The organism is Desulfurobacterium pacificum (genome assembly GCF_900182835.1).
In the GTDB taxonomy this organism is placed as follows: domain Bacteria; phylum Aquificota; class Aquificia; order Desulfurobacteriales; family Desulfurobacteriaceae; genus Desulfurobacterium_B; species Desulfurobacterium_B pacificum.
The window spans coordinates 171,533-286,875 of the sequence record NZ_FXUB01000001.1; the positions used below are offsets into that span (position 1 = coordinate 171,533).

110 protein-coding genes (2 of these 110 running past the window's edge) are annotated in these 115,343 nt (G+C 39.6%); 50 read left to right on the forward strand and 60 right to left on the reverse strand.

Annotated elements, in window-relative coordinates:
- The 7 genes in view from QOL23_RS00820 to QOL23_RS00850 are tightly spaced (at most 11 nt apart) and all read left to right on the forward strand, a layout consistent with a single transcriptional unit that may run on beyond the window.
- A protein-coding gene (locus QOL23_RS00820; protein ID WP_283399679.1) for a zinc metalloprotease HtpX crosses the window boundary here: on the forward strand, positions 1-817 show its 3' portion. The gene continues 92 nt to the left of window position 1, outside the view; only the last 817 of its 909 coding nucleotides appear in the window; its start codon lies beyond the left edge, outside the window; the stop codon is at positions 815-817.
- 4 nt (positions 818-821) lie between these two features.
- Positions 822-2,150, forward strand: a complete 1,329-nt coding sequence (locus QOL23_RS00825; RefSeq protein ID WP_283399680.1) for a chloride channel protein — start codon at positions 822-824, stop codon at positions 2,148-2,150.
- Complete coding sequence (coaBC, locus tag QOL23_RS00830; RefSeq protein ID WP_283399681.1) at positions 2,128-3,303, forward strand: bifunctional phosphopantothenoylcysteine decarboxylase/phosphopantothenate--cysteine ligase CoaBC; 1,176 nt, start codon at positions 2,128-2,130, stop codon at positions 3,301-3,303. The genes QOL23_RS00825 and coaBC overlap by 23 nt, the downstream gene beginning before the upstream one ends.
- Positions 3,304-3,314: 11 nt before the next feature.
- The gene (gene ftsY, locus QOL23_RS00835; RefSeq protein ID WP_283399682.1) at positions 3,315-4,742 is read left to right on the forward strand and encodes a signal recognition particle-docking protein FtsY; all 1,428 of its coding nucleotides are present in this window, start codon (positions 3,315-3,317) and stop codon (positions 4,740-4,742) included.
- Positions 4,739-6,133 (forward strand): tRNA uridine-5-carboxymethylaminomethyl(34) synthesis GTPase MnmE, encoded by a 1,395-nt coding sequence (mnmE, locus tag QOL23_RS00840; RefSeq protein ID WP_283399683.1) that lies wholly within the window; start codon positions 4,739-4,741, stop codon positions 6,131-6,133. The genes ftsY and mnmE overlap by 4 nt, the downstream gene beginning before the upstream one ends.
- 4 nt (positions 6,134-6,137) lie before the next feature.
- A complete protein-coding gene (locus QOL23_RS00845) occupies positions 6,138-7,064 on the forward strand; it encodes a M23 family metallopeptidase (RefSeq protein WP_283399684.1) in 927 nt (308 codons plus the stop codon).
- Positions 7,045-7,407, forward strand: a complete 363-nt coding sequence (locus QOL23_RS00850; RefSeq protein WP_283399685.1) for a bactofilin family protein — start codon at positions 7,045-7,047, stop codon at positions 7,405-7,407. The genes QOL23_RS00845 and QOL23_RS00850 overlap by 20 nt, the downstream gene beginning before the upstream one ends.
- Here QOL23_RS00850 and QOL23_RS00855 read toward each other — a convergent pair.
- The 6 genes from QOL23_RS00855 to QOL23_RS00880 are packed head-to-tail and all read right to left on the reverse strand — an operon-like array spanning position 7,350 to position 11,949.
- Positions 7,350-8,153, reverse strand: a complete 804-nt coding sequence (locus QOL23_RS00855; protein ID WP_283399686.1) for a 6-carboxyhexanoate--CoA ligase — start codon at positions 8,151-8,153, stop codon at positions 7,350-7,352. The genes QOL23_RS00850 and QOL23_RS00855 overlap by 58 nt on opposite strands.
- Entirely contained in the window at positions 8,150-9,223 is a 1,074-nt protein-coding gene (locus QOL23_RS00860; protein ID WP_283399687.1) for a mechanosensitive ion channel family protein, read from the reverse strand. The genes QOL23_RS00855 and QOL23_RS00860 overlap by 4 nt, the downstream gene beginning before the upstream one ends.
- A gap of 7 nt (positions 9,224-9,230) precedes the next feature.
- Positions 9,231-9,683 (reverse strand): D-aminoacyl-tRNA deacylase, encoded by a 453-nt coding sequence (dtd, locus tag QOL23_RS00865; protein WP_283399688.1) that lies wholly within the window; start codon positions 9,681-9,683, stop codon positions 9,231-9,233.
- Between the two features lie 3 nt (positions 9,684-9,686).
- Positions 9,687-10,295, reverse strand: coding sequence for a MarC family protein (locus QOL23_RS00870; protein WP_283399689.1), 609 nt, complete (start codon positions 10,293-10,295; stop codon positions 9,687-9,689).
- Entirely contained in the window at positions 10,283-11,155 is an 873-nt protein-coding gene (locus QOL23_RS00875; RefSeq protein ID WP_283399690.1) for a UbiA-like polyprenyltransferase, read from the reverse strand. The genes QOL23_RS00870 and QOL23_RS00875 overlap by 13 nt, the downstream gene beginning before the upstream one ends.
- Before the next feature lie 2 nt (positions 11,156-11,157).
- Positions 11,158-11,949 carry an HAD-IIA family hydrolase gene (locus QOL23_RS00880; RefSeq protein WP_283399691.1) on the reverse strand — a complete coding sequence of 264 codons (792 nt, stop codon included), beginning with the start codon at positions 11,947-11,949 and terminating at the stop codon, positions 11,158-11,160.
- A gap of 59 nt (positions 11,950-12,008) precedes the next feature.
- Here QOL23_RS00880 and QOL23_RS00885 point away from each other — a divergent pair, with 59 nt between their 5' ends.
- From QOL23_RS00885 to trpD, 3 genes are read left to right on the forward strand one after another with little or no spacing between them, the layout of a single operon-like run.
- On the forward strand, positions 12,009-12,692 hold the full coding sequence (locus QOL23_RS00885; RefSeq protein ID WP_283399692.1) for an endonuclease III domain-containing protein: 684 nt from the start codon (positions 12,009-12,011) through the stop codon (positions 12,690-12,692).
- Entirely contained in the window at positions 12,631-13,095 is a 465-nt protein-coding gene (locus QOL23_RS00890) for a GIY-YIG nuclease family protein (RefSeq protein ID WP_283399693.1), read from the forward strand. The genes QOL23_RS00885 and QOL23_RS00890 overlap by 62 nt, the downstream gene beginning before the upstream one ends.
- Positions 13,073-14,104 (forward strand): anthranilate phosphoribosyltransferase, encoded by a 1,032-nt coding sequence (trpD, locus tag QOL23_RS00895; RefSeq protein ID WP_283399694.1) that lies wholly within the window; start codon positions 13,073-13,075, stop codon positions 14,102-14,104. The genes QOL23_RS00890 and trpD overlap by 23 nt, the downstream gene beginning before the upstream one ends.
- Here trpD and QOL23_RS00900 read toward each other — a convergent pair.
- The 16 genes from QOL23_RS00900 to ribH all read right to left on the reverse strand — a co-directional run bounded on the left by QOL23_RS00900 (position 14,101) and on the right by ribH (position 27,322).
- Entirely contained in the window at positions 14,101-14,784 is a 684-nt protein-coding gene (locus QOL23_RS00900) for a tetratricopeptide repeat protein (protein WP_283399695.1), read from the reverse strand. The two genes, trpD and QOL23_RS00900, sit on opposite strands and share 4 nt — an antisense overlap.
- A complete protein-coding gene (locus QOL23_RS00905) occupies positions 14,735-15,625 on the reverse strand; it encodes a hypothetical protein (RefSeq protein ID WP_283399696.1) in 891 nt (296 codons plus the stop codon). The genes QOL23_RS00900 and QOL23_RS00905 overlap by 50 nt, the downstream gene beginning before the upstream one ends.
- On the reverse strand, positions 15,606-17,696 hold the full coding sequence (locus QOL23_RS00910; protein WP_283399697.1) for an urea transporter: 2,091 nt from the start codon (positions 17,694-17,696) through the stop codon (positions 15,606-15,608). The genes QOL23_RS00905 and QOL23_RS00910 overlap by 20 nt, the downstream gene beginning before the upstream one ends.
- Positions 17,693-19,042, reverse strand: a complete 1,350-nt coding sequence (locus tag QOL23_RS00915) for an alanine racemase (RefSeq protein ID WP_283399698.1) — start codon at positions 19,040-19,042, stop codon at positions 17,693-17,695. The genes QOL23_RS00910 and QOL23_RS00915 overlap by 4 nt, the downstream gene beginning before the upstream one ends.
- 15 nt (positions 19,043-19,057) lie before the next feature.
- The gene (locus tag QOL23_RS00920; RefSeq protein ID WP_283399699.1) at positions 19,058-19,180 is read right to left on the reverse strand and encodes a hypothetical protein; all 123 of its coding nucleotides are present in this window, start codon (positions 19,178-19,180) and stop codon (positions 19,058-19,060) included.
- Positions 19,181-19,182: 2 nt separating this feature from the next.
- Positions 19,183-19,314 carry a hypothetical protein gene (locus tag QOL23_RS00925; RefSeq protein ID WP_283399700.1) on the reverse strand — a complete coding sequence of 44 codons (132 nt, stop codon included), beginning with the start codon at positions 19,312-19,314 and terminating at the stop codon, positions 19,183-19,185.
- 1 nt (position 19,315) lies between these two features.
- Positions 19,316-20,344 (reverse strand): ATP-grasp domain-containing protein, encoded by a 1,029-nt coding sequence (locus QOL23_RS00930; RefSeq protein ID WP_283399701.1) that lies wholly within the window; start codon positions 20,342-20,344, stop codon positions 19,316-19,318.
- Complete coding sequence (locus QOL23_RS00935) at positions 20,337-20,588, reverse strand: HPr-rel-A system PqqD family peptide chaperone (RefSeq protein WP_283399702.1); 252 nt, start codon at positions 20,586-20,588, stop codon at positions 20,337-20,339. Before QOL23_RS00935 ends, QOL23_RS00930 begins: the two co-directional genes overlap by 8 nt.
- A complete protein-coding gene (locus QOL23_RS00940) occupies positions 20,585-21,394 on the reverse strand; it encodes a DUF4405 domain-containing protein (RefSeq protein WP_283399703.1) in 810 nt (269 codons plus the stop codon). The genes QOL23_RS00935 and QOL23_RS00940 overlap by 4 nt, the downstream gene beginning before the upstream one ends.
- A gap of 42 nt (positions 21,395-21,436) precedes the next feature.
- Positions 21,437-21,739: a hypothetical protein gene (locus QOL23_RS00945; protein WP_283399704.1), complete on the reverse strand. Its 303-nt coding sequence runs from the start codon at positions 21,737-21,739 to the stop codon at positions 21,437-21,439.
- A gap of 44 nt (positions 21,740-21,783) precedes the next feature.
- Positions 21,784-23,100, reverse strand: a complete 1,317-nt coding sequence (locus QOL23_RS00950; protein ID WP_283399705.1) for a DUF2202 domain-containing protein — start codon at positions 23,098-23,100, stop codon at positions 21,784-21,786.
- Positions 23,101-23,243: 143 nt separating this feature from the next.
- A complete protein-coding gene (locus QOL23_RS00955; RefSeq protein WP_283399706.1) occupies positions 23,244-24,356 on the reverse strand; it encodes a sensor histidine kinase in 1,113 nt (370 codons plus the stop codon).
- Positions 24,353-25,651 (reverse strand): sigma-54-dependent transcriptional regulator, encoded by a 1,299-nt coding sequence (locus QOL23_RS00960; RefSeq protein WP_283399707.1) that lies wholly within the window; start codon positions 25,649-25,651, stop codon positions 24,353-24,355. The genes QOL23_RS00955 and QOL23_RS00960 overlap by 4 nt, the downstream gene beginning before the upstream one ends.
- On the reverse strand, positions 25,652-26,449 hold the full coding sequence (locus QOL23_RS00965) for an LpxI family protein (RefSeq protein WP_283399708.1): 798 nt from the start codon (positions 26,447-26,449) through the stop codon (positions 25,652-25,654). It lies immediately after the preceding gene.
- Positions 26,442-26,861 carry a transcription antitermination factor NusB gene (gene nusB, locus QOL23_RS00970; protein WP_283399709.1) on the reverse strand — a complete coding sequence of 140 codons (420 nt, stop codon included), beginning with the start codon at positions 26,859-26,861 and terminating at the stop codon, positions 26,442-26,444. Before nusB ends, QOL23_RS00965 begins: the two co-directional genes overlap by 8 nt.
- Entirely contained in the window at positions 26,858-27,322 is a 465-nt protein-coding gene (gene ribH / locus QOL23_RS00975) for a 6,7-dimethyl-8-ribityllumazine synthase (protein WP_283399710.1), read from the reverse strand. Before ribH ends, nusB begins: the two co-directional genes overlap by 4 nt.
- A 133-nt stretch (positions 27,323-27,455) precedes the next feature.
- Here ribH and gyrB point away from each other — a divergent pair, with 133 nt between their 5' ends.
- The 7 genes from gyrB to purU are packed head-to-tail and all read left to right on the forward strand — an operon-like array spanning position 27,456 to position 35,694.
- The gene (gene gyrB / locus QOL23_RS00980) at positions 27,456-29,861 is read left to right on the forward strand and encodes a DNA topoisomerase (ATP-hydrolyzing) subunit B (protein WP_283399711.1); all 2,406 of its coding nucleotides are present in this window, start codon (positions 27,456-27,458) and stop codon (positions 29,859-29,861) included.
- Entirely contained in the window at positions 29,854-30,273 is a 420-nt protein-coding gene (locus QOL23_RS00985; RefSeq protein WP_283399712.1) for a gamma-glutamylcyclotransferase family protein, read from the forward strand. The genes gyrB and QOL23_RS00985 overlap by 8 nt, the downstream gene beginning before the upstream one ends.
- 9 nt (positions 30,274-30,282) lie before the next feature.
- Positions 30,283-30,696, forward strand: coding sequence for a secondary thiamine-phosphate synthase enzyme YjbQ (locus QOL23_RS00990; protein ID WP_283399713.1), 414 nt, complete (start codon positions 30,283-30,285; stop codon positions 30,694-30,696).
- Position 30,697: 1 nt separating this feature from the next.
- Positions 30,698-31,642 carry a ferrochelatase gene (gene hemH / locus QOL23_RS00995; RefSeq protein ID WP_283399714.1) on the forward strand — a complete coding sequence of 315 codons (945 nt, stop codon included), beginning with the start codon at positions 30,698-30,700 and terminating at the stop codon, positions 31,640-31,642.
- Entirely contained in the window at positions 31,639-33,015 is a 1,377-nt protein-coding gene (gene hemG, locus QOL23_RS01000) for a protoporphyrinogen oxidase (RefSeq protein ID WP_283399715.1), read from the forward strand. The genes hemH and hemG overlap by 4 nt, the downstream gene beginning before the upstream one ends.
- 1 nt (position 33,016) lies before the next feature.
- The gene (gene glmS / locus QOL23_RS01005) at positions 33,017-34,840 is read left to right on the forward strand and encodes a glutamine--fructose-6-phosphate transaminase (isomerizing) (RefSeq protein WP_283399716.1); all 1,824 of its coding nucleotides are present in this window, start codon (positions 33,017-33,019) and stop codon (positions 34,838-34,840) included.
- 2 nt (positions 34,841-34,842) lie between these two features.
- On the forward strand, positions 34,843-35,694 hold the full coding sequence (purU, locus tag QOL23_RS01010; protein WP_283399717.1) for a formyltetrahydrofolate deformylase: 852 nt from the start codon (positions 34,843-34,845) through the stop codon (positions 35,692-35,694).
- On the opposite strand, the gene secG is transcribed toward purU, so the two are convergent.
- From secG to QOL23_RS01030, 4 genes are read right to left on the reverse strand one after another with little or no spacing between them, the layout of a single operon-like run.
- Positions 35,695-35,997 (reverse strand): preprotein translocase subunit SecG, encoded by a 303-nt coding sequence (gene secG / locus QOL23_RS01015; RefSeq protein WP_283399718.1) that lies wholly within the window; start codon positions 35,995-35,997, stop codon positions 35,695-35,697. It lies immediately after the preceding gene.
- Entirely contained in the window at positions 35,997-36,749 is a 753-nt protein-coding gene (gene tpiA / locus QOL23_RS01020) for a triose-phosphate isomerase (protein WP_283399719.1), read from the reverse strand. The genes secG and tpiA overlap by 1 nt, the downstream gene beginning before the upstream one ends.
- Positions 36,750-36,763: 14 nt before the next feature.
- Entirely contained in the window at positions 36,764-37,999 is a 1,236-nt protein-coding gene (clpX, locus tag QOL23_RS01025) for an ATP-dependent Clp protease ATP-binding subunit ClpX (protein WP_283399720.1), read from the reverse strand.
- A 49-nt stretch (positions 38,000-38,048) separates the two neighbouring features.
- Complete coding sequence (locus QOL23_RS01030; RefSeq protein ID WP_283399721.1) at positions 38,049-39,743, reverse strand: HD-GYP domain-containing protein; 1,695 nt, start codon at positions 39,741-39,743, stop codon at positions 38,049-38,051.
- 93 nt (positions 39,744-39,836) lie between these two features.
- Between QOL23_RS01030 and QOL23_RS01035 the strand changes: the two genes are divergently transcribed.
- Both QOL23_RS01035 and QOL23_RS01040 read left to right on the forward strand, forming a co-directional pair.
- The gene (locus QOL23_RS01035) at positions 39,837-40,466 is read left to right on the forward strand and encodes a phosphoribosylanthranilate isomerase (RefSeq protein WP_283399722.1); all 630 of its coding nucleotides are present in this window, start codon (positions 39,837-39,839) and stop codon (positions 40,464-40,466) included.
- A 61-nt stretch (positions 40,467-40,527) separates the two neighbouring features.
- Complete coding sequence (locus QOL23_RS01040; protein ID WP_283399723.1) at positions 40,528-41,025, forward strand: ferritin-like domain-containing protein; 498 nt, start codon at positions 40,528-40,530, stop codon at positions 41,023-41,025.
- Positions 41,026-41,044: 19 nt separating this feature from the next.
- On the opposite strand, the gene rfaD is transcribed toward QOL23_RS01040, so the two are convergent.
- The 12 genes from rfaD to ccsA all read right to left on the reverse strand — a co-directional run bounded on the left by rfaD (position 41,045) and on the right by ccsA (position 53,242).
- Positions 41,045-41,986 (reverse strand): ADP-glyceromanno-heptose 6-epimerase, encoded by a 942-nt coding sequence (gene rfaD, locus QOL23_RS01045; protein WP_283399724.1) that lies wholly within the window; start codon positions 41,984-41,986, stop codon positions 41,045-41,047.
- Positions 41,983-42,300 (reverse strand): hypothetical protein, encoded by a 318-nt coding sequence (locus QOL23_RS01050; protein WP_283399725.1) that lies wholly within the window; start codon positions 42,298-42,300, stop codon positions 41,983-41,985. The genes rfaD and QOL23_RS01050 overlap by 4 nt, the downstream gene beginning before the upstream one ends.
- Positions 42,301-42,309: 9 nt before the next feature.
- Entirely contained in the window at positions 42,310-43,314 is a 1,005-nt protein-coding gene (locus QOL23_RS01055) for a 3-dehydroquinate synthase II (protein ID WP_283399726.1), read from the reverse strand.
- A 9-nt stretch (positions 43,315-43,323) separates the two neighbouring features.
- Positions 43,324-44,010, reverse strand: coding sequence for a YggS family pyridoxal phosphate-dependent enzyme (locus tag QOL23_RS01060; protein WP_283399727.1), 687 nt, complete (start codon positions 44,008-44,010; stop codon positions 43,324-43,326).
- Positions 44,000-45,106 (reverse strand): hypothetical protein, encoded by a 1,107-nt coding sequence (locus QOL23_RS01065; RefSeq protein WP_283399728.1) that lies wholly within the window; start codon positions 45,104-45,106, stop codon positions 44,000-44,002. Before QOL23_RS01065 ends, QOL23_RS01060 begins: the two co-directional genes overlap by 11 nt.
- Complete coding sequence (locus QOL23_RS01070) at positions 45,103-45,510, reverse strand: PaaI family thioesterase (protein ID WP_283399729.1); 408 nt, start codon at positions 45,508-45,510, stop codon at positions 45,103-45,105. Before QOL23_RS01070 ends, QOL23_RS01065 begins: the two co-directional genes overlap by 4 nt.
- 10 nt (positions 45,511-45,520) lie before the next feature.
- Positions 45,521-47,311: an aspartate--tRNA ligase gene (aspS, locus tag QOL23_RS01075; RefSeq protein WP_283399730.1), complete on the reverse strand. Its 1,791-nt coding sequence runs from the start codon at positions 47,309-47,311 to the stop codon at positions 45,521-45,523.
- Positions 47,312-47,337: 26 nt separating this feature from the next.
- On the reverse strand, positions 47,338-48,657 hold the full coding sequence (gene purB / locus QOL23_RS01080) for an adenylosuccinate lyase (RefSeq protein ID WP_283399731.1): 1,320 nt from the start codon (positions 48,655-48,657) through the stop codon (positions 47,338-47,340).
- A 43-nt stretch (positions 48,658-48,700) separates the two neighbouring features.
- Positions 48,701-49,669: an Hsp33 family molecular chaperone HslO gene (hslO, locus tag QOL23_RS01085; protein WP_283399732.1), complete on the reverse strand. Its 969-nt coding sequence runs from the start codon at positions 49,667-49,669 to the stop codon at positions 48,701-48,703.
- A gap of 16 nt (positions 49,670-49,685) precedes the next feature.
- Positions 49,686-51,857, reverse strand: coding sequence for an NAD-dependent DNA ligase LigA (gene ligA / locus QOL23_RS01090; RefSeq protein WP_283399733.1), 2,172 nt, complete (start codon positions 51,855-51,857; stop codon positions 49,686-49,688).
- A 79-nt stretch (positions 51,858-51,936) separates the two neighbouring features.
- The gene (locus tag QOL23_RS01095; protein WP_283399734.1) at positions 51,937-52,563 is read right to left on the reverse strand and encodes a hypothetical protein; all 627 of its coding nucleotides are present in this window, start codon (positions 52,561-52,563) and stop codon (positions 51,937-51,939) included.
- On the reverse strand, positions 52,553-53,242 hold the full coding sequence (gene ccsA, locus QOL23_RS01100) for a cytochrome c biogenesis protein CcsA (RefSeq protein ID WP_283399735.1): 690 nt from the start codon (positions 53,240-53,242) through the stop codon (positions 52,553-52,555). Before ccsA ends, QOL23_RS01095 begins: the two co-directional genes overlap by 11 nt.
- 79 nt (positions 53,243-53,321) lie before the next feature.
- On the opposite strand from ccsA, the gene moaCB reads away from it, so the two are divergent.
- From moaCB to QOL23_RS01115, 3 genes are read left to right on the forward strand one after another with little or no spacing between them, the layout of a single operon-like run.
- Positions 53,322-54,233 carry a bifunctional molybdenum cofactor biosynthesis protein MoaC/MoaB gene (moaCB, locus tag QOL23_RS01105; RefSeq protein WP_283399736.1) on the forward strand — a complete coding sequence of 304 codons (912 nt, stop codon included), beginning with the start codon at positions 53,322-53,324 and terminating at the stop codon, positions 54,231-54,233.
- Positions 54,233-54,808 (forward strand): molybdenum cofactor guanylyltransferase, encoded by a 576-nt coding sequence (gene mobA, locus QOL23_RS01110; RefSeq protein WP_283400232.1) that lies wholly within the window; start codon positions 54,233-54,235, stop codon positions 54,806-54,808. Before moaCB ends, mobA begins: the two co-directional genes overlap by 1 nt.
- Positions 54,789-55,145: a molybdenum cofactor biosynthesis protein MoaE gene (locus QOL23_RS01115; protein WP_283399737.1), complete on the forward strand. Its 357-nt coding sequence runs from the start codon at positions 54,789-54,791 to the stop codon at positions 55,143-55,145. The genes mobA and QOL23_RS01115 overlap by 20 nt, the downstream gene beginning before the upstream one ends.
- A gap of 16 nt (positions 55,146-55,161) precedes the next feature.
- On the opposite strand, the gene QOL23_RS01120 is transcribed toward QOL23_RS01115, so the two are convergent.
- Positions 55,162-55,707: a Uma2 family endonuclease gene (locus tag QOL23_RS01120; protein ID WP_283399738.1), complete on the reverse strand. Its 546-nt coding sequence runs from the start codon at positions 55,705-55,707 to the stop codon at positions 55,162-55,164.
- Positions 55,708-55,771: 64 nt separating this feature from the next.
- On the reverse strand, positions 55,772-56,542 hold the full coding sequence (locus tag QOL23_RS01125; protein ID WP_283399739.1) for a pyrroline-5-carboxylate reductase family protein: 771 nt from the start codon (positions 56,540-56,542) through the stop codon (positions 55,772-55,774).
- A 92-nt stretch (positions 56,543-56,634) separates the two neighbouring features.
- On the opposite strand from QOL23_RS01125, the gene QOL23_RS01130 reads away from it, so the two are divergent.
- The 11 genes from QOL23_RS01130 to truB are packed head-to-tail and all read left to right on the forward strand — an operon-like array spanning position 56,635 to position 70,188.
- Positions 56,635-59,277, forward strand: a complete 2,643-nt coding sequence (locus QOL23_RS01130) for a CBS domain-containing protein (RefSeq protein ID WP_283399740.1) — start codon at positions 56,635-56,637, stop codon at positions 59,275-59,277.
- Positions 59,255-60,085, forward strand: a complete 831-nt coding sequence (locus QOL23_RS01135; protein ID WP_283399741.1) for a PDZ domain-containing protein — start codon at positions 59,255-59,257, stop codon at positions 60,083-60,085. The genes QOL23_RS01130 and QOL23_RS01135 overlap by 23 nt, the downstream gene beginning before the upstream one ends.
- A 9-nt stretch (positions 60,086-60,094) precedes the next feature.
- A complete protein-coding gene (gene gspD, locus QOL23_RS01140; protein ID WP_283399742.1) occupies positions 60,095-61,984 on the forward strand; it encodes a type II secretion system secretin GspD in 1,890 nt (629 codons plus the stop codon).
- Entirely contained in the window at positions 61,974-63,572 is a 1,599-nt protein-coding gene (gspE, locus tag QOL23_RS01145) for a type II secretion system ATPase GspE (RefSeq protein WP_283399743.1), read from the forward strand. The genes gspD and gspE overlap by 11 nt, the downstream gene beginning before the upstream one ends.
- On the forward strand, positions 63,573-64,790 hold the full coding sequence (locus QOL23_RS01150; RefSeq protein WP_283399744.1) for a type II secretion system F family protein: 1,218 nt from the start codon (positions 63,573-63,575) through the stop codon (positions 64,788-64,790).
- Entirely contained in the window at positions 64,787-65,836 is a 1,050-nt protein-coding gene (pilM, locus tag QOL23_RS01155) for a type IV pilus assembly protein PilM (protein ID WP_283399745.1), read from the forward strand. The genes QOL23_RS01150 and pilM overlap by 4 nt, the downstream gene beginning before the upstream one ends.
- Entirely contained in the window at positions 65,823-66,374 is a 552-nt protein-coding gene (locus tag QOL23_RS01160) for a PilN domain-containing protein (protein WP_283399746.1), read from the forward strand. Before pilM ends, QOL23_RS01160 begins: the two co-directional genes overlap by 14 nt.
- Positions 66,374-66,973: a type 4a pilus biogenesis protein PilO gene (pilO, locus tag QOL23_RS01165; RefSeq protein WP_283399747.1), complete on the forward strand. Its 600-nt coding sequence runs from the start codon at positions 66,374-66,376 to the stop codon at positions 66,971-66,973. Before QOL23_RS01160 ends, pilO begins: the two co-directional genes overlap by 1 nt.
- A 3-nt stretch (positions 66,974-66,976) precedes the next feature.
- Positions 66,977-67,414: a hypothetical protein gene (locus tag QOL23_RS01170; RefSeq protein WP_283399748.1), complete on the forward strand. Its 438-nt coding sequence runs from the start codon at positions 66,977-66,979 to the stop codon at positions 67,412-67,414.
- A 4-nt stretch (positions 67,415-67,418) separates the two neighbouring features.
- Positions 67,419-69,338: a type IV pilus secretin PilQ gene (gene pilQ, locus QOL23_RS01175; protein ID WP_283399749.1), complete on the forward strand. Its 1,920-nt coding sequence runs from the start codon at positions 67,419-67,421 to the stop codon at positions 69,336-69,338.
- A 7-nt stretch (positions 69,339-69,345) separates the two neighbouring features.
- Positions 69,346-70,188: a tRNA pseudouridine(55) synthase TruB gene (gene truB / locus QOL23_RS01180; protein ID WP_425604253.1), complete on the forward strand. Its 843-nt coding sequence runs from the start codon at positions 69,346-69,348 to the stop codon at positions 70,186-70,188.
- Here the strand turns inward: truB and rgy are convergent.
- The 9 genes from rgy to QOL23_RS01225 are packed head-to-tail and all read right to left on the reverse strand — an operon-like array spanning position 70,178 to position 82,027.
- Positions 70,178-73,735: a reverse gyrase gene (rgy, locus tag QOL23_RS01185; RefSeq protein WP_283399751.1), complete on the reverse strand. Its 3,558-nt coding sequence runs from the start codon at positions 73,733-73,735 to the stop codon at positions 70,178-70,180. The two genes, truB and rgy, sit on opposite strands and share 11 nt — an antisense overlap.
- Positions 73,736-73,741: 6 nt before the next feature.
- The gene (locus tag QOL23_RS01190) at positions 73,742-74,191 is read right to left on the reverse strand and encodes a HepT-like ribonuclease domain-containing protein (protein ID WP_283399752.1); all 450 of its coding nucleotides are present in this window, start codon (positions 74,189-74,191) and stop codon (positions 73,742-73,744) included.
- Positions 74,181-74,498: a nucleotidyltransferase family protein gene (locus QOL23_RS01195; protein ID WP_283399753.1), complete on the reverse strand. Its 318-nt coding sequence runs from the start codon at positions 74,496-74,498 to the stop codon at positions 74,181-74,183. The genes QOL23_RS01190 and QOL23_RS01195 overlap by 11 nt, the downstream gene beginning before the upstream one ends.
- 30 nt (positions 74,499-74,528) lie before the next feature.
- Positions 74,529-76,181: an ATP-binding cassette domain-containing protein gene (locus tag QOL23_RS01200; RefSeq protein ID WP_283399754.1), complete on the reverse strand. Its 1,653-nt coding sequence runs from the start codon at positions 76,179-76,181 to the stop codon at positions 74,529-74,531.
- A gap of 5 nt (positions 76,182-76,186) precedes the next feature.
- Complete coding sequence (locus QOL23_RS01205; protein ID WP_283399755.1) at positions 76,187-77,353, reverse strand: HlyD family secretion protein; 1,167 nt, start codon at positions 77,351-77,353, stop codon at positions 76,187-76,189.
- Positions 77,350-78,636, reverse strand: a complete 1,287-nt coding sequence (locus QOL23_RS01210) for a TolC family protein (RefSeq protein WP_283399756.1) — start codon at positions 78,634-78,636, stop codon at positions 77,350-77,352. The genes QOL23_RS01205 and QOL23_RS01210 overlap by 4 nt, the downstream gene beginning before the upstream one ends.
- Positions 78,593-80,143 carry a DHA2 family efflux MFS transporter permease subunit gene (locus QOL23_RS01215; RefSeq protein WP_283399757.1) on the reverse strand — a complete coding sequence of 517 codons (1,551 nt, stop codon included), beginning with the start codon at positions 80,141-80,143 and terminating at the stop codon, positions 78,593-78,595. The genes QOL23_RS01210 and QOL23_RS01215 overlap by 44 nt, the downstream gene beginning before the upstream one ends.
- 1 nt (position 80,144) lies before the next feature.
- Positions 80,145-81,413, reverse strand: coding sequence for an HlyD family secretion protein (locus QOL23_RS01220; protein WP_283399758.1), 1,269 nt, complete (start codon positions 81,411-81,413; stop codon positions 80,145-80,147).
- A 47-nt stretch (positions 81,414-81,460) separates the two neighbouring features.
- The gene (locus QOL23_RS01225) at positions 81,461-82,027 is read right to left on the reverse strand and encodes a TetR/AcrR family transcriptional regulator (RefSeq protein ID WP_283399759.1); all 567 of its coding nucleotides are present in this window, start codon (positions 82,025-82,027) and stop codon (positions 81,461-81,463) included.
- Positions 82,028-82,138: 111 nt separating this feature from the next.
- Between QOL23_RS01225 and moaA the strand changes: the two genes are divergently transcribed.
- From moaA to QOL23_RS01275, 10 genes are all read left to right on the forward strand, one after another.
- Positions 82,139-83,107, forward strand: a complete 969-nt coding sequence (moaA, locus tag QOL23_RS01230; RefSeq protein WP_283399760.1) for a GTP 3',8-cyclase MoaA — start codon at positions 82,139-82,141, stop codon at positions 83,105-83,107.
- Positions 83,108-83,368: a hypothetical protein gene (locus tag QOL23_RS01235; RefSeq protein ID WP_283399761.1), complete on the forward strand. Its 261-nt coding sequence runs from the start codon at positions 83,108-83,110 to the stop codon at positions 83,366-83,368. It abuts the gene before it with no gap.
- The gene (locus QOL23_RS01240) at positions 83,365-83,664 is read left to right on the forward strand and encodes a YtxH domain-containing protein (protein ID WP_283399762.1); all 300 of its coding nucleotides are present in this window, start codon (positions 83,365-83,367) and stop codon (positions 83,662-83,664) included. The genes QOL23_RS01235 and QOL23_RS01240 overlap by 4 nt, the downstream gene beginning before the upstream one ends.
- A gap of 8 nt (positions 83,665-83,672) precedes the next feature.
- The gene (locus tag QOL23_RS01245) at positions 83,673-85,094 is read left to right on the forward strand and encodes a UDP-N-acetylmuramoyl-L-alanyl-D-glutamate--2,6-diaminopimelate ligase (protein ID WP_283399763.1); all 1,422 of its coding nucleotides are present in this window, start codon (positions 83,673-83,675) and stop codon (positions 85,092-85,094) included.
- Complete coding sequence (locus tag QOL23_RS01250) at positions 85,081-86,397, forward strand: UDP-N-acetylmuramoyl-tripeptide--D-alanyl-D-alanine ligase (protein WP_283399764.1); 1,317 nt, start codon at positions 85,081-85,083, stop codon at positions 86,395-86,397. The genes QOL23_RS01245 and QOL23_RS01250 overlap by 14 nt, the downstream gene beginning before the upstream one ends.
- Positions 86,394-87,269, forward strand: a complete 876-nt coding sequence (locus QOL23_RS01255; protein ID WP_283399765.1) for a D-alanine--D-alanine ligase family protein — start codon at positions 86,394-86,396, stop codon at positions 87,267-87,269. The genes QOL23_RS01250 and QOL23_RS01255 overlap by 4 nt, the downstream gene beginning before the upstream one ends.
- Positions 87,266-88,006: a cell division protein FtsQ/DivIB gene (locus QOL23_RS01260; RefSeq protein ID WP_283399766.1), complete on the forward strand. Its 741-nt coding sequence runs from the start codon at positions 87,266-87,268 to the stop codon at positions 88,004-88,006. Before QOL23_RS01255 ends, QOL23_RS01260 begins: the two co-directional genes overlap by 4 nt.
- Entirely contained in the window at positions 87,985-89,226 is a 1,242-nt protein-coding gene (gene ftsA, locus QOL23_RS01265) for a cell division protein FtsA (protein WP_283399767.1), read from the forward strand. Before QOL23_RS01260 ends, ftsA begins: the two co-directional genes overlap by 22 nt.
- 9 nt (positions 89,227-89,235) lie before the next feature.
- Entirely contained in the window at positions 89,236-90,342 is a 1,107-nt protein-coding gene (ftsZ, locus tag QOL23_RS01270; protein WP_283399768.1) for a cell division protein FtsZ, read from the forward strand.
- 152 nt (positions 90,343-90,494) lie between these two features.
- Positions 90,495-91,991, forward strand: a complete 1,497-nt coding sequence (locus tag QOL23_RS01275) for a radical SAM protein (RefSeq protein WP_283400233.1) — start codon at positions 90,495-90,497, stop codon at positions 91,989-91,991.
- Here QOL23_RS01275 and glmM read toward each other — a convergent pair.
- From glmM to QOL23_RS01315, 8 genes are all read right to left on the reverse strand, one after another.
- The gene (gene glmM / locus QOL23_RS01280) at positions 91,988-93,331 is read right to left on the reverse strand and encodes a phosphoglucosamine mutase (RefSeq protein ID WP_283399769.1); all 1,344 of its coding nucleotides are present in this window, start codon (positions 93,329-93,331) and stop codon (positions 91,988-91,990) included. The two genes, QOL23_RS01275 and glmM, sit on opposite strands and share 4 nt — an antisense overlap.
- A 12-nt stretch (positions 93,332-93,343) precedes the next feature.
- The gene (locus QOL23_RS01285; RefSeq protein ID WP_283399770.1) at positions 93,344-93,976 is read right to left on the reverse strand and encodes a YbbR-like domain-containing protein; all 633 of its coding nucleotides are present in this window, start codon (positions 93,974-93,976) and stop codon (positions 93,344-93,346) included.
- Positions 93,960-94,778, reverse strand: a complete 819-nt coding sequence (gene cdaA, locus QOL23_RS01290) for a diadenylate cyclase CdaA (RefSeq protein ID WP_283399771.1) — start codon at positions 94,776-94,778, stop codon at positions 93,960-93,962. The genes QOL23_RS01285 and cdaA overlap by 17 nt, the downstream gene beginning before the upstream one ends.
- Positions 94,769-95,974, reverse strand: a complete 1,206-nt coding sequence (gene folP, locus QOL23_RS01295) for a dihydropteroate synthase (protein WP_283399772.1) — start codon at positions 95,972-95,974, stop codon at positions 94,769-94,771. Before folP ends, cdaA begins: the two co-directional genes overlap by 10 nt.
- 126 nt (positions 95,975-96,100) lie before the next feature.
- Positions 96,101-97,951: a citrate/2-methylcitrate synthase gene (locus tag QOL23_RS01300; RefSeq protein WP_283399773.1), complete on the reverse strand. Its 1,851-nt coding sequence runs from the start codon at positions 97,949-97,951 to the stop codon at positions 96,101-96,103.
- A gap of 16 nt (positions 97,952-97,967) precedes the next feature.
- Positions 97,968-99,269, reverse strand: coding sequence for an ATP citrate lyase citrate-binding domain-containing protein (locus QOL23_RS01305; RefSeq protein ID WP_283399774.1), 1,302 nt, complete (start codon positions 99,267-99,269; stop codon positions 97,968-97,970).
- Between the two features lie 82 nt (positions 99,270-99,351).
- Positions 99,352-101,559 (reverse strand): NADP-dependent isocitrate dehydrogenase, encoded by a 2,208-nt coding sequence (locus QOL23_RS01310; RefSeq protein WP_283399775.1) that lies wholly within the window; start codon positions 101,557-101,559, stop codon positions 99,352-99,354.
- 55 nt (positions 101,560-101,614) lie between these two features.
- Positions 101,615-103,573, reverse strand: coding sequence for an aconitate hydratase (locus QOL23_RS01315; protein WP_283399776.1), 1,959 nt, complete (start codon positions 103,571-103,573; stop codon positions 101,615-101,617).
- A 124-nt stretch (positions 103,574-103,697) separates the two neighbouring features.
- Between QOL23_RS01315 and QOL23_RS01320 the strand changes: the two genes are divergently transcribed.
- Entirely contained in the window at positions 103,698-104,855 is a 1,158-nt protein-coding gene (locus QOL23_RS01320; protein ID WP_283399777.1) for an RtcB family protein, read from the forward strand.
- A 22-nt stretch (positions 104,856-104,877) separates the two neighbouring features.
- On the opposite strand, the gene QOL23_RS01325 is transcribed toward QOL23_RS01320, so the two are convergent.
- Genes QOL23_RS01325 through QOL23_RS01335 form a run of 3 tightly spaced genes read right to left on the reverse strand, consistent with a single transcriptional unit; the run spans position 104,878 to position 106,914 of the window.
- Entirely contained in the window at positions 104,878-105,213 is a 336-nt protein-coding gene (locus QOL23_RS01325) for a class II SORL domain-containing protein (protein WP_283399778.1), read from the reverse strand.
- A 22-nt stretch (positions 105,214-105,235) separates the two neighbouring features.
- Positions 105,236-106,177, reverse strand: a complete 942-nt coding sequence (locus tag QOL23_RS01330) for a SufB/SufD family protein (protein WP_283399779.1) — start codon at positions 106,175-106,177, stop codon at positions 105,236-105,238.
- Complete coding sequence (locus QOL23_RS01335) at positions 106,177-106,914, reverse strand: ATP-binding cassette domain-containing protein (RefSeq protein ID WP_283399780.1); 738 nt, start codon at positions 106,912-106,914, stop codon at positions 106,177-106,179. The genes QOL23_RS01330 and QOL23_RS01335 overlap by 1 nt, the downstream gene beginning before the upstream one ends.
- A gap of 138 nt (positions 106,915-107,052) precedes the next feature.
- On the opposite strand from QOL23_RS01335, the gene QOL23_RS01340 reads away from it, so the two are divergent.
- From QOL23_RS01340 to csm3, 6 genes are all read left to right on the forward strand, one after another.
- Complete coding sequence (locus QOL23_RS01340; RefSeq protein WP_283399781.1) at positions 107,053-108,459, forward strand: NAD-binding protein; 1,407 nt, start codon at positions 107,053-107,055, stop codon at positions 108,457-108,459.
- Positions 108,459-109,628 carry a cation:proton antiporter gene (locus QOL23_RS01345; RefSeq protein ID WP_283399782.1) on the forward strand — a complete coding sequence of 390 codons (1,170 nt, stop codon included), beginning with the start codon at positions 108,459-108,461 and terminating at the stop codon, positions 109,626-109,628. Before QOL23_RS01340 ends, QOL23_RS01345 begins: the two co-directional genes overlap by 1 nt.
- The gene (locus QOL23_RS01350) at positions 109,609-111,291 is read left to right on the forward strand and encodes a radical SAM protein (protein ID WP_283399783.1); all 1,683 of its coding nucleotides are present in this window, start codon (positions 109,609-109,611) and stop codon (positions 111,289-111,291) included. Before QOL23_RS01345 ends, QOL23_RS01350 begins: the two co-directional genes overlap by 20 nt.
- An 840-nt stretch (positions 111,292-112,131) precedes the next feature.
- Positions 112,132-114,810, forward strand: a complete 2,679-nt coding sequence (cas10, locus tag QOL23_RS01355; protein WP_283399784.1) for a type III-A CRISPR-associated protein Cas10/Csm1 — start codon at positions 112,132-112,134, stop codon at positions 114,808-114,810.
- Positions 114,782-115,243, forward strand: a complete 462-nt coding sequence (gene csm2 / locus QOL23_RS01360; protein WP_283399785.1) for a type III-A CRISPR-associated protein Csm2 — start codon at positions 114,782-114,784, stop codon at positions 115,241-115,243. Before cas10 ends, csm2 begins: the two co-directional genes overlap by 29 nt.
- A gap of 21 nt (positions 115,244-115,264) precedes the next feature.
- Positions 115,265-115,343, forward strand: partial view of a type III-A CRISPR-associated RAMP protein Csm3 gene (gene csm3, locus QOL23_RS01365; protein ID WP_283399786.1) — the 5' end (the start) only. The gene runs 674 nt beyond the window's last position; only the first 79 of its 753 coding nucleotides appear in the window; the start codon lies at positions 115,265-115,267; the stop codon falls past the right edge of the window.

The following is a 115,343-nucleotide window of genomic DNA, read 5'->3' on the forward strand; positions in this document are numbered from 1 at the left end:
TATGGTAATTGCCCTATTTATGGCTGCCATAATGAACTTCGGAAGCTGGTACTTTTCCGACAAAATCGTTCTTTCTATGTACGGAGTTAAACTCCTTTCAGAAGAGGAAGCACCGTTATTGCATTCAATTGTAGAAAAATTAGCAAAGAACGCCGGCATTCCTAAACCAAAGGTAGGAATAGCACCAATGAACGTTCCCAACGCTTTTGCAACAGGTAGAAATCCAGAACACGGAGTAGTAGTTGTAACTCCAACTATTGTAGAACTGTTAGACGAAGACGAACTTGAAGGAGTTTTAGCACACGAAATTGCTCACATTAAGAATAGAGACACCCTAATTCAAGCTGTAGCAGCAACAATAGCCGGTGCGATAACCACTCTTGCAAACATGGCACAGTGGTTTTTCCTGTTCGGCGGTGCAAGAGATGAAGAAGATAACGGCGGATGGGCAGAAGTGATTGGAATAATTCTTATGGTCATTTTAGCGCCAATAGCAGCAGCTTTAATACAAATGGCTATTTCAAGAGCAAGAGAGTATAAAGCTGATGAAACGGGAGGAATTATCTCCGGAAAGCCAGAAGCTTTAGCGAGCGCCCTTAAAAAACTTGAAGAATATGCCCATAGAATACCGCCAGAAATAGCAAAACAGGAAGTAAATCCAGCTACAAGCCACCTGTTTATAGTTAACCCACTAAAAGGTGATGCAATCGCTGCTTTATTCTCTACTCACCCACCAACAGAAGATAGAATTAGAAGACTTTTAGAGCTTGCTAAAAAACTCTTTGGTAAAATCAGGGAAACCCTATGGAGATGGTAAAAGTTTGAGGGAAAAGGGCAAGCTGTTTTGGGAATACGTTAAAGGATGTGCGATAACAAATCTTATTCATAGATTTGACCTATCAACAATTTCCACCTTCTTCGGAAGGTGGATTCCTTTTGCATTTGCAGTAGGTATTGTTACAGGCAGTATAGCTTCTTTTATGGATGTAGTAATTTTAAAGCTTAACTCTATTCTAGTTCAAAACGTTCCTCTGCTACTTCTTTACCCTTTATTAGTCTCTATCATAGTAGGTTACGCCTTAAAAGTTGACCCAGTAATAGGCGGGCCGGGAATCGGTTACGCAATAATCCACTTAAAAACCAGATACTACGTTCCTGTAAAAACCGTTCTTTTAAAGCTTTTGACGGCAACTTTGGTTCTATCGGGAGGATTTATAGCTGGAAGAGAAGGTCCTTCGTTTTTTATTGGCGTTGCTTTGGGTGAATGGTTCGGGCGTTCCTACGGTTTAGGGAAAAAGTATAAGTCGCTTTTAGGATTGATAGGCGGTGGAGCTTTTACAGGAGCATTACTTAAAGCACCTTTAGGAAGTGCCATATTTGCCATGGAATTAGAAGAAATGTACAATTTTGATTATAGACCTTTCGTTCCTATGATTATCGCTTCAATAGTAAGTTATCTAACTTTTTCATTTTTTAGAGGTGAAAGTGCTTTTATTCATTTAACAAAAAGCCCTGAATGGACTCTCAATACCATCCCTTACATCGTTGTTATGGGACTTCTAATCAGCTTAATTATTTACGTTTATACATTCCTATTTCATACTGCTACCTGCTCATCAAAGTTTTTTGACCACAAAATCCGCCCCCTCATCGGCACCTCTTTGGCTCTTCCCCTATTGGCACTACTTTTTCTCGTTACAAAAGATACCGATTTCCTATCAGCTCCTGCTCACATGGGAATCGTTTCAAAGTTAGCGCAAGTTCCGTTAGGCGTCGGGACGGATATCTTTATAGTTATCTGCGTTCTGCTGGTAACAAGTTTAACGCTGTCTTTCGGCATTCCAGGTGGTTTGGTTCTGCCGAACCTTTTAATCGGCGCAGCAGTTGGCAACATGTTTGGTCACATGTTTCCAGACCAGATAGTCACATTTACGCTTGCAGGGATGGGAGCAGCTTTAGCGGCAGGTGCTAAAACGCCGTTAGCAGCGATAGTCATGATAACCGAAATGACCCACGCAGACGTTGTAATTCCGATGACAGCAGCTATAATCACGAGCTACACTACAAGTTTTGGTTTCAGCCTCTACTTAGGACAAGAAATGAAACTTAAACCGATGACGGGAAAAGATGGAAGAAGTGATAAAAAATAAAAAAATCCTTTTAGCAGTTACAGGAAGCATTGCTGCCTATAAGTCTGTTGAAATACTCCGCCTGCTTCAAAAGAAAGGTGCAGAAGTTAGAGTTGCGATGACGCCGTCGGCTGCAAAGTTCGTTGCCCCACTGACTTTTGAAGCGCTCACAGGATACCCCGTCTTTTTAGAAAACGTTCCGGAAAGGGAATGCGAAATAAGGCACACAACGCTTTCTGCATGGGCAGACCTTCTTTTAATAGCACCTGCAACGGCAAACACGATAGCAAAAATAGCCTGCGGTATTGCAGACACTTCCGTCACAGAGTTAGCTCTGTGCTGCCAGAAGGGAATTATCTGCCCGGCAATGAACGTAAGGATGTTTGAAAACCCCGTTACTCAGGAAAACCTAAAAAAACTTAAAAGTTTAGACTGGGATATTGTTGAACCAAAAAGCGGTTACCTGGCGTGCAGAGAAGAAGGCAAAGGCAGGCTTGCCGACGTTGAAGACATAGTTGACGCAGTCAGCTACTATTTTATGCCCAAAACTTTAAAAGGTAAAAAGGTAGTAGTAACGGCAGGCGCAACAAGGGAATACATTGACCCGGTTCGCTTTATTTCAAACCCTTCTAGCGGAAAAATGGGATTTGCTTTAGCAAAAGCATCCAAAGGCTTTGGTGCGGACGTCGTGTTAATAACTGGAAAAACGCACCTGAAAACCCCATACGGCGTTAAAAGGATAGACGTTGAAACCGTTGAAGAGATGCACAACGCCGTAATGAAAGAGGTAAAAGACGCCGATATTTACATATCTTCTGCCGCAATTGGAGATTTTAAACCGGCACGCCGCAGCACTGAAAAGATAAAGAAAACCAAAGACAGGCTGACGCTTGAACTGGTAAGAACGCAGGATATCTTAAAAGCCGTAGGTGAAAGTAAAAGAGAAGGTCAGTTAGTTATCGGGTTTGCGGCGGAAACGGAAAACGAGATAAAAAACGCTAAAGAAAAGATGAAAAGGAAAAACTTAGACGGAATAGTGGTAAACAACGTGAAGAAAGGTATTTTCGGCTCTGACGAGACGGAAGTTACCTTTTTATTTAAAGGGAAAGAAAAGAAGATTTCCGGTTCAAAAGAGAAAGTTGCACTTGAAATCATTAAAGAAATTGCAGGTTAAGGAGTAGGAGAATGTTTGGATTTTTCAAAAAGAAACCCTCTTTAAAAGAAGAACTGTCAAAAAATCCCCACCAACCCCACAAGTGGATAAAATTAGCCGAAGAAAGCGAAAAAGAAGCCCCGCAGGCTTTAATAAACGCTCTTCTTTACAGCAACGGCGAACTAATAGACACGGTAGCGAAAAAGATTAAAAACTTAGCTCTTTTCAGAAAAGTTGAACCGCTCATACCAGAAGTAGAAAAATCTTTAGGAAAAGACTACGCATCGTTCCTTCAAGGCTTAGTAGAAGAATACAAAAGAAACTACCAGAAGGCGAGGAACCTTTACGACGTTGCCAGAAACAGTCAGAACAAAACGTTATCATTCCTTTCAAACTACTACATCGCGATGCTCTACCTCAAAGAAGGTCTTTTAGACCTTGCCTACAAAACGATTAAAGAGATTGAAGCAGAAGCGCCGGAAACTTACAAGTTAGAACTCAGCGTCAAGAAAAGGGAATTGGAAGAACAGTTAGGCATAAGCGGCTCAAAAATTCTAAAGTCCTTTAAAGAAGGATTAAAGAAAACGCGAGACGCTTTAGGCTTATCAGACTTTGCAGGCAGACAGGTTGATGAAAGCCTTTTTGAAGAGTTAGAAGAAAGGCTCATTCTTGCAGACGTCGGCGTTTCAACAACGCTGAAGCTGATTGAAGAGTTAAGAAAAGAAGCGAAAAAGAAAAAGATTAAAACTTCTGACGAACTACTTGAAATAATGAAAGAAAAGCTCAAAGCTATCCTCAAAAACTGCAAGGGAGAGCTGAACTTAACTGAAAAACCTTCAGTAATTTTAGTTTTAGGCGTTAACGGCGTTGGAAAAACAACGACAATTGGGAAGTTGGCAAAACAGCTAAAAGACAGCGGGCTTTCCGTCGTTTTAGCGGCAGCGGATACATTTAGAGCAGCGGCGATAGAACAGCTTGAAGTGTGGGCTGAAAGGGCAGGAGCAAGAATAGTAAAGGGACAGGAAGGAACCGACCCGGCAGCAGTAGTATTTGACGCAATTCAGAGTATAAAAGCAAAGGGAGAAGACGTTTTAATAGTTGACACGGCTGGAAGGCTTCACAACAAGCAGAACCTTATGAAAGAGATACACAAGATAAAGAAAGTAATTGCGAGAGAGTTCCCCGGACAGCCTGCAGAAATACTTTTAGTTCTTGACGCAAACACGGGACAGAACGCCATATCTCAGGCGAAAACCTTTAAAGAGATAACAGACGTTACAGGCATAGCTCTTACCAAGTTAGACGGAACTGCAAAGGGTGGAATAGTAATCGCCATCTGCAACGAACTGAAAATCCCGATAAAGTTTGTGGGAATAGGCGAAAAGATTGAAGACCTCAGAAAGTTTGACCCGAACGAGTTCGTTGAAAGCCTTTTTGAAATGGGAGAAGGCGAAGAATGAAAGACTACCTGTGCGAGGATACGATAGCGGCGATAAGCACGCCGATAGGCAAAGGAGCGATAGGAATAGTCAGAATTTCGGGCAGAAAGGCTTTAGAGATATTAAAGGAAATTTACAGGACGAAGTCAGGGAAAAAGAAGGAAGAGTTTGAAGACAGAAAGATGACCTACGGCGTTGTCGTTGACGATAAAGGAAAAGAAATAGACGAAGTTTTAGCCGTTTACATGAAAGCGCCGAAAACCTTTACCGGCGAAGATGTGGTGGAAATTCACAGCCACGGCGGAACGGTAGTTGTAAGGAAAATCCTGCGGGAAGTTTTAAAACGAGGGGCAAGGCTTGCCGAGCCTGGTGAATTCACGATGAGGGCGTTCGTTCACGGCAGAATTGACCTGCTTCAGGCAGAAGCTATAAACGACTTGATAAATGCAACGAACGAAATGTCTGCGCAGGTAGCAGTAAATCAGCTTGAGGGAAAGCTATCTCAAAAGATAAAGAAAATAAGAGATAAACTTCTTGAACTGAAGGCGTTTGTTGAGGTGGGGGTGGATTTTCCCGAAGAAGAAGTTGAAATAATGGAATCAGCACAGGTTAAAGAAAAGTTAAACGAAATAAAAAGGCAGATTGAAAACCTGCTTAAAAGCTACAAAGATGGAAAAATCTTAAAAGAAGGCATAAAAGTCGCAATAGTCGGCAGACCAAACGTTGGAAAATCCTCCCTCCTCAACGCCATCCTCAACGAAGAAAGAGCAATCGTCACAGAAATCCCGGGAACAACAAGAGACGTAATAGAAGAATCGGTCACATTCCACGGACTTCCTTTAAGACTCATAGACACAGCAGGCATCAGAGAAGCAGAAGATGTAGTAGAGAAAATCGGCATAGAGAGAAGTCTAAAAAGCATAGAAAACGCAGACGTCGTCCTGTTCGTAATAGACGGCTCTCAAGAGTTAACAGAAGAAGACAGAAAGTTAGTAGAAAAACTGAAAAATAGAGGCAACGTGATAGTAGTAATAAACAAAAAAGATGCAGGGCTTAAAGTAAGTTGCAAAGACGTAAAAGACTTCAAGGCTTGCGTAGAGATAAGTGCAAAAACAGGCGAAGGTCTTGAAAAGTTAGCAGAAACGATAGGCAGAATCGTAATGTTTGAACCTGAAAGAGAAATCGGCAGCGATGAAGCGGTAATCAGCAACGAAAGGCAGAAGCAACTTTTAGAAAAAGCTCTTGAATCTGTAAACAAAGTCCTCAATACTCTTGAAGGCGGATACGAGTCACCGGAATTCCTGTCAATAGACATAGATGAAGCACTAAAATACTTGGGTGAGCTAATTGGAGAGGTGACAACCGAAGACATGCTTGATATAATCTTTTCCAGATTTTGCATAGGGAAATAACCCGATGGACGAAAAAAACGACAGATACCAGATAATCGTAATAGAAGACGAGCTGGCAAACAAAGTCCGCAGGTTTTCCGTTTCCAAAAAGCTCCTCCTTTTCACCTTCTTCGGCGGTTTACTCTTTACTATTCTCATTACTGCTTATGCAATAATTACTACTATCCGCTCTCAAAACTTTTATCTTCAGGCAACAACGCAGATAGAAAGCCTTAGAACAGAACTTCAATCGGTCAAACAGAAGAACGAACAGCTATCGGTAGAAGTAGCAAAACTAAAAAAGGAAAAACAGCAAACAGTTAAAGAGTTAGCTAAAAGGGTAGAAATAATAGATGAGCTTATGAGAAAAATCGGTATAAATCCAAAGCCAAAAGGCGGCGAAGGTGGTATTTCTATTTCCGTTGAAGATTTGATAAAAAACCCCGACCAGGTTGACCTTTCAGACCTGATTCCCAGCATAGACTACATGATTAAAAACCTAAAAACAACGCCTTTAGGATTCCCTGCGCCGGGTAAAATAACTTCTGGCTTTGGTTTAAGGATAAACCCCATAACGAAAAGACCGGAATTTCACTTAGGGCTTGATATCGCAAATATCTGGGGAACGCCGGTAAGAGCTCCGGCAGATGGAACAGTAATAAAAGCAGGCTGGTGCGGACTTTTAGGAAACTGTATTGAAATAAAACACAACAAAGATATAAAAACCTACTACGGGCATCTCTCAAAAATCTTAGTTAGAAAGGGCGAGAAAGTAAAAAGAGGGGAAATCATAGGTCTTATGGGAAATTCCGGCAGAAGCACAGGTCCCCATCTGCACTACAGCGTAATCTTTGATAGAAAATTCGTAAACCCTGACAGATTCGTCTTTCTGGAGGTAAACACAAATGCTAAGAAAAAAGGAAGAGGGGAAAATGGATACCGCAGAAATTAAAAGCATTTTAGCAGAAGGATTAAAGATTGACGGAAACATCACAGCCGAAGGAAAGATAAGAATTGACGGAGTTGTAAACGGAAACGTCAAAGGACACTTCATCATAGTAGGTCAAACCTCAAAAATAACCGGAGATGTAGAAGCAGAAAAATTAGTAATAATGGGAGAAGTAAACGGAAACGTTAAAGGGACTTCTGTAGAAATTAAATCAAGCGCAAAAATTAAAGGCGACTTAACGGTTAAAGAGATATCTGTTGAACCTGGCGCCAGCATAGAAGGAAAGGTTCAAACAGGAGACTTTTTAAAAACGGAACAAACCTCGTTAACGGAAACGACAGAGTAACCTGAGAACTTTACAGCAATAACCGGCGTTTCTTTCAGATAGGCTATTAATTTTCCAACGTTACAGCCTTTTTTTACGAAAATTGCTCTTCCACCTTTCAAATGTCCTTTTGGTTTAACGTTAAAAAGTCTAAAGTAACCCACACCCTTAACGGAAAAGTAACCGGTAGTGTAGTCAGGGTCGTCAGAAATACAGAGCTCTGCCAGAACATCTGGATAAGAAAGTATCTTTGAGGTAAGAGTTAAAGCCTCTTTCAAGTTTTCGGTATACTTTTCTCCGGCAGCTTTTTTTAGTTGTCGCTGAGCTTCAAGCGATATATCAAGGCACGTAGCCCTTACTCCTTTAAATTTATCAGGTTCAAGGCGATTTCCGTCAGGAACGCTAACAATCATCGCTCCTCTCATAACGCTTCCATCAGGAGCAGCACCCTCTAACAAAGTATCGTAAGCGTCTAAAACTACTTCTTCAGTTAAGCCTGCACACTTTGAAATCTTCAAAAGAAGACTGCGAACATCGTAACTACCTGAAACTTCAAAAACCGGTAGCAGAGAAATTTCTTTTATAGGCTCCCCAATCAACTCAATCTTAACGTTTACAAAGTCAGGCTTTCCTCTGGAATGATTGAAAGCTCTATCTATCAGTTGAACAACAGCTTCTTTTATATCCTGCTCTCTTACAATTCTTTCAGCGCCGGAAATGTGGCTATCTTCTTTAGAAGCCCTCATCTTAACGTTGTAGAAACTCATCTTTCCACTTTAACTTTCACAGCGTTTCTGAACCAAACGTCGTTCTGAGGGAAAGGTATCTCTACGCCGTTTTCCCTGAAGAGCTCTAATATCCTTTCATGAAGTTTTGACTTAATACCGTAGGCGATATCTTTTTTCTCTACGTAGTAGATAAGTTTAAAAATCAAAGCGCTATCGCCGAAATTTGTAAAGAAAACAGAAGGGGCAGGATTGTTAAGAATACCTTCCATTTCGGAAGCTGCCTTCAGCAGTAACTCTCTGACTTTCTTAACGTCACTATCGTAAGCAACACCTATTTCAACAAAGTCTTTAACTCGCGGGTCAGGGTAAAGAGCATTCTCTATTATTCCTTCAGTGAGCTTTGAATTTGGAACGGTAATAAGGTTATTACCGGTTATGGTTAGAATTCTCGTTGTTCTTAAACCTATGTCGTAAACGTAACCTTCAACGTCAATGTCCTTTATATAAACCCTGTCCCCTATCCTGAACTGCCTGTCTGTAACTAAAAGAACGCCTGAAATGAAGTTGCTTATCGTATCCTTAGCGGCAAGACCAACGGCTAAAGAGCCAACACCTAAAGAGGTAACAAGGGAGGTAACGTTAAAACCCAACCTATCCAAAACGGCGATGGAAGCAATTACGAATACGAAAATTTTGGTCAGCTTTGAAATCATTGAGTAGTAAGTATCTATAAGAGGCGATTCTGAAGGAGAAACCTTCCTTTTAACGCCTTCAGAGAACTTTTCAAGAACGATATCAAGAACTTTGGCTATAACGAAAGACAGAATTGCCACGTAGAGAATGAAGAAGATGTTATTAACTATAACGAGCGCCTTTTTAGGAATAGGCAATTGAATTACCGCAAGGTTGAAAAAGAGCAGAGCAAAGAAGTAAGAAAGCCAGACGGAAAGCCTTATAAAAAGTTTTTCCTGCCTGGTTAACTTTTCATCGCGGAGGAAAAATTTAAGAAGTAGCTTGGTTATAAATCTTTTCGCCCAGAGAGACAGGAAAGAAAGCACTAAAAACAAAGCTGCAAGAAAATACTCAACTTTTATCCAGGCTGCATCCATTTCTTCCTCACTTTAAAAAGTCTTTACTGGAAAGAACAAAGGTTACAGGACCATCGTTTATTATGTGAACCTTCATATCTGCACCAAAAATCCCCTTCCCCACCTTCACTCCAAACTCCTCACACTTTTTCACGAACTCTTCAAACATCTTTTCCGCCTTCTCCGGATTTTCGGAAGACTGAAAACTCGGACGTCTCCCTTTACGACAATCGGCAGCCAACGTAAAGTTTGGAACAACTAAAAGTTCTCCATCTATGTCCTTAAGAGAGAGATTCATCTTTCCTTCTGCATCCTCAAAAATCCTCAGGTTCACCACCTTATCAGCCATTTTGTCAAGGTAGGAAGGTATATCCCCCTTCTCAAAACCAACTAAAAGAACGATGCCTCTACCTATTTCGGCAACGGTTTCCCCACCAACCACAACCTTACCGGACAAAACTCTCTGAAGGACTACTTTCATTTTTTACCCCTGCAACCACAAGTGTTTTACGCCATCAACTATAAACTGCGAACCTAAAGCCCCGACAAAAAGACCAAATATCCTGACAGTTACGTTTACGCCTGTAGTTCCCATCTTTTTAGCAAGGTGAACAGAATTTCTAATTATAAAGTAAATCACGCCGGTGGAGATAAGTATGGCAAGAAAGAGAAGTAAAAAACTGTAAAAGTGGGCAGCTTCTTCCTTAAAGATTAAAATCGTTGTAAAAGCACCGGGACCAAAAAGAACAGGAATACCTATGGGGATGATAGAGATATCCTCTTTCTCGGTTGCAGCTTTGCTTTCCTCCTCTGTATGCTTTGCCTTCGGCGCTCTCGCCTGAATCATCTGAAAAGCCATCTGCAGAAGAAGCAGTCCGCCGAAAATCTTTATGCTATACAGGTTAATACCTAAAAGCCTTAAAAGACCGTCACCTATAAGAAGCGTTACCATAGCTGCAATGAAAACGGTAAGAGAGCTTTTAAACGCAACAGCTTTTACCTCTTTAGCGTCAACAAGCCCGGCAACCAAAATAGCTGCAAATATCGGGTCTGTAATGACCAGTATAGAAACTAAATACTTTAAAAACTCCATAGTTTTCGCCCTATAAAGTCTAAAAAGGTAAAAAAGAAGACCGTTAAACTTATGTAGCCGTTCATGTTGAAAAATGCAAAACCTATCGCCTTCTTGTCTTTTGCTTTTGCAACAATCAGGTGCTCTTTAACCATAAAGTAAGTAGAGATTAAAAGTCCCAGGTAGTAAAAAATCCCCATCTTCTCAATTACGCCAACGGCAACCAAAAGCAACAGAGTGATAAAGTGGAAAAACCTTGAAATTACAAGCGCCTTCTCTTCCCCGAAGATTGAAGGAATTGAGTAAATTCCCTCTTTTCTGTCAAACTCAACATCCTGAAGAGCGTAAATAATGTCAAAGCCTGCAACCCAGAAGGCAACGGAAAGAGAAAGCAAAATAGCAGTCAGGTCAATACTGCCTTTTACCGCAACCCACGCACCAAGCGGCGCAAGAGCTACTGCAACGCCCAAAACAACGTGGCAGAAGTAAGTAAAACGCTTGGTAAAAGAGTAAGCTGCCAAAACAACAACGGCAATCGGGGAAAGCTTTAAAGCTAACGGATTCAGTTTATAAGCTGCGTAAACCATCAACGCAAAGCCTATAACGGCTAAAAATAACCCTTCCGTTCTCTTAACGATGCCTCTTGGGATGTGGCGGGTGGAGGTGCGGGGATTTTTTGCATCTATGTCAGCATCGATAACCCTGTTTAAACTCATCGCGGCAGTTCTCGCACCAAACAGCGCAACCGTAATCCAGAAAATCTGGTAAAGAGAGGGAATTCCGTGAACAGCCATAAAGGCAGCAGTTAAAGCGAACGGCAGAGCAAAAACAGTGTGTTCAACTTTTATCAGTTCCATATAAGTTTTTATTCTCCCAATCAAGCCTACTCTCCTATAAGTTTTTTACATTCGCCGATGTGTTCAAAAACAAAGTCCGGACGCAACTCCTCAGGGATTTCTTCTAAAACGCTTTCATCATACTTACCGCTCAAAACAAAAACTGTTTTAAATCCAGCCACCTTCTTACCTTCAGCCAAATCGGTGAACGGGTCGTCGCTAACCATGTAAACGTTTTCCGGGTTATCAATACCTATTAACTCAAAAGCCCTTTCAAAATACTCTTTAGAAGGCTTTCCAAAAGAAGTTACAGGTTTGTTCGCTGCATAAGAAAGTGCAGTCGCTATTGAGCCAACGCTTGGTCCAACAAGTCCGTCCGGGTCAAGAATGAGCCTGTTCATATGGAAAGAAAACAGCTTGGCATCGTTAAGAACAAGAGCAGAAGTAGCAGTTTTCAGCTTTTCATAGTTGATTTCTCTGTCCCTTCCAACCACCACTGCATCAACTAAGTGGTCATCTCTAACCTCAAAACCGCTCTCTTCAAAAAACTCTTTAACCCTATCAGTTCCCATAAAATAGAGGGATTTAATTCCTTCTCTTTCAAGAAAAACTTTGGCTAAATAGGACGGCGAAAGCAACTTCCTCTCATTAACGTTAAACCCTTTCTCTTTTAATATATCAATCAAAACGTAAGGTTTTTCTGTTGAATTATTTGTGGCGACAATCCAGGGGATTTTTCTATCATCAAGCAACTTCGTAAACTCAAGCGCCTCAGGAAATGGATTGTATCGCTTATCTTTTACAAGCGTTCCTTCAAGGTCAAGCAAAAATCCAACCATCTACAAGACCTCCAAACAGTAGTGCAGTAATTTTAACCCATTCTGCTAAAATAAGTTTTATGAAAGAAAAAATAGAAAGAGTCAAGCGGATTCTTGACAAAACTTTCCCCAAAGCTCACAAGCCTGAACGCTCACCGCTGGAACAGGCTATCTTCACAATTTTAAGTCAGAATACAACAGATATTAACGCAGAAAAATGTTTACAAAACATCAAAAACCTGACAGGAAATAACCTTGAAAAGCTTAAATCCTATCCTGAAAGAAAAATCCTCCCCGCCATCCACCCCTGCGGTCTCTTCAAACAAAAAATAACAGCAATCAAAGAACTATTAAACCGCTGGGATGAACTCAAAGAAAAACTTAAAACAAGCACGGCAAAAGAAGGAATAAAACTCTTAACTTCCATTCCCTACATCGGTTCAAAAACAGCAAGAGTAATCCTTACATTTGCCTTTAACAAAAACACCTTCCCCATAGATACTCACTGTAAAAAAGTCCTCAAAAGGCTCGGCATTTTCCCAGAAACCTGGAAGCCCGACCGAATTTCAGAATTTATGGAAAAAACTTTTAGCGCAGAGTTCAACAGAAAACTTCACTACGACCTGATAAGAGTAGGAAGAACCTTCTGTAAAGCCAAAAATCCAGACTGCAAAAACTGCCCGCTAAAGGAACTGTGCAGCTATGCCGAAAGGAACTTACTGCATAATATTCAAGCTCAAAAACAAACTGACGATAACCGTTAAAAGCGGTAAAACCTATACGTTACAAAGAGGAACTTACGTTTACGTAGGTTCAGCCTGGAATAGCGGTGGAATAGAATCCAGAGTTAAGAGACATTTAAAAAGGAATAAAAAGAAACACTGGCACTTAGATTTCATAACTACCGCAAAAGAGTTTGTAGCTCAAAAAGTGATAACAATTCCAAACAGAAGGGTAGAATGTAACGTAGCATCTCTTTTAAGCACAAAATACGGAGGAATAGAAAAATTTGGATGTAGCGACTGCAACTGCTTTAGCCACCTCTTCAAAATCACGCAGAAAGAGATAACCAAAGTAACAAATGCCCTTCAAAATCTATATAATATAGAAATTTACAAACCAGAAGCATTTCGGGAGGAACAGGTTGGAAATAAAAGAGATACTTAACAGAATAGTTGAAAGAGAAAACCTTACATTTGCAGAAACTCAGGAACTCTTTAAAAAAATAATGGAAAAGGAACTCAGCGAAATTCAAACAGCAGCAATCCTTACAGCCTTAAGAACAAAAGGAGAAACCTCAGAAGAGATAGCAGGTGCAGCTTCTGTAATGAGAGAAAAATCCCTGAAAGTGCCGCTAAAAGAAGAGATAAAGAGCAAAATTGTTGATACCTGCGGCACAGGCGGAGACCTGAAAGGAACGTTTAACGTTTCAACAACGGTAGCCTTGATAGTAGCTGCCTGCGGCATTCCAGTGGCAAAGCACGGAAACCGTTCCGTTTCAAGCAAATGCGGAAGCGCAGATATTTTAGAGGCTTTAGGAGTGAAAATAGACCTGCCACCAGAAAAAGTTGCTAAATGCATTGAAGAAACGAACTTTGGATTTATGTTTGCCCCCATTTTTCACCCAGCGATGGCAAACGTTGTTAAGGTAAGGAAGGAGTTGGGCATAAGAACAATTTTCAACGTTTTAGGTCCACTAACAAACCCTGCAGGCGCAAAAAGGCAACTTTTAGGCGTTTTCTCAGAAAACCTGACAGAAAAGTTAGCAAAGGTTTTAAAACTGTTAGGAACTGAAAAAGCCTTTATCGTTCACGGTAAAGATGGAATGGATGAAATCACGATATGTGAAGAAACAAAAATCACAGAACTGAGTGGCGGCGAAATAAAAAGCTACTACGTTAAGCCAGAAGATTTCGGCTTTAAAAGAGCAAACTTAGAAGAGATTAAAGCAGCAGACACTTTAGAAGAAAACAAGAAAATAGTAGAAGATATTTTGAAAGGAAAGGAAAGCGGTGCAAAAAGAGACATTGTTCTGCTGAACGCAGCTTTTGCGCTGCTATCAGCCGATGCAGTTAAAAACGTTAGCGAAGGAATAGAAAAAGCTTTAAATGCAATAGAAAGTGGAAAAGCTTACGAAACTCTTAGGAAAGTTATTGAAGTTTCAAATAAGGTTTAACGCTTAACAGAAAAAGCTTTTTCTAACTTTTTAACGTAATCGTTTGCCACTTTGTTGTCAGGTGCAAGTATCAAAATGTCTCTAAATATGGAATAAGCGTAAGCTTTTTTACCCTGGTTGTAGAGATTTAAAGCTAACTCTAAAAGGAAGTTAACATCTGACGGATAGAGAGAAAGCATTTTTCTATCAACAGATGCAGCTATTGAATATTTACCTTCTTTCCTTAAGGCTAAAGAAAGTCTTAAATTACCGTAGTAATTATAAAAATCCACCCTCAACAACCTATACATCAAAGACTCAACCTTAGACCAGCTCTTCTCTGCCATATAAGGAAGGGAAAGCCCCAACATCGCCTCAACAGAAGTAGGTACAACCTTCAAAGCTTTTTTGTAGTGAAACTCTGAGTTTGCGTATTTACCCCACAAGTAATAAAGCCAACCCAAACGCAGATTAACGGTGTATCCGTTGGGATAATTATTGTAAACAGGCGTTAAAACTTCTATTGCCTTCTTGTAGTTACCCTCCTTCTCATAAGAGTAAGACTTAATGTAACACTCTTTTATCTGCTCATAAGTGAGGGCAAAAGCCCCCACAGAAGAAAAAATCCCCACAAAAACAACAATCAAAAATTTAGAAAGAATATCCGAAAGAAACCGTTGCCGTTGTTTGAGTAACATCATCTTCAGTCTCTACCTCTTTATACTTATTTACACCAAGATTGAGAGAAACTCTCGCTCTCGGTGAAATGGAATATCCAAACTCTGCAAAAGCACCACCTTTGTACTTCTCGGTAAGATTATAAACCACAAAACCACCATTTTTAACAGCGAAAATCTGTTTTCCCAACCATCCACCAACCTTAACGTCAAACTTCTTGTAATAATATCTCAAATCGGCTTCGGCAGAGTAGTAGTTACTATTACCTATATCAATCTCAGAAGCCTTCTCTACGTGTATATAGTACCCTTTCAAATCAGCATAAACACCACCAACTGTTGGACTTGAATATAAACGGAAAGAAGCGTGAGGAGTTAACTGCAAGACGTCAAAATTAACCTTATTATCATATTTGGAGTAGTAAATGCCTAAACCACCGCTCCAGTTAAATAGGTAAGGATAAACTTTTTGGTAATTGAAATAAGTTCCATCAAAAAAGAGAGTATACCCCCCATCTGTTAACTCATCATCGCTATTTATGTAGTGTCCTCCAAAAGTAAACGTATGATTTTTTAGAATACCGTTGGTATTTGAATAAACAAAAGTAAAATCTTCCTGATTAAGGTCGCTTTTGTTCTTATAGTTTATTTTCGTATACGAAGCTCCAATTTGCACTGCGTTACCAAAACCATCTCCAGAATTTACATACAAAGTAGAAGAATACCCATCACTCTTCAAATCTGACCCCGAATAGTTGATATAAGTCCCGTAAACAGAAGCGTAAGTGTAAGGTTTCCCACCGGCAAGAGCAGCATTAGAACCAGCAAGCAACAAAACTGCAGCGCTAAGTAGAAGTTTTCTCATCCTTCTTCCTCCTAATAATTATTTTATCGCCGAAATTGAGCTCATCAAAACCTAAGGTATCAGATACGACTGCGCAAGCACTTTTTCTTTTTCCCAATCCTTCTATTTGTGAAACTATCTTTAATTTATTATCGGATGAAACGAATCTCAAATTAGCACCTATCTCAAACAGAGAATGTGAAAAAGAGGAAATAAACAGTAGTATAGAACGTTTCAAAGTAGAACTTATGGAAATTAAAGGTAAATAATCCCTCCACTTTAGGTTTTCTCTAAACGTAAGAGGAACTTTTGAAGCACAAAATAGAAAATATTTCAAAGGTGAGTTCACATTACCCTCTATATGATAAAAATAAAAGGTTGAATTGGATACACCAAAGTAGAGTTTCGCACTTCCGTCTGTAAAGTAAAACGTCCCATCAGGAGCCATTTTAACTTTTATATTAAGTTCTTCTACTCTTTCCCCCATTATTACTTCATAAGAAAACTCCTGGTCTATCAAGAAGTTCAACCTATTCTGCAGTCCTTTATCAGGATACACAGGTTCTACTACTTCTCCTTTTTTGGGAATACCTACATCGTAGAAAAACTCTTTTGAAACGTAAGAAGAAAACTTGAAAGGAACAGTAGGAACGCCTGCTTCCGGAAGAAGCTGAACGTGAACGTGAATATGAGGTTGAGGAGAGTAACCAGAGTTACCACAAAGCCCTAAAAATGTTCCTTTTGCAACAAAATCACCAACCTTTACCTTTATAGACCCCTGTTTGAAATGGGCAATTAAAACGTAGAAGCCTCTCTTATCGTAAATAACAACGTAGTTACCCCAGTTTCTTTCCCTATCTGCAGAACCGGGAGGATTATCCGGTACATCGTTTACCACAAAAACTACCTGCCCATCAATAGGCGAAAGGACAGGTTTCCCAAAAGCATAATAATCGGTTAAGCTATAACCATCTCCTTTAAAAGTGTTACCGTCCTCATCGGTTACAACGAAATCTACCGCATATTTCCAGGCTCCTTTATGAGTCCATTCATCGTCAAAAGACTGCCAAACAGTCCACTTACCAGAGAACGGCAAAGCAATTTCTCGTCCCGTAAAAGGAAACCTCTTTTGAGAAGTTAAAAAGTAATCAAGAGTTCTTTCAGGTGTTCCTTTATAAACTTTTGTAACGTAGTAGAAGCTAACTGACATAAGAACGTATAGAAGTATATGGGTTACCAAATTAAAAGGTAAAGCAAAAACAGGTATTCCGTAACTTTCCCAAAAAACCTTTATTCCTTCAACAACAGGAACAGAAATAACAGAAGAAAGTAAAGCAAACTTGTAACTTCTCAAAGAAGGAATAAGAAAAACTCCACCAACAGCCATAGAAACCAAAATAAAATTGAAAGCGGAAGTATCTGAAAAAGCCTGATAGTACGAACCCTTCAATAAAGCCTCAACAAAAACGCCCGAAAAGTACCCTAAAACAGACAGAAAAAACAGAATACGTGAAACAGAGAACAAAACTATTGAAATCACTAAACCTGCAATAACCTCCGGCATAAAGAAAACTGCCCCAAGAGACTGCAAATACCCTTTCAGCCACAACGGAACTCTCAGCAGAGAGAAGTTATCGTGGTAATAAAGAGAACCTACAAAGAGGTTGGAAAACTTCACTGAAGCCAAATAGAACAGAGAACTTACCAAAACGAAAGGAACGCTGAGAACAGGTAATCTAAAGTAGTAAGAAAGAACTGAGGACATAACGTAAGTTAAGAGAAACGTTACAATACCCGCAACTGAAAAGAAGAAAATACTCAACAGATTTACTTTAAAAAGATAACCTAAAGACAAACCTACAAGCAGCGGATTATAGATATAGTAATCAAGCCGTAAAAACTCCTTTTTAAAACCGATTAATCTCGCAAAAATGTAAGAAGAAAAAACAGATACAAGACCGCCAATACCTAAATTAAGGTTTGTAAAAAAAGTAAGAAGGAGGAGGACGACTCCTCCCGCCAAACTTGAATTAAAAAACACTGCCGAATAGCTTCTCACTACCGGAAGGAGAAATCTTCTATAATCACTCATTGCAACTTCAACCTCTCTGGCAATCTCTCTCTTCTAACGATATCTTCAAGGTTTTCAGCTTCTCTTATAAGTTCAACGTTGCCATTTTCTCCTATCAAAACAACAGCTGGACGATACCTTATAAACTGCATCCACTGGGTAACGTTGTAAGCTCCTACTGGTGAAAGTATCAATCTCGTTCCTCTCGGTAAAGGTGGTAGGTAAACCATATCGTCAACAACGTCTATGTTCATACACAAAGGACCGTACAAGACACAGGGTTCAGTAGGACCTTGCACGTCTCTATCAATCTCTACGTTAAAGTGGTACCAGAAAGCAGTAAAGAGAACGTTTACACCAGCGTCCAAAACGTAAGCTCTGCGTCCATCAGGCATCCTCTTGGCAGCGTGAACGGTAGTTATCAAATAGCCTGCTTCATCTACTATGGCTCTACCGCTTTCAAGGATAAGTTTGGGATAATCGCCAGGTCTTAAACTCTGTAGTAAAGCGGTACATACTCTATCCGCAAATTCTTCAATAGAAGGTACCGCAACATCAGGCGGCAGATAAACACCTCTCAATCTGTTTTTTGAAGGAAATCCTCCCCCAATGTCTAAATATTCAATCTTGAATCCAAACTCATCCTCTACTCTATAGGCAAATTCAACCATTTTCTTAACTTCTGTTTCGTAAGCCTTGGGGTCAAGAATAAACGTTCCTATATGGCAGTGAAGTCCGTTAAGTTCTAACTTGCCGCCAGAAGCTATCCTCTTAACAGCATCCCATGCCTGCCCATTCTCAAGATTAAAACCGAACCTGCTCCACTGAGGCTGAATTCCTGTATCCATGTTAAGACGAATCCCTACTTTTATTTTCTTTCCTAATTCATCTGCAACTTGTTCAAGGTCAGAAATCTCTTCAAAATGGTCAACGTTAATTCTCGCCCCTTCAGAAACGGCAATTCTTAAAGCATCTAAAGGTTTGTAAGGACCGTTAAAGATTATTTTGCTTCCCGGAATACCAAGTCTCCTCGCTTTTTCATACTCAAATTCAGAAACCACTTCTGCAGTTTCACCTTCCTGATGGAGAATGCAACAGATGGCATCAAGATAGTTAGTTTTATAAGACCAACTAAATTCAACGTTCGGATACCTGAGAGTAAAAGCGTTTTTTATCTCCCTAAACTTATTTCTAAGCTTCTTTTCAGAAAAAACAAATAGAGGAGAACCAAATTTTTCAACTAATTCTTCAACAGGAACGCCATCAATGTCCCCTCTTACCTTCCTAAAGTAAGCTCCACCTCCGAACTTGTTCATGAACCCTGTTTTAAGTTTGAAAATTACTGGTTTTTCGTAAGCCTTTTTCATTTTATACCTCCTTATTTACCATCTACAGTGCCAGCAGTGACAAAACGCTCCATGACACCCTCTAAGCCCGCAACAAAAACCTCCTAAAACCCAAAGAACAACTAAGATAACTACCAAAATCCACCATCCACCTCTCATTTTTACCTCCTCGCAGGTGGACAGGGACAGCATCTATGAGGATAACAACCACAGTTTTTGTAGCAGGGACAACAAGAAGATAAAACACCTCCAAACGTTACAAGAAGAAAGAAAAGAGCTATCAGTTTTTTCATATTACACCTCCCCTCTTGTAACTATCTTTTGGAACTTTTCCATATCGGTTACAAAGTCATCTGTAAAGCGAACGTATAACTTACCTGCCTCGTAATCGGAATCTCTTTCAGGCTCAATACCTAAAGAAGCTTTAAGAAGCCTTCCAGGCAGGTTTACACCAACACCAGTGGCGAAATACACCCAGGCAGGAAACCTTGGGTTTATCTCTATCAGGTATATATCATCACCGTTCACTATACATTCAAATTCAAAAGCACCTCTCCACTTAAAGGCTTCCACAAAGCGCTTAGCGGCAGCTGTAAGTTTTTCATTTTTTAGAGTAACGCCCGTCCATATCTTTCCAAGTGACGTTATCCAGAGCTTCTTTATGGCAACAAGTCCGAAATCACCACCTTCGCCATCACCCACGCCAACAACGTTCATCTCTTCACCGGAAACAACTTCCTGAACGATTATTGGATATCCCCACTCAGAAGCTATGGAGTTAAAGTAAGAGGTAGCCTGAGAGATATTGAACGCCTTGTAAGCCTTGTAAAAAATCCCCTTCACCATCACAGGAAAACCAACCTCTTCAACAGCTTTAACGAAATCCTCGTAAGAAGTTACAACTAATGTTTTAGGAACCTTAACTTCTATTTTTTCAGCAACTTCAGTTAACTTATCCTTACTTCTCAACCTAAACTGCTCTTCAGTAGGAAGAAACGTAGCAATACCAAAAGAAGAAAGTTTCTGAGCGTTCTTTATGAAAAGCGGCAATTCAGCATCAAGGGCAGGAATAACTGCATCAAGACCGCTTTTTGACTTAATGTAAAGAAGTCTTTCAATAAAAATCTCTTCGCCTTCAGATGGATAAGGCATTATGTAACTTTTGTCTATCAGCCAATCCATATATATTCCCGGTTCCATAGCATCGTAAGCAAAACCGATAACTTTTACTTCTAAACCGCTCTCTTTAACGCTCTTAGCTATTCCTATACCAGGACCTGGGTTGTCAACAGCGTTTATTCCGGAAACTCCTACCCTATACATTTTTTGCCTCCAAAATTCCCATCAACCTGAGCTGCTCCAAGAAATCAATCAAATCTTTCTCTGCTTCTTCTCTTTCTACCTCGTAGTTTTCAACCAAAGCATCAAGAATTTCCGATTCACCCTTTCCTTCTTTTAGCTGTTTTAAAATGAAGAGCCCCACTTCGTTTACCGTATAGCTATTTCCCGTTTCCGGGTCAAAGATAAAACCTTCATCGTTAATAGCTAACCTGTTCAGTTTGTTCATCTTTTCACCTCCTGTAAAATCTGAAAGACCTGATAGGGATACATTCCATTTCCAAAAGCGATATCCCTCAAAGTGGTATCGGGAGAAACGTTTTTCAAACCATTCTGCTTTAAAACAATCACACATCTGTTCACTGGAATTCCCATTTCTCTACATATCTCTCTTAGCGTTTTTCTCCCCATACCAGAACCTGGAACAAAAACGGCACTTCTTCTATTTTCTTTAAAAGAAACAGCTCTTTTAAGAATGGAATAAACGTAAGCTGGCGTAACTCCGTTCTCTACAGCTATCTGCTTCAAAGTTTCTTTAGGAGACTCTACTTTTAAGCCTTTAGATTGAAGAATAGCAACAGCTTTTGAAGGGGAAATTCCTAAAGTAGAACTGACTCTTTCAAGGGTAAAAAGCTCAGCGTGAGGAGCCGGAGGCATAACGGCTGGTTTCTTCCACGAATTTTTAATTTTCTCTCCTAAACTCATAAATGAACTAAATGGAGGAACGTTAAGAATAGTTCCTATCAAACAGACAAGAGCTAAAATCGTTGCTGAGAGGAAAATCCCCCCACTCTTCTCTATATACTTCACTATATTCTTCCAGTTTAAAATAACGTGCCATACTCCAAAAATCACCATTAAAAATCCAAAAATCGTGTGTACGGCATCCCATTGGTCTTTGTCAAGTCCAAGAAATCTCCAGCCTGTCCAATAAGCAACTCTCCCATGTGGCATAATGTAGAGAACAATTCCAGAAACAATCATTACTACAAGGCAGTAAAGGAGAAACAGGCTGACAAATTTCCTTGTCTTCATTTTCAACCTCCTTAAAAAGGTGGAGGCAGACCGCCTCCGGAATTAAGCGTAAACGCTTACAGAGCTTTCCGAGGTCTGGGAGGAGGCAACAGAAGAGATGATGTCCATAACAGATGTAAACAACTGGTCGGGGGAGATGGAAGAAAGGTCCAGCTGTAAAATCTGGTTTTTCGCCTCTGCCCTTAAATCCTGGGGGAGGTTCTGAAGGGCAGAGGAAATCTGTTGCCTCTGGTCAGGAGTTAACTGCTGCATAACCTGTCCCAGACCTTTTTTGTACCTATGACGATATTGATGCATCTGTTGTAAGTAATCCTGGGAGTAGTTCTGGTTTACTCTATCAATCATGATTCTCTACCTCCAACCCGGTTTTTAGCGGTCTGCCTCCAAAGTTAAGGACATCTTCTCAAAGTAGTTTCTTTGTTTGTAGTTAAATCTTTTATATAGCAAGCCATATAGGTATTAGAAGTGTTAAACCTTCTCCAGACAGGTGGTGTATAAACTCCTACCTCAACATCATCTCCTACTTTGACATCAGGATTAGCCAATCTCCATACAGGAGACAAATAGACTGTGTACCTTTCATTGGTAGGAGTAATCACTTCCACAACCCACCAGTTGATGGGTCTTCTTAAACCTTTCCTCTGTTCTACTTTAGCTACAATTCCTTTAATAACAGTTGTTTTTCTACTAACAGCACTAAATCTTTTCTTGGTGGTGGAAGAAGTTGAAACTTTCTTACACCATCTTCTCCAAGAAAAATCGTAACTAACTCCGGTATTTTCATCCTTCAGCGTGCAAGCCATATAACCGTTTAAGCCTTTCATAATCCAGAAAGGAGGTTGGAATCCAGTAAAAGTAACCTTGTCTCCCTCTTTAACACCCAAGCTTCTGTAGAACCAGGTAGGTGCCAGCCTTACCTCTACAACTCCTTTATCGGTCTTAACATCAACAGCCCACCAGGTTACACCTCTCCTACCGTATCCAGGAACTTGCTTAACACCAACAACAGTACCGGAAATCTCAGCAGAATTAATCAAACTGTATCCCGAAGTTGTATAAACTCCCGTTTCGTGCTTTGTTGACATAATTCTGTCAAACTCAGCTTTAGAGATGTACTTTGGCGTATAGTCCAAACCAAATCTCCTGAGAATACCCACAAAAGCTCGCATATGGTTTCGTGAACCTTTCATTAGATTCTGATAAACAAACTTGATATCTTTGTTATCCGTTCTTGAAATAGCATCTTCAAGGTCTTTAATGTCAAGGTCTTCTATGGTGGCGCCAACTTTAAGGGCATCAATCAGAGATTTTTTACCCTGATTGACTAACTGAACGTAAAGTTCCCGCATTTTCTTGCTCTTAAATACTCCAACCTTATCGCCCACTTCTTTCACAGGGTCTTTAATGTTGTAGCGTTTCAGAAGAAAAGCTATCATTTTTGTATGCCAGTTTTCCGACTTTGCGATATTTTTGAAAACGGGGAGAGGGTAATACTTTGAAAGGGTAAGGTAAACATCTCGTGCCAACTTCTCCTCTTCTCTCATATGAATAAGGTCTTTTATTTCCTGAGGAGAAAGAGGCTGTTTGGGAAGATTCTTAAGGTAAGTGAGTGCTGGCGGAGCATTCTCTTTTACGTTAGCCGCCTGAGATGCGCTAATTCCTCCTAACGCAACTAATGTCATCGTTATCGCTATTAACTTCCTCATCGTTTCCTCCTGAATTTGGATTTCAGTTAAGTATGAAGCAAAAAAGATGCCAAGTTTGAATCGTTGAAAAATAAGGGAGTGGAAGAGGGGAGGACGGGGATTTTTCCGAATCAAGCCAAAAATTCGGAAATTTTTCCGAACGGTCAAGAAATCGGGAAAATCAGACGAAAAACCGTTCTATCCTTCGTTTGAAAGACCTCAACTTTTCCCCCGTGAGCTTCAACAATTCTTTTAACGTTATAAAGTCCCAAACCAAAACCGTTTTTCTTCGTTGAATAGAACGGCGAAAATATTTTCCCTTTATCAAAGGGTTTAACCGCAGAATCTCTTATTTCCAGAATACAGTCATTCTTCCTTTTCTCACATACAATTTCTATTTTCCCGTTCTTTCCTATTGCCTCAACAGCGTTTTTAAGTAAGTCAACAACCACCGATTTCAATTTTTCTCTATCACCTGTTACAACACAATTGTTCAAAGAAAGATTAATTTCTATTTCGCGAGAAGATAATAAATCTCTAAACTGAGAAACCGTCGTTTCAACAAGGGTCTTAAGGTTAACTCTTTCTTTTACCAGCTTCAAAGGCTTCCTCAAGTTCGCCGTTTCTTCCACGTATCTTGAAAGGTTAACTATCTCTTCTTTCAGGGAATCAATCGCAAGACTTTTACAATCCTTTTCTACCTTATAGAGTAAAAGTCTGAAAGCGTTCAAGCGGTTTTTAACTTCATGAAGAATGGAGTGAATAACCAAGTTTATACTTTCAAGTTTATCTTTTTCTTTTCGTTCGTTTTCAAGGAGGATTTTTTCCTTATAGTATTCCCTCAAAATAGCAAACAAAACTGCTATGAAAATGAGAGTGAAAACCACTAATGACAGCAACGCATAAACGATATGCTTATTTAATTCCCTGACGTAATGGAAATCATAATAGAGAGTGAACTTAAAAGGCTCAGCCGTTATAGTAACTTTATAATAGTTATCAGAAACGTCAGAACCTGGAATAATGATTTCCCTACCTTCAAGAGAAAAGGTTGCACCTTTTAAAAGTTTAGAACTCTGCATATAAGAAGCTATGGCTTCTACCGGGTCTCCTCCTCCTGCCAACGTTCCTTCAACCAAAGACTTAACTCTTGCAGTTTCTTCCTCTATAACCAAGTTATAAAAATCCCCCAACTCCTTATGAAGCAAATAAAGATTAGCAACAATAACGCCTAAAAGCGTTACTAAAACGAAAGAAAACGGCAGCAACTTTTTCATATCCCGTACTTTTTCCTCTTATACCTCAAAGATTTCTCATCTATTCCGAGCAACTTAGCAGCTTTCGTCTGAACGTAATTAGCTCTCTTCAGGGCGTTTTCTATCAATTCTTTTTCAAATTCTGCAACCAATTCCGGTAAAGTCTTTGAAAAATTTTTACCCTTCTCCTTAATTCCTACAATTTCCTCAAGATTGCTTTTAGAAATTTTTCTATCAGAAACTATAACAAGCCTATGAATAAGGTTTTCAAGCTCTCTTACGTTACCTGGAAAGTCGTACGAAAGAAGAAGTTCCAAAGCTTCCGGCTCAAACTCTATCTTTTTACCGTACCTCTCTCCAAACTTCTTCAAAAAATAACCCACAAGCTCTGCAATATCTTCCGGTCTCTCCCTTAACGGCGGAATCTCCAAAGTAAGAACGTTCAATCTATAGTAAAGGTCTTCTCTGAACTTTCCTTCCTCAACCAACTTCTTTAAATCCCTGTTGGTAGCTGCAACAACCTTAACGTCAACTTTAACAGGCTTCAAGCCACCTACCGGTCTTACTTCCCCTTCCTGTAAAACTCTCAAAAGCTTAGCTTGAAGAGGTAGCGGCATTTCACCTATTTCATCAAGAAACAGCGTTCCGCCATCAGCCTCAACAAAAAGTCCAGGTTTACTAAACGTAGCTCCGGTAAACGCTCCCTTCTCGTATCCAAACAATTCACTTTCAAACAGCTCTTCCGGAATGGCAGCACAGTTGATTGAAACGAACTTACCTTTTCTTCCACTCTCTTTATGAATAAACTTGGCTATCAATTCCTTTCCTGTTCCACTTTCACCTAAAATAAGAACAGGAGCATCGGCTTTGGCAAAAACAGAAGCTTTCTTAAGCAGGTCTTCCATTACTTTGGAGGAATAAACAATCTCTCTGCCGTCCGGTTTAACGCTTTTAAGTTGGGACAGCTGCCCTGCCTTCTCTATAAGGTTAAGTAAAACATCTGGGTCGTAAGGTTTTGTGACGTAGTGGAATGCTCCCTCTTTAATAGCAGAAACGGCATCTTCAACGTTACTAAAAGCAGTAACAACTATTACTTCAACGTTAGGACAAAGCTCCTTTACTTTCTTCATAAAAGAAAGACCATCTTCTCCAGGCAACCGAACGTCCGTAACAACTACGTTAGGAAGATATTTATCCAAAATCTGGTAAGCCCTTTCTGCACTTCCGCAAGAATAAACTTCAAACCCTTTCTCCTTTAATATTTCTTTAAGTAGTTCTCTCTGAATATCATCATCTTCAACGACTAAAACCTTCATTTAAACTCCAACAACCGTTACGCCAAAAGTTTTCGCAGAGTTGATTATTTTTTCTTTATCAAGGAGGTACGTTTTCTCTGCCTCAAAAATTAAAGCTTTCCCTCCCAACTTTCCTATCAATTCAACAGTGTTCTTTCCGATTGTCGGAACATCTATCCTCATATCCTGTCTTCTCCTTGCAGCCTTGCAGACGACAAAACCACCACCGGAAAGTTCTGCACCTCTCTTTATACACTCATCGGTTCCTTCAATCCCTTCAACGGCAATAACAGTTCCATCTTTAACTACAACCGTTTGTCCGACATCTAAAGAGGCGATTTCCTTAGCTACTTTCATTCCCAATTCCATATCACGTTTTAAGCTTTCCTCTAAATCCCCCACCAAAACACCGGAAGGTTGAAGGAGATGAGAAAGAAATGGAGTGGGGTCAATAACTTTTACACCAGCTTTTTCTATTTCTTCAATGATTCCTCTTATTATAGTTTCCGGTTTCCTGTCTTTTAAGGACAGAATGAAAGAAAGAGCTTTAAAATCAAAACCTGTCAGAGAAAGAGCATTTCTGTGCTCAACCTTTCCCAAAATAGCCAAATTTTTAACTTCCGATTTTTTCAGTAGAGAGAGGAACTTTCCTAACTTAAAAGGCTTTATCCAGAATACATTCCCTGCATACTCTTCAACAGAAGGGGAAGTTATACCTTCAAGGGCAAAGACGGTAACAGAATATCCTTTCTCTTTTGCGGATTTTAAAAACTCTAAAGGCAGTTCTCCTTTTCCTGCAAGTAAACCTAAATTACTCACTACCTTCCCTTCTAATCTTATCTAAAACTGCATTAATAAAAGCTGGAGACTTTACATCTTCTCCGTAAACTTTCGCAAGGTCAACAGCATCGTTAATCACTGCAGCAGGCGGAGAAAAAGAGCCGTTTAAAAGTTCATAAGCGGCAACTCTTAAAATTGACCTATCCATAGGTAAAAGCCTTGAAATGAACCAACCCTTCTTTAAATGCTTTGAAATCTCAGCATCAACGTTTTTAAGAGATTTAACAGTATTCAAAAACAAATTGTTAGCCTTTTCAACAACTTCTTTTTCCTCTTTTTTATCTTCCCAATAGTTGGAGATAACCTCTTCAGGCTGAAGTTTACTTAAATCCCACTGATACATCATCAGGTAAGCGTGTTCTCTCGCCTTCCTCTTCTCCTTGTTGGTCATTTTTCCACCTTCCTGAGAAGATTAGCCATCTCTATAGCTGAAAGTGCTGCCTCCCAACCTTTATTACCTGCTTTCGTTCCCGCCCTATCAATAGCCTGTTCCACAGTATCTGTTGTAAGAACGCCGAAAGATATAGGTTTTCCTACTTCCAAAGAAGCAGCCGCTATTCCTTTACTTACCTCTGCCGCAACGTAATCAAAGTGTGGAGTTTCTCCTCTTATAACCGCACCTAAAGCTATAACTGCATCGTAGTCTTTCTGCGCAAGCTTTTTGGCAATCAGAGGAAGTTCAAAAGCTCCCGGAACTTTAACCACATCTATATCTTCCTTTTTAGCGCCGTGCCTCAGAAGGCAATCAACTGCACCTTCAACAAGCCTTTCTGTAATAAAAGAATTAAATCTGCTTACAACGATTGCAAACTTTAGACCTTCTGCTATTAGCTTTCCTTCTATAACGTTCATTTTTCACCCCAAAAAGAATTTATGAAACAGCAGGCTTAATTTTAGCAGTTTGAAAAATATAAGCTAAAACTTTTAAACCATTGAGTTTGATATAATTTGCTTGCTTTTAAACTCTGCCTTTAAAGGAGCGCCTATGTCCACAGAAAAGTATGACGCATCAGCCATCAAAGTTTTAGAAGGACTTGAAGCCGTCCGAAAAAGACCGGGAATGTATATAGGAGATACAGGTTCTTACGGTCTTCACCATTTAGTGTTTGAAGTTGTTGATAATAGCGTTGATGAAGCTTTAGCAGGATACTGCACAGAAATAGAAGTAATCATACATGAAGATAACTCAATAACCGTTGCAGATAACGGTAGAGGTATTCCTGTAGATATCCATCCAGAATATGGAAAACCGGCAGCAGAAATAGTTCTTACTGTTCTGCACGCAGGCGGTAAGTTTGAAAAGAAGGCTTACAAGTACTCCGGTGGATTGCATGGCGTTGGCGTTTCGGTCGTTAACGCTCTATCTGAATGGCTAAAACTTGAAATTCATAGAGACGGAAAGGTTTACAAACAGATATACGAAAAAGGAAAGCCTGTAACGGAATTTGCCTGCGTGGCAGAAAGCTCAAAAAGAGGAACGATAATTACCTTTAAGCCAGACCCCGAAATATTTGAAGTCACAGAATTTAGCTGGGATATATTGGCAAACAGGTTAAGAGAATTAGCGTTTTTAAATAAAGGACTGAAAATCACTCTAATAGATGAAAGAGTAGACCCACCAAGAAAAGAGGTTTTCTACTACGAAGGTGGAATAGTTGAGTTTGTAAAGAAGATTAACGAGAAGAAAGACCCTCTCTTCCCTGAGCCTATCTATATAACCGGTGAGAAAGATGAGATTTTAGTAGAGGTTGCCCTTCAATATAACTCAACCTACACGGAGCAGATTTTTAGCTTTGTGAACAACATAAATACGCGGGAAGGTGGAACGCACGTTGCCGGCTTTAGAATGGCACTTACAAGAGCGATAACTAAGTTCATAGAAGAAAACAACCTGATACCAAAAGGCGCAAAGATTTCTATAACCGGTGATGACGTTAGAGAAGGGCTGGTAGCAGTAATTTCTGTAAAAGTTCCCAACCCTCAGTTTGAAGGGCAGACAAAGTCAAAATTAGGGAACTCGGAAGTAAGACCCGTAGTTGCGTCAATCGTTTATGAAAAGCTGTGGAACTTTCTGACGGAAAGACCGGATATAGGAAAGAAGATAGCCGAAAAAGTTATCACAGCAGCAAGGGCGAGAGAAGCTGCCAAAAGAGCAAGAGAATTAACGAGAAGGAAGAGCGCTTTAGAAGAATTTTCCCTACCTGGAAAGTTGGCTGACTGCTCAGAGAGAGACCCTGAAAAAACGGAACTTTTCTTGGTTGAGGGAGACTCTGCAGGAGGAAGTGCAAAGCAGGGGAGAGACAGGAGATTTCAGGCAATACTCCCACTTAAAGGAAAGATTATCAACGTTGAAAAGGCAAGGATTGAAAAAGTTCTTTCAAACGATGAGATAAAAACGATAATAACCGCATTAGGAACAGGTGTTGGAGCAGGCTTTGATATAAGTAAGCTCAGATATAACAAAATCATCATAATGACAGACGCCGACGTTGATGGAGCGCACATAAGAACGCTTTTGCTAACCTTCTTCTTCCGTCAGTTTCCTGAAATTGTTGAAAGAGGACACCTATACATAGCACAACCGCCCCTCTACAGAGTAAAGAAAGGCAAAAAGGAAATGTATATTAAAACAGACGATGAGTTAGATAGAGTAATTCTCCTCTTTGCCCTTGATTCTGTGAAGTTGTTAGATAAAGGTGGAAAAGAGTTAGACAGAGAAACTGCTGAAAAAGTTGTTAACGACCTTTTGAAGTTAGAAAATCTGATAACCGTTCTATCAAGGAAGAGAGATAGAGACGTTATAAACGCTCTGCTGAGAGTTGGAGCAGAGTATAAAGACTTATATTCTCCGGAGAAGGTAAAAGAGTTAGTTGAATCACTTAAAAAGGCATTGCCTAAATCCCTTGAGGGAACAGAATTTGAGATAGTAGAAGATAAAGAACACTGTTCCTTCAAAATCCTGTGCCACATTCCTATAGACAAATACCTGAAGAAAACCGTTGAAATCAATGAAGATTTACTGATGCTTGATATCTACAAACAGGCAAGGGGACTTAAAAAGAAAATAAGAGAAGTCTTAGGCGAACCGCCGTATAGGGTTATTAAAAAAGAGCAGGTAGAGTTTGAAACGTTAGAAGAACTGTTTAATTTCCTCTTAAAATGCGGGAAAGAAGGCATATACATTCAGAGATACAAGGGTTTAGGGGAAATGAACCCAGAACAGCTTTGGGAAACAACGATGAACCCGGAAAATAGAACGCTACTGAAAGTTTCTGTAGAAGATGCTGTCCAAGCAGATGAAGTGTTTACAGTGCTGATGGGTGACAAAGTAGAACCGAGAAGGGAATTTATACAGCGGTTTGCCAAAGAGGTAAGAAACCTTGATGTTTAGTCCGATGGAGCTGCTTTTCGTTTACGGGACGCTGATGTCTGGATTTTCGGCTCATACCTTTTTGATGGATTCAGAGTTTGTGTCCCACGGCGTTCTCTACGGAGCAAGGCTACTGCACCTTGAAGATGGTTTTCCTGCTGCTGTTGAAGGAGAAGGGGAAGTGTTTGGGGAGGTTTACAGGGTAGACTCTCTGACGCTGGCAGCTATTGATGCGTTTGAGGAGTTTTGGGAGGATTTTCCTGAAAGGAGCTTTTACCTTAGAAAGAAGAAATTCGTAAGGTTAATTCCAATGAACGATTTCGTTGAAGCGTGGGTTTACATACTCAATCCAAAATTCCTGTCTATAGTTTCGTATACAGAAGTTCCCTTCGGAAACTGGAAAGAGTTTATCAAGAAACTGATAAAACTTTAGAGGAAAGCGATGAAAAGTTACACAGAATATCTAATTTTCAACACAGAAAAGCGTAGAGACCTAATAAGAATAACCGAAAAAGTAAAGGAAGCAGTTAAGAAATCTCAGGTAAAAGAAGGCTTATGCCTTGTTTCTGCAATGCACCTTACAGCTGCCGTAATCATTCAAGACGATGAAGAAGGACTTCACGAAGATATATGGGAGTGGCTGGAAAGGTTAGCACCGTTTAAACCCGATTATAAGCACCACAGAACAGGTGAAGACAACGGAGATGCCCATTTGAAGAATCTTTTAGTTCACCTTCAGGTAGTTTTACCTATAACTAACGGAGAGTTAGATTTGGGACCTTGGCAGGAAATATTTTACGCTGAGTTTGACGGTCAGAGACCTAAAAGGGTGATAATAAAAATTATCGGAGAGTAATTTGAAAGAAGCCATACTGTTAACCTATATGGGAGCGCCATCAAACGTAGATGAAATAAAACCATTCTTGTTCAGGTTATTTTCCGACAGAGACCTCATCAATTTCGGCGTTCCTTCTTTCCTTCAAAAACCTTTAGCCTACGTTATCTCAACTTTTAGAACGCCTAAGGTAAAACCTCAATACGAAGCGATAGGTGGTGGAAGTCCCTTAGTAAAGTATTCTTTAGAGCAGGCTTCTTTGTTAGAAAAAGAAACTGGACTAAAAGTGTTCACTGGTATGCTGTATTCTGAACCGCTTCTTGAGAAAGTTGCTAAAGAAATAGAGAGCAACGGTATTGAAAGGTTATACGTTCTAACTCTCTACCCTCAGTATTCAAAAGCAACTGCAGGTGCCTGCATTAGAGATGTTAAGAAACTTCTTGAAGGGAAAACAGAGCTTAGAATAGTAAATTCCTGGTGTAGAAACGAAAGTTATATAAAATGGATTCAGGAAATGCTTAAAAAAGCATTGGATAAATCGGAACCGGAAGACACCGCTGTTCTTTTCTCTGCACACAGCCTGCCAGAATACTTTGTAAAAGAGCTGCAAGACGCTTACGTTGAGGAAGTAAGGGATACAGTAAATTTGGTAATGAACGCTTTTCCTGAATATAGATGGTTTATTTCTTACCAGAGTAAAGTTGGACCTATTAAATGGCTTGAACCTTCCACGGAAGAAACGATAAAAAAACTAAAAGAAAAGGGATTTAAAAAGGTTGTTGTTTTCCCTGTAAGTTTTGTATCTGAACATATAGAAACCTTATACGAGTTAGATGTGGAATATAGAGAGTTAGCGGAAAAGATTGGTCTTGAGTTTGAGAGAGTGAAACTTGACCATAAATCACCGCTACTTATCAATGCACTTAAAAGTGAAGTGGAAAAATTGCGTTTGACGGAGGAAAAGTGAAAATTGCCGTTATCGGAGCTGGAATATCTGGATTAGCAGTAGCCTTTTATCTCAAACAGGCTGGCGTTGAAGTAAAAGTATTTGAAAGCGAGAAACAAGCCGGCGGAAAAATGAGAACCGTTTACGAGAACGGATACATAATAGAAACCGGACCAAACGGATTTTTAGACGGCAAACCTTACACTCTGAATTTAGTTAAAGCTTTAGGTATAGAAGACAGGCTATACAGAAGTTCGGATAAAGCAAGGAAACGATTTATATATACAAATGGCAGACTGGTAAGGTTACCTGAAAATCCAATAGCCTTCCTCTCATCCTATCTACTATCCTGGAAGGGCAAACTACGCCTTGTTGGTGAATTTTTCGTCCCGCCGAAAAAAGATTTATCAGATGAAACTTTGGGCGATTTCGCCAGGAGACGGATAGGAGAGGAAGCGCTTGAGAAGTTGCTGGACCCGATGGTGGCGGGGATTTTTGCAGGCGACCCGGATAGAATGAGTTTAAAAGCTGCATTTCCTGCCATCTTCTACCTTGAAAGGCAGTACGGCGGACTCATTAAAGGTCTAATAGCAAAAATGAAAGAAGCTAAAAAGAAAGGAACAAAATCTTCAGGACCTGCAGGACCAGGAGGAGTGTTAACCTCTTTCAAACACGGAGTCAACGACCTTATAGATGCTTTAACAGAAAAGTTAGGAAAATCCATTGAAACAGAAACTCCCGTTACCAGAGTAGAAAAAACCAGCAATAAATGGAAAGTAACATACATGAAAAACGGCGAAAAAAAAGAAGAAGTTTTTGATAAGCTTATAATGTCAACACCTTCTTACGTGGCAGCAAAACTTTTAAAAACTGTTAATGAAGAACTTTCTGACTTACTCTCTCAAATAGAATATTCACCCATTTCAGTTGTAACTTTAGGATTTGAAAAGAAAGGATTAGGACACAACCTTGATGGCTTTGGATTTTTAGTGCCAAGGAAAGAAGGAAGAAAAATTTTAGGTGCTTTGTGGGATAGCTCTGTATTCCCCAATCGTGCACCAGAAGGTAAAGCATTAATAAGAGTCATGATAGGAGGTGCAAGACAACCAGAACTGGCTCTTCTTGATGATGAAGAACTACTAAAAATATCTCTGAAAGAGTTAAGAAGAATAATGAAAATCCGCCACTACCCCGAAACCGTTAAGATATTCAAGCATGAGAAAGGAATTCCTCATTACACTTTAGGTCACTGCGAAAGAGTTGATAGGATATTCCAGATAGCTGAAAACTTAGGAAACCTATACTTCTGCAATAACGCTTACAGAGGTGTTGGAGTTAACGACTGCACGAAATTAGCTGAAGAAACAGCTCAAAAAATCTTGAAAGGTAGGTAAGATGTGCGGAATCGTCGGTTACGTAGGTAAAGATAACGCAAAAAACGTAGTAATAGATGGGCTGAAAAGATTAGAGTATAGAGGTTACGATTCTGCCGGCATAGCTCTAATCGTTAACGGTAAACTTCAAGTTTTCAAAAAATCCGGAAAAATCAGAAACTTAGAAAGGGAACTCAACAAATTAAACGTTTTCTCAAACATAGGAATAGGACATACAAGGTGGGCAACCCACGGCGACCCAACGGATATAAACGCTCATCCCCATACAGACTGCACCAAAACTGTTGCGGTAGTCCATAATGGAATAATTGAAAACCACTCTTCTTTGAAAGAAAGGCTAATTAAAGAAGGACACCGATTTACATCAGAAACAGACACAGAAGTTATAGCTCACTTGATAGAAGAAAAATTAAAAAAACACGACCATTTTTTTGAAGCTTTTACACAAGCCGTAAAGGAACTTAAAGGTTCTTATGCAATAGTCGCAATAACAGAAAAAGAACCGGATAAACTCTTCGTAGCAAGGAAAGATAGCCCTCTCGTATTGGGAATAGGAGACGAAGAAACGTTTGTAGCTTCAGACATTCCCGCTTTTCTTTCATATACAAATAAAGTAGTCTTCCTGGAAAATGGCGAAGTTGGAGTAATAACGCCAACATACTTCAAAATATTTGACCTTCAAGGAAAAGAGCGAAAAAAAGAGATAACAACGATAAACTGGTCCTTAGCTCAGGCTGAGAAAGCTGGATACAAACACTTCATGCTGAAGGAGATATACGAACAACCAAGAGCAGTTGCAGACACGATAAGTGGAAACCTGCCATGGTTTAGAGGTGAAATGCCCATAAAAGGTCTGGGAAACTTCAAACCAGAAAGAATTCAAATAGTAGCCTGCGGAACTTCCTACTACGCCGGACTTGTAGGGAAGTTTTACTTTGAAAACTTTGCCAGAATACCTACAGAAGTTGATTACGCATCAGAATATAGGTACAGAAATCCTGTAGTTAATGAGAACACCTTGATAATAGCTATAACTCAGTCAGGTGAAACAGCAGATACATTAGCAGCAATGAGACTGGCAAAGGAAAGAAAAGCAAAAGTGTTAACCGTATGTAACGTCATAGGTTCTTCAGCAACGAGGGAATCCGACGCTGTTCTTTACACCTACGCAGGACCGGAAATAAGTGTAGCTTCAACAAAAGCTTTTACCACCCAGTTAACAGTTCTGTATTTGCTGTCCATACACTTCGCAGTAAGGAAAAACTTAATTTCAAACCCTGACATTTACCTTGAAAAGATTTCCGAAATCCCTTCACTTATGGAACAATTCTTAGAAGAGGAAAAGAAAAAGCAGGAAGTAAAAAATTTAGCTGACAGATTTCATAAAGTATCAAACGCTTTATACTTGGGAAGGCACGTAAACTATCCAATAGCTTTAGAGGGAGCTTTAAAACTTAAAGAGATTTCATACATACACGCTGAAGGATACCCTGCAGGTGAGATGAAGCACGGACCTATAGCTCTAATAGATGAAAATATGCCAGTAGTAACTATAGCAACTAAAGGAAGAGTTTACGAAAAAATCCTCTCCAACCTCGCCGAAGTCAAATCCCGCAAAGGAATAACCATAACGGTAACGAATGAGTCCTGCAAAGAAGTTATTGAAAACTCTGACTTCTCAATTATCGTCCCCGAAACAGATGAATTCCTATCACCGCTCATAAACGTAATACCTCTACAGCTTTTAGCCTACTACATAGCCGACTTTTTAGGTTACGACGTTGACCAGCCAAGAAACTTAGCAAAAAGCGTAACGGTGGAGTAAAGATGGAAACAGCAACGTTATTAATATCCTGTCCTGACAGGAAAGGAATTCTTTCAGAAGTTACCGGATTTATATCAAAAAACAACGGAAACATAATCAATGCAGACCAGCACATAGACTCCCAAAAACAGATATTCTTCATGAGGATTGAATGGGATTTAAACGGCTTTCAAATAGAAAAAGAAAAGATAAAGGAAGCGTTTAAACCCATAGCAGATAAATTCCATATGGACTTTTCACTACACTTCAGCTCAGAAGTTCAGAACGTAGCAATATTTGTCTCAAAATACGACCATTGCCTATATGAACTACTATACCGTTTCAAAGCTGGCGAACTGAAAGGCAACCTGAAAATGGTTATAAGCAACCACGAAGATTTAAAACCGATAGCCGAGATGTTTGGCGTTCCTTTTTTTCACTTTCCCAAAAACAAAGACAACAAGTTAGAAGTTGAAAAAGAAGAATTAAAAATCTTAAGAGAAAACAGCATAGACCTCATAATTTTAGCAAGATACATGCAGATTCTCAGCGACAACTTCGTAAAACAATACAGAAACAGAATAATAAACATTCACCATTCGTTCCTTCCAGCCTTTGTAGGGGCAAAACCTTATCACAGAGCATACGAAAGAGGTGTAAAAATCATAGGCGCAACCAGTCACTACGTTACTGAAGAGCTTGACCAGGGACCTATAATAGAGCAGGACGTTGTAAGGATAAGCCACAGAGACAGCGTAGAAGATATGATAAGAAAAGGAAGAGACTTGGAAAAGTTGGTCTTAGCAAGGGCTGTCAAGTGGCACCTTGAAAACAAAATCTTAGTCTATGGAAATAAAACCGTTATTTTTGAATAACTACTTTTTAGCAGGCTTTACAGGTGCTTTTTGCTCCTGCGTTTTAACAACCTTTTCCACTACGGAGTTAGAAGTCATCATCTTCGTTCCTACAACCGTAAGAAGCAGAGAGTTAAGCATAAAGATAGCACCCAAAATAGCAGTAGTCTTCGTAAGAACAGCTCCAGTATCTGCACCGAAAGCGCTTCCCGTTCCTGTGCCTCCCATCATAGCCATACCTTCATCAGCTCCAGGCTGAATGATAATAACAATAATCAAAAGCAAAGCTATAAGTGCATGAAATATCAAAAGTGCCGTAAACATCACTCCTCCTTATCAAACTTCACAATCTTAGAAAAGCTATCTGCCTTCAGGCTTGCGCCACCAACCAATGCCCCATCAATATCCGGCATTGCAAGTAAATCTGCCGCGTTGTTCGGCTTAACGCTTCCGCCGTAAAGGATTCTGACTCTATCTGCAACATTCTTAGAAAACATTCCTTCAATAATACTTCTTATAAACTCATGAACTTCTTGTGCCTGCTCAGGAGTTGCCGTCCTGCCGGTTCCAATTGCCCAGACAGGCTCATAAGCTATAACGAATTCTTCAGAAGATATCCCTTTTAATCCTTCCTTTATCTGTCTCTCCACTACTTCTTTCGTCTTTCCCGATTCTCTATCTTCTAAAGTCTCACCTACACACAGGATAGGAATAAGCCCGTTTTCTAAAGCAGAAAGAACCTTCTTATTAATAAGCTCATCGGTTTCACCGAAAATATGTCTTCTCTCTGAGTGTCCTAATATAACGTAAGAACAACCAACATCCTTTAGCATCAACGGAGAAATTTCTCCTGTAAAAGCTCCTTCAAGCTCATAGAACATATTCTGCGCGCCTAAATCTATATTACTGCCTCTTAGCTCCTGCGAAACGGGATAAAGGGCGGTAAAAGGTGGACACACCAAAATATCTCTATCGGTAACGTCAGAAACTAAATTTTTCAGCTCCCTCACAAGCTCTATCGCTTCCCCTACAGTTTTATGCATCTTCCAGTTACCAGCTATTAAAAGCCTTCTCACAACCTCCTCCACACTTAAGAAGCCTTAACCAACTCATACTTGGGTTTACCGGTTTTGACAGCTTCGGCGTCAATTATAACCTTTTTAACGTCTTTTCTATGAGGAACTTCAAACATAACGTCAGTCATTATCTTCTCCATTATAGCTCTCAAGCCTCTTGCCCCTGTCTTTCTTCTTATAGCTTCTCTCGCTATTTCTCTTAAAGCTTCGTCTGTAAATTCCAATTCAACTCCTTCAAGTTCAAGCATTTTCTTATACTGCTTGACCAGAGCGTTACGAGGCTCTACCAAAACCCTAACAAGGTCTTCTTCCTTCAATTCATTCAAAGTAGCAATTACAGGAAGCCTTCCTATAAGCTCTGGAATAAGTCCAAACTTCACCAAATCTTCAGGCTCAACGTATTTCAGAAGTTCGTCTCTTTCCATCTTTTTCTTATCAACATCTGCAGTAAATCCCATTGCTCCCTTACCTATACGGCGCGCAATAATATCTTCAAGTCCTACAAAAGCACCACCGCAAATGAACAGAATGTTAGAGGTATCTATTTGAATATACTGCTGCTGCGGATGTTTTCTTCCACCCTGCGGCGGAACGTTCGCTACAGTCCCTTCAAGTATCTTGAGAAGTGCCTGCTGAACGCCTTCACCGGAAACGTCGCGGGTAATTGAGGGATTCTCGCTCTTTCTTGAAATCTTATCTATTTCATCTATGTAGATTATTCCTCTTTCAGCTCTCTCAATATCGTAATCTGCAGCCTGAATAAGCCTCAAAAGTATGTTTTCCACGTCTTCGCCAACGTATCCAGCTTCTGTTAAAGTCGTAGCGTCAGCAATGGCAAACGGAACGTCAAGAAGCTTCGCCAGAGAGCGGGCAAGCAAAGTCTTTCCTGAACCTGTAGGACCTATAAGCAAGATGTTACTCTTTTCAATCTCTACATCGTCAACAGCACCACCGGAAGCTATTCTTTTATAGTGGTTATAAACGGCTACAGAGAGAACTTTTTTAGCTTCTTCCTGCCCTATAACGTATTGGTCAAGGAACTCTTTTATCTCTTTAGGTGTAGGCAGCTTTTCAATACTGAAATTAGTTGGTTTCTTCTTCTCTTCCTTCTCATGAATCATTTGATAGCACTCATCTATACAAAAGTTACAGATAGAAACTCCTCCAGGACCTGTTATCAAAGCCTCAACTTTACTCTGATCTCTTCCACAGAAAGAACATCTCCTAACAGGAATTTTCGTTTCAAACATTACCATCTCCTTAAGGCAAATTTGTTAGGCAAATAAATATATTCCTTTTTTAGACAAGTCGCCTTATTTCTCCTTTCACAGACGTGAAAACGTTTTTGAGAAAAGGCAGCAAATCAACAGAACAGACCACTAAAATTTGGTTATCGGAAATAGCTCCCACGTAAAAGAATTTACTGTCAAAACATCTCATAATCTTTTTAACGGTATCTTCTAAAAAATCTGTCGTGATAACGAAAACGGCTATATCTTCCTCTCTCCAATTACCACATGAAAAACAACTTAAAGCCTCTTTTTTTCTGTATAGGTCAACTATCTTCGACTCTTTCAACATATCTTCTATTTTTTCTTCTCTATAAATAGATGGAAATAGTCTAACTGCAACCTCTACTAATTGAGGGTCAAGAGGTTCTTTTCTCAAAAGCCCTATAGCTTCATCAACGGACAATTTCTTTCTATAAGGTCTATCCGATGTTACAGCATCAAAAACGTCTGCAACAGCCATTATTCTTGAAAGGAGCGGAATTTCTTCTCCTACAAGCCCTTCCGGATAACCGCTTCCATCCCAACGTTCGTGATGATATCTAATAGCTTCCGAAACTTTCTCAAAACCACTCATACCTTTTAAAAGCTCAGCTCCCACTTGCGGGTGAAGTTTTATTATCTCCCTTTCAGAAGAAGTTAATGGAGTTGGTTTAAGCAATATTTTATCGGGAATTGCTATTTTGCCTATATCATGGAGGAGGGCGGCTTTGGAGAGGATTTTCAACTCCTCATCTTTAAGCCCTATCTCTTCTCCCAAAGCAACAGAATAGTAAGCTACATTCTCTGAGTGTCCCCGCGTGTAAGGGTCTCTTATTTCTATAGTCTTAATTAGGAGCTCTAACAACTCCCTTTTCCTAATGCCCTCTTCAATAAATTTTCTATAGCTTAATAGCGGTGGCAAAAGCGTTTTCTCTATAGCAGGAAGCAAAAATTTTTCCTCTAAAAGATTTACATCAGCTGATAGTTTTATTTCAAGTCCGTCTGCTTCAAGAGAAAACTCCTTTTCTTTGGGCTTCTTAGAAGAAAGCTTCAACTCTTCCCCTTTACAACTGACAGATAAAAGATTCATCTTTAAAGCTGAAAACATTTTAACTAAAAAGGAAAGTAGTTCATTCCTATCTTGAAGTTTGTAAATTTCCCGCGAAAACCTTTCCACCTCTAAGAATTTCATAGCCATATTAATAGCTATTCCTACCAACGAAGAAAAAACCAAAAGAAATAAAAGCGAAAAAAGGAAAAATATCCTTTCCTGAAGAGGAAAAAGGGACCAAGTACCAGCAACTATAAGAGCCAGCATCAGCAGATAAACACCTACCAGCCACGTCTTCCAACCGTAGAAAGCTATATAAAGCAAGTTTATCGTTATAAAGTACAGCTCCGTTATAAAAATAATATGCGTGTTAAAAAGAACGTTGATAAGCGCTGCCAAAACAGGTGCAGCAAAAACTAAAGGAGCAAGCTTAGAAGTATTTTTGTGAAAAATAAAATGTGAAACGATTAACTGAACAGTGCCTGGAACAAAATAGTAAAGGAACAAGTTTTTCAAAGCGTCATATGTTGATATACTTCCTGAAATATAACTTAGGATAATTTCTATGAAGAAGGTTATAGCTAAAAGAACAGCAACTGCAAGGTTTAAAATGGCAAAAAGCTTATTTCTATCATTGAACGATAGTAGCTCCGTTAACCCTAATGCATTCATTCATATTACCTCAACTAATAGAAATTTTACTAAAAATCTTTATAAAATATAAAGAAATTAGGATAACAATTAGTTAAGATTTTGGAGGTCTAAATGGTAAGAGTCAAAATCTGCGGAATAACAAACTTGGAAGACGCACTAATTAGTATTAATAGAGGGGCAGACATTTTAGGCTTTATAATGTATTCCAAGAGCAAAAGGTATATTAAACCTATAGATGTAAGACACATAACATCTCAGCTACCTCCTTTTATTTCAAAGGTAGGTGTTTTTGTCAACGAAAATCCCCGCAACGTTTTAGAAATCCTTAGTTACGCACACTTAGATTACGCACAACTACACGGAGATGAAACACCAGAAGACTGCGAATACGTAGGACCCGAAAGAGTTATAAAGGTATTTAGGTTCAAAAACATAGAAGAAATAAACATTATTGAAAACTACATAGGTAAGGTAAAAGCCATTCTCCTTGATACCTATTCCAGCAGAGTTTATGGCGGAACAGGAGAACCTTTTGACTGGAACATTGCAAAAGCTGTAAAAGAAAGATACCCAGAATTACCGATAATCCTATCCGGAGGGTTAAAACCAGAAAACGTAAGAGAAGCAATTTCAATAGTTAATCCGTACTGCGTAGACGTAAGTAGCGGAGTTGAAAAAACTCCGGGAAGGAAAGACCCACAAAAGATAAGTGAATTCATAAAAATTGCAAAGTGCAGCTAATTTGCAATACGGAAAATAAGGTTTAAGTTCAAGAATATAACGTAATCTTAAAGGAGACATTATGGGAAGAAAAGCACAGGAATTGGTAGGAGAACACAGAGAAAGAATTGTAGAACTACTCAACAAGGCTCTATGCGATGAATGGCTCGCATATTATCAATATTGGATTGGTTCAAAAGTGGTGAAAGGTCCTATGAAAGCCTCCGTCGCCGCAGAATTAGTTCAACACGCCGGTGATGAACTTAGACATGCAGACATGTTGGTTATGAGAATAATGGAATTAGGTGGAACACCGGTTCTAACACCAAAGAAATGGTTTGAATTAACAAACTGCGGATACGACGCTCCAGAAAACCCGTTCGTTAAAGAGTTATTAATCCAAAACATCAAAGGAGAACAATGCGCCATAGACACTTACAATAAAATAATGAATTTCTGCAAAGATATAGACCCGGTTACCTACAACTTAACCCTGCAGATAATGACCGACGAAATGGAACACGAAGAAGATTTACAGGGACTACTTGAGGATTTAGAAAACATGAAATTCTTGAGGTAGGGGATTTTCCCTACCTCTTTTAATAAGGCAACTTCTCCCAATTAACGTTTTCTTTAATCCAATCAATATATAGTGGAATACCTTCCTCTATTTGAATACTCGGCTTCCAGCCCAAAATTTCTTCAGTTTCAGTCAAATCAGCCTCTGTGTAGTTTTGATAAAAGTCGTAAGGATTATCAAAGTATTCAGTATCTACATCAACATCTAAAGTTCTCTTTATAACGTCAACAACTTCATTAAAACTTCTTGCTCTTCCCGTCCCCACGTTAACTATTCCACTTTTCTCAGATTCAAAAGCCTTTATGTTTGCTTCAACACAATCAGCAACGTAAACAAAATCTCTCTTCTGCTCGCCCCACTTAAACAAACGAGGTCTTTTACCTTTTAAAATCTGAACGGTAAGCTGGAGCACCATGCTTGCCATTTTTCCTTTATAAGTTTCTCCCGGACCGTAAACGTTAAAATATCTGAGTCCTACAACTTTAGCATTAGGGTATTCTTTCAGAAGCTTAAGAGTCAACATATCCATGGCATATTTTGAGAAACCGTAGATATTCTCAGGACTTAAGTTGCTATAAACCTTCATAGGCGCCGGAGTATTACCGTAAACGGCAGCAGAGGAAGCGTAAATTATGGAAGTTCCGCTAATTGCAAGGTTAAGAAAATATTTAAACGATTCGTAGTTTACTTCCATAACTTTTTTCTGGTCAGTCTCTGTAGTGTTTGCATTTGCCGCCTGATGGAAAACAACATCAAAGTTGTAATCTTCAAGCGATTCAAGCAAATCCCAATCGGTAAGAGAACCTGTAATTATTTCTCCGTCAAACCCTATTAAATTCTTAAAATGACCTGAAGAAAAATCATCCAAAACAAAAATCTCCCAGTCGGGAAATCTTTTAGACAGCTCTTTTACCAAATTACTCCCAATAAATCCTGCTCCCCCAGTTACTAAAACTCTCATTCTCCTACTTCTCCCTTTACGTGAGTTTCATAGCCCTTTGACTTAAAAAAGTCAGCAAGAGCATAAGCATACCTTCTCGCAAGACTCCACTTGTGGAACTTTGCATAAGTTGAGGATTCAACTAACTCATCTCCTTCAAAAATCAAAACGGAAACGCCCCAATCAAACTGCTTCATTGACTCATCTCTATAAACTTTTTGAACGAAAATATCACAAATATTTCCCGCCTCACCCAAAATTTCTGATAACTCTTCTGAACTCTTACCGAGCGCATCTGCCATAAGCTCTCTAAAAAACTCATCTCCAGCAGGCATATCAGCCTCCTATTTTTCTACTATACTTTCTTTAACTTTCATTCCAAAATGCCTTCCAGGTTCTTCAGTGTAGGCTAAAACTTCATCGCCTTCCTTAAGGTCAACCACAGAAATAGGAGTTCCATCGGGTTTTGTAAGCCTTATAGTCTCTGCATTCTGAAGAATAGCTGAAACTTTCTTTCCTTCCTTAGTTTCCGCTTCTATCAACAACATCGGTCTCTTCTCTATCTTCGCCCTTCCAACGTAGGCGATTCTTCCTTCTCCCTTATAGTTATAAATCATTATCTCATCACCACTTTCAATCTCTGCTAAGTACTTCGTCTTCCCGCCCGGAAGCCTAACGTACATATGAACAGCACCAGCATTCACCCTAAAAGGTCTTGCTGCAACGTACGGGTTAGATTCCGTTTCGGCATGAACCAAAAACATACCGGCAGAAGAATTACCTACAAGAGCCCCTTCACCTCTTACCATATTGGAACAGGTATCTATGCAAACCCTGTCGCACATTCCAATCGGTTTAACGCGTTTTATCGTCGCAGTTTCAAGCTTCACGTTTTCTCCTTGAAGATTTATAGCCTGCCCTGCCGCTTTTATCTCGTTAACATCTTCCGTATCAAGCACAACGCCTTTAACCCCTTTCTCCAAAATTGTTATTGCCGTCTCCGCTTCTTCAGCATTCCTAACCCAAGCGTAAACGTTATCACCCTGGGCTAATAAGTTTTCAAGAGGAATAATGGTCCAATCAGTAGTTTTAACTATAACGTTTTTACCAGCTTTTAAAAGAGAAGCTGCTCTTTCTTCATCTTCCTTACCTTTTATCTCAACAATAATAAAATCCTCACCTAACTTAAAATCACCATCTGGCGCTATAGTTTTAACTCTGGCAAGCTGCTTAACTTTCTTACTTTCAGGTTTATCAAGAAGTAAAGCGAAAACACCAGATTCAAGGGCAGAAGTAACAATTTTCTTGTTAGACGGGTCTTTCACGTAGACAATAAGCTGTTTCTTCATTAATCCCTCCTAATACTTTCTTTCACCAAATATTGCACTTCCTATTCTGACAATTGTAGCACCCTCTTCTATGGCTATTTCAAAATCATGAGACATTCCCATAGAAAGCTCTGGCAACTGTAAGCCAAACTTTTGCTCTAATCTATCTCTAATATCTCTTAATTGAGCAAAATAAGGACGCACCTTTTCCAAATCTTCAAAATAAGGAGGAACTGTCATCAATCCTTTTAGTTCCAAAGTATCTTTAGATAAAACATAATCAACCAAAGAATCTACATCTTCAGGTAAACAACCATGTTTAGTTTCTTCCGGCGAAAGTTTTACTTCTATTAACACTGGCATTACCTTTCCTTTTTTTGAAAGCCTCTTGTCAAGTTCATCTACCAAAGACTTTCTATCTACCGTTTCTATGCAGTGAAAAAGGTCAACCGCATACTTCACTTTATTGGTTTGAAGATGTCCTATCAAGTGCCACTCTATTGGAAGGGAAGAGAGAACGGGGATTTTATCTCTTGCTTCTTGAACTCTATTTTCACCAAAGAGTTTTATACCAGCTTCAAAAGCTTCTTTTATCTCCTCAGGACTTCTCGTTTTAGAAGCTGCCAGCAACTTAACCAAAGAAACATCTCTACCGCTACGTTCACAGGCTCTCTCTATTCTTTCAAAAATGCGTAAAACGTTCTCCTTAATTCCCATCTTCTATCCTCTCGTAAACCTCATCAGCAAAGAACCACAAGTCATCGTTTAAGTCAGAATCGGAGTATTTTAGAAAATCATCGTAGTTATCGTACTTACCCGCTTTATAAAGGTGATAACTTACAGCTACAAACCCCTGCTTGTCGTAACCTTCTTTATCAGGGTCATACCTATAAACTTCTATTTCAACAAACTTATTGATACCGTTATCAAAACAGGATTTAGCAAGTTTAAGCCAAAAGTCAAAGTTTGATTTTTTTAGTATTAAGCGGGTTTTTCTATCATTAATAGGTTTTCCATCGTTCATAAAAAACCTGTGTTTCAATCTAATTATAATTCCTCTACCGGAAGCGGTGTTGATTAAGGAAACATCTTCATCTGTTAAAGGCATAGTTTTTACGTAATAGCCCAATCTCTCCGCTATTGGAGAAGAAAACTTTGCGCTGTTATAAATGTCTATTAAGTGATTTAAGGTAGAAATAAGTTGCTCTTTATCAAAATAACTTTCACTATCATTCTCCCTTCTTACCGTCCAAAAAGCACCGTTATAAAGAACTTCTCCATCATCAGCAATCAGTAAGGGAATTCCTGCCTTAAGACTTATACTCTCGTAACCATAATCAGAGACAAGAGTAACAGGAGAAGTCAAAACAGAAACGTCAAAGGTCTTTTCCTCCTCATTGCCGAAACTTTTACTTACCTTTACTCCTTGCCCTTTAAAGCTACCTACAACGTAATCCTTTCCTTCTTTTGCCACAATAATTACAGAATCAGCAGGTATGTAAACTGTCCCATTATCTGTATCTGCAGTAACACCACTTTCAACACGGAAGATTTTCAGGGTTAATTCACCCGTTTTTAAAAAGAGAGGTTGGAAATAATCTGCAAAATCAAGATTTACCCAGCCATTTTCACCTTTTGCCCAAAACTCAAACTTAGCCAAAAGCGGTTGAGAATATCCTTTACTTAAAGTTCCTACAATCTCTTCTCTATCTGGAAGCGTCCTTAAAGAAGTTGCATCTGTTAAAACGGTAAACTCCTGAGAAACTGCCGATAGGGGAAGTAATAGAAGAAACAACTGCATTAAAAGTCTCATTCCTTCTCCTTTAAAATAAACATCAAAGCTTCTGCTTCTGCTATCTTCTTTCTATCAGAAACTCTGACTATCTCAGCCCTGGTAACTTTAAAGCGTTTTCTATCTTCTTTAACTTCGGCAAAAACTTCCACTTCTTCTCCTGCAAGTAAAGGAGCGTGATACTTCACAGTCAACTTACCTGTTAAAAACCGCTCTTCATAAGTCTGAAGGTAAGCCATAGCCTCATCAAGTATGAGCGCAATTATCCCACCGTGAATAACATTTTCGTAACCCTGGTAGTAATGAGAAAGGGAAAACTTAGCGTAAACCCTATCTTCCAATTTTTGAAAAGAAAGGTGCATACCTTTTGGATTATCCTTACCGCAAACGAAACAAAAGTTATCTCTGATTAACTCTTTCTCCATAACAGCGAAATTATTCTCCCTCCTCTTTAGTTTCAACAGAAATGTGAAGTTCTGAAAGCTGTTCGGGTCTAACGGTATCGGGTGCGCCTGTGAGAAGGCACTGACCCCTTTGAGTTTTCGGAAAGGCTATAACGTCTCTAATAGATTCCTCTCCTCTCATAATGGCGCAGAGTCTATCAAGTCCGAACGCCATACCGCCGTGAGGGGGAGCACCGTATTTCAGGGCATCAAGTAAAAATCCAAACCTTTCTTTTGCTTCTTCTTCAGAAAGTCCTATTACTTTAAATACCTTTTCCTGAACGTCTTCTCTGTGAATACGGATACTTCCGCCGCCTATCTCAACGCCGTTGAGAACCATATCGTATGCTCTCGCCCTCGCTTCTGCTGGATTGTCAAGCAGCTTTTCAATGTCTTCCTCTTTCGGACTGGTAAACGGGTGGTGAAGGGCTTCCCACCTGTTTTCATCTTCGTTCCACTCAAACATCGGAAAATCCACCACCCACAACACATCAACCCTACTCTCATCAATAAGCCCAACCATCTTCCCAAGCTTTAATCTCAGGTTAGAAAGCGCAGCGTTCACAACATCCTTTTTATCGGCAACGAAGAAGAGAATATCTCCCACTTCTGCTTCAAGCCTTTCAAGAATTTTGTTCATTTCGCCTTCTGTAAAGAACTTAACGATAGGCGACTGCAACCCTTCCGGTAGAACTTTAATCCAGGCAAGACCTTTAGCACCGTAAACACCAACAAACTTCGTTAAGTCGTCAATTTCTTTTCTTGAAAGCTTGGCACCGCCTTTGAAGTTAATCGCCTTAACTATCCCGCCGTTTTCAGCAACAGTCCTAAAAACCTTGAAGTTACAGTTAGCGGCAATGTCTGTAATGTCTTTCAGCTCAAGTCCAAAGCGGGTGTCCGGTCTGTCGGTTCCGAACCTCTCCATCGCCTCGTCGTAACTCATAACGGGAATTTCACCTATCTCAATGCCTAAAAACTCCTTATACAGCTTTCTTAAAAGCTTTTCAGCAACGTTCATCACATCTCTTTCTTTAACAAAGGACATCTCAAAGTCTATCTGGGTAAACTCCGGCTGCCTGTCTGCCCTTAAATCTTCGTCCCTGAAGCACCTTGCTATCTGGTAATACCTGTCAATACCGGCAACCATCAATATCTGCTTGAAAAGCTGCGGTGACTGGGGCAGAGCGTAGAACTTGCCCGGATAGATTCTGCTTGGAACTAAAAAGTCTCTCGCTCCTTCAGGGGTGCTTTTTGTAAGGTAGGGGGTTTCAACTTCTATAAAACCTTCTTCGTTAAACACTTCTCTCGTTAACTGGTAAAGTTTGTGGCGGAAGAAGATGTTTTCTGCCATTTTCTTTCTTCTCAGGTCAAGAAAGCGATAGCGAAGGCGAACGTCTTCTCCTACTTTTATTTCGTCTTCTATCGGAAACGGAAGAGGAAGAGACTTGTTCAGAATTAAAAGCTTTTCAACGTATATCTCAATTTCGCCGGTTTTTAGTTTCGGGTTTTCCGTTCCCGGCGGTCTCCTTCTGACCTCTCCCTCTACTGCTATTACAAACTCGTGCCTTAACTTTTTAGCCCTCTCTACAAGCTCTTCGCTTATTTCAGGTGAAAAGACAACCTGAACTTTGCCGGTTCTATCCCTTAAGTCAACAAATACAACGCCGCCGTGGTCTCTGGTGCTGTCAACCCAGCCGGCAACCTTCACTTTTTTGCCTAAATAATCTGTATTAACTTCACCGCAGTAGCAGGTTCTTTCAAACTCTCCAAGATGCTCAAGCATTCTTTCTACTCCTTGTCCGTTTTTCTCTAACCGAAAACTCTCTTGAATATGTAGTCAACGTTCTTTGTGTGGTAGGAAAGGTCAAAAATTTTCTCAATCTCTTCGTCAGAAAGCACCTTTTTAACCCTTTCGTCTTTCTTAAGAAGTTCTTTAAAGTCAGCGCCTTCGTTCCAGACTTTCATTGCGTTTTCTTGAACGATTGCGTAAGCGTCTTCCCTTGAAAGCCCTCCCTTTTCTATGAGAGTGAGAAGAACTCTTTGAGAGAAAACAAGCCCCCTTAAGAGGTTGAGGTTCTTGAGCATGTTTTCGGGATAGACAACTAAGTTCTCCATAAGGTTTGCAAACTTTTGAAGCATGTAATCTAAAGCTATGCAGGCGTCAGGGAAGATTGTTCTTTCTGTGGAAGAGTGGGAAATGTCCCTTTCGTGCCAGAGGGGAACGTTTTCCATTCCAACGATTGAAGCGCTCCTTACGACTCTTGCAAGCCCGCAGAGCCTTTCTGAAAGTATCGGGTTTCTCTTGTGGGGCATGGCAGAAGAGCCTTTTTGACCTTTTCTGAAAGGTTCTTCAACTTCGCGGACTTCTGTTCTCTGAAGATGTCTGATTTCTGTTGCAAACTTTTCTATTGAAGAAGCCGTTAAAGCAAGGGCATTTAAGAATTCAGCGTGTCTATCCCTCTGAACTACCTGATTGGAAGCGTTTGCGTGCTTTATTCCAAGCCTTTTACAGGTAATCTCTTCCACTCTTGGGTCTATGTTTGCAAACGTTCCAACGGCGCCAGAAATCTTACCGACAGCCGCTCTTTCAACGGCAGCCCTCACCCTTTCGTAGTTTCTCCTCATCTCGTCATACCAGATGGCAAGCTTTAAACCGAAAGTAATCGGCTCTGCGTGAATGCCGTGGGTCCTACCTATCATAACGGTGTATCTATGTTCAAAAGCTCTCTTCTTTATAGCTTCCATAACCTTTTTTATATCTTTGAGTATGAGCTCGCCAGCCTGCTTTATCTGTAGGGCAAAGGCTGTATCAAGCATGTCGGAAGAGGTCATGCCGAAGTGAAGGTATTTAGCCTCGTCGCCGACAATCTCCTTTATGTAGGTGAGAAAAGCAATGACATCGTGGTTGGTTACAGATTCTATCTCGTTTATCCTTTGAATGTCAAAGTCTTTTTCGCCTTCAAGGTAGGGCTTTAACTTTTCTTTCAGGGTTTTGACGGCTTCGGTGGGGATTTTTCCTATTTCAGACCAGGCTTCGCACGCAGCAACTTCCACTTTCAGCCAGTTTCTCAACTTGTTCTGCTCGTCCCAAATCTTTCCCATCTCAGGTAGAGTGTATCTGGGTATCATTTTTCCTCCCGAAACGATTTTGTGGGGGAAATTCTAAACAATTTTAGTTGTCTCCCTGCTTTTTCTCCTGAAGGATTTCTTCAAGCTCTTTGGCAGAGAAGAAGTATTCAGTACCGCAGAAGTTACACTTTATTGAAACGCCGCCTTCCTTTATCAGTTCTTTAATTTCCTCTTCTGGAAGCATTAAGATGCTGTTTTTAGCAATCTCCTTAGAACAGCGGCAGCGGAAGGAAAGTTCTTTTAGAGCTAAAAGTTGAGGTGAAAAACCGTCAAAAATTAGTTCAACGATGTCTTCCGGTCTTTTACATTCTTTGAGGAGGGTGGTGATGGGGGGGATTTTTCTAACGTTTTCTTCTAACTTCTCTATTGCTTTGTCGGTAGCGCCAGGTAAAGGCTGCGCCAAAAATCCCCCCGCCACCTCAACCTTCCCGTCTTCATTTACAAGAACTCCCAAAGAAACAGCAGAAGGTATCTGTTCAGATTTTAATAGATAATACGCTATGTCCTCCGCTATCTCGCCAGAAACCAAAGGAACAGAACTTTCATAAGGTTTTCCAAAACCGAAGTCCTTTATAACGGTCAGCGTCCCCTTTCCAACTGCCCTGGCTATGTCAAATTTCTTTTTTCCATCAGCTTCTTTTACGAAAGTTTCAACGTTTGGATTTTCCACAAATCCCCTAACTTCACCTTTAGCATTTGCCTCAGCAACCACAAGCCCGATAGGTCCGTCACCTTCTATCCTCAAAAGAAGCCTCTGGTTAGTTCCGTGTTTTAAAAGAGAAGTAAGAAGCAGCGCTCCTGCCAAAGCTCTTCCTAAAACAGCAGCAGCGATTGGAGATAGCTTATGTTTCAATCTTGCAACTTCACATAAGTTAGTAGTCCTTACAACAAACGCCCTTAAAGCATCTTCTTTAGTAACAGCTATAACGCCGTAATCCCTATCCTTAAAGTAATTTTCCAGGTCATTTTTAACCTGCTGGTCTAAATCTTTCAGTAGCTCTTTCCTTTCCATCTTTTTCTCCTTTCTGTTAAAGAATTCCCTTTTCCTGCAAAATCCTCTTCACTTCTTCGTTGTTCTCGGCATATTTTTTCAAAAGCTCTACGAACTCCTGTTCGTTTATCGTCTTAATTCCCAACTTCTGCGCTTTTGCTAACTTAGAGCCGGGATTCTCACCTACAACAACAAAACTGGTTTTCCTCGTAACGGAATTTGTAGGATTTCCACCTAATAGTTCTATTAAATGCTGCGCTTCTTTGCGCTTAAAGTGTTCAAGCTCACCGGTAAATACAACGTTCTGCCCTTCTAAAGGTTTGGGAAGTTGCTCCTCCATTTCCTCTTCTGGCGTTCTTTCAAACTTAAAGCCCGCTTTTTCAAGTTCTTTAATCATTTCCACGTTCTGTTCTGCTTTGAAGAAGTTCTTAATGCTCGTCGCAGTTATAGGTCCAATACCGGGAATGGAAGCAAGTTCTGAGAAACTTGCGTTCATTAATTCTTCAAGGTTTTTAAACTTCTTAGCCAAAAGCTGGGCTGTTTTCTCACCAACGTGTCTTATCCCCAAAGCCGTAATTTTCTTATAGAAAGGCGCTTCTTTAGACTTTTCTATTTGCGTAAGGAGATTTTCAGCTTTTTTCAGCCCCCAGCCGGGCAGTTTAACAAGCTCGTTCTTATCAAGGTAGTAAATATCAGCTATTGACTTCACAAATCCTTTTTTAAGCAGCGTGTTAGCTGTTGATTCACCCAATCCCTTAATGTCTAAAACCTTACCCCAATAAATAAGGTGCTCTTTCAACTGCGCAGGACAGTTAATATTAGGACATCTTGGCACCGCTTCATCAAGTTCTTTTACTATCGGCGCGCCACAAACGGGGCAGTGAGTAGGAACTTCAACCGGCTTTTCTTCTCCCGTTCTCCTCTCTTTTACAGGCGCAACGATGTAAGGTATCGTTTCTCCCGCCCTTTCCACTATAACATAATCGCCAATCCTTATATCTTTCTGCTTTATAAGGTCTGGATTAAAAAGAGATGCCCTTGAAACTACCACTCCTCCAACTTCCACAGGCTCTAAAATGGCAACCGGCGTTAAAGCGCCAGTTCTTCCAACCTGCCACACAACATCTAAAAGTTTTGTAACAGCCTGCTTTGCCGGGAATTTATAGGCAACAGCCCATCTTGGATGGTGTAACGTCTCACCTAACTTCTCCCACGCACATATATCGTTAACCTTTACAACCATTCCGTCAGCTTCAAAATCCCAAGACTCTCTTTCTTTCTGCGCTTTCAAAACGGTTTCTATTACTTCCTCTATATCCTTACAAACTTTCTGTATAGGAGGCGTCTTAAACCCGCAGTCTGCCAAAATTTCCAAAGCCTGCTTTTGCGTTTTTATATCTTTACAAAGCTTAACAGGCTCAGAATAAAGAATTTGATATGTATAACAATCAAGCCCTCTCTTCGCTACTTCTGCTGGATTTTTCAATCTCAGCGTTCCGGCTGCAGCATTTCTTGGATTTGCAAAAAGGGAAAGCCCCTGTTTTTCTCTTTCTTTATTCAATTTTTCAAAAACGCTTTTAGGCATTACGATTTCACCACGAACAGAAATCCTTTTTATGCCGTGTTTTGAAAAATCAGCTCTCAAAGGTATTGATTTAATAGTTTTCACGTTCATCGTAATGTCTTCACCTACTATACCGTCACCTCTCGTAACGCCCCTTACTAAAATATCGTCTTCATAAACAAGTTCTATGCTGGCGCCGTCAAACTTAGGTTCAACGATGTATTCCACCTCATCAACGCCTAAAAGCTGTTTAACTCTTTTGTCCCATTCTCTCAAATCGTCGGCAGAATAGGTATTTTCAAGGGAAGTCATCTCTGCAAGATGTTTGACCTTTTCAAATTCACCGGTAAAAGCAGGAGATATTCTCTGAGTCGGAGAATCCGGAGTAACAATTTCTGGATGCGCCCTTTCAAGAGCCTCAAGAGCATGAAAAAGTTTATCGTACTGGTAGTCAGAAATTACCGGATTAGCCTGAACGTAATATTTATAATCGTGATACCTAATTACTTTTCTTAAATCTTCCGCTATTTTAGAAGCTTCTTCAGTAGAAAGACTTTTCCAGTAATTCTCGTCTTTCCCTTCTACAAGTTCAAGGAGTTTATCGGTAAGTTGCTGTAGTTCCTTTTCTTCAGCAGTTGCATACATAATTGCCTCCCTGGAAGCATTTGCTACGTTTAATGATATTCCCTCAACAGGAGAATTTCATTATATAAGTAGAAAAAGTTTAAATACCTACATAAAGAACAAACGGCAACAAAATGAGAAAAACAATTGAAAACGCGAAAAGAATAAAAGGAGCTACTGAAAATTCCATATACTCAAACTTAAAAACAGGCATCCCCTCCTGCGAGGCAATTCCCTGAATCCACAGAAAACCTTTTGTGGAAATAAATGGTGAGTTAAACGCCACTATTCCTTCTGCTTTACCATCTTTATCCTGAATAAATACCCTGCACTTTAAGTTTTGACTTTTAGGGTCAAAAGAAAAGTTCTCCAACGCCACCACTTTTCCGTCAATCTCCACGTAACTTTGCGGATACAGCAGAACATATTCAGCCTTCGCAGTGAAGCTGAAAATTAGTATCAAAGCTAAAATGCCAGCCACACAGAAATGGAAAAGAAACATCAACTTCTTTTTAAAAGAAAGACAAAAAAGCGTCTGCAGTGCAATAAATAAAAAAGAAAGCACGAGAAGAACAAGCCCTAAAATCCACCCCCACCCCGCCTTACTTAAAAACTGCTGAACTTCAAAAACCTGCACCACTCCCCTGTGAGAAAGCGAAAGAACAAAGGCAGAAACGCCAAAAAGCAGTATCAAAAACAAAAACAGCTTTACAGACCTAAAAACCATGAGTTCCTCCAAACAGGTAGTTAACGCCCAAAAACGTAAAGAGAACAATAACGCCTGCAAAAGCCACAAAGTAATCAGCATACCTTCTCAAAAAGCTGTCCTGTCTAACGTGAAGGAGAAACGCAAGGTAAAACCACAGCAAAAAAGAAAAGAGAGATTTAGGACCTATCGGGAAGATGTCCCCCCACGCCAGAAAAGCCCAAATACCGCCCACAACCATTGAAAGAGAAAAGAAAAAGAACGCAACCTTTAAAACAGCAAAACTTTCTCTCTTTTCTCTACTGAAGAAGTGCAAAACGGCAATCACAGACGCCGAAAGAACAAAACCGTAGGCAATCATGGCACTTCCAACGTGAACCAAAAACAGAGGGGTTTTAATAATTGGCGGTATGTCTTTTATCTTATCGCTCACAAACAGTAAAGGAACAGAAAAAAGAAGCGACAACGCGTAACCCACTCTGCTCTCTACCTTAGAAATCAACAAAGCTATTAAAAACGTTATTACAAACAAAAGGATTGAATCAAAAGGGTCAAAAAACGGCGGAAAGCCGCAATTAACCGTTCTTAAAGCAGCAACAGCAACAAAGAAAAAGAGGGAAACAGCACCTAAAAGGCGAATCGGCTTAAAAACAGCAATCAAGAGTGAGACAATCCCCAAAAGAAGCACAATCTTATCCATCTCCCTTCTCCTTAAATTAGTGGGCTAATTATCATACAACAAATCTTATAATTTCATTAAAGTTTCATAGGAGGTTAAAATGAAAACGGTAGACATAACGACAAAGTTTGACAACTTAAGAACGGCAAAAGCCGTTGGTAGAATTAAATTATCGCCGGAAACGATAAAGAAAATCGTAAATAGAGAAATACCCAAAGGTGATGTTTTAGCAGCAGCCCAGATAGCAGGCATAATGGGCGCAAAAAAGACGGCCGAACTCATGCCTTTCTGCCATCCCATACCTATTGACCACATAGAAGTAAACACGAAAGTTGGTGAAAACTATATAGAAGTTGAAGCAGAAGTAAGGGGAATCTGGAGAACAGGCTACGAGGTAGAAGCGGTAAACGGCGTAATGATGGCTCTGTTAAACATCTTTGACATGTGCAAAGCCTTTGACAAAAACATGGAAATCGGTGAAATAAAGGTGGTTTCAAAGAGCGGAGGAAAGTCAGACTGGGCAGAAGACTTAAAAGGCGTGAAGGTTGCCGTTATAACGGTAAGTGACTCTGCAAGCAGGGGCGAAAGGAAAGACAAAAGCGGTAAGCTGGCAATGGAAATCGTAAAAGAATACGGCGGTGAAGTTATAGGCTACAAAGTGGTTCCAGACGAGAAAGAAGAAATTAAAAAAGCCATCTTGGAATTTAAAGATAAAGGGGCAAATCTCATTTTAACGACTGGCGGAACAGGTTTCAGTCCGAGGGACGTTACGCCGGAAGCAACAGAAGAAGTGATAGGGAAGGAGATGGTGGGATTTTCTGAAGCCATGCACATTTTAGGTGTCAGGTTTACTCCAAAAGCCCTGATGTCAAGGGCAAAAGCGGGAATAATAGACCAGAACTGCATAGTAATAAACCTGCCCGGAAGTTCAAAAGGCGTAGAGCAAAATCTCAGAACCTTTGCTCCGCTGATAAAACACGCCCTTAAAATGTCCGCCGGAGGTAGACACTGATAACGGCAGCCGTTTTAGCAGGGGGGAAAAGTAAAAGGTTCGGCAGCGACAAGCTACTCCAGCCGTTTTTCGGTAAAACGGTTATTGAAAGAGTCGTAGAAGCTCTTTCACCTTTTAACGAAGTCTTGATAATAACGAAAAATCCCCCCAAACTCCCCTCCACTCTCTCAAAAAACAGCAAAGTCAAGCTGATAACCGAAATCTTTACCGAACAATCCCCCCTATACGGACTTTTTACCGCCCTCAAACACGCCACTTTTGATAAGGTTCTAATAGTTCCCGGTGATGCGCCTCTCTTCTCTCCTCTCTTTCTTTACCACTTTGCCCGAATGGAAGCCCCGGCTTTCATAGTAGAAAACGGCAGAAAACACCCACTAATCTGCATCCTGAAAAAAATCCACATAACAGCAGTAGAAGAACTCATTAAAGAAAACATGCACAAAGTAGCCGAACTCCACAAAAAGATAAACAGCAAAGAAGTTAACTTTGACCAATTCAAAGTTTTTGACTACAGAAAAAAATCGCTTATAAATGTGAATAGAAAGGAGGATTTCTATGAAGCTCTCTACCGATAAAATAATCAAAAAACTTAAAGAAAAAGCCAATCCTGAAAATTTAGGAATGATATTAGTTCACAACGGCATTGTCAGAGGAACTTCAAAATCCGGCAAGAAAGTTAACGGAATGAAGCTAACCTGCGACAGAGAAAAACTGCGCAAAACCGTTCAGGAACTTGAAAGAAAAGAAGGCATAGAAGGAATAGAAGTAGTGATAAACGAAGGAAACTTAAAAGTAGGTGACACGATAATGATAGTAGCAGTAGCCGGAAGCTACCGCTCCACAGTAATTCCCGTGTTTGAAGAACTTCTGACTAAACTCAAAACCGAAATTCTGAAAGAAGTAGAAATTTAGAGGGACGCTAAAAACTTTAAATCCTTTTCCAAACAGCAGAGATATCCACTTTGAAAGGACAGTCAATTTCAAACGTAAAGGAACCTGAATCGCTATCAAAGACTTTTTCAAATTTTCCGTTTTTCAGCTCAAAAACCCTCATCTTCTTAATGTCTGGGTAAACAAGGGCATAAAACTTCACCTTCTCCTTTTCATAGAGAGAAAACTTTATCTTCTCATCTTTAAAAGAAGTTGTCTTTGACACTATCTCAAAAACTACTTCTGGCGTTTTTTTAAGGTGTTCCTCAAGTTCTATCTCTCCACAGACCACTACTAAATCAGGTCTTACCACCGTTCTTTCGTCTATTATCCAATCAATTTCCTGACAGACATAACATCCTTTAGGACAATCTTCAAGTTGCTCCTCTATTTGTTTAAACAACAAGCCAGAAATACGCTGATGCTTCCAGATAGGAGAAGGAGCCATAGCATAAGGAATACCATCTATCAATTCCCAATTCCCTTCCCAGAATTTATAGTCTTCCACAGTATAACGAGGTAAGAATTCCTTAGCAGTTGTCACAATACGCCCCTTCCAACATTGCCATTTGTATTTAAATTATTCATAACATACAACCCGTCAACTTTTAAGGTGAAATCTTCTTAAACAGCTTAAGCAACGTTTCCTCATAAATTTTTCTGATTACTTCCTCTTTATCTTTCAAAGGCTTAACAGGTATCAAATCTTTTACCAGTTCCCTGTCCAGTTTCTCATCGTAAAACATATCTACCGCTGCTTTTAAAGTCTCACCAACAGCTCTCTTTGCCTCATCTCTATCCAGTCCCATCTTAACACCAAGTTCTTCAATAGTTTCCCACTGAAAGTAAAAGTATGTAGGAAGCATCGCAGAAACTATTGCATAAGCTTCAAGTTTTCTTTCTTCAACTTCAACAACCTGCCCTAACAAAGAGAAAATCCCCTTCAAACTTCCTTTTTCATCCTCAGGAAAATCAGGAGCAAAAGCCACAGGATTGTAACCTCTGTTAATAAAAGAAGTAGCCGTCGGTATCATCCTCATCACCTTCTTAACGCCAAGAGCAGAAGATATTTTCTTTATCGTGAACTTAGGCGCCAAAGAGATTACAGTCACATTATTCCCTAACTTTCCAGACAACTTTTCAAGAACTTCTGCCATAGCAGGAGGATGAACTGCAAGGCAAACTATATCTTTCCCCTCTATTTCATCTATGCTACTTAAAACCTTTACATTAGAAAAATCCTCCCCCAACCTCCTACTCACCTCCTCATTAACATCGTAAACCCTTACCTCAGGCTCATATCCTCTATTCTTAAATCCCTGAAGCAAAATCCTTACCACCCTTCCAGCACCCACAAACTCAAAGCATCTCTTTTCCATCTGCAACCTCCTTATTTGGTGTATGACAAACTAAAATATATCTCAAATCATTTCTGGTGAACAGCATCTAAAAAGCATAAAATTCCGTTACTATGGAAAAGACAGTAATCACAACCCACAGAAACATGGATTTAGACGCTTTAGGCGCAGTTTTAGCCACTTCAAAGCTTCATCCAGAAGCAGAAATCGTTCTGCCAGACACAAAAGGCAGCGACGTTATAAAACTTCTAAGCGAAAACAAAGACGTAATAAACTATACAGAAGCAAACTCTTTTGAAGGAAGAATAAAGAAACTCATAATTGTTGATACAGATTCAATAGACAGAATACCTGAAAACGTCAAAGAAAACCTTTCAGAAAATGCCGAAATAATCGTTTACGACCACCATTCAGGCACCTTTGACATCAAAACAAAGGAGTTCCACTTCAAAAACGCAGGTGCTGTAACGTCAATGTTAACGCTCGTTCTCAAAGGAAAGAGAATAATCCCCTCACCCATAGAAAGTTCCATAATGTTAACAGGTATTTACTCCGATACAGGTAGCTTTAAATTTCCCGGCACCACTCCCCTTGACTTCATAGCTGCTGCATATCTACTAAGCTGCGGTGCAAACCTTGAATTTGTTAAAAGATACCTGCCCCAAGAACTTACTGAAGAAGAGTTAAGTTATCTGAAAACTTTAACAGATAACCTCAACGTTACAGAAATAAACGGAAACCGCATAGGAATAACTTACGCAAGATTTGACAACTATATTGGAGATATAGCCCACCTGATAAGCAAACTGATAGAAATTACAGGTCTCCCAGCTATAATAGGCGTAGTAGAGATAGAAAAAACAACTTTCATCATAGGAAGGTCTCGCTCACCCAAAATTGACGTATCAAAAGTAGCAACAGCTTTTGGTGGAGGCGGACACAAAGAAGCTGCATCAGCCGCAATAAAAGGAAAAACAGCTTTTGAAGTTTTAGAAAAATTGAAGGAAATTTTGCCCAAAGCCGTTGAACCGCTCAAAAAAGCTTCAGACATTATGACTACCCCACCTATAACAGTCAGCAAGGAACTCACCGTCTCAGAAGCAAGATTAACGCTCATGAAAAACGGAATAAACGCTGCTCCAGTAATAGACAAAACCGGAAAAATATTAGGCATAATAAACCGAAGCTTGTTAGATAAAGCGGTATACATGGGATTGGAAAAAGAGAAAGTAGAAAACGTGATGGAAAGAGAGTTTTACTCTGTATCACCAGACGATTCCATCAATTTAGTAGAAGAGATAATAATAGACAAACACCAGAGCTTTGTTCCCGTAATAAAAGATGAAAAACCTATCGGCGTTATAACAAGAACTGATATTTTAGTAAACCTTCACCGAGACGAAATAAACGAGATTGAAAAGTTTTATGAAAATAGATTTAAAGTATCACCAAAAACAAAGAACATCGCGCAGAAACTCAAAGAAGCTCTACCTAAAGAGCTTTTCTCTCTCATCAAAAAAATAGGAGAAACAGCCGAAAATTTAGGAATAAACGCTTACATAATTGGCGGCTTCGTTAGAGACCTCATAATAGGCAGGAAAAACTTCGACCTTGACGTTGTAGTAGAAGGCGATGCAACCGAGTTTGCTAAGAAAATAGCAAAACTCTTTAATGCAAAAGTTCACACCTTTGACAGATTTAAAACGGCAACGGTAGTTTTCCCTGACGGAAACAGAATAGACTTTGCTTCAGCCCGAACAGAAGTCTATCGCTCACCCGGTGCCTTGCCTGAAGTTGACATGGCACCGCTTAAAAAAGACTTGATGAGAAGAGACTTCACCATAAACACTTTAGCAGTAAAAATAAACTCAAAAGATTTTGGAAAACTAATAGACTTCTTCGGCGGCTTAAAAGACATAAAAGACAGAAAAATCCGCGTCCTTCACTCCCTTTCCTTCGTAGAAGACCCAACCAGAATTTTAAGAGCTTTAAGATTCGCCACACGTTACAGGTTTGAATTAGGAAGTCACACAGAAAAACTCCTAAAAATGGCTGTTCAAAGGAAGTTGTTTAAAACAGTTGAAGGACAAAGAATATACCACGAATTGAAACAAATAATGTTAGAAGACAATCCTTTAAGAGTATTAAACAAGCTTGAACAGTATAAAGTGCTATCTTCTCTATTTGACAACCTAAATTGGAACAGATGGGAAAAAGACCTATTTGAAAGGTTAAGAAAAGTTGTAATATGGCATAAACTAAACTTCCCAGAAAGTTCCATTAACTACCATCTACCTTTCTTTGGCGCTCTTTTTTTAAAAGAGGATTACGAAGATGTTAATAGATATCTCTCTTTTCTATCCGTCCCTGAAAAAGAGAAAAAAGAAATCCTTGATATGTGCCGCCTCATAATTCCTACAATAAAACGGATAGAAAAAGCGAAAAAGAATAGCGAAATCTATTCCTTACTGAAAAGTAAAAGCGAAGAGTTTATTCTTCTCTTGGCTGCTTATCCAGAATCTGAAGAGACAAGGGAGAAAATTCTTAAATATTTGAAGGAATGGAAAGACGTTAAACCTTTAGTTAGCGGTAAAGACCTAATCAACCGCTTTAAACTCAAACCAGGTCCCATTTTCAAAGAAATTCTAAATAAGTTAAAATATGCAATAATTGATGAAAAAATTCCTGAAGATAACAAGGAGAAACAGCTCAGCTACGTGGAGAAGTTATTAGATGAGAACCGAAAAATGGACTGAATTTATCGTAATTTTACCACTAATCTTTTTAGCCTTCGCCATTTCTTCCTTCATTTCATCTCTATTCCTTTTCAAGCTAAAACCCTGTTTAAACATAACGAGCGTCAAACTCCAACAACAAAGGTTGGAACTTCCTATTTTCACTCCCTTAGAAAAAGAAGGTTTTTTCAAATCCCCTTCCAAAAATCTCAAACAAACCTCCGCTTCACTCCCCCAAAAACAAACTGTTACCTTTAATTTGGACAACTACGTATTAAAAGGCACTATAATCTGTAGTCAGTGTAAACACAGCATTGCCCTCTTAAAAGATATGAAAACAGGAAAAACACAACCAGTTACAGTAGGCGAGGAAATTAACGGTTTTAAAGTTAAAGAGATAGCTCCAGAATACGTAATCTTCTCAAGAGATGGAAAGGAAATTCAACTTAGGCTATTCAAAACAAAAGCTAACCAGAGTAGTAAGATAAGCACCGTATCACCTATCAGTTCTATCTCAAAGCGTACCTATACGGTTAAAAGGAGTGAAATAATAAAAGAAATTTCATCAGGAAAATTCCTCAGATACATAAACATCCTTCCAGTTGAAAAACCTCAGTCAGGTTTAAAGGTAATTTACGTAAATCCAAGAAGTTTCATCTACAAGTTAGGAATTAGACCTGGAGATATTATCGTTTCAATCAATAATATTGCCATAAGAACTCCTGAAGATTCATTTTCAGCTTTTGAACAGCTTAAATCCTCTGACTCTGTAACAATAACGGTTTATAGAAATAGAAAACAAGTAACACTTCATTATGAACTGGAATAGGAGGAAGTTATGAGGAAATTCTTAGCTATCGTAACCACCTTAACATTACTATCTACACCCACACTGGCAGCAAACAAACAGAACCAAACAGTTCAAATAAACCTTGATTCCGCCGATATTCAAGATTTTACAAAGATTGTTAGTCAAGCCACAGGTAAAAATTTTATCGTTCCTCCCGGATTGAAGGGAAAAGTAACCATCATCTCTCCCAAACCTATTCCCAAAAAACAACTATTAGATTTATACACTGCCGCCCTTGACGAATTAGGTTATCAGATAGTTGATTACGGTAGTTACGTCAAAATAGTAAGAAACAGAAGTGCAACAAAAGAAAGCGCTACAGTCAAAAGCGGAAAAATTGATGGTGGAGATAGAATACTTACCTACATAATCATTCCCCACCATATAAAAAGCGTAACGATAGAAGGACTTATAAGAAACTTACTTTCCCCTATAGGTAGAGCAAGCTTCGTCAGAGACATCAACGCCATCGTTGTAACTGACAAAGAAAAGAATATCCACAAGATAGAAAAAGTCCTACGCCGTCTCGACATATCGCCCGTAAAAATGGAAATAGCTTCATTTCAATTTAAAAACGGAAAAGCTGGAGATGCAGCCAAAATCCTAACGGCATTACTTAACAAATCTTTCGCTATAGACTTAATTAAAGCATACCCGTTACCGGGAAGGGATTACTACCACTTTGCCGTTGATAGCAGAACAAATACTCTATACGTAGTGGGAACCCCCAACGTTATTAAAGAAGTAGCGTCTCTCTATAAGAAATTAGATAAACCTATTAAAGTTGAAGAAGGGAACATTCATGTAGTAAAACTCAATTACTCCTTCGCCGAAGATACAGCAAAAATATTGGACAAGCTTTTCAAAGGTAATTCTAAGAAGCTGGGACTTACCGGAACAATAAAAATAGTAGCAGACAAAGGCAGCAACGCTCTCATAATACTTTCTTCTCCTGAAGATTTTCAGATAATAAAAGACATCATTAAAAATATTGATGTAAAACGTCCACAGGTATTTGTAGAAGTCCAGATAGTAGAAATGTCAATGGATAAACTACTGCAAATGGGAGTTGAGTGGAAATTTTTATCCCGTGGTAACTTAGTTCCTTTTGGTGGTAGTCTATACGGAAACCTACCTTTGCAAGAAGGTTACCCATCTGCTTCACCTGGTCTACTTTTAGGTCTTGCCAAATGGCGAAACGGTTTACCTGATATCGGTTTACTGCTTAACGCCTACGCTAAAGAAGGCGGCGTAAACGTTATAGCAACTCCCCAAATATTAACTCTGGATAATGAAGAAGCAGAAATAAACATATCCAAAGTTATTCCTTACTCTACAGGCGTTAAATACGATGCCAATAACAACCCTGTAATCAGCTACGACTACAAAGATGTCGGAATTACTTTAAAAATCACTCCCCATATTACTGCATCTGGAGACGTTCGTTTAAAAATCTACGAGAAGGTGGAGGACGTTGTAGGATATGCCAACGCTGACCAAACAGCCCCTATAACTTCAAAGAGAGAAGCAAAAACAACCGTTGACGTTCAAGACGGTCAGACTTTAGTGATAGGTGGTTTAATCAAAAGTAAAAAGCTCACTACGATAGAAAGAGTACCTATCTTAGGTAATATCCCCATAATCGGTAACTTATTTAAGAAAACCGGACACCAAATAGAAAAAACAAACCTTTTAGTGTTTATCACTCCAAGAGTAGTAAGAACGAGAGAGGAAGAAAATGCCCTCACAGAAAGTAAGGTTAAAACTTATGAAAACAACATACGTAAACTTCAGGAATCAAGAAAAGGAATCCTTTCCGACGTTAAAGGATTTGGCGAATTTAAAATGGAAGGAGTAACAATAGAAAATGTTAAGTGAAAAAGAATTTATCAAACTATTAAAAGAAAACGGATTAGTTCCAGAATCAGCATCAGAAACGTTTTCTAAAATCATAGGAACTTTGAAATGGAACTCGCCTTTTTTGAAAAATTTATTCAGGAAAGTTAACGTTGAGTTTTACGAAAAGTTACCCACCCTTCCCGATAACAAATTAGTTGATAAACTAACTCCAAATTTTATAAGGAAAGAACGCATAATCCCCGTATCCGATAACGAAGAAGAAGTTATTATTGCTACAGATAATCCATTTAACTACACAGGTCTTAAAAAAGCTGAATGGCTTTTAGAAAAACCTGTTAGAGTCGTAGTTGTTCCTTTTGATGAAGTTAATGAATTTTTAGCGTCACTTTCCTCAGTTGAAGAAAGTGAGGAAATTGAAGAAACTTTAGAAGATGACTTATTAACCTCTACCGATGAAGCCCCAATTGTCCAATTAGTAAATGACTTGTTAATGAGCGCAGTCAGAATTAAAGCAAGTGATATCCATTTTGAACCTTTCAAAAATAAAATGAGAATACGCTTTAGAATTGACGGCGTACTTAAAACTGTAAGAGAGATACCAGCTTCAAAAATCCCCTCCCTCACCTCCCGCCTCAAAATAATGGCAAAATTAGACATAGCCGAAAAACGCCTGCCACAAGACGGCAGGATAATGATAAAAATAGGTGGTAAAGAAGTAGACATAAGAGTTTCTACCCTTCCAACCTACTTCGGCGAAAGAGTAGTATTAAGACTTCTAAGTAAAGAATCAATACTATACTCAACAAAAGAATTAGGACTTTTAGAAGATGACTATCAAACATTTAGAAAACTAATCGGTTCACCCCACGGAATCATCTTAGTAACAGGACCCACAGGCTCAGGTAAGACAACAACCCTTTACGCTTCTCTGTCAGAAATTAACAAAGAAGAGATAAACATAATAACAGTAGAAGACCCTGTTGAATACCAACTTGAAGGTATCTCACAGGTTCAGGTAAAGCCTGAAATTGGCTTAACCTTTGCAAACGCCCTTCGCAGTATTTTAAGGCAAGACCCTGACGTGATAATGATAGGTGAAATAAGAGATGTAGAAACGGCAGAAATAGCAATTCAGTCCGCATTAACAGGTCACTTAGTTTTCTCAACTCTTCACACGAACGACGCTGCAAGTTCCGTTACAAGACTCATAGATATGAAGATAGAACCATTTTTAGTTGCATCTTCCGTTATAGGCGTCATAGCTCAAAGACTTGTAAGAAAGATATGTCCCTACTGTAAAGAACCCTACACTCCTACGAAGGAAGAATTAAAGGAATTGGGAATAGAAAGTTTTAATGGTAATTTCTTCAAAGGAAAAGGTTGCGAAAACTGCATGGGAACAGGTTATTTAGGAAGAACAGCCATCTATGAAATTCTCGTTGTGGATAAAAACGTCCGAAAAGCCATATTAGATGAAAAAGACTCAGATATAATCAAAGAGTTAGCAGTAAAAAACGGAATGAAAACGTTAAGAATGGACGGAGCAGAAAAGGTAAAAATGGGGATTACGACAACAGAAGAAGTACTAAGAGTTACGAGAGGATAGATGGCAGTATTCTCTTACAAAGGCTATACTGTAGAAGGAAAAGAAACAAAAGGCGTAATAGAAGCTCCAAACAAATCTGTTGCCATAAGAGAACTCAAAAGGCAAAATATTTTCCCGTACGAAGTTCAAGAGAAAAGTACAAGCGCTTCTAAGAAAGAACTAAAACTCTTCTTCCTGCGAAAAACTCCAATATCTAACGAGGAGTTAGCTCTTTTTTTTAGAACTTTAGGAATTATGCTAAACGCAGGAATACCTATATTAGACGCAATAAACTCACTCTCTAAAGAAGCAGAATCTGAAAAGTTAAAGGCATTTTATTTAGAAATAGCTTCCGGACTAAAAGAAGGTTTAACGTTAACAGAATCAATAAAGAAAGCTGGTATTAGAGACCCTGTCTTAATAAATCTCATTCACTCCGGAGAAAAAAGCGGATACCTATCTTCAAACCTACTCATAGCCGCTGAAATTTTAGAAAAGAGAGAGAAACTCAAAAACAAAGTGGTACAAGCATTAGCTTATCCAACAATACTCATAACGATAGCTTTTAGCGTTGTAGTTTTCATGTTAGTTACAGTCGTCCCTAAAATCGTAAACATCTATAAATCAACGGGCGCTGAACTTCCAACAGTTACAAAGTTCACAATAGCGATGAGTAATTTATTCATTAATCATTACGTTATTTTATTACTCTCAACTCTTTTACTAACACTGCTCCTCTATTACTTTGCAAAGAAAAAACCGCTAACAATAGACAAATGGAAGTTAAAGTTAGGCGTGTTAGGAAAAATTATTCTATTTTCTGAACTGCAAAGATTCTTCTCCACAATGGCAATTCTCCTAAAATCGGGAGCTCCGTTAATAGAATCTGTAAACATCTCCATCCAGGCGCTAAAAAATACCTACGTAAAGAATAAACTGCAAAAAATCCCCGTCCTCCTCAACTCCGGACACTCTCTAAGCCCTTCCCTATCCCAAACTTCTGTACTTCCAGGATTCATACTCCAACTCCTAAAAGCTGGAGAGGAATCTGGAGAGCTACCACAAATGCTTGAAAGAATTGACCTTATCCTAACAGAAGAGATAGAGAGAAAAACTCAATACTTGACATCTCTATTAGAGCCTGTTACTATGTTATTAGCGGGGTTTATAGTGGGGTTTATCATCTACTCCCTACTTTTACCAATTGTTAGTATAAGTGTCATTAAGGGGATAAGATGAAAAAACTAATCAAGTTCTTGAAGGGGGGAGGAAACTACCTCCCAGGCATAGACATAGGTAGTTACAGCGTAAAATTAGTTCACCTTGAAAGCTATAAAAGGCAATTTAAACTCATTGCTCACGCAGAAATTAAGTACGAAGACCAGGTCATAGCTGGTACCGAAATTGTTGATAGATACATGCTTGCCAATTACATTAAAGAACTCCTTAATTCAGCAGGAGTAAAAGAAAAAGAGGTAGCTATACACATCCCCCTATCTTCCTGTTTTTATACAGTCATAAGCGTCCCGCAAGAAAAAGACCCGGAACAAGCCGTTAGCGAATATATGCAAAGTATAATAAGCCCTGAAGAAATTTCCGAAGTGAAGATAGATTACAAAATACTCCCTCTTTCAATAGAAGAGGGGACTATTGATATAGCAATTGCCGCAGTAAAGAAAACCTTCATCAACGATAGAGTTTCTCTCTTAGAACAAGCCGGATTAAAAGCCGCTGTCGTTGACATAGAACCTGCAGCCTTAAACAATCAGTTCTACATGAACAATCCTGAACATACCGCCACTCCCGTGTGTCTGGTAGACATAGGTGCATCGTTTACCAAAATAATAGTTTCTTTTGGAGGGTATCCTTACATTACCAGAAACATAGAAACAGGCGGTACTTCCATAACTGAACAACTGCAAAAGGAATTTCTGATAAGCGTTGAAGAAGCAGAAGCTCTAAAAAGAGGGGAAAACCTTAAAGAAGTATCCTACGAAACCGCTTTTGAAAAAGTAATAACAAAATTTATCAAAAAACTCATTACAGAAATCATGTGGACAATAGAAAACTTCAAAGATAGATTCAATTTAGAGGTAGAAGATATATTCCTTTACGGTGGTTCATCTAAGCTTAAGGGAATTATAGACGAGATAAAAACCTACTCAGGAAAGAACGTTTATCCTGGAGAACCTTTAAAATTCTCCCAAATTCCAGGATGCCAGGAATTTGGAATAGCAACAGGACTATCTCTAAGATATAAGGGTGACGAAAATGCTAAGGTTTAATTTTGCAGAAGTTAAAGAATCACAACTCGCAAAGTATTTAAATCCCGACATACTATTTGCTCTAATAGTAATAATAGGAATCTTATCTGTTACTTACCTTCAAAAAACGGTAATCCAGCAAGAGATAAGCAAGATTCAAAGTGACATATCTCGTCTGCAAGCAGAAAAAAGAAGGTTATCTGCCGTAGCTAAAGAAGAAAAAATCCTCAAAAAGAAAAAAGAAGAACTCAACAGGAAGTTATCTGTAATATCTCAATTAGACAAATCCAGAAATGTTCCATCTTTCCTATACTTCTTCGCAAACCCTTCAAATACTAAAGGTATCTGGCTTGACGCTGTTTTTGAAAGAAATAAAAACGCTCTATTCATATCCGGATACGCTTACAACCTCAACAGGCTTTCAGACTTTCTTAAAAAAGTATCTCAAAATTTAGGAGATATCACTTTCAAGGATGCTTACAGAAAAACGTACGAGAATAAAGAGTTAAAACTAAAAATCAATTACTATACCTTCCAAGTAAACGTGGAGAGAAAATAATGGAAGCTCTAAGAAGTATATATGAAAGAATAAAAGAAATCCCACGATGGCAGAGGTGGATAGCGATAATTATCATCGGCGGGATTTTGTACTTACTCTTATATTCTACACAAATAACACCTCTAAAAGAAAACCTCCAAAGGTTAGAAAAAAATAGAAATACACTCTTACTTTCCGTTAATAGACTCAAAGCAGTAGAAAAAAGGAGAAACGTTTTAAAGCAAGAAATAGCAAAGTTAGAGAATGAAATCAGAAGCTTAGAATCAAAGTTACCGACTGGTACAGAAAAAGTTGATGAAATTATTAAATCAATAAGCTCAGCTGATTCTCAAATGAAAATAATGAGTATCAAACGCTCTAACCCCACCCAAAAGAAATACTACGTTGAAACGCCTTATCAAATAACGATGATAGGAACGTATCCGCACTTTTTAAGATGGTGTGAAAAGTTATCAAAAGCCAACAGGATATTAGCTTTCGGCAATATATCAATAAAAGCTATTCAAAGAACTGGAGAAGTTGGTACAGACAAAAACAGTTCAACAAAGGACACCATTCAAGTAGATATGAAAATAAAAGCCTTTAACTTAAAGAGGTAGTTAATGAAAGGAAAAGTAACCGTTACTTTAATAATCGTTTTTATACTCGCCTCTCAGTCGTCATTTGCTTATAAAAAAGACCCATTTTTAAATCCAATCAATCTAATTATCAAGAAGAAATTGGCAGAAAAAGCATACCTGAACAAAAAAAAGTTAAACCTAAAACCTTCAAAAGTTAAGCTATTCAAACCTGTTATACCCGTTCCTCTTGACTCGCTCGTAATAGAAGGAGTTATAGGGGTAGGAAACGATAACTATCAGCTGGTAACAACTGACCCCAACACAGGTAGAACGTTCATAATAAAACCAGGAGACCCGATAGCTCCAGACGCCAAAGTAGTAAAAATAACACCTAACAAAGTATATATCGTTAAATACTCCAAAGTAGGAAAAAAACTGGTAAAGAAAACTTTAGTCCTCAAAGTGAATACGGAGGGTTAGACAAATGAGGAAAATAATATCTATAACTACAGCCATATTAATAAGCGGAACAGCTTACGCAGGAAACGTTGAAAGCATAAATGCTATTTACGATGGTAAACAGTTTGAAATAGATATTTCTGCTTCTCAAACCTGCAAAGTTATCCCTGAAGCCACAAGAGGAAAAGAGATAAAAGTAAAATTGGAGGATTGCACAGTTTCCAAACTCTACAACATAGGCAAAAGGGGTAATTTTGTAGAATCAGCTATCATAAAACCTTACAACAAAGGTTCTTTAATAGATTTAAGTCTGCTTAAAAAAGGTGAATTAAAAGTCGTTCAAAACGGCAAACAGATAAAGTTAATTGTCAAACCAGCTGATTACGTAGTGCCAAAGTTCAACACTGTTAGACTTAAATCTGGCGAAAAACTCATAATCTCTCTGCCTAAACAACCTCAGAAAATAGAGTACTCAAAATCTAGGAATTTTGTCAGCGTAACCGTATATGGTTTAAAACTCAAAGAAGGTCTTTATAAAGTTCCTTCTCAGTCAATAGAAAGTATTCAAATACAAAATAGCAAAAATACCTCACAAATAAAAGTTAAAGTTAATGCAAAAGCAGTTGAAGTCAACGTAGGAAATAACACCATCTCTATAGTCGCATTTTCTATACCCGAGAAAAAAACGTATGATAAACTAGCAGCAAAAGAAGATAAAACTCTTAAGCTTACTTTAAAATTCACAAATGCCGATGTAAGGTCCGTAATAAAAGCTATAGCAAGCGCTGCCGGGTTTAACGTAGTGTTTGACCCGGAAGTTAAAGGTACGGTAAACATAGACTTTTCCAAACCTGTTCCTTGGAAAGAAGCTTTAAAAGCTGTTCTGGAACCGCTAAACCTTACATACATACAAGCCGAAGATTACATTAGAATCCTACCAAAGAAAAAAATAATCGTTCAAAGGAAGTTGGAGCCTGTAAACAGTTATATCATTAAGTTGCAGTACGTTGATGCAGAGAAAATCGCCAAGAAACTAAACGAACTGTTCAAATTCAGCAACAAAGAAAAGATAGTAACCATTCCAGCAACAAATTCTTTAATCCTAAACGTTACGGAAACACACTATAAAGAAATAGCAAGCGTAGTAAAAGATATAGATAGACCTGAAAAGCAAGTAATGATTAAAGCTAAAATTATTCAAATTCAATCCAACGCCGAAAAACAGTTAGGTTTTAGTTGGTACATAAGTGGATTTAGCCACTTAGGAACACCACCTGCTACAGGATTAGCAGGAAGTTATGGATTTAACACCTCAGGATATAATGCACTGATATCTCCCGATGCTCTGTCATCTTCCACTCCTTTTGCTAACGTTCCTGTAGGAGATAGCACATTAGCATTGGGTATTCTTAATCCATCTCAAACTTTAAGAGTAGAGTTAGCTCTAAAAGCTCTTGAAATTGATGGTGGCGTTCAAATACTTTCAAGTCCAAAAGTAATGACTCTGAACAACCAAGAAGCATCAATTGAACAGGGTATAGAGATTCCTTATACTGAATCTACATCTACATCAGCTGGAACAACAACAACTGTATCGTTTAAAAAAGCATCCTTGATATTGAAAGTCAAACCCCATATTACTGGTGATAACAACATAATTATGAATATTGAAGTTAGAAAGGACTCTCCAAACTACGAATACACAGCTATCACAGGAAACAACGAACCAGCCATTGATACAAGGAACGTCAAATCTGTAGTTAGAATTAAAAACGGAGATACAGTAGTGATAGGTGGTATTTATGAAAAAGAAAAAATGAAAAGTTCATCAAGAGTTCCCGTTCTTAGCAGAATTCCACTACTTGGTTGGTTATTCAGAAGTACAGATGTACAAGTTAAAAATACTAAGTTGTTGATATTTATTACGCCAGAAATTATCAAGTAGTCTAATGTTGGGATTTTTAGTAGTTGATAAACCTAAAGGGGTAACGTCCCACGACGTTGTAAAGGAAGTAAGAAAGTTAGTCAAAGATAAAGTAGGGCATTGCGGAACGCTTGACCCGTTGGCTACGGGGGTTTTAATACTTTCCGCAGGAAAGGCAACAAGACTTTCTGAATATCTGTTAAAACAGGATAAATGTTACCTTGTAAAAGGTGTTTTCGGTTACGACAGTGACACCTACGATACAGATGGAAGCGTAAGAAAAGAAGAGTGCAAAACCATATTTAAAGAAGAACTTGAAGCTACTTTATCAAAATTTAAAGGTAAGATTAAGCAAGTTCCACCTCCTTTTTCAGCAGTTAGAATAAAAGGGAAGAGAGCTTACGAACTTGCAAGAAAAGGCGAAAAAGTAGAACTGCCAGAAAGAGAAGTAGAAATTTACAAAATAGAACTCATTGATTACAATTTCCCTGAATTTGTTCTAAACGTTTGCTGCTCTTCTGGTACTTATATTCGTTCGCTTGTCTATGATATTGGAAAGAGTTTAGGGTGTAGTGCTATCGTTTCTGAATTAAGGAGAACTAAGATAGGAAAAATCACGCTAAATGAAACTGTTAAATTAAGCCAGCTTAACAAAGAAAACATTAGTAAATACTTACTAAGTCCCGAAAAAATCCTCCCCTTCCCCACCCTCTCTCTAACCGAAGAACCTTCTTTCAAACGCTTCAAAAACGGCGCTCCTTTAAAGGTAAAAGAAAAAGACGGATTATACTCCGTTATGTTTAACGAAAAGTTTATCGGCGTTGGCAGAGTAAAAAATAACGTTCTCAAAGCAGAAAAGGTTATACTTTAACAGCTTTTATGCCGTCAACTGCCTTTCTCAGCTCTTTTAAAACTTCCTGATAATCAACCTTTCCCTCTTCTATCCTGTCCATCAACTCTTCAAGACTGCGAGTAAACTCTTCAGAAGTATAGAAAGGAAAGCGTTCCGATAAGTACTCGTAAACCTTAATTCCAAGAGAAGTAGGATACAGGAACTTGCCTTTTTGAACCACGTATTTTCGGTCAAGCAGAGTTTGAACAATCTTTGCGTAGGTAGAAGGTCTACCTATTCCTCTCTTCCTCATCTCTTCAACCAATTCTCCTTGAGTAAAGGGATAAACTTTGGGGATTTTTCTTTTAATGAGTTTTAAGACGTCAAGTTCCAACTCATCTGTCTCAATATCCAAAAATCTCACCTTCATAGGCAAAATCAAATTCCAGCCGTCTTTAACTATTCTTACAACGGCAGTTTCTTCCTCTTTAATTTCAGAAGGTAAAAGGGTTAAGAGTATTTCCACCTCTTCAACTTCAACGGGGACCATCTGAGAAGCAATAAACCGCCTGAAAATCAAGTCGTAAAGGGCAAAGTGGTCTTCTGTCATCCTGAAAGTTGAACCGGAAACCGTTATGAGCGTTCTTAAACCATCTGCATCGGCAGGACGTGTAGGTCTTATACACTCGTGAGCGCCTCCCTCTCCCCACGGTCTCAATTTAACGTAATCGGCGCCGAACTTTTCGGAAATATACTCCTTTGCAACCCCCATTCCAGCAGTGGAAACTCTTGTTGAGTCAGTTCTATGGTAAGTAATAAAACCGCCTTCAAAAAGGTCCTGCGCCAAGTTCATTGTAGTATCTGCCGAAAATCCCAAAACGTTGGACGCTTCTTTTAAGAGTTCTCCGGTGTTGAAGGGAGGGAGGGGATTTTTCTCCCTTATATTCTTTGAAAGAACGCTGATTTTTAACTTTTCCGCCTCTATCTGGTTTAAAAGTTCTAAATCCTCCACCTTAAAAGAAAACGTTCCCAACTCCGTCTCTACTTCAATTAAACCTATCTTCTCCTTACTCTCTTCATACCTCTTTATAACCCAACCTAAGACAGGCGTCTGAACTCTACCGGCAGAAAGCCACTGTTTACCGAAAACGCCCCACAAATGCTCACTTAGAGCAAAACCTATCCACCTGTCGGCAACTCTCCTGACTATCTGGGCTTTTATGAGGTTTTCATCAACGTCTCTGGGGTTTTCAAGAGCTTCTAAAAACGCCCACTTCGTAATTTCGTGGAACTCCATTCTCCGCATGTTTCTCTGGTATGGCTTTAGAACCGTTCCAACGTCCCACCCTATCTTTTCACCTTCGGTATCCGGGTCGCTGGCTATGAGAATTTCATTAACTTCAAGAGAAACTTCTCTCAAAGCTTTGATTATATCTATCTTATCTACATCAGGCTTCTTTTTACACTTGGAGCAGAAAGGTTCCGTCGTTTGTTCGTTGCAGGCAGAACAGTATTTAATGGTATCGTAGTAGGGAATATATCGGTTATCTTCCTCTTTAACTCCCCACAAGCCGTCCCTCACGGTCAGGTCAAAAACGTGTCCCTTTGAAGCGGTAAGGAGGAAAACCTTTTTCCCCGTGTTTATCTCGTAAACGTCAACGGTCTTTATCTTTCTCCTTACAGGTTTATCGAAAAATCCCGCTATCGTTCTTGCCTTGTTAGGTGACTCAACAACAACCAAAGCAGTGGTAACTAAGTTCTTCGTCTCTGCAGTTATCTTCCCAGAGAGAATCTCTTTCACTCTTTCCCTATCTTCATCAACCTTTCTGAAAATTCTCTTTAACTCCTCTTCAGTTATCAGCTGAAAGCCAAACTTTTCTGCAAGTTTTCTTCCTTTATCCTCATCTAAAACTTTGAAAGTGATATCTTCAAGGAAAACGGTTAACCTTTTCTTAAGAGAATTTAAAGCCTTCAAGTCATCAACAATCGTTAAGGCAACGCCTTTTGTCAAACCGCCAGCAAACATTCGCGAAGTTCTACCGGAAGCTTGAACGTAACCTGCCGCATCACCGACAACTACGTAAAGTTCTCCGTTGATTTCCTTTAAAGAAACAGATTCTGAACGCCTTATCTTTTGCAAGAAACTCTCGTCTGAAAGATAACGTTCAAGAAAAGATTTAATCTCTTCCAACTTTTCCTTTATCTTTGGATACCTGTCAATTAACTCCTCTTTCAGGCTTAAATACTTCTTTAGGTAGTTTATGTAGCCCAAAACTTTTGTGCTTTCTTCTGAAGGAAAGAGTTCTCTCAAAGCTATAAGAAGCCCAAAAAGGCGAATAGGGGAAAGAGTTAACTTAACGCTGAACTCCATTTTGGGAACGCCGATAAAAACGGCATATCTGACAGCCTGAGGCAGGTCTATTCCTCTGGCAAGGGGGTTACGATAACTTGAGATACCTACAACCGCTTCTATCTCGCCATCTATGAACTTTTGCTGGTTTTCCGGCGTGAAATCTTCATAAGATATGGCTGTAATGCCGTTTTCCGAAAAGAAATCAACTACCTTATCAACGTATTCTCTGCCAAAATCTGAAGCTACGAAGACGAAAACGCCTCTACCCCACTTTTTGATAAGTTCAAGGGATTTCTTAAGGTAATCTGTATCTGTATAGATAAGGATATCTTCAACGTTGCGGAGGGTGGTGGCGGATTTTCCAACTTCAAATCCTAAAAGCTCTCTGAAAAGTTTTACTCTCTTTGAACGGGGTTGGGACGTTGCAGAAGAAACAACCAAAACGTTCTTTATCTGTTCTCTCTTCTTTTCCAATATAGCTTCTAGTTTGCGAATCCTCTCAATAAGTTTTTTGTCAGCCTTTTCGCCAAGCTTAGCCAAAAGGGATTTAAGGTCTATCACTTTTAAAGCTAATTCAAAATCTTTCTCGTCAAACCCTAAAAGACCTATAACTTTGTCAACGTTTTTGGCGCTCTTTAAAAGGGAATCAACGTCATCAACGAAAACGAAGTTAAAAGGTTTAGGAATTATGTCGTAGTTTCTGTAAAGAAAGTTCGTAGTCGTAATAAGAATTTCAAAATCACCGCTCTTTATAGCTTCCTTCTCACTTTTCTTTCCTGTATAGGCAACAATTTTTTTATCTGTCCATTTACTTAAACGCTCTTTAGTCTGCATAACCAAAAGTTTAGAAGGAACTATCACGTAAACTTTTCCCTCAATAAAAGCTGCAGTTACAAGCCCCCACGTTGTTTTACCAACGCCTGTAGGTGCAATAAGCGTAAAAGATTTACCTAAAGCAACCCTCTTGGTCCAGGTAATCTGTAAGTTCCAAGGAGTAAATCCCGTCTTTTCTTTAAAGAAGTCACAATACTTGGAAACGAAAGAATCAAGTTCGCACAGTATTTCAAAGTTTTTTAGGTTCTCTCCTAAGGCACGGCAGACTTCTTGAGGTGACTGGTAAGAAATCTCAAAGGATAAACATTTTTCACATGGAAGTCCTTTTTTCAAGCGTTCATCGGATATAAGACCGCCACAGTTAGGGCACATTCTATGAAATTCAGCTATTTTTTGCATGATTAACTATTCTCCCCAGTTGTTCTTTCTTAAAACAAGTTTGTATTTTTTACTTACAATCTCAATAGCATTAGATTTATATTCTTCTTCATAGATTCTACATATGTTTTGTAAAAGGCGAGGAATTTCGTTAACCGCTATATCATAAACATCATCAAAATCAATAACATCATAATCATGAACACATATATGTCTGAATCCTGCAATGCTCTCCCAATCTTCATACGGATATTTATCAAAAATATTCGTCTGTGTAAGAAGCTTCCAAACATTTTCACCTATATTCTCAAGCCTTTTAGCTATTGCGTCTCTTTTTTCATCCATCGTTTCCTTCTCACTTTCTACAAATTCTTTTTTATCAACTCCTTTAATTCGTTTTGAAACCTTCAAACAATCCCTGACAATTCTTTCAAGATAACCCCTTACCTTTTCAGAAGAAAATCTTTTAGAAGACACTTTTAAAACTCCTTTTTACACTTTTTGCAAACGATGGAAGAATTCCCCTTTCTAAAACTTTTTCCTTGATAATATCAACTCTACGCCCCAACAAGGATTCAAGATAATTTTTAAGCTTTAGAGTATTTCTGTAACTATCCTTTTTACTATCTATTCTTACTATCAAATCCACATCACTGTCTCCCCTTTGACTACCCAGACCGAAAGACCCAAAAACGCCTATATGAATAACCCCATACTTTTCTTCCAATTCTCTCCTATGTCTACGTAATATTTCCTGTACTTCTTCATAGTTCTCAACCATCATTCTACCCACAAAGCCTTATACTAAAATATATTACATAACTGAAAGGACAAAAACGTCTTCCATTGTTGGTTTAACTCTTTCTATCTTTCCAATTTTTAGTTCCTTTTTGAGTCGCTCAACCGTAACAGCGTCAGTATATATTCTTACCTTTCTTCCGAAAACGGTAACTTTCAATCCCCTTTTTTTAAGAAGGGAATAAAGCCTAAATGGAGAATCTGTAAATATCTCGTAAACTCCACCCACCTTTTCTTCTACCTCTCTTTTAAGTTCATCTGGACTGCCTTCCTTAAAAATCCCCCCCTCCCTCATCAAAAACACCCTATCGCAAAACTCCGCTTCATCCATATAGTGAGTGGTCACAAGGGACGTAACGCCCCTTTTAGAAAGTTCTCTGATAATCTGCCAGAAGACGTTCCTTTCAACAGGGTCAACGCCGCTGGTCGGTTCATCCAAAAACAAAATAACAGGGTAATGAAGAAGAGCAGCAGCAAGGGCAACTCTCTGCTTAACTCCTAATGGAAGAGAAGATACAAGAGCAGATTTAAACTTATCTAACTGTAAAATCTCAAGGAACTGCTTTATCCTTCGCTTTAAATCTTTAAACGGCACATCGTAAACAGAACCCCAAAGAATGAGATTTTCATTAACGGTCATATCTTCATAGAGAGAAAACTTTTGAGACGTATACCCTATGATTTTTCTGCACCTCTCAACGTTTCTATAACCTGCAATTTCAACGTAACCAGAATCTCTATCGTATATACCTAAAATCGTTTTTATCAACGTGGTTTTACCTGCGCCGTTTGGTCCTAAAAATCCCGCTATCTCACCTCTTTTAATCGTTAAAGATACGTTATCAACGGCAACGAAATCACCAAACTTTTTCGTAACGTTTCTAACAATAACGGCGTTTTCCGGAACGTTAACAACGCTTTTAAAAGGAACAGACACACGAACCTGGTTTCTTTCTATCTCCTCGTTAAAGTAGTCTTCAAGGGAAACCTCTCCCGGCTTAAAACGCAGAACTATCTCTCCGTTTTCCATAACGAAAACGAACGTTCCCCTCTCTGCCTCATCAATGTAAGAGGTTGAAACTAAAAACGTTATTTTCTCCTTCTCTGAAAAGGTGTAAATCAGATTCCAGATTTCTCTCCTTGAAACAGGGTCAACGCCCGTTGTAGGTTCATCAAGAATGACAATCTCTGGATTGTGCATAAGGGAACAGCAGATTCCTAACTTCTGCTTCATTCCACCGGAAAGGTGCTCTACTTTTCGGTTTTTAAAAGGGGCAAGCCCCGTAATCTTCAAAAACAACTCTTTTTTCTCTTCCTTTTCTTTTCCTTCAATACCCCTCAGAGCAGCGAAAAAGTCAAGGTTTTCCTCTACAGATAATCGCTGGTAGAGATTGAGTCCGAGCCCCTGCGGCATGAAGGATATTTTCTCTCTTATCTTTTCAACTTCCTCATCGTTATTGGGGTCAAAACCTAAAACGGAAACCTTACCTGAAGAGTACTTGATTACTCCAGCAACAGATTTAAAGAGAGAAGATTTGCCGGCGCCGTCTGGTCCTACGAACAGATAAATTCCTCCCCTTTTAACAGAAAAGGAGACGCCTTTAACAGCAACAGTTCCGTTTTTATAAGCAACGAACAGGTTTTCAACTTCAACAACCTTTTCTGTCAACTCTTTTACCTTAAATAGATGTAGCAGTCTGCAGGCATTCCGGGTTTTAGGAGGTGGTGGGGATTTTTAACAACCCTCAATTTAACTTTAAATACCTCTTTTACCCTTTCCTCCTTCGTTTGAACCTCTTTAGGCGTAAACTCTGCGCGGGAACTCACGTAAGTAAGTCGAACCGGAAACTTTCTGTTGGGGTAAGTATCAACCTTCAGGTAACCTTTCTGTCCTATACTCAAAAAGCCAACTTTACTTTCGGGAACGTAACCCTCAAAATAGACGTCATCGGGATTATAGAGGGTAAACAACCGGTAACCGGCTGGAATCACCTCTCCCGGTTCAACCATCTTCTCCATTACAATTCCATCAATCGGAGAACGAATTTTCATATCTTTTAAAACAGCTTCTAACCTTTCAAGTTCCGCCTCTGCCTGACGGCTTTTCTCTCTATAAGCAGAAACAACCGATTTCAACGCCTTTAAGTTTTCTTCCATTGAAGCGATTTTATGTTTCAAAGAAGGAATCTCTTTTAGCTTTTCTTCGGCAAGCTTTAGTTGCCTGCGGGCTATCTGCAAATTCTCTTTAGCCTTTTCAACTTCTGCTGCAGCCGTTTTCTCCCTATCAAGTAGCTGTTTATAGTTCAGCTCAACTCTCTCAAACTTGTCCTTTGAAATAACCCTCCTTTCGTAGAGAGATTTAAAGCGTTTGTAGTCCTTTTCCGCTTTGGACAAAGCGGAACGAACCGAAGAGAGAGAAAATTCCGCCTGTTTTACTGCAATCTGGCACTCTTTAACTCTACTTTTAGCTATCTCTATCTCTTCAGGAACGGAAGAGTGAAGTTCCTTTAACTTTTCCTGAAGAGATTTGATTTCTTCTCTTAAAGACAAAGCCTCTTTTTCCTTTGCTTCAACAACGTTTTGGGAAGACTTTAAAAGCGCCTCTGCCCCTCTTACTTGAGCTCTTAACTCTTTAGAATCAAGAACGGCTAAAACCTGCCCTTTCTTAACGGAATCTCCCTCTTTTACCAACACTTTCTCAACCTTTCCAGGATACTTGTTTCCTACGTCGTACTCGTCACACTCTATTCTGCCGTTAACGTATAAAAGGTTTGCATTTTCTTTTTTCCCGCAACCAAAAACCGCCGCAAACAGCAGTAAAACAACAAATATTCTTTTCATCTCTCTATTCTCTTTCCGATTGCGTATTCAAGGTCGGCTACTGCCCTGCTGTAATCTGCAACAGCGGAGTTGAGAATACCTTTAGCTTTTGTAAGGTAGGCTATGGCGTCAACTACTTCCGTTGACGTTCCAACGTGTTCTTTATACCTTTCCTTAGAATCTTTTAGAAGTTCTTCCGCTTCTCTGACCATCGCTTTGGCAGTCTCTATCCTTTTCTGGGCAGTTTTAAGCTTTGAGTAAGCTGCCGTAACCTGCAGTTTAACGGCGTTTACAGCTTTTTCATACTCGTAGTCAACTTTCCTTCTCATTCCTTTAGCTTCTTCTACTCTGAAAAACCTGTATCCCCCTTCAAAAAGTGGAAGCGAAACGCCAAGCGAAACCTGAACGTTATCAAAATTGCCGTTCATCGGATACTGGTCTGTCTTTTCGTAGGTAAGGTTGAGAAAAACGTCAGGAGAGAAAGAAGCGTAACTCATCTTTACCCCTTCATCAGCAGCCTTCTTTTCAAGTTTTAACGCTTTTAAAATCGGTCTGTTTTTAAGCGCCAACTTGATAAGTTCTTTTAAACTCTCTTTCACCTTTACAAAATCGGTTTTTATTGGAACGTTTTCATCTTTAAGGGTATATCCTGTATCTTCTTTTAGCTTTTCAATAGCGACCTTGTAGGCGTTTTTAGCTTTTTCTAAAGACTCCTCAGCTTCTTTCAGATTTACTTCCGCTTCTAAAAGGTCTCTCCGCGCTACTATTCCTTCGTCGTAAAAGGCTTTGACGGTTTTATAGTGGCTTTCAGCAGCCTTTAAATACTCTTTTGCTATAAGAACGGCGTTTTTCGCTTCTACTGCCGTATAGAAATCTTTTTTCACCTGGCAGACAATCCTGTTGGTAACTTCTTCAAACTGGTAGAAGGAAGCGGTATGTATTTTCTTTTTTATCTCTTTGTTAAGTATTAACTTCCCGCCCATGAAGATAGGTTGCGTGGCGGAAACTTTGAACATGTAAAAGTTCTTTTCAAAAAGGGAAAAGTTCATAGGCGGCAACCCGGGAATACTCATAGAGTAGGAAGGGACGTCTGAAAGGTGAGTTTTAAAGTATTCCAACTTAACGTCTGGGAAGAATTTTGAAATAGCTTCTTTATACTGGGCAAGGGTTATCTTCGTCTCTTCTTTAGCCTTTTTAATTTCCGGGTTGTTCTTTAACGCAAGGTCTATTACTTCACCGAGAGTGGCAGAATAGACGCTTTTAGTCAGCGCTACAAGTATCAGAATCGGCATTAACCTTTTCAACGTTCCCTCCTACGTTAACCGCAAAGATTAAGGTTAAAATTCCACAAACGGTTGCAAAAGTAAAAGCATCGGCAAAAGAGTGCCAGAAAGCGTGCTTCTTGAAGAGCATTCCCAAAATCGCTTCCGCTTTTGCGTTTAGCATTGGAGTAACAGTTGAACACTCGTAGTAAAGGTGCTGCTTCCACTTCGTAATGAATTCTATCACCTGAGGGGAATACTTGGAGACCTGAATGGACAAATGGTTAAAGTGAGCGCTTTCTGAAGAAAGAAGAATATGGGTAGAGATTGCAGTTCCAACGCTGCCACCAACAAGTCTTAAAAGGTTCTGGAGAGAAGAAGCCTGTCTTAAAAGGTCACCTGTAAAGTTTCCTAAAGATATTTGGGAAAGGGCGGGAAAGAAAAATCCCATCCCTGCCCCCCACGGAAGCAGAAGTGCGACTATCTGCCACTTTGACATATCAAGGTTTAAAAGCGTTTGAAGGTGAGTGCCAATAATGAAGATTAGAGTACCAATTACTATGGAAGCGCGGTGGGAAAGGATTTTTTTATCAAGCAATATTCCCACTATTATGCTCACTATTCCAGTTGCAGCAGCAGGGTAAAAGAGAATTTCTCCTGCAACTATGGTAGGAAACTCTCTGAGCTTTTCAAGGTAGAGAGGGAGCAAAAAGTAGGAAGCGTAAACGCCCATACCGAAAAGCGTTAAAGCCAAAACGGGAAAGGCAAAAAAGCGGTACTTAAATAGGTCAAGGTTAACTAAAGGATACTTTGTTTTCAGCTGATGAATGATAAAAATTACCGTAGTTACCGCAAATACGTAAAACAGAACTACCGTTTTTGGATTACTCCACCCCCAGTTGTTACCTTTTGAGAGTGCAGTTATTAACGAGGAAAGAGAAACTGCAAGCAGTAAAAATCCGGGAAAATCAAGAGGAGGAATACCTTTCTCTCTATTATTTTTCATGAGTAACGTCAGGAGATAAACAACCAAAATTCCAGGTAGTAAATTAACGTAAAAGACCCAGCGCCAGTTAAAGTGTTCCGTTAAGTAACCACCCAACGTAGGACCTAACGAAGGTCCAAAAGTTGCCCCTAAGGCAAACAATCCCATTGCTGTTCCGCGCTTTTCCGGAGGGTAGAGTTCAAAGAGAAGCGCCATACTCATAGGAACGGAAAGCCCCTCACCTATACCTTGAAGGGTTCTACCAACAATCATAGTTTCAAGGTTTGGAGCAACTCCACATAGAGCGCTCATAACGGTAAAAAGAGCAATACCTAAAAGGTATGTATTCCTGTTGCCTATTTTCCCTCCAAGCCACCCTACAACGGGCATCGCCACAGCTGACGCTATCATGTAGGAGGTGATAACCCACTGGATATCGTCAGGCTCTACTTCAAAGGCACTCATCATGTGAGGCAGAACGATATCAACGATTGTAGTATCAAGGAGCGTCATAAACATACCTGTAACTATAAGCATTGAAACGACTAACAGCTTTCTGTCCATCTCATTCCTTACGTATGTAAACGGTTACGTTCGTTCCAGGTTTTATACATTTAAGAGGAACGTTCTCAAGCTTTATTTTCACCGGCACTCTCTGCGTAACTCTCGTAAACTCTCCTTGAGAAGTATCTCTCGGTATGAGGGCAAAAATTGAACCGGCTGAAGTTCCAACAGAAGTTACTTTCCCTTCAAACGTTTTTCCACAAACTTCCAACTCTGCTTTCACGTTCGCACCCACCTTAACGTAAGGTATCTTATCCTCCTCTATCCAGGCTAAAACGTAAAAACTTTCAGGAGAATAGATTGAGTAAACGGGCAAACCTGGTGAAACGAAATCACCAACTTCTTTCCACTTTTTGGCTATGACTCCTTTAACAGGAGATTTAACGTAACAGTAAGAAATTAAGTTCTCCACTTTAGCCTTTTTCTCTTTTAAAGCAGAAATGTTCTTTTCTAACTCTTTTATACTATTCTCAAGCTCCTGTATTTTCTTTAAGTCCTCTCTGGCTAAAGAAACGGCAAGTTTCGCTTCATCAACCCTTTTCTTCGCCTCTTTGATTGAAACTTTTATTTGCTCAACTCTGCTCTTTAAACTTTCTGCCTTTTTAAGGTTCTCCTTAGCGCTTTTTAGTTTGCTTTCAGCAGATGCAAAAAGGGCTATAGCTTTCTTGTAACCGTTTTCTATCTCTTCAAACTGCTCTTTAGATATAACTCTCTTTCCGTAAAGCCTTTTATATCTGTTGTAGCGGTTCTTCCAGAAAGAAAGGTTAGTTTGAGCAGAGAGAAGGGCTTTTTCAGAAGCTTCAACGGCAGCTTTTGCCTGAGCAACCGACGTTTTATAGTCAACTTCTGCCATTTTTTCAGCAAGGTATAACTTCTTTAGTTCCTTTTCAGCTACAGAAAGCTGTCGCTCCTTTATTTTCACTTCTAAAGGTAGCTGCTGCTTTACTCTGCTTAACTTGACTTCAAGAGATTTCTTCTTTAGCTCCATAGCCGAGATTTGAGATTCAAGAGACTGAAGGTCTTTTCTGTAGATAGAATCATCTACGGTGAAAAGCAGCTCTCCTTTCTTTACCGGAGCAAACTCTTTTTTCAGGAGTTTTGTGATTTTTCCGGAAACGTCCTGAACGGAAACATCCACTACGTCAGCTCTTTCAAAGGCGTTATCTGTAATAACGTAAACGTGGCGTTGATAGAAGAAGTAGATTATCCAGAGCGTAAAAACTGCGATTACCAAAAGACCAACAACTGTGAAAACCTTTTTTACATTCATGAAACACCTCTTCCAGGTTAGTGAACGGTGATTCAGCACTCATTATACTACTTGTTGAGGAGTCCGTTAAGTATAAAGTCTTCTATCTCTTTCTTTAGGTATTCAGTATCTCCGTTAAGCATTCCTTTACTATGGCAGTAAATCATGTTTTTTAATACGCCAGAAACGGCAAGGCTGAGGGCGTAGGGGTCGGATTTTCTAAACTCTCCCGTTTCTATCCCCTTTTTTATTATTGAGGAGAGGTTCTTTAAGTAGTTCCTGTACCACTCTGAGATTTTGAACCTTTCTTCATCAACAACGGAAAAAACGCCAACTTCTCTGATGAAAAGTTTAAAGAACCCATCTTCTTTTAAGAAGAAGTCTATAACTGCAGAGATGTAGGATTTGAGGGCGAGGGTGGGGGATTTTCCACTTACAGCCTTTTTAACTTCTTCTTCAAGTTTTGAAAGTTTAGAATGAACAACCGTCAAATACAGCTCTTCCTTGCTTTCAAAAAACCTATAGATAGTTCCCACCGAAACGCCTGCTTTTTCTGCTATTTGGTAGATTTTCGTTTCATGAAAACCCCTTTCCGAGAACACCTCCTCAGCTGCTTTTATTATCTTCTCTTTCAAGAGCTCCCCCAGGTATAGAGTTTAAAGTAGTATTATACACTGAAGGTTTTTTAACATATTGCCACTCTTTATGATAGAATTAATTTATAAACTTTAAGAGGTCTTCAGAACGTGAAAAAGATTGAATACCTCAGAATCTCGGTAACGGATAGGTGTAACTTCCAATGTAAATACTGCACATCAGACAAGGACTACCGTTTTATTCCCCATTCGGAAATCTTACGGTATGAAGAAATTTGCGAGTTAGTAAGAGTTTTTAAAACTATTGGTATAAAAGCAGTAAGAATAACGGGTGGCGAACCTTTAGTAAGAAAAGGAATAGAAAATCTAATCTATCAACTAAAAGAGATTGGAATAGAGGACGTATCGTTAACAACAAATGGCTACTTTTTAGCTGAAAAATCGGAAACTCTGAAAGAAGCTGGACTCAATCGCGTCAACGTAAGTCTTGATTCACTCAAACCTGAAAAGTTCTCTTACATAACAGGCAAAGATAAAGAGAGTTTTCATAAAGTTCTTGAAGGAATTGAAAGAGCCATAAAAGTAGGATTAAACCCCATAAAGATAAACGTTGTCCTTATAAAAGATTTTAACGATGACGAAATCGGTGATTTCATCTCCTTTTCAGAAAACTACGGCGTAGAAGTAAGATTTATTGAACTTATGCCTGTAGGTAATTCTCCATTCTCTCACTCCCACTTTATCCCTATATCCCACCTTAAAAACCTAATAGAAAAAAATTGGGGAAAACTTATCCCCACAAAAACTTTTAAAAAAGGACCAGCGAAATCCTACATCGTTGAAAATACAAAAGCAGTTTTGGGCTTTATTCCTTCAGTAAGCGAGCATTTCTGCTCTGAGTGTAACCGCTTAAGGCTTACACCGGAAGGAAAACTTAGACTCTGCCTGATGCGAGATGAGGAAGTTGACCTTAAATGTATAATTAGAAGTAGCGATTACTCACCAGAAAAACTAAAAGAAGTAATCGTAAATGCAATAGAAAGAAAAAAACAGATAAACGGAATAGATGCCCTTGAAAGTTTAGGGTGTCAGAGAAAAATGTTCACAATAGGAGGATAGATGGTTGTAGGAGAAGGTGCTTTAGTTGTAATAGCGTTATGTATGGTTATTCTCACGATTGCGCTTATAGTCTTAACGGTGGTATCTTATAGATTGCTCAAAAAATTGGAAGAAAGTATAGATACCGTTAACAATCAGCTAAGACCTGCTGTCTTAGAACTTAAAAAGACTATATTAACTTTAACAGAGGCTTTTCAAATTGTTAACGACTTCGTATCAATAACTAAGAAATTCAGAAGGAAAGGAGGTAAAGAGCAATGAAAAGAGGTTCAATAATGTTTCTGTTAGGAAGTATATTAGGAGCAGGTGCAGCTTACCTTGCAACAACAAAGAGAGAAGAAATTTTAAAGAAGATTGAAGAACTTCAGGAACAAATTAAGGAAAGTGACCTTCCTGAAAGGGCGAGAAACTTGGTAAAGGAAATTTCCGACTCCATAGCTCAGCTTATAACTTCTGGAGAGGAAAACCTTACGGAAGAAGAGAAGAAAAACATCCTTGAAGAAGTTGAAGCGAAAATCCAGAAGTTAGAAGAAACAATTCAGAGAGAAGGAGAGTAAAGGGTTTATTGAAGTTAGGAGAACTCCTTAGAGAAGTAGCACAGCTACCTTCGGAACTTGCCTGGAAGGAAGTTAAAGGAATTACGGATAATTCTAAGGAAGTTAAAGCTAACTTCCTTTTTTTCGCGATAAAAGGCTTCAAAACTGACGGTAACGCTTACATTGAAGAAGCGTTCAACAAAGGAGCTTTAGCAGTAGTAACAGATTCGCAAAGAGCATTTAAAACGTACAAGAATCGTAACGTAATACTGGTCAAAAACGCAAGGAAGTTACTCTCTTTTGCTGCAGCCAAGTTCTTTGGCAATCCTCATAAATCACTAAGACTTATAGGAGTAACAGGAACAAACGGAAAAACGACTACCACTTTCGTTCTATACCACGCTTTAAATCGCTTAGGAACGCTTACAGGAATAATCGGAACGGTAAAAAAAGGAATTCCTCAGAAAGAAACAGCTTCGGTAAGGACGACTCCCTCCTCTATTGAGTTCTTCAAAACGCTAAAAGAGATAAAAGAAGCCGGAGCTGAAAACGTTGTTATAGAAGTTTCATCCCACGGTCTTGAACTTTACAGAACTTACCCTGCAGAGTTTGATTATTCATGCTTTACAAACCTTTCACCTGAACACCTGGATTTCCACGTCAACATGGAAAACTACTTAACCGCGAAGGAGAAACTACTTTTCCGCACGAAGAATACTGTACTTATAAACACAGACGATAAATACGGAAGTTTTCTTTACGGCTTAAAAGGGATATTCTCTTGTAAAACCTTGAGCTACGGTAAAGATGGAGACTTCGCCTTCAGCTTTATTCAAAACAGGAACGGTTTAACAATCACTATAAATGGTGAAACTGTTAGAACTAATCTAAAAGGAGAGTTCAACGCTTATAACGTTGCAGCTGCTTATTCAATACTGCGTTGCATGGGATACCGTCATGAAGATTTAAAAAACGTTTTTTTAGATATCTACGTGCCAGGAAGGCTTGAAGAGGTAGCACCAAACGTATTTGTTGATTACGCTCACACCCCTGATGCCCTTGAGAAAGTTTTAAAAGCGCTAAGAGAACTAAAACCGAGCAAAATCATAACTGTTTTTGGCTGCGGAGGGGACAGAGACAGAGAAAAGAGACCTTTAATGGGGAAAGTGGCAGAAAGGTTTTCCGATAAAATCGTAATAACCTCAGATAATCCAAGAAACGAAGACCCAGAAAAGATAATAGCCGAAATTTTAGAAGGCATTGAAGAAAAGGAAAAGGTAGAAATCGTTCCCGATAGAAAAGAAGCTATACTAAAAGCGTTAAAGGTAAAAGAACCAAATGATGTAGTTTTAATCGCCGGGAAAGGTCACGAAAATTATCAAATCGTAGGAGATAAGGTTATCCATTTCAGCGATAGTGAAGTTGTGAGGGGATTTTATGAAAGCGTCTGAAATAGCGAGAATCGTGAATGGGAAGCTGATAGGAGAAGATTTACAGGTAAATAGTTTTGAGTTTGACTCAAGAAAGTGTGGAAAAGGCTCTCTATTTATAGCGTTAAAGGGTAACAGAGACGGTCACGATTTCATCAATGACGCTTTTGAAAAAGGAGCAGTAGGAGCTTTAGCAAGTAAAAAACATACTGTTCCTGCTGTTCCTGCAGGAAAGTTTTTAGTTTTAGTTGAAGATACGCTAAAAGGGTTTTCCAAAATAGCATCTCAGAAGAGAAAAGGTTTCAAAGGTACGGCAATAGCCGTTACAGGAAGCGTAGGTAAGACAACAACGAAAGAACTGCTGTCCCACTTTTTATCAAAACGACTCTCTGTCTACTTTAACACAAAAAGCTACAACAACTTAATAGGCGTATCTTACACACTCTCAAATCTACCTAACAACGCAGAAGTTTACGTTCAGGAATTAGGAACGAATAAAAAAGGGGAAATAAAAGAATTAACAGAGATAGTTAAACCGGATATAGCTGTAGTTACTTACGTAGGGAAAGCTCATACGGAAAACTTTGGAAGCTTTAAAGAGATAGTTGAAGAGAAGCTATCTATTACAGAAAGCGCGGAAATTGCCGTAGTTCCTTACGAGTTTAGAGAATATTCCAGAGGAAAAAAGACAATAACTTTCGGAAAAATGGGATATATATCACTGCAAAGCGTAAAGCTAAGCCCGGAAGGAACAGAGTTCATCTTAAAAATAAAGGATGGAAAAGAGAAATTCTTTACGCCGATACCCGGTTATTCTGTTGTCAACGCTACAATGGTTGCTGCAGCTATTGCTTTAGAGATGGATATTCCATTGAAAGAGTTGAAAGAAGCAGTTTTAAGCTTTCAGCCGCCGGAAATGAGAATGAACGTTTTAAAACTAAAAGGAACAACAGTAATTAACGATGCCTACAACGCCAATCCAATCTCTATGGCAAATGCGATAAAAGTTCTATCTACGTACAGCGGTAAAAAGATAGCTGTTTTAGGGGAAATGCTTGAGTTGGATAACGCCGAAGAGGAACACAGGAAGTTGGGGGAACTGCTAAAGGAACATAGAATTGATACAGTTATAGCAACCGGGGAAAACGCTGCAGCAATCCTTGAAACTTTTAACGGAGAGGCTTACCATTTTGTAGATAGAAAGGAATTTTTAAACTTCATTAAACGTTATGAGTTTTCAAACGCTACTGTTTTGGTGAAAGGTTCAAGGGCAAACAGATTGGAAGAAGTAGTAGAAATTCTAAAAAAGAGGTATAGAAGTTGAAAGTAGTTGTTCTTTACGGCGGAAAATCCCCCGAATCCCCCATCTCCCAAAAAAGCGCAGAAAGCGTAATAAAAGCCCTCAAAACCTTAGGGCACGAAGTTTTTCCGTTAGAACTTACAAGAGACGTATCCCTAAAGTTAAAAGAGCTCAAGCCGGACAAAGTATTTGTAGTCCTCCACGGCTGCCCAGGAGAAGACGGAACAGTTCAGGGGCTTTTAGAGATAGCGGAACTACCCTACACCGGTTGCAACGTAGAAACGAGCGCAATATGTATGGACAAAGACGCAACGAAAAGAATCCTAAAAACCTACGGCATTCCCGTCCCCGCCGGTGAAACTTACTTTAAAGGCGATGAGGTTAAACCTTTTGAAATTCCGTGCGTCGTTAAGCCGGCAAGAACAGGCTCAACAATAGGCATATCCATCGTTCGCTCTCCTTCAGAGTTTGAGAAAGCGGTGGAGGAAGCGTTCAAGTTTGACACGAAAATCCTGATAGAAGAATTCATAGAGGGAAGGGAGTTAACGGTCAGCGTCGTAAACGGTAAAGCTCTACCGATAGTTGAAATAGTAACGGAAACGGGCTTTTACGATTACGACTCTAAGTATAAAAGTCAAACTACAAAGTACGAAGTTCCAGCAAAACTGCACCCTAAAACGGAAGAAAAAATCAAGAGAATAGCCGAAAAAGTCTACAAGGTTTTGGAGTGCAGAGGAGCCGTAAGGGTGGATTTTCGCCTGGATAAATGGAACTCACCGTACGTTTTAGAGGTTAACACTATTCCCGGTTTAACCGAAAGAAGCCTTTTGCCGAAAGCAGCCAAAGCAGAAGGTATCACCTTTGAAGAACTAATTGAGGAGATGCTTAAAAGTTGAATGTAAAAAAACGCATCGTTTTAGCAATTTTAGTTTTATTGGCTTGCTTCACCGCTTACACCGTAATCAACGCACCTGGAAAACTCCAAAACGTGGAAATAAAATTCAACAACGTTCCTCCTGAGTGGAAACCATACATAAGCCAGTACATATTTTCGGTAGTGAAGTTAGGCGAAGAGTTAAATCCACAAGAAATAAAATACCTGAAATCTGTCTTATCCTCCCTTCCCTGGATAAAAGGTTACAACATTTCTCTAAAAGGAAACGTTCTTGAAATCAGCCTTGAAAGGGAAGAACCTTCCTATTTCCTGATAACCAAAGAAAACCAATACCTTATAGGGAGAAACGGCTTCGTTTTAGAGAAGAACGGGAAAACCTTCAAAGGAAAACTACCAGCTTTTTATTACTACGGAAAGGTTTCTCCGTTTACACTTTCGGGGGAGTTTGTTAAAATCAAACCAATAGTAGCGGAAGAGATAAAGTTGTTAAAAAATCGTTTAAAAGAGGCGAAAATTAAAGGGGAGATACCACAGGTTACCATTACCGACGTGGGCATCGTCCTCGTTTATAGGAAGAACAGGTTAACGGTTTACCTTGACAACAACGAGAACAGCTGGAGCAACTTTAAGAAGTTTACCACCAGAGCGCCAAATTTAAGCGCAGGAGTTTACGATTTTCGTTTCCACGACTTGCTTGTGGAAGGGAGGAAGGAAAAATGCTTGACCAAAAAATCTTAACGATAGATTTAGGAACTTCATCAATAAGAACGGCTCTGTCTATAATTTCTGGAGATGAAAAGAAAACTTACATAACGACAGCCCCTTCAAGAGGAATAAAGAGCGGAAACATCGTAAATCTACAATCGGCGGCAGATTCCCTCCAGTCTGCCCTTAACAAACTAAAGTTAGAATCTTCTACAACTGTTCCCCCTGAAGCTTACGTCCTCATAACAGGAGCACATACGCTAAGTTACAAAGTGGAAACGAAGATAACGTTCCCAGGATGGCAAACCATTTCTTACAGCGACGTTAACGAAGTAAAAAACAAAGCCAAAAAGGAACTTCTCAAAAAGTTAGGACAGTCTGTTCGCCAGCACTACAGCGTTATCCACATAATTCCTCAGGAGTTCGTTATAGAAAACCTGTCGGGCATTCAAAACCCCATAGGTCACAATGGCAGAGAATTGGGAATGAAAGCTTTTATCATACTGGCAACGAAATCATCAATCAAAAACATAGAGTCTCTGCTGAGAAAGGTTAACCTGAACTTAAAAAGCGTAGTGCTTCAATCTTTGGCTTCTTATTACGGAATAAGAGACGATAAAACCTACTTTAACAACAACCTACTCCTATACATGGGAGCTGGAAATACCGAATACATCTACTTTAGAGAGGACAAACCTATACTTTCACAACATATACCTTTCGGAAGCGAAGACATATTAGAAGCTTTAGTGAATACGTTTAAAGTTAGCAGGAAAGAAGCAGAAAGGCTTTTCTTCCAGCATGGCAGCGCTTACGTCCATAAAGTTAACCCTGAAGAGATAATCAACATTAACTACGGAACAACCACGAAAAAGCTTCAAAGAATTTACATATCCGCAATTATCCATTTACAACTAAGGAAACTGTTTAGAGATATTAAAGAAAGCCTTGCAGAGAAAGACCCAACGTTCGTTTCCAACTTAAACAGAGTCTTTTTAACTGGCGGTCTTTCAAAGCTTCAGGACGTTGATTACTTAGCAGGTAAGGTGTTCAAAGCTCCAGCTGTAACCGTTGAAACGAAAGACCCCGTTCACAAAGACCCATCCCTTTCGCCGGTTGTAGGAACGGCTAATTACGTTCTCTCTTTAAGAAACAGAAAGAAACTTTCCGATATAAAGGAAGATTTGACTAAGGAGTTTGAGGAGAGGGGATTTTTGGGGAGGATTTTTCAGTTTATCAGCGAACTTATATAGGAGGATGTAATGTTTGATATAGCCGATGAGATTTTTCAAGGTCCTGTAATTAAAGTGATAGGCGTTGGCGGCGGTGGTGGAAATGCTGTTGAAAGGATGTTTGAAAAAGGAATAGAAGGCGTTGAATTCATCGCCGTAAATACAGATGCTCAGGTTCTCTCAAGAATTCAAGTTCCTATAAAGGTTCAAATAGGTGAAAAGTTAACTAAAGGCTTAGGGGCAGGCGGTAAACCAGAAATCGGCGAACAGGCTGCACTTGAAGATGAACCTAAAATTAGAGAAGTCCTTGAAGGTTCCGATATGGTGTTCGTTACCGCCGGTATGGGCGGTGGTACGGGAACAGGTGCCGCTCCTATCGTGGCTAAAATCGCTAAGGATATGGGTATTCTTACCGTCGGCGTTGTTACAAGACCTTTTGATTTTGAGGGTAGGAAAAGGCATGAGTACGCTGAAGCTGGTATTAAGAGACTAAAGGAGTTCGTTGATACCTTGATGGTTATTCCCAACCAGAAGCTCCTTACCGTTGCCCCTAAAGATATGAGCATACTAAACGCTTTCAAGTTAGCAGACAACGTTCTATATCAGGCAGTTAGAGGTATAACCGAAGTTATCACAAAACCCGGACTCATTAACCTTGACTTTGCAGATGTAAAAACCGTGATGCATAGCGGCGGCTACGCCCTTATAGGTATCGGTGAAGCAAGCGGTGAAGACAGAGCGTTAACTGCAGCAAGAAAGGCAATAGATAACCCTCTCCTTGAAAACGTTCAGGTTGAAGGGGCAAGTAGAATACTTGTAAACATTACAGGTGGACCAGATTTAACTCTTGATGAAGCTTACGCTGCTGCAGGTTTAATCAAAGAAAGGGCTAAAAGAGACGATACGAACTTCTTCTTCGGCGTAAACGTTAACGAGGAGATGGAAGGTTCAATAGAAGTTACCGTAATAGCTACAGGATTTGATGAAAAGGGAAGACCTATTCCTGGATTTACAACGCGGGCAACTTCTTCAGCAACATCTTCTTATACAGGAGCACCTTTCCAAACACACGATACTATGGAAACTCTTGATATAGACCTTCAAAAGATACTTGAGCAGCTGAAGGAAGAGGATTAAGGAGGTGAAGCTTTAGTTTCACTCTGATTGAAGGTTGTTGCCATCTTCAGTTTAAAAAAGGGAACCTAAAGGTTTGCCTCGTATACCCGGGCGAAGAGCGGGTTGGTATTTCAAGTTTAGCTATACATAGAGTTTACTCCTTAATTAACAGCATTGAAGGTGTTTCCTGCGACCTTTACTTTTCCGATTCCTCTCAATCACTATTTTTAGGTTCGCCTTTAAAGGATTTTGACGTTGTAGCTATATCTGTAACGTATGAAGACCACATTTTTACAATCTCCGAAATTTTAAAAAAGGCTGGCATTCCTCCTTTAAGGACGTTGAGAGAAGAGGAAGGGGGGGATTTTCCGATAATATTCGGCGGTGGGATAGGTCTTTACTATAATCCTGTTCCCTTTATGCCCATTTTTGATGCGATTTATTTAGGAGAAGCTGAAGGAAGAATAGAAAAACTCTTTGAAAAATTCAGAGAAAAAGGGTTTTCAGCATTTTACGATTTTGACAACGTAATAGTTTCTAAAGATTATGATTTTCTTTACAATGAAGAAAACAGACTAACCGAAATAGTAGGTGAGAAAAGAAAAATCTTCCGTTCCCCTTACTTCCCTGAATATCCTTCTCACTCATGCTTTTTAACGGAAGATACAGCTTTTAAAGATATGTTTCTCATAGAACTTAACAGAGGTTGTATAGAAAAGTGCAGGTTTTGCGTTGCTACGTATATGGGGCTACCTTACAGAGAAAAACAGATAGAAATAGTAGAAAATGAGATAGCCTTAGCTGCGAAATACGGGGAAAGAGTAGGTTTAATAGGAGCAGGCGTTACCGACTATTCAAAAATGGAAGATTTATACGAGATACTGAAAAAGTACGATATGAAAGCCTCATTCTCCTCCTTAAAAGCTTCTTCTCCTTCTCCTTACGTTTTAGAAATAGTAAAAGAATCGGGGCAGAAAACAGTTACAATAGCCCCAGAAACAGGAAATGAAAAACTAAGATACGCAATAAACAAAAAGGTTCCGGATGAAAAATATTTTTCTTTCACTGAAGAACTATTTAAGGCAGGAGCCGAGAATTTAAAACTCTATTTTCTAATAGGTCTTCCGACAGAAACGCAGGAGGACGTTGAAAGCATAGTAAAGATGACAAAGCAGTTTTACTCACTCGTTTTACCTTTTTGGAAAGAAAGAGGAAAAGCAGGAGAGATTCACGTAAGCGTTAACCCGGTAATTCCCAAACCTTTCACCCCGTTACAGTGGTTTGGAATGGAGAAAAAGTCATCAATTGAAAAAAAAATAAGGTACCTGCAGAAAGAACTGAGAAAAATCCCCCACACCCGCCTCACCCACGAAAACGTACGTTCTGCCATTCTTCAAGCAATAATTTCAAGGGCAGACACGATAGTAGGCGAAGCCGCCGTTATCTCAGCAATGAAAAAGACGCCTTTCAGAAAGGTTTTGAAGGAAAAGAACGTAAATTTTGAAGAACTCTACACGAGAGAAAGAGAGAAAGATGAGCTCTTTCCGTGGGAAATCGTAGAAAGCGGAATAAGAAGAAATTACTTGTGGAAAGAGTATCAGATGATATACGAGGGGAAAAGCTCCCCCTCCTGCTTTCCTGGATGCAAAATGTGTGGACTGTGTGATTAGCTTTCAGTTATTCCTTCACTAACAACAGCTTCTCTCAAGATTTCTATGATTTCATCTATCAAACCTTCACTTTCAGCTTCTACCATAATCCTCAGCAAAGGTTCAGTACCAGAATACCTGACTAAAACCCTACCTCTTCCAGAAAGTATATCCTCAGCTCTCTTCAAGGCTTCCTGGACTTTTTCAAGCTTTTCAATCGGAGGTTTCTCTTTCACCTTAACGTCAACAAGCTTTTGAGGATAGGTCTTAATTAAAGAGGCTATTTCGCTCATTCTCTTTTTCAAAGATTTCACTATAGAAGCCAAAATAACGGCGGTTAAAATACCATCACCGGTAACGCCAAACTTCCTGATAATAACGTGACCAGACTGTTCTCCACCAACAACAGCGCCAACTTCTTCCATCTTCTCAGACACAAACCTATCACCTACGGGTGTCCTGTAAAGCTTCATTCCCATTTCTTCCAAAAACTTTTCAAGTCCCATGTTACTCATAACCGTTGCAACAACGTTCTGAGATTCTTTAGAAAAGTGTGCAGCTAAAATGGCTATTATCCTGTCACCATCAATAACGGTTCCCTGCTCATCAACAGCTATACACCTATCGCCGTCACCGTCAAAAGCAAATCCAACGTCAAGACTCAAACTCTTCACTTTCTCAGCAATAAACTCTGGATGTAAAGCACCGCAGTTCTCATTTATGTTCTTCCCATCTGGCTCGGCGTTAAAGACAAACACTTTTGCTCCCAAAGCTTTAAAAACGTGAGGGGCAATCCTGAACGTAGCACCGTTTGCGCAGTCTATACCTATCTTCAAACCTGCCAAGTACCTTCCAGCAGATTCAAGGAACTTTTCATAACTCTCAACTAAGTTTTCTCCGTCAAAAACCCTGCCTATATCTTCAGGAGAAGCCTTTGGAAGCTCATACTTATTAAATACCACCAACTCAAGACCGCCCTCTTCAGCTTCAGAAAACTTTTTACCTTCTCCGTTAAAAAACTTCAGCCCGTTGTATTGGTAAGGATTATGGGAAGCAGAAACTACCACTCCACCACTAAAGTTTCCCTCCCTGATAAAGTAGGAGATAGCCGGTGTAGGAACTACCCCAACGTCAACCACGTCAACTCCCGTAGAAGTTAACCCGCTTACTAATGCAGCCTTTATCATGTCGGAAGATATCCTCGTATCGCATCCAACAACAACGGTGTGCTTTCTGTCCGGAAACTTAGCGTTTAAATAAACTCCGTAAGAAACACCTATCTTCTGAACCATTTCGGGTGTAAGGGGAAATTTATTAGCAATACCTCTAATTCCGTCTGTTCCAAAAAGCTTTCTTGACATTCCGCTCCTCCGCTATCTGTTCTTGGTAAAGATTATCAATTTAACAGTATCAGGCTCAACTTTATACCTGCAGAGTAATTTAAGGTAAATCTCTGCCGTTCCCTTCACGCCAGAAAGGTCAACTCTTTCCGTTTCCACCCATTTCAATCTATTCTTTTCTTTCTCAGGTACTAAGACAACAACGTAGTTAGGTACAACCCTAACTTTAGCGCCTTTAGGCAAACCGTAAACGTTCAAGTGAACCGGTACAGCCTTTTCAACCAACCTTTCCACTTTTACTCTAACAGTATCAGGAAAAACCGATTTCACTTTTACAGAAGATGGAACGTCAAAACGGTCTTTCTTGAGCTTTACTACAGCAGTTCCATTTTCAACGTTTAAGTATTCAGGGAGTTTATAGTCAACGTAACCACGTTCTTTTAGAGAGAGAATAGTTTTTCTATAACCTTCTACAGTCAACTTTACTTTTTTAGGAAAGAAATCCTCAACTTTATAGTTGCCGGTAGGAACAAGGTTCAGTTTTACGTCAACTTCAGCTTCAGAAACTTCTTTACTTGCAGCAATAAACCACAATAAAACGGCAAAGAGTAGCGCCAACAGCTTATAGTGCCAGTTGTATATAAAGACATCAAGCAGCTTCTTCACCTTTGTTACCTCTTAAAAATTGAAAAATCCCCCGCTTTTCCGGACTCTTCTTAACCAAAAGACCTTTCAGAACCTTCTTAAGCTTTTGAGGGTCAAGGTTCTTAATGAGTTTTCCTGAGTAGGAAACAGAAACAGCTCCCGTCTCTTCAGAAACCACTACCGCTACAGCATCGGTCTCTTCCGTTATTCCTATCGCCGCTCGGTGTCTTGTCCCAAGGGTTTGAGGCAAGCTCTGGTTCAGGGAAAGGGGTAGGAAAGCTCCAGCCTTGTGTATCCGATTCCTCTTAATAGTAACAGCACCGTCGTGAAGGGGAGTACCGGGCCAAAAGATAGTTACCAAAAGCTCTTTTGATACTTCGCCGTTTACAACAGTTCCAGATTCAACGTAGTTGTCAACGTTTATCTCTCTTTCTATAACTATCAGCGCACCTATTCTATCCTCAGACATTGTAGCGCAAGCTCTAACTATCTCCTCTATAACCTTCTCCGCTTCTTCAACAGAGGAAAAAACGCCGAACTGCTTTTCCCCAATTCTCGCCAAAATCCGCCTGATTTCCGGCTGAAAAATGATAATAAGGGCAAATATCCCTATAGTTAAAAGGTTATTAAAAATGAAAGAAAGGGCGTAAAGGTGAAGAAACTTTGCAAAAACGCTCAAAACCAAAAGGACAAAAAGACCAACCAAAATCTGTATGGCTCTCGTCTCCGCAAGGTAAGTAAATACCTTATAGAAAAGGAACGCCACTATCAGGATATCTAAAACGTCCCAAAAAGTAAGGCGTGGAAAGGTTTCTAAGAACAAGATGCCTCCGTTATCGCAAGTAGAGTATCCAAAAACTGCTTCGTCTCTTTTACGTCGTGAACTCTCAATATTTTAGCACCGTTGAGAACGGCAATACCGGCTGCAGCAAGGCTACCGGGAACTCTTTTTTCCGGCACTTCTTCTCCCGTTACGTGTCCTATAAAGCTCTTTCTTGAAGCCCCAATTAAAATCGGCAGTCCCAATACTTTAAACTCTTTAAGCCTTTTAAGTATGCACAGGTTGTCTATTAACCTTTTGCCAAAGCCAATGCCGGGGTCAATTATAAGTTTCTCTCTTTTTACGCCTTTTTCAACTGCTTCTTCTATCGTTTTTTGGAAGTATTGCAGTATTTCGGTGGGGGCGTCGGTGTAGTGGGGATTTTTCTGCATATCCTTCGGCTTACCCTTAATATGCATTATAACAGCAGGAACGTCATATTTGGCAACAACTTCTGCCATTTTCTCATCAAAGTGGAAACCGCTTATGTCATTAACAATATCAGCACCTGCGTTTAAAGCCTCTTCTGCCACCTTTGCTTTGTAAGTATCAACAGATATAAAAAACTCATCTCCCAATTTCTTTCTTATTTCCTCTATAACAGGCACAACCCTTTCAATTTCTTCCTCTAACGGCACAGGCTCAGAACCCGGTCTTGTTGACTCTCCACCAATATCAATAATCTCAGCTCCTTCCTCTAACATCTCTTCGCACCGTTTAACAGCCCTATCAACAGTTGCATACTTTCCACCATCCGAAAAGGAATCCGGCGTAACGTTCAAAATTCCCATTATTTTCGGCTTATCCAAAACAAGTTTTTTACCTTTAACATCTATCTCAAATACGCTCTTTTCGTAATTCTCTATAACGCTTTCAATCTCTTTTGCTACTTTGGGAAGCCCAAAAGGCTGCTTTTTCAACTTTTCCACAAGCCTTTTCAAATCCCTTTTAGTAATCATCAGTAAAACTGTGCACGTCCCCTTTTCAAAACAAGAAGCCTTCCTCGGAACAGCACAATCTCCCCTCAAAGAAAGTGCATCTTGCTTCAGGATGTTTGCAGCCCTTGTATCTATTCCTTCAATTTCTATCAAATAAAGCGGATACTTCTTAGAAAGAATTCTGGCTCCTTCAACCGTATTACCGACAGAAAGCAAATACTTTTCAAATTCCTCTCTACTTGAAAACTCTTTTATCTTCAAATTTCCAACCCCACACAACTCAAATTTTCTGAAAAAGTTTTATTATCCTAAATCATTAAAGTCAATAGAGAAATAAAAAAGGCGGGCTTGAAGCCCGCCTTCAAAACTCTTAATAAAACAGTAATCCTAAGCTTCTTCAGGTCTCTTAACATCGTAAAGGATATCGTCCCACGGATGCCTGTAGAGAGGCATAGCGAGGCGTTTTTCGTCAAGGATGTGACCGATGAATCCGATGGAACGTCCAAGAACGAAGAAGGCGTTGAATGCACCAGCTTCAATAAGTTCGTCAATTTCAGCGTCAGAGTAACCAAGGTTTCTGAACATATCAACTAAAAGAACGCCGATTGTTCCGTCAACGTTGAGAATGAGATTCTCTTTCTTGGCAGTTGTAACCTTTTCAACTTCAAGAGCGTAGTCAAGAAGTTCTGTAGATGGAAAGTTTTCCTTAGCGTAGTTCTTGAGGAGTTCAACTCTCTTATCAGGGTTCTTTGTTGACTTAATTCTGTGTCCGATCCCCGGAATCGGCTTCTTCTCTACTTTCTTCATGTAGTCAACGAATTCATAAGGATCCATTCCCTTCTCTTTAGCCATCTTAAAGTATTTAGCAGCTCCGTCAATAGCACCGCCAAAGCGTGGTCCAATTGTGAGGATACCGGTTGCAAGGCAGGACATAAGGTCTTTTCCAGCTCTTGCAGTTACTTTTGCGTTGTGAGCGCCGGAAACGGCTGGTCCGTGGTCTGCAACAACCTTGATTACCATATCAATAAACTTAGAAGCCCAAGCTGGGAACTTCTTCTTGAACCAGAGAAGTCCAATAACGTCAGCAATGGAGTAATCCTTTTCAACAACTTCAGAGATTGGAATGCCACAGTAAGTAGCTTCTTCCCCTCTATCATCAGAAATTGTGCAGATAAAGTTTGTAGGTCTTCTAACCTTTCCTGCCTTAACGGCTTTAGCGTAATCTTCCGGAATTGGCGGAACTTCTGGCTCTTCAATCTCGCCAATTTCACCTTTAGCTTTAAGGTCTTCGTAAACTTTTCTGATAAGGTCTGGAATGTCGTTAAAGGAATCCGGAACGTAAGCACCGGCCTCTCTCAATGCCCTGTTCTTAGCATCTGCAGTTTCTCTGTCTGCACCAGCTTTAGCACCAGCATGACCGAACTGAACTTCACCTCCAAAGTGCTTGGCGATTGTTCCAATACACCATGCAATTACAGGTTTCGTGATTAACCCTTTTTCAAGAGCTTCAACAACTCTGTATTCAAGTTCTCCACCGACTTCACCGAGCATAATCATGTATTTAACTGCTGGGTTCTTTTGGAATCTTAAAAGGTGGTCAAGGAAGTCGGAACCTGGAAATCTGTCACCACCGATGGCGATACCTTCTACAATACCGTCAGCGTTTCTCGCAATGATGTTAGAAAGCTCGTTGAAGAGACCTCCGGAACGAGTTACAAGTCCGCAGGAACCCGGTCTGTGAAGTTTAGACTTAACGATGTTTTCAATCGTTCCACCGGCGTTTCCGATTCTGAAGGCACCGGCAGCAATACCACCAACGGTAGCAGGACCAATTATCCACTTACCCATAGACTTTGCCCTGTAAGCCATATCCCTTGCAAGTCTTTCAGGAATACCCTCTGCCGTAATAGCAACCGTTCTGATTGTAGGAACGTTAAGAGCTTCAATAGTAACGTCGTAAGCTGTTCTGAAAGAAGCAAAGTTTACAAGAACGTCTGCTTCCGGATGAGCTTCTGCAGCTTCAACAGTAGAACGGTAAATAGGAATCATTATCTCGCTTGTACCAAAGAAAAACTTTTCAAACTTTCTACTTTGAGTTGGAGCAACAATTGCAACGATAGAAGGAGAACGTCCTACAACATAATCATAGTCAAGCATTCTTTGAATAGCGTTTCTGTTAAGGTTCCAAAAAATCGCTTTTGTGTTTCTGTCAAAAAGTATGTAATCAGGTCTGCTCATTACTTTCCCTCCGTTTTTATGGGTTTTCATCAAGAGCTTTTTTAACGATTTCCGTCATATGAGTTTCAGGACCATAAACTTCTATTGGAAGTCCAAGCTCTTCAGCAGCTTTCTTAATTCTTGCAAGACCCACCTCATAGTTTGGTCCACCACGGCGAACGTAAATCTTAACGCCAACTTCCTTCATCTTATCTGCATACTCTTTGAACGCATCAATGATACCGTCAAAGGTCTTGGCAACGTCCGTAAAGTTAGCAATAGCACCACCAATGATAAGGATTTTCGGTCTTCCCTGTGGGTCTTTCTTTCTTATCATAAGGTCAAGAACCGTTTTAACGTACTCCCTCGTTTCTGCTCTTGATGGGTTACCGGAGTATTCACCGTAGTTTGCAAGCTCCTTAACGTATCCAAGGTCTGCAACGGTATCAGCGTAAACAACGGAAGCTCCACCACCAGCAACCAAGGTCCAGATTCTTCCTTCAGGATTAAGAATTGTTAACTTTAAGGATGCACCAGACTTTTCATCCATTTCTTTAATGTACTTTTCTTCAGGTGAAAGTTCACCACCAAATCCTGCCGGGAATTCAATCTCTCCCCACTTTCTACCAACTAAGAATTGTGCTGTATCGTCAAGTCTTCCAACAAAGTCAAGAGGATACACCTTGTTTCCTACCATAACTAACGGGTTAATTTCAAGGTAAGCAAAGTGCATGTCTTTAAAAAACTTGTAGAGCCTCTTTACAAAGTCGGCGTACTTTTCCTTATCTTTGATTTCTTCAGGAACATTCTCTTCAATGAGTTTTTCAGCTTCCTCTTCACTTGCAAGAACAGGAATAACAACTTCCTTTACCTTATCCCAGTTTTCTTCTACGTCAATTCCACCAAAAGCGGACATGAAAATGTGGTCACCGTCATAACCCAAAGTAATTGCAACGTAGTACTCATCTTCTGGAGCGTGAGGAACGCAAGGTTCAATAAGGAAGTGAGTAAGCTTTCCTTTCTTACCTTTAATTTCAACGTCTTCAGACATTTTTTGCTTAATCCACTGCTTAACAGTCTCGTAATCAACGTCACAAGGCTTCTCTTTCTTAAAGAGAATTAGCCCCAACTTTCCTCTTTTACCAAAGAGCATGTCAGGTTTTGCAACTAAAGGAAGTTCTTTAAGCCACGGATACTGCTCTGGTAACTTGTCAAGGTCTGTTTCAGGCGTTACTAACACAGACTTGAAATCGTACTCAAATTCCGGAGCAAAATATTCATTCCAGTGCTCGGCAAGTATTCTCTTGCCGTCGTATTCTCTAATCCCTCTTTGAGCCATCTATTTCCTCCTGCAAATTCGTTTTTACATGGTAAAAGGGCTTCCCGCTTGGGAAGCCCGGAATCACCACTCTTACATAACCTTAAAGGTTATCAATAATTTCATTGAACGTCTTAGAAGGTCTCATTGCAGCAGCAGCTTTTTCATCATCTGGATGGTAGTAACCACCGATATCCTTTGGAGAACCTTCTGTTGCAGCGATTTCAGAGAGAATCTTCTCTTCATTTTCAACAAGTGCTGCTGCAACAGGTTCAAATATCTTAGCAAGTTCCGCATCCTCTGTTTGAGCAGCAAGTTCCTCAGCCCAGTAGCGTGCAAGCCAGTAGTGGCTTCCGCGGGTATCAAGCTGTCCAACTTTACGCTTAGGAGTTTTATCGTTATCAAGGTACTTAGAAACAGCTTTGGAAAGTGTATCAGCCATTATGAGAATTCTCTTGTTGTCGCCACCAGCCTGCTTGTAGGCAAGCTTAAGAGCCTCAACAAAGGCAAGGAACTCACCTAAGGAATCCCATCTGAGGTGACCTTCTTTAACGAACTGCTGAACGTGCTTTGGAGCAGAACCACCAGCACCTGTTTCAAAGAGTCCACCGCCAGCAATGAGCGGAACGATGGAAAGCGCTCTTGCAGAAGTTCCAACTTCAATAATTGGGAAGAGGTCTGTTAAGTAGTCTCTCAGAACGTTTCCTGTAACAGAAATTGTGTTTAATCCTTTTCTAAATCTCTCAAGAGTAAACTTCATAGCTTCTCTTGGAGGCTTAATATACCACTCTACACCTTCAAGGTCATACTTCTGTATTTCTTCTCTTACCTTCTCAATAAGCTCTCTGTCGTGAGCACGGAAGTGGTCAAGCCAGAACACTATTGGATAACCAGTTTCCTTTGCTCTATTTACCGCAAGTTTTACCCAGTCACGAATTGCAATGTCTTTTGTGTGGCAACTTCTGTAGATATCGCCTTCTTCTACCTCATGTTCCATGAGAACGTTTCCATCTTCATCAACAATTCTGATAACGCCGTCAGCTGGTGGGAAGAAAGTTTTATCGTGGGAACCGTATTCTTCAGCTTTCATAGCCATGAGACCTACGTTCTGAACAGTTCCCACCTTTGTTGGGTCAAACTGTCCACGAACCTTAATGTCTTCAACAATTTCGGAATACATAGTAGCATAGCAACGGTCTGGAACAGTAATTACACAGTCGTCAACCTCTCCGGTTGGTCCCCAACCTTTGAGACCGTTCTTGATAACAGCAGGAATGGAAGCATCAATAATTACATCGTTAGGTCTGTGAAGGTTGGTAATACCTCTGTCAGAGTCAACCATATACATACGAGGCTGCTCTTTATAAATCTCTTCAAGAGTTTTCTTGATTTCTTCCTGCTTCTCAGGTGGAAGCTTGGAAAGCTTGTTCTCAAGGTCAATAAGACCTTTGCTTGGGTCAAATCCAATTTCCTCAAGTTCCTTGCCGTGCTTCTCAAAGAGTTTCTTGTAGTAAACTCTTATAGCGTCGCCGAAAATAACAGGGTCAGAAACCCTCATCATTGTAGCCTTAACGTGAAGGGAGAAAAGAATATCCTTATCTTTAGCATCGTTAATTACTTCCTCAAAGAACTCACGAAGAGCTTTTCTGCTCATGTAAGTTCCATCTATAACGTCACCCATTCCAACTTCAATCTCTTTAAGAACCTGAACGTTTCCGTTCTTATCTACAAACTCGTAACGGATTTTGCCGTCCTTCTTAATAGTTACAGACTTTTCATGGTCGTAGAAGTCACCAGACTTCATGTGAGCAACGTAACTTTCAGACTTTGGAGAAACCTCACCCATCCTGTGAGGATGCTTCTTGGCATACTCCTTAACCGGCTCGGCAATACGTCTGTCGGAATTACCCTGACGGAGAACTGGGTTAACAACAGAACCTATACACTTATCGTACTTTGCCCTGATTTCTTTCTCTTCTTCAGTTTGAGGATTTTCAGGAAAGTCAGGTAAATCGTAACCTTGAGACTGGAGTTCCTTAACAGCTTCAATGAGCTGAGGAATGGAAGCAGAAATGTTTGGAAGCTTCATAATGTTAGCTTCAGGTTTCCAAACGAGCTCGCCAAGGTAGGCAAGGTCGTCTGGAGCAAGTCCAAACTGAGCAAGAATTCTTCCTGCAAGAGATATGTCTCTTACTTCAATTTCCACGCCAGCATGCTTTACAAAGTTTCTCATAATGGGAAGAAGCGAATAGGTAGCCAGAGCAGGAGCTTCGTCAACCTTTGTCCAAACTATTTTGGGCTTTTTAGCCATCTATTACCTCCTGAAATTATGTTCTTCATAAAAAGGGGGCTGAAGCCCCCAAGTATTAGTTAGACTTATTCTTCGCTTCAAACTTCTGCTTAACGTAAGCAAGAACGCCACCAGCCTTGATGATGTTAACCTGACGCTCGTTGAGTCCGTGCTTTGTAGGAATGGAGATTCCCTTAGTTCTGTTGATTACTGTAATGATGTTGTCCTCGCCAGGAGCAAAGTTGGAAAGGTCTATTTCAAGGAGGTCACCCTGGTCAATCTTGTCGTAGTCTTCAGGATTAACGAATATGAGCGGCAAGATCCCGAAGTTGATAAGGTTAGCGTGGTGAATTCTCGCAAAGGACTTAGCAATTACAGCCTTAACTCCAAGGTACATTGGTCCGATAGCAGCGTGTTCTCTTGAAGAACCTTGTCCGTAGTTTTCACCGCCAACGATGAATCCACCGCCTTTCTCTTTAGCTCTCTTAGCAAAGTTTTCATCCACAACAGAGTAAACGTATTCGGAAATTGCTGGAATGTTGGAACGGAGTGGGAGGATTTTAGCACCGCCAGGAATAATGTGGTCAGTTGTAATGTTGTCACCAACTTTCAAGAGAACTTCACCTTCAAGCTTATCGCCAAGAGGTTCTTTATAACCAACGTAGTTGATTGTTGGACCTTTCCAGATTTCAACCTCATCTGGGTCTGCAGCTGGAGCGTAAATCATTGAATCGTCAATTTCAAACTTTTCAGGTAAGAATACCTTAATCTCCTCAAGACCAAGGTCTCTTGGGTCTGTAATTACACCTTTCATTGCAGTAGCTGCTGCTGTTTCAGGAGATGCAAGGTAAACTTCCGCATCCTTTGTTCCGGAACGTCCATAGAAGTTTCTGTTGAACGTTCTAACGGAAACGCCGCCGGATGGTGGTGCAAATCCCATTCCGATACAAGGTCCACATGCACACTCTAAAATTCTAAAGCCTGCCCTAAGGAATACGTCGTAGTAACCTTCTTTATCCATCATTCTGAGAACTTGCTTTGAACCTGGAGAGATAGCAGCAGAAACCATTGGGTGAACTCTTTCACCAGTCTGCTTAAACATCTCTCCAACAGTCTTTAAATCCCTGTAAGAGGAGTTTGTACAGGAACCGATAGCAACCTGGTGAACTTTCTTACCTTCAACTTCTTTAACTTTTACAACCTTGTCCGGCATATGTGGACAAGCAATAAGTGGCTCAAGCTCAGAAAGGTCTATATCAATAACTTCATCGTAAACTGCATCCGGGTCAGCCTGGAGAGGTCTCCATTGAGATTCTCTACCTTGCGCCTTCATAAAGAGGTAGGTTTGCTCATCGCTTGGGAATACAGATGTTGTAGCTCCAAGCTCAGCACCCATATTAGTAATGGTAGCCCTTTCTGGAACAGTTAAATACTTAACACCTTCTCCGCCGTATTCAAATACTTTTCCAACACCACCTTTAACAGAAAGTCTTCTTAAAAGTTCAAGGATAATATCTTTTGCAGAAACAAAAGGCTTCAATCTACCGTAAAGGTTAACTCTTACAACTTTTGGCATCGTAAGGTAGAAAGGCTCTCCTGCCATTGCAAGAGCAACGTCCATTCCGCCAGCACCTATTGCTAAGCTACCAATTCCACCGGCAGTTGGCGTGTGAGAGTCTGAACCCAAAAGAGTTTTTCCTGGAATTGCAAATCTTTCAAGGTGAACTTGGTGACAGATACCGTTTCCGGCTTTAGAGAAGTAAACGCCAAACTTTGCCGCAGCAGTTTGAAGGAAAAGGTGGTCGTTTGCGTTTTCTGGACCACCAGCTTGTAACGTGTTGTGGTCAACGTAAGAAACGGAAAGTTCTGTTTGAACTTTTGGAAGCCCCATTGCTTCAAAATGAAGGTAAGCCATAGTTCCAGTAGCGTCCTGTGTAAGCGTCTGGTCAATTCTTATAGCTATTGGTTTACCAGGGGTCATATCCCCTTCAACAAGGTGAGTCTTAATAATTTTCTGCACGATGTTCAGTCCCATTTCTCCTCCTTTATAATAAATTTCTATATCTGATTCCGAGAAAACAGAGTCTTTAAAGGTTGCAAAAATTATGTAAAAAATTTGTAAAAATTTCAAGCAAAATTGATAAATAGAGAGGTTTCCGATGAAACCAATTTTTATTAAAGGCAGAATTCCTATATATGTTTACGCAAAAGAGTTAGAACCAGAAGTAAAAGCACAAATAGAAAGAATCAAAGACCTGCCGTTTTTTAGAGACAAAATCGTCATAATGCCTGACTGCCACGCCGGCAAAGGATGCGTTATCGGATTTACAGGTTACTTTGACGATGTAGTAATTCCAAACATTGTCGGCGTTGACATAGGTTGTGGAGTTTACACCTATCCGTTAAAAGCAAAAGAGGATGAAGTTAACTTAAGGAAATTTGACGCATTCGTTAAAGGAAAAATCCCCACCGGCCTCACCTCCCGCACCAAAAACAACGCAAAAAAACTCCCCCTCTCAAAAGAAGACAAAGAATTACTCTCAGAAATAAAGTCCATCCTCATAAACACCTACAAAATAGACCTTCAAGAACCAATCCTTCAGGTAGCAACGTTAGGAAGCGGAAATCACTTTTTAGAATTAGGAAAAGACGAAAACGGCAGGCTTTACTTAACAGTTCACACAGGCTCAAGAAACTTAGGATTAAGAGTTTGCAACCACTTTCAGAGAAAGGCAGCAGAATACACCAGAAAAGCGATGCCTCAGATTCCTAAAGACCTTTCATTCTTACCCTTAAATAAGGGCGGAAGAGAATATTTGCGAGCTATGAAATTGGCTCAAAAGTATGCAGACCTCAACAGAAGAACGATACTGAAAATCATCGTTGAAGAATTTTTCAGAGAAGAATTTGATGAATCAAAGATAATCAAAAGCGTTCACAACTACATAGACCTTGAAAGAGATATGTGCGTAAGAAAGGGAGCAATTTCAGCCCACAAGGACGAAAGAGTAGTAATACCCTTTAATCTGACGACAGGCTTAATTATCGGTAGAGGAAAGGGTATCAGAGAACTGAACTTTTCCGCTCCTCACGGAGCAGGCAGAAAGGTAAGCAGGAGAAAAGCTAAAGAAATGTTTTCCGTTTCAGACTTTCAGAAAGCTGTTGAAGAAGCAGGCGTTTACTCTACAACCGTAAATAAAGACACCCTTGACGAAGCACCCTTTGCCTACAAAGACCCAGATGAAATCCTTGAATTCCTGCCGAAAACTGTGGAGATTGAAACCTTCGTTAAACCGATTTACAACTTGAAAGGATAAGGGCGCAGAAGGCGCCCCAAGATTATTCTTCTACTTCTACTTTTACCTCTTCGCTGTGCCACAAGCCGTGGAGGTTGCAGTAAGCGTGAGCAGTTAAAACAGCGCTTTTCTCAAGCTTAACCTTGAACACAACTTCAGAAGCAGCTCTTTCAGCTTCAAAGTCAGCCCTTGCAACTAAAAAGTTGTCAGCCCAAAGAGAAATGTGCTCAATCCAGTGCTCTTTTGTGTTAGGGTGTGGAATGTCCTTTCCAACGATTACCCTAACTTCAAACCACTCATCCTTTTTAACCTTTTCCGGTGCTTCAATTACCGGCGTGTGCTTCCTCTTTCCTGCTTCTTCAGGACCAAATACCTTCATCTGTTCCCTCCTTTTATTAAGTTTATCTGAGCATTCCTTGAACTATGACGTCAACAGCTTCGTCCTCGTCAAGTCCTCTTGCCATTAAAGTTTCAAGCTGCTTTTTATCTATACTTCCTATCGCCGCTTCGTGAGTAACTTTAGCAGTCTGGTCGTTAACAACAACTACCGGAACTGCTTTAACCACAACATCTTCGCCTCTTATAACTTCAGAGCAATCTATGTGCCCGCGGCAGTAAGGAGCGTTACCGTAAGTTTCTCCCACAAACGTAGCTTTAGTTTCATCAACGGCTATGATTCTGCTCTTTGATATACCTCTTGATTCCTCACCGTTAAGGTGAATAACGTCTTCAACGTAGATTTCGTCGTCCTTCTTGCCCATCATCTTTGTTTCAAAAACGGCAACGCCTTTCTTATCAACGTTAGCTTTAAGAACAATTCTCACTTTACCAGCTCTACCTTTTGTCTGTTTAAACAAAGAGCGGAAGTAGGCGTTCTCCCCAACGTAAGCGTCCGTTTCCGTTTCAAGCTCAACGAAGGTATCCTCGCCGTTATAGTGAAGGTCTAAAAACTCAAAACGCGCACCCTTTTCAACGGTAACTTTCAGCTTGTTCTTGTGCTTGAGCTTTATACCTTCAGCCATTGCGCCGTAAACCAAAAACTTAACGTCAGCACCTTCTCCAACTATGATTTCACTTTCAGTGGTTTGAACTTCAACGCTTTTGCTCGCCCCAAAGCAGTAGGTTACAGGTTCTTCCAGTTTCGTTCCCGGTTCTATGTAAACCTTTGTCTTAACACCTGTTGGAGTTTCTATCACTTCAGACCTAACGCCCGGAGCAGGATATCTGACAACAACCTTATTTCTATCAACAACAAGGTTAAACTTACGGTTGGTAAAGTATTCTTCAGGCAAGCCTACTTTTATAAACTCTTTAGCAGCTATTTCAAAAAGTTTCTTATCCATTATTCGTCGCCTCCAACTAACTGCGGGTTCTTAACCTCACACTTGACGCACATCGTTTTAAACTTTTCACCTACGGCTTTGGGGTCCCCCGTTTGAACTACTTTACCGTCACACATCAACGTTGCCCTGTCGGAAATCTCAGCGATTTCTTCTCTATGGGTTATCATTAAAACGGTAGTGCCGCGCTCTTTCATCGTTCTAATCATTTTCGCTATGTCTTCCATAGAGGCAAAGTCAATACCGGAGTCAGGTTCGTCTAAAATGGCAAGGTCTGGCTTCATTGCCAGAACGGAAGCAAGCTCAACCCTTTTCCTTTCGCCGCCAGAGAGGGTATCGTCAACGTAGCGGAAAAGGTAGCTTTTGTCTAAACCAACAAGCTCAAGGCATTCTTCTACGTCAAGGTCTGGATTGTTTCTGCCGGAAATCTTCAGGTATTCCTCAACGGTTATACCTTCAAAGCGGGCAGGTTCCTGCCAGGCTAAAGTGAGACCCAACCTCGCTCTTTCAAAAATCTCTTTGCCGTTAATTAGAGTATCTTTAAAGATGATTTCCCCTTCGGTGGGTGACTTTAAACCGTTGATGCCCATGATGAGGGAGGCGAGGGTGGATTTTCCTGCACCGTTGGGTCCTAAAATTGAATGAATCTCACCTTTCTCAACGATTAAATTAACGCCCTTTAAAATAGGTTTATTATCTATAGTCAACCTTACATCGTTTACAATAAGAATAGGCTCCACTCTTCACCTCCTCTATAACCTTTTCTGAATTTTATTTCCAACATTAAATTTTGTCAATAGCTTTCACTTGCTTATTGAGAATGATTCTCGTTTAATCAGGTGGTAAAATGGAAAATCCAAAAACAAACCGAGGCTAAAATGAAACTGATAATCGTTGGCGCAGGTGAAGTAGGAAGAGAACTAATAAAAAGATTGCAAAAAGAATGGTCCATAACAGTAATAGATGAAGACCCAGAGAAACTCAAAAAGATAATTAACCTTTTAGACTCAGAATCCTTAAACCGAACCGTCTTACTTCAGGGAGACGGAACGAGCAAGCTTATGCTTGAAAAAGCTGGAATTAAAGAAGCTAACGCCTTTGTTGCCTGCACAGGAGACGATGAAGTTAACTTAGTCGCTTGCAGAATCGCAAAAGAATTTGACGTTCCTTCCATTTTTGCCGTCTCAAACAGCACAGAAAAAGATGAACTTTACGAAAAAGAAGGTATAGACTACGTAGACAAAGCCGTCGCCACGGCATCACTATTAGAAAGACAAATAGAATCAGGAATAGTTTCGCCGTCCAATATAGGTTTAGGGAAAGGGGAAATTATTGAAGTAACGGTAATGCCAACCTCTATCATTGCCGGGTACCCGGTAGGAAAGTTCTCTTCCCGAAGGTGGAAAATAGTAGCAATCTTTAGAGGAGATAAACTCATACTTCCAAAGCCTAAAACGATAGTTAAACCGGGCGATAAAGTCCTTATAGTAGGAGAACCAAAAATTTTAAAATACATAGCAGGATTAATCCGCTCTGGAGAACCTCAATTTCCACTGCAGTTTGGAGTTGAAGAAGTAGTCTTTCTAACAGAAGAAAGGACAGAAGTTTTAAAGGACGCGCTTTTCCTCCTTGAGAAAACAAGACTTCAAAAAGTTTCCATTTATACCTGCTTTAAACCTTCAACAACATTAACAGAAAGCTTTAAGTTTGAAGGAAAAATAATAAAGACCATAAAAGAGCTCAAGAACTGCGAGAAGGAGTTCTTAGAAAACCTGAAAGAAGAAAACTTCGGACTCATAGTTTTAGAAGACAAGTACAAGGAATTACCTCTATTCTTTGGAATTAAAACTCTACCTATAATAGTCGCAGACCAAACACTATCTCCAGTAATGATAGCCCGAGGCACTACACCCGTTGAAAAGATACTGGTTCCTGTATCCGGCTCATTTAGCAGTTTTAGAGCACTTGAAGCTGGAATAGAAATGGCTCTCATGTGGAAATGCGAACTTACAGCACTTTACGTTTCAGTATCTGAAAACAACTCAAAAATTCAAGGACTAAAAGAAAGAATAGCCAAATTCTCAAACATGTATAAAGTCCCCATAGAATTTAAGGTAAGAATAGGAAATCCTGTATCGGAATTCGCAAAAGAAAGCAAAAACGTCAACCTTGCCGTAATAGGAGCAAGAAAAGGAAGAAAAACTAATTGGTTTAATCCATATCCCCCTTACCATATGCTACATAGGGCAAAATGCTCATCAATCCTTATTACTGTAGGTGAATGATGAACGAGTCTTTAAGCGCAATAATACTTATATCGTTGGGCATATTGTTCGTTCCCTTTTTAAGTAAGCTACTGCGAATCCCCGTTGCCGTCGGTGAAATTCTTTACGGTATCGTTATAGGAAAATCCACCCTCCACCTCGTCCACCCTGGCCAATGGCTTGACTTCCTGTCTTCTTTCGGCTTCCTTCTACTCATGTTCGTTGCCGGCCTTGAAGTAAAGTTAAAAGAAATCCACGCCCTACCAACCCGCTCCAAAATCATCTATTTACTTTTACCGCTAACTATCTTTATACTCTCTTTCGGCGCAGGAAAGTCCCTCCACTTCCCCACAATAATCTCAATAGCAATAGGAGTAGTATCGGTCGGCATCGTCGTATCCGTCCTGCGAGAAAAAAACCTGCTCTCAACAAAATTCGGCAAAACGCTCTTCACAGCAGGCATAGTAGGAGAAGTAACCAGTATCTTCGTCCTTACCTTTTACTCTTTATACAGCGAATTCCACTTCGGAATAGAATTCTGGATAGGCTTAATGAAGTTGGCAGTTTATTTAGCGGTGGCAAGGCTCGTCCTTGTTTTCCTAAAAAGCTTCGTCTGGTGGTTCCCCAACAGGTTTAAATTCTTCTTTGAGAAAAACCCTTCAGAAATAGGCGTCAGAATCAGTTTAGCCGTAATGTTTATGCTTTCCGTCGCAGCATCAATAATACACATAGAACCGATAATCGGAGCGTTTATAGCCGGCATGATATTCTCAACCGTTTTTGAAGACACAGAAAGTATAGAAGAAAAGCTCTCCGGCATAAGCTTTGGTTTTCTCATTCCCATCTTCTTCATCTACGTAGGACTCAACTTCCAGATGCCTCACTTTTCAGCAGAAACGCTCAAGCTACTTATAACGATAACTGTTCTCTCAATGGCTATCAAAGTAGTCTCATCGTTTATCCTTACATTTGAAGGTTTAAAACTTAAAGAAACAATCGCCCCTGGACTGCTCTTATCAGCACCTCTAACCCTTGTAGTTGTTACTGCCGAATTAGGAAAAGAGCTTAAATTAATTAGTGAAGAAACCGAAGGAATTCTCATACTGTTTGCCATACTAACCGGCATAGTTGCGCCTGTTCTATTCAATCTGCTCATCAAGGAGAAAGAAATTGAAAGTAGCAATAGTTGACGGATACGTTGACGAACCTACCTGCCTGGGCGTTCCGCCTTACATATCAACCTACGTCCGATACGTTGCGGGAGCGCTGGTAAAGGGCGGAATTCCAGAAGAATCCATCAGCTACTTCGCAATAGATGATTTAAGGAAAAATCCAGAAAAGTGGAAAGAATTAGAAGACCATGACGTTCTTTTCTTAATAACAGGCATAACCGTTCCAGGAAGGTATTTAGGCGGAAAACCGATAACGAGGCAGGAAATTGAAAAAATCGGCAACTTACCTGCCTATAAAGTTGTAGGGGGACCGATTCAATTTGGCTTTGCCCTGAAAGGAGGGGTAAAAGCTAAGCTTCTGCCGTTTGAAAACTTTCAGCTAATATGCAAAGGGGACGTTGAGCTTGCAGCTTACTACGTTGCTAAGTATCTATCAGAAGAAAAAGAGCTGCCAGAAGGAACGTTCACCGAAAGAAGAACAGCAAAGCACGCAGACGCTTTCGCACCTTTAGGAGCTTTCATAGTAAAACAGCATTTTTACTACCCTTACGTTATTTGCGAAATTGAAACTTACAGAGGTTGCGAAAGAAAGCACCACTGCTCCTACTGCACAGAAAGCTTTTACGGTCATCCGGATTTTAGGAACCCCGAAAAAATCGTTGAAGAGATAAAAGCGCTGCTAGACAGCGGAGTTAAATACTTTAGAATCGGCAGACAACCAAACATTTTAGGCTACCTATCAATACCTTCAGACAAAGAATTTCCCAAACCTAATCCAGAAGCAGTTTGCAGGCTGTTTAAAACTGTTAGAGAGTTAGGGGAAATAAAAACCCTTCACATAGACAACGTAAACGCCGGAATGATTGAACACTTTCCTGAAGAGTCAAGAAAAATCCTCACCTGCATCGCCACATACGACACAGAAGGAGACATAGCACCCTTTGGTCTTGAAACTGCCGATGAAGAGGTAATTAAACGAAATTACTTGAAAGTTAACCCCGAAGGCATAAAAAAAGCAATAAGAGTCGTTAACGAAGTCGGCGCCTTTAAAGAAAGGGAAGATGGAATTTACAAACTGCTTCCCGGAATAAACTTTTTAGTAGGACTGCCCGGCGAAACCAAAAAAACATTTGAAAAAAACAAAGACTTTTTAAAGTCCATAGTTGATGAAGGACTTCTTTTAAGAAGAATAAACATAAGGCAGGTCATAGTCTTTGAAGGAACGCCAATAGCAGAAATGGTAAAAAGAACAAAAACAAAATACAGGAAAGAATTTGAAAAGTTTAAAGAATGGGTTAGAGAAGAAATAGACCTTCCTATGATGAAAAAAGTCTTCCCCATCGGAACGGTAATAAAAGACGTTCTACTAGAAGCCCACGATGGCGACCATACTTTAGGAAGACAGATAGGCACCTACCCGATACTGGTAAGAATTCCAGAAAAGTTAGAGCTGTTTAAAACCGTAAATGTAGTTGTAGTAGGACACAGAGAGCGCTCTGTAATCGGCATTCCCGTTCCGATAAACGTAAATACAATCTCTCACAAACTACTTTCCTACATTCCGGGAATTTCAAAAAAGTTAGCTTCAGAAATAATCCTGAAAAGACCTTTCAAAGACAACGTTGAACTGCTTTCACTCTTTCCGCAGTTAGAGAAATTTTCTAAATACATAAAAACGTAAAAGTGGTATAATTAAATAAAAGCTCTTTGAAAAGAAGAATAAGGAAGGCAAGAGGGTGGATTTTCAAAGTTTATCAACCAATATTGAATAACCAATATATGGAGTATTGCCTTTCAACGTCTTAAAAGCTATTTGGCGATAGCTGTTTCCTAACAACGATTATTAGAAAATAATACAAAACCAGCCACTTCAAAACCCTTGAAAAACAGGGTATAATGAAAAGTGCTGTTGAAACGCCCTGAAAACCGAAAGGGATTGCGACACAATATGAAGCAAATATATCAATCAATCTTTAATCAGATAGTTGAAACGCCCTGAAAACCGAAAGGGATTGCGACTGAAATCCTTTCGTTGTTATCCATTTGCTTTTGCTAGTTGAAACGCCCTGAAAACCGAAAGGGATTGCGACTGAAATCCTTTCGTTGTTATCCATTTGCTTTTGCTAGTTGAAACGCCCTGAAAACCGAAAGGGATTGCGACTGAAATCCTTTCGTTGTTATCCATTTGCTTTTGCTAGTTGAAACGCCCTGAAAACCGAAAGGGATTGCGACAGATAAGAAAGAGAAGCTTTTTGACCTGAAAATAGAGGGAAAGTTGAAACGCCCTGAAAAATGGAAGGGATGTTTTTTCAAGGGGGGAATTTGAGGGGAAACAGGTTCCCCTCCTCAATATTGCTTGCCCTAAAAATGGAAAGGATTGCAACTTCTTTCAGTCAATTTCTAACAGCTATCAAGCAAGCTTACGTCAAATCCCTACTTTACTATTTTTCTATTTGAAAAATTACGTTTGTTTTGGTAGAGTTAAAGTAGAAATCCACAAAAGAACAGTAAGGGGATTTATATGTCAGAGGATTTAGAAATAATAACTTTGGCAGCTCTGTTACACGACCTTGGCAAAGTAAAACAAAGAATGGAAAAACGTGGAGCTCATTACGAACATTCGGCTAACCTTGTCAAAAGTAAATCTTTTTCCACCTTCCTAAAAGAAGCTTTTGGTTTGGGAAATGAAGAAATCAATAAAATTGCTGATTTAGTAAGAAGACACCACGAAAACATCTCTTCCGTCAGGAAAAGAAAAGATTACGACTTGATGCTTCTCAAAAAAGCAGACGGTCTTAGCTCTGGACTTGATAGAGAATACTTTGAAGATTACGAAGAGAAAGCCGGAAACATTTCAGACCCTATAATCTCCGTGTTTTCAGAAATCAGCTATGAAACTAAAGTTTTAACTCCAGAAGAGTTAAATTCTCTACTTAGATATGAAGTTAAAGCTTTATCTCCAGAGTCAGCATATCCAAAATCCAAAGAAGAAGTTGAAGTAGAAGCTGACGACTATAAAGAAATCTGGGGAAAGTTTATTGAAGAGTGTAAAAAAATCCCCCCCTTACAAAACTCCTCCTTCAGCCAAAACCTTGACGCCTTAAAGAGCTTAATAACTAAATACTTTTGGTCTGTACCCTCATACACTTACCACCATAGAAAACTACCTATCCCTGACGTTCCACTAACTGACCACCTATCTACAACTGCAGCAATAGCCACTGCTTTAAAAATCTATCACGAAGAAATAGGATATGAAAACGTATTTGAACAAACAGAAGAAGAAAAATTCATACTGTTAAGCTGCGACTTCTCAGGTATCCAATCTTTCATATTTCAGGAAATAAAAGACACCAAAAAGTTTGGGGCGAAACTGTTAAGAGCAAGGTCTCTTGGAGTTTCTCTTGCAATTGAAAATGTAATAAACGAAATCATTTCTGCATTCAAAGGAAATAGTTCGTTAGTCCTTTTTAACGCTGGCGGTAAAGCTTGGCTTTTACTCCCCAACTTGAGCAATTCTGACGAGTTACTGAAAAACCTAAAAGAAAAGATAAGCAGGAAACTCCTGAAAAACTTCTACGGTGAAATAAAGCTAAAGTTTGCCTACATAAAGCTAAAAGAGCAGGAACTACAAAAAGAGAACTATCAAGAAAAGATAAAAGAGCTTTTCAAGGAAGAACAAAAACAAAGGTTTAAGCTGCTTGACAAGTGGATTTTTTCCAAAAATACCGCAGCGCAAAAACAGTTTTTAGAAAATTTCTCCGATGAAGAATCGTTGTGCCCCATATGCAAACTTAGAAAAAGAGAAAAAGACTACGGAGAGGAAGAAAAAGTTTGCTCAGTTTGCTATATGTTTTTAAAAATCGGCGAAAAAATCCCCAAACTTTCCACCAAAACCAATGATGAAAAAGAAGAAAAGAAAATCATTTGCTTTAAGAAGTCCGAAAACCTGTGGCCCATGTTTGAACTTTATAATGAGAAGGACAAAGAAAAGGCAAATGCCTGCTACTGCTACTCCTTTTCCTACAACAACTTTAATGGTTTTCCCGTTAAACCTATGGCAAACCATATCCCTCTGATAAATAAAAAAGAATTGGAAAAAGAAGATTGGAAACTCCAAGCAATTAAAAACCTATGTTTTAGCAGCGAAAAGGATTTTAATAAGCAAGTAAAAGATGGAAATCCAAAAACTTTCTGTCATATTGGAATTGATTCTCTTTACACAGAAGGAGATACTATTTACGGAAGACCTTACCTCGGCGTTCTCAAAGCTGATGTTGATGCTTTAGGATATATATTTTCAAACGGATTCTGCAAGATAAAGGACATTAAAAAAGGCGAAAAGAAAGAATTCTCTCTTTATTCTCTATCCCGAATAGTTTACTTAAGCAGAATGATTGACTATTTCTTTTCTCAAATATTACCCGAAAAAATCCTTAAAGAGGAAAAATTCAAAAACATTTACAGTGTCTTTGCCGGTGGAGATGACCTGTTTTTAATAGGAGATTGGTATTCCATCACATTGCTTGCCCAAAAAATCAAAGAGGAATTTGGAAAATTCACAGGAGGCGGTATTCAAACGGAAGGACCTTCTCTTACAATCTCCATTGGAATTCACTTTTTTGACCATCACACTCCTGTATATCAGATAGCCGAACTGGGCGAGTCAGCGCTAAAAAAAGCAAAAGAAACTGTGATAACAAATAAAAAAGGCGGAAAAGAAATCATCAGGCGAGGCAACAGTATAGTCATTCTAAACCAATCTATCAGAGGACATAAAAAAGAAAGCCTTAAAAAACTGTTAGAAATAGCAGAAGTTCTTGAACTTTTATTGAAAGAGGATGTTCTAACTACTTCTACTCTTTACAAAATTATGGACATTTCCTGGATGGCTAACAGAGCCATTGAAAATCCCCGTAACCTCCTCTGGAGACCTCTTGTTTACTACTTAATAACAAGAAACGCCAAACTACAAAAAGAGAAAGAAGAACAATTTAAAGAAGTATTAAACCTAAACTGGGAAGATGAAAAGGAGTTCAAAGAAAACCTCGCCAAGCGTTTTATTAAATGGATAGAAAAATACTCAGAAAACCTATCAGAAGAAGAAAAAAAGGAAAAGGATAACCTCTTTTACATACCACTTGTAATCGCCCTTTACAGGAGGAGACGCTATGGGAAAGCAAAGTTACCAGCAACATAAACAGAATAGAAATTCAAATTACAACGAAGAAATAAAGCGTAAAGTCGCATCTTTAGTAAAAGATTTTCTGAATGGCTCTTACCAAACCAAAGCGGAGATAATAAGAAAAAAACTTCAAGAAGAAATCGTTGAAGCTATGAAAAACGAAGGGAAAAATAAACCGTCAAAACATCAAATAAGACGTTATTACCACTATTTACTTGAAGTAGCAGAAGAATCTTCAAAATCTGCAGCAATGAAAATAGCTTTAGTAAAGGCTTATATAAACTACGATGCAAATAGGAATCAGATAAAAAGCCGATATTTCAAAGCTTTCATAGAAGAAATAGTTGACAACATCCTTTCTGAAAAAGATTCTGAAAAAATACTTAACAAACTTAAAGATTCTCTTGTTCTCTTTGAGGCACTCGTTGGATATACTGCTGATTTTTAATATGAAGGTAAGGGGGAAGTTATGAAAAAACTAAAGAAAATCCTCTTAATTAACGGCAAGATTAAACTTCTTACAGGTCTTCACATAGGCTCAGGAGATA

What these genes read in the sequence shown, in the direction of transcription:
- coaBC (WP_283399681.1), top strand. Translation starts at nt 2,128, where the DNA reads ATGGAAGAAGTGATAAAAAATAAAAAAATCCTTTTAGCAGTTACAGGA.
- ftsY (WP_283399682.1), top strand. Translation starts at nt 3,315, where the DNA reads ATGTTTGGATTTTTCAAAAAGAAACCCTCTTTAAAAGAAGAACTGTCA.
- mnmE (WP_283399683.1), top strand. Translation starts at nt 4,739, where the DNA reads ATGAAAGACTACCTGTGCGAGGATACGATAGCGGCGATAAGCACGCCG.
- QOL23_RS00845 (WP_283399684.1), top strand. Translation starts at nt 6,138, where the DNA reads ATGGACGAAAAAAACGACAGATACCAGATAATCGTAATAGAAGACGAG.
- QOL23_RS00850 (WP_283399685.1), top strand. Translation starts at nt 7,045, where the DNA reads ATGGATACCGCAGAAATTAAAAGCATTTTAGCAGAAGGATTAAAGATT.
- QOL23_RS00855 (WP_283399686.1), bottom strand. Translation starts at nt 8,153, where the DNA reads ATGAGTTTCTACAACGTTAAGATGAGGGCTTCTAAAGAAGATAGCCAC.
- QOL23_RS00860 (WP_283399687.1), bottom strand. Translation starts at nt 9,223, where the DNA reads ATGGATGCAGCCTGGATAAAAGTTGAGTATTTTCTTGCAGCTTTGTTT.
- dtd (WP_283399688.1), bottom strand. Translation starts at nt 9,683, where the DNA reads ATGAAAGTAGTCCTTCAGAGAGTTTTGTCCGGTAAGGTTGTGGTTGGT.
- QOL23_RS00870 (WP_283399689.1), bottom strand. Translation starts at nt 10,295, where the DNA reads ATGGAGTTTTTAAAGTATTTAGTTTCTATACTGGTCATTACAGACCCG.
- QOL23_RS00880 (WP_283399691.1), bottom strand. Translation starts at nt 11,949, where the DNA reads ATGGTTGGATTTTTGCTTGACCTTGAAGGAACGCTTGTAAAAGATAAG.
- QOL23_RS00885 (WP_283399692.1), top strand. Translation starts at nt 12,009, where the DNA reads ATGAAAGAAAAAATAGAAAGAGTCAAGCGGATTCTTGACAAAACTTTC.
- QOL23_RS00890 (WP_283399693.1), top strand. Translation starts at nt 12,631, where the DNA reads ATGCCGAAAGGAACTTACTGCATAATATTCAAGCTCAAAAACAAACTG.
- QOL23_RS00900 (WP_283399695.1), bottom strand. Translation starts at nt 14,784, where the DNA reads ATGATGTTACTCAAACAACGGCAACGGTTTCTTTCGGATATTCTTTCT.
- QOL23_RS00905 (WP_283399696.1), bottom strand. Translation starts at nt 15,625, where the DNA reads ATGAGAAAACTTCTACTTAGCGCTGCAGTTTTGTTGCTTGCTGGTTCT.
- QOL23_RS00910 (WP_283399697.1), bottom strand. Translation starts at nt 17,696, where the DNA reads ATGAGTGATTATAGAAGATTTCTCCTTCCGGTAGTGAGAAGCTATTCG.
- QOL23_RS00915 (WP_283399698.1), bottom strand. Translation starts at nt 19,042, where the DNA reads ATGAAAAAGGCTTACGAAAAACCAGTAATTTTCAAACTTAAAACAGGG.
- QOL23_RS00920 (WP_283399699.1), bottom strand. Translation starts at nt 19,180, where the DNA reads ATGAGAGGTGGATGGTGGATTTTGGTAGTTATCTTAGTTGTTCTTTGG.
- QOL23_RS00925 (WP_283399700.1), bottom strand. Translation starts at nt 19,314, where the DNA reads ATGAAAAAACTGATAGCTCTTTTCTTTCTTCTTGTAACGTTTGGAGGT.
- QOL23_RS00930 (WP_283399701.1), bottom strand. Translation starts at nt 20,344, where the DNA reads ATGTATAGGGTAGGAGTTTCCGGAATAAACGCTGTTGACAACCCAGGT.
- QOL23_RS00935 (WP_283399702.1), bottom strand. Translation starts at nt 20,588, where the DNA reads ATGAACAAACTGAACAGGTTAGCTATTAACGATGAAGGTTTTATCTTT.
- QOL23_RS00940 (WP_283399703.1), bottom strand. Translation starts at nt 21,394, where the DNA reads ATGAAGACAAGGAAATTTGTCAGCCTGTTTCTCCTTTACTGCCTTGTA.
- QOL23_RS00945 (WP_283399704.1), bottom strand. Translation starts at nt 21,739, where the DNA reads ATGATTGATAGAGTAAACCAGAACTACTCCCAGGATTACTTACAACAG.
- QOL23_RS00950 (WP_283399705.1), bottom strand. Translation starts at nt 23,100, where the DNA reads ATGAGGAAGTTAATAGCGATAACGATGACATTAGTTGCGTTAGGAGGA.
- QOL23_RS00955 (WP_283399706.1), bottom strand. Translation starts at nt 24,356, where the DNA reads ATGAAAAAGTTGCTGCCGTTTTCTTTCGTTTTAGTAACGCTTTTAGGC.
- QOL23_RS00960 (WP_283399707.1), bottom strand. Translation starts at nt 25,651, where the DNA reads ATGAAGGTTTTAGTCGTTGAAGATGATGATATTCAGAGAGAACTACTT.
- nusB (WP_283399709.1), bottom strand. Translation starts at nt 26,861, where the DNA reads ATGACCAACAAGGAGAAGAGGAAGGCGAGAGAACACGCTTACCTGATG.
- ribH (WP_283399710.1), bottom strand. Translation starts at nt 27,322, where the DNA reads ATGAACGTTATAGAAGGAAAGCTAATAGCAGAAGGTCTAAAGTTTGCA.
- gyrB (WP_283399711.1), top strand. Translation starts at nt 27,456, where the DNA reads ATGTCCACAGAAAAGTATGACGCATCAGCCATCAAAGTTTTAGAAGGA.
- QOL23_RS00985 (WP_283399712.1), top strand. Translation starts at nt 29,854, where the DNA reads ATGTTTAGTCCGATGGAGCTGCTTTTCGTTTACGGGACGCTGATGTCT.
- QOL23_RS00990 (WP_283399713.1), top strand. Translation starts at nt 30,283, where the DNA reads ATGAAAAGTTACACAGAATATCTAATTTTCAACACAGAAAAGCGTAGA.
- glmS (WP_283399716.1), top strand. Translation starts at nt 33,017, where the DNA reads ATGTGCGGAATCGTCGGTTACGTAGGTAAAGATAACGCAAAAAACGTA.
- purU (WP_283399717.1), top strand. Translation starts at nt 34,843, where the DNA reads ATGGAAACAGCAACGTTATTAATATCCTGTCCTGACAGGAAAGGAATT.
- secG (WP_283399718.1), bottom strand. Translation starts at nt 35,997, where the DNA reads ATGTTTACGGCACTTTTGATATTTCATGCACTTATAGCTTTGCTTTTG.
- clpX (WP_283399720.1), bottom strand. Translation starts at nt 37,999, where the DNA reads ATGTTTGAAACGAAAATTCCTGTTAGGAGATGTTCTTTCTGTGGAAGA.
- QOL23_RS01030 (WP_283399721.1), bottom strand. Translation starts at nt 39,743, where the DNA reads ATGAATGCATTAGGGTTAACGGAGCTACTATCGTTCAATGATAGAAAT.
- QOL23_RS01035 (WP_283399722.1), top strand. Translation starts at nt 39,837, where the DNA reads ATGGTAAGAGTCAAAATCTGCGGAATAACAAACTTGGAAGACGCACTA.
- QOL23_RS01040 (WP_283399723.1), top strand. Translation starts at nt 40,528, where the DNA reads ATGGGAAGAAAAGCACAGGAATTGGTAGGAGAACACAGAGAAAGAATT.
- rfaD (WP_283399724.1), bottom strand. Translation starts at nt 41,986, where the DNA reads ATGAGAGTTTTAGTAACTGGGGGAGCAGGATTTATTGGGAGTAATTTG.
- QOL23_RS01050 (WP_283399725.1), bottom strand. Translation starts at nt 42,300, where the DNA reads ATGCCTGCTGGAGATGAGTTTTTTAGAGAGCTTATGGCAGATGCGCTC.
- QOL23_RS01055 (WP_283399726.1), bottom strand. Translation starts at nt 43,314, where the DNA reads ATGAAGAAACAGCTTATTGTCTACGTGAAAGACCCGTCTAACAAGAAA.
- QOL23_RS01060 (WP_283399727.1), bottom strand. Translation starts at nt 44,010, where the DNA reads ATGGGAATTAAGGAGAACGTTTTACGCATTTTTGAAAGAATAGAGAGA.
- QOL23_RS01065 (WP_283399728.1), bottom strand. Translation starts at nt 45,106, where the DNA reads ATGAGACTTTTAATGCAGTTGTTTCTTCTATTACTTCCCCTATCGGCA.
- QOL23_RS01070 (WP_283399729.1), bottom strand. Translation starts at nt 45,510, where the DNA reads ATGGAGAAAGAGTTAATCAGAGATAACTTTTGTTTCGTTTGCGGTAAG.
- aspS (WP_283399730.1), bottom strand. Translation starts at nt 47,311, where the DNA reads ATGCTTGAGCATCTTGGAGAGTTTGAAAGAACCTGCTACTGCGGTGAA.
- purB (WP_283399731.1), bottom strand. Translation starts at nt 48,657, where the DNA reads ATGATACCCAGATACACTCTACCTGAGATGGGAAAGATTTGGGACGAG.
- hslO (WP_283399732.1), bottom strand. Translation starts at nt 49,669, where the DNA reads ATGGAAAGGAAAGAGCTACTGAAAGATTTAGACCAGCAGGTTAAAAAT.
- ligA (WP_283399733.1), bottom strand. Translation starts at nt 51,857, where the DNA reads ATGTATGCAACTGCTGAAGAAAAGGAACTACAGCAACTTACCGATAAA.
- QOL23_RS01095 (WP_283399734.1), bottom strand. Translation starts at nt 52,563, where the DNA reads ATGGTTTTTAGGTCTGTAAAGCTGTTTTTGTTTTTGATACTGCTTTTT.
- ccsA (WP_283399735.1), bottom strand. Translation starts at nt 53,242, where the DNA reads ATGGATAAGATTGTGCTTCTTTTGGGGATTGTCTCACTCTTGATTGCT.
- moaCB (WP_283399736.1), top strand. Translation starts at nt 53,322, where the DNA reads ATGAAAACGGTAGACATAACGACAAAGTTTGACAACTTAAGAACGGCA.
- QOL23_RS01115 (WP_283399737.1), top strand. Translation starts at nt 54,789, where the DNA reads ATGAAGCTCTCTACCGATAAAATAATCAAAAAACTTAAAGAAAAAGCC.
- QOL23_RS01125 (WP_283399739.1), bottom strand. Translation starts at nt 56,542, where the DNA reads ATGGAAAAGAGATGCTTTGAGTTTGTGGGTGCTGGAAGGGTGGTAAGG.
- QOL23_RS01130 (WP_283399740.1), top strand. Translation starts at nt 56,635, where the DNA reads ATGGAAAAGACAGTAATCACAACCCACAGAAACATGGATTTAGACGCT.
- QOL23_RS01135 (WP_283399741.1), top strand. Translation starts at nt 59,255, where the DNA reads ATGAGAACCGAAAAATGGACTGAATTTATCGTAATTTTACCACTAATC.
- gspD (WP_283399742.1), top strand. Translation starts at nt 60,095, where the DNA reads ATGAGGAAATTCTTAGCTATCGTAACCACCTTAACATTACTATCTACA.
- gspE (WP_283399743.1), top strand. Translation starts at nt 61,974, where the DNA reads ATGTTAAGTGAAAAAGAATTTATCAAACTATTAAAAGAAAACGGATTA.
- QOL23_RS01150 (WP_283399744.1), top strand. Translation starts at nt 63,573, where the DNA reads ATGGCAGTATTCTCTTACAAAGGCTATACTGTAGAAGGAAAAGAAACA.
- pilM (WP_283399745.1), top strand. Translation starts at nt 64,787, where the DNA reads ATGAAAAAACTAATCAAGTTCTTGAAGGGGGGAGGAAACTACCTCCCA.
- QOL23_RS01160 (WP_283399746.1), top strand. Translation starts at nt 65,823, where the DNA reads ATGCTAAGGTTTAATTTTGCAGAAGTTAAAGAATCACAACTCGCAAAG.
- pilO (WP_283399747.1), top strand. Translation starts at nt 66,374, where the DNA reads ATGGAAGCTCTAAGAAGTATATATGAAAGAATAAAAGAAATCCCACGA.
- QOL23_RS01170 (WP_283399748.1), top strand. Translation starts at nt 66,977, where the DNA reads ATGAAAGGAAAAGTAACCGTTACTTTAATAATCGTTTTTATACTCGCC.
- pilQ (WP_283399749.1), top strand. Translation starts at nt 67,419, where the DNA reads ATGAGGAAAATAATATCTATAACTACAGCCATATTAATAAGCGGAACA.
- rgy (WP_283399751.1), bottom strand. Translation starts at nt 73,735, where the DNA reads ATGCAAAAAATAGCTGAATTTCATAGAATGTGCCCTAACTGTGGCGGT.
- QOL23_RS01195 (WP_283399753.1), bottom strand. Translation starts at nt 74,498, where the DNA reads ATGATGGTTGAGAACTATGAAGAAGTACAGGAAATATTACGTAGACAT.
- QOL23_RS01205 (WP_283399755.1), bottom strand. Translation starts at nt 77,353, where the DNA reads ATGAAAAGAATATTTGTTGTTTTACTGCTGTTTGCGGCGGTTTTTGGT.
- QOL23_RS01215 (WP_283399757.1), bottom strand. Translation starts at nt 80,143, where the DNA reads ATGGACAGAAAGCTGTTAGTCGTTTCAATGCTTATAGTTACAGGTATG.
- QOL23_RS01220 (WP_283399758.1), bottom strand. Translation starts at nt 81,413, where the DNA reads ATGAATGTAAAAAAGGTTTTCACAGTTGTTGGTCTTTTGGTAATCGCA.
- QOL23_RS01235 (WP_283399761.1), top strand. Translation starts at nt 83,108, where the DNA reads ATGGTTGTAGGAGAAGGTGCTTTAGTTGTAATAGCGTTATGTATGGTT.
- QOL23_RS01240 (WP_283399762.1), top strand. Translation starts at nt 83,365, where the DNA reads ATGAAAAGAGGTTCAATAATGTTTCTGTTAGGAAGTATATTAGGAGCA.
- QOL23_RS01250 (WP_283399764.1), top strand. Translation starts at nt 85,081, where the DNA reads ATGAAAGCGTCTGAAATAGCGAGAATCGTGAATGGGAAGCTGATAGGA.
- ftsA (WP_283399767.1), top strand. Translation starts at nt 87,985, where the DNA reads ATGCTTGACCAAAAAATCTTAACGATAGATTTAGGAACTTCATCAATA.
- ftsZ (WP_283399768.1), top strand. Translation starts at nt 89,236, where the DNA reads ATGTTTGATATAGCCGATGAGATTTTTCAAGGTCCTGTAATTAAAGTG.
- glmM (WP_283399769.1), bottom strand. Translation starts at nt 93,331, where the DNA reads ATGTCAAGAAAGCTTTTTGGAACAGACGGAATTAGAGGTATTGCTAAT.
- QOL23_RS01300 (WP_283399773.1), bottom strand. Translation starts at nt 97,951, where the DNA reads ATGAGCAGACCTGATTACATACTTTTTGACAGAAACACAAAAGCGATT.
- QOL23_RS01305 (WP_283399774.1), bottom strand. Translation starts at nt 99,269, where the DNA reads ATGGCTCAAAGAGGGATTAGAGAATACGACGGCAAGAGAATACTTGCC.
- QOL23_RS01310 (WP_283399775.1), bottom strand. Translation starts at nt 101,559, where the DNA reads ATGGCTAAAAAGCCCAAAATAGTTTGGACAAAGGTTGACGAAGCTCCT.
- QOL23_RS01315 (WP_283399776.1), bottom strand. Translation starts at nt 103,573, where the DNA reads ATGGGACTGAACATCGTGCAGAAAATTATTAAGACTCACCTTGTTGAA.
- QOL23_RS01320 (WP_283399777.1), top strand. Translation starts at nt 103,698, where the DNA reads ATGAAACCAATTTTTATTAAAGGCAGAATTCCTATATATGTTTACGCA.
- QOL23_RS01325 (WP_283399778.1), bottom strand. Translation starts at nt 105,213, where the DNA reads ATGAAGGTATTTGGTCCTGAAGAAGCAGGAAAGAGGAAGCACACGCCG.
- QOL23_RS01330 (WP_283399779.1), bottom strand. Translation starts at nt 106,177, where the DNA reads ATGGATAAGAAACTTTTTGAAATAGCTGCTAAAGAGTTTATAAAAGTA.
- QOL23_RS01340 (WP_283399781.1), top strand. Translation starts at nt 107,053, where the DNA reads ATGAAACTGATAATCGTTGGCGCAGGTGAAGTAGGAAGAGAACTAATA.
- QOL23_RS01345 (WP_283399782.1), top strand. Translation starts at nt 108,459, where the DNA reads ATGAACGAGTCTTTAAGCGCAATAATACTTATATCGTTGGGCATATTG.
- cas10 (WP_283399784.1), top strand. Translation starts at nt 112,132, where the DNA reads ATGTCAGAGGATTTAGAAATAATAACTTTGGCAGCTCTGTTACACGAC.
- csm2 (WP_283399785.1), top strand. Translation starts at nt 114,782, where the DNA reads ATGGGAAAGCAAAGTTACCAGCAACATAAACAGAATAGAAATTCAAAT.